The sequence below is a fragment of the Chelativorans alearensis genome (assembly GCF_010993735.1).
Taxonomy (GTDB): Bacteria; Pseudomonadota; Alphaproteobacteria; order Rhizobiales; family Rhizobiaceae; genus Chelativorans; species Chelativorans alearense.
In genome coordinates this window covers 56212-168467 of sequence record NZ_WQNI01000012.1, presented here as the reverse complement: position 1 = coordinate 168467, position 112256 = coordinate 56212, and the positions used below count along the sequence as shown (strand labels likewise).

Annotated in this window: 106 protein-coding genes, 1 tRNA gene and 6 pseudogenes (2 of these 113 only partly in view); 49 read left to right on the top strand and 64 right to left on the bottom strand. The window is 63.1% G+C overall.

Translation table 11 applies throughout. The features are described from left to right. Window positions 1–1303 carry the 5' portion of an acetoacetate--CoA ligase gene (locus tag GPJ75_RS18885; protein WP_163270140.1) on the bottom strand. The gene continues 656 nt to the left of window position 1, outside the view, so the window shows 1303 of its 1959 coding nt (coding positions 1–1303); its start codon is at window positions 1301–1303; its stop codon lies off the left edge, out of view. A 162-nt stretch (window positions 1304–1465) separates the two neighbouring features. Between GPJ75_RS18885 and GPJ75_RS18880 the strand changes: the two genes are divergently transcribed. Continuing rightward, on the top strand, window positions 1466–3307 hold the full coding sequence (locus GPJ75_RS18880; protein WP_163270138.1) for an AsmA family protein: 1842 nt from the start codon (window positions 1466–1468) through the stop codon (window positions 3305–3307). A gap of 44 nt (window positions 3308–3351) precedes the next feature. Here the strand turns inward: GPJ75_RS18880 and GPJ75_RS18875 are convergent, their stop codons facing one another. The 4 genes from GPJ75_RS18875 to GPJ75_RS18860 form a co-directional block, all read right to left on the bottom strand. Continuing rightward, window positions 3352–4158, bottom strand: a complete 807-nt coding sequence (locus GPJ75_RS18875) for an ABC transporter permease (RefSeq protein ID WP_163270136.1) — start codon at window positions 4156–4158, stop codon at window positions 3352–3354. Window position 4159: 1 nt separating this feature from the next. Further along, complete coding sequence (locus tag GPJ75_RS18870; protein ID WP_163270134.1) at window positions 4160–5071, bottom strand: ABC transporter permease subunit; 912 nt, start codon at window positions 5069–5071, stop codon at window positions 4160–4162. Window positions 5072–5080: 9 nt separating this feature from the next. Further along, window positions 5081–6217: an ABC transporter ATP-binding protein gene (locus tag GPJ75_RS18865; RefSeq protein ID WP_163270132.1), complete on the bottom strand. Its 1137-nt coding sequence runs from the start codon at window positions 6215–6217 to the stop codon at window positions 5081–5083. A gap of 74 nt (window positions 6218–6291) precedes the next feature. Next, window positions 6292–7389, bottom strand: a complete 1098-nt coding sequence (locus GPJ75_RS18860) for a polyamine ABC transporter substrate-binding protein (protein WP_163270130.1) — start codon at window positions 7387–7389, stop codon at window positions 6292–6294. 245 nt (window positions 7390–7634) lie between these two features. Between GPJ75_RS18860 and GPJ75_RS18855 the strand changes: the two genes are divergently transcribed. From GPJ75_RS18855 to GPJ75_RS18840, 4 genes are all read left to right on the top strand, one after another. Next, window positions 7635–8612 (top strand): NADPH:quinone reductase, encoded by a 978-nt coding sequence (locus tag GPJ75_RS18855; protein ID WP_163270128.1) that lies wholly within the window; start codon window positions 7635–7637, stop codon window positions 8610–8612. 230 nt (window positions 8613–8842) lie between these two features. Next, window positions 8843–9718 (top strand): LysR family transcriptional regulator, encoded by an 876-nt coding sequence (locus tag GPJ75_RS18850; protein ID WP_163270126.1) that lies wholly within the window; start codon window positions 8843–8845, stop codon window positions 9716–9718. A 59-nt stretch (window positions 9719–9777) separates the two neighbouring features. Further along, on the top strand, window positions 9778–9975 hold the full coding sequence (locus GPJ75_RS18845) for a hypothetical protein (protein ID WP_163270124.1): 198 nt from the start codon (window positions 9778–9780) through the stop codon (window positions 9973–9975). After that, complete coding sequence (locus GPJ75_RS18840) at window positions 9965–10264, top strand: type II toxin-antitoxin system RelE/ParE family toxin (RefSeq protein WP_163270122.1); 300 nt, start codon at window positions 9965–9967, stop codon at window positions 10262–10264. Before GPJ75_RS18845 ends, GPJ75_RS18840 begins: the two co-directional genes overlap by 11 nt. Window positions 10265–10270: 6 nt before the next feature. On the opposite strand, the gene GPJ75_RS18835 is transcribed toward GPJ75_RS18840, so the two are convergent. Beyond that, window positions 10271–11695: a helix-turn-helix domain-containing protein gene (locus GPJ75_RS18835; RefSeq protein WP_163270120.1), complete on the bottom strand. Its 1425-nt coding sequence runs from the start codon at window positions 11693–11695 to the stop codon at window positions 10271–10273. A 229-nt stretch (window positions 11696–11924) separates the two neighbouring features. On the opposite strand from GPJ75_RS18835, the gene aceA reads away from it, so the two are divergent. The 3 genes from aceA (at window position 11925) to GPJ75_RS18820 (ending at window position 14235) form a co-directional block, all read left to right on the top strand. Continuing rightward, complete coding sequence (aceA, locus tag GPJ75_RS18830; protein ID WP_163270118.1) at window positions 11925–13214, top strand: isocitrate lyase; 1290 nt, start codon at window positions 11925–11927, stop codon at window positions 13212–13214. Window positions 13215–13236: 22 nt separating this feature from the next. Further along, window positions 13237–13482 (top strand): SMc00767 family acetate metabolism repressor, encoded by a 246-nt coding sequence (locus GPJ75_RS18825; protein WP_159592911.1) that lies wholly within the window; start codon window positions 13237–13239, stop codon window positions 13480–13482. Window positions 13483–13779: 297 nt separating this feature from the next. Then, on the top strand, window positions 13780–14235 hold the full coding sequence (locus tag GPJ75_RS18820; protein WP_163270116.1) for a response regulator: 456 nt from the start codon (window positions 13780–13782) through the stop codon (window positions 14233–14235). Here GPJ75_RS18820 and GPJ75_RS18815 read toward each other — a convergent pair. Next, the gene (locus GPJ75_RS18815; RefSeq protein ID WP_163270114.1) at window positions 14232–14723 is read right to left on the bottom strand and encodes an Lrp/AsnC family transcriptional regulator; all 492 of its coding nucleotides are present in this window, start codon (window positions 14721–14723) and stop codon (window positions 14232–14234) included. The genes GPJ75_RS18820 and GPJ75_RS18815 overlap by 4 nt on opposite strands. A 128-nt stretch (window positions 14724–14851) precedes the next feature. On the opposite strand from GPJ75_RS18815, the gene GPJ75_RS18810 reads away from it, so the two are divergent. The 3 genes from GPJ75_RS18810 (at window position 14852) to GPJ75_RS18800 (ending at window position 18348) form a co-directional block, all read left to right on the top strand. Beyond that, entirely contained in the window at window positions 14852–15487 is a 636-nt protein-coding gene (locus GPJ75_RS18810; RefSeq protein ID WP_163270112.1) for a LysE family translocator, read from the top strand. A gap of 112 nt (window positions 15488–15599) precedes the next feature. Next, the gene (locus GPJ75_RS18805; protein WP_163270109.1) at window positions 15600–17033 is read left to right on the top strand and encodes a glutamine synthetase family protein; all 1434 of its coding nucleotides are present in this window, start codon (window positions 15600–15602) and stop codon (window positions 17031–17033) included. After that, a complete protein-coding gene (locus GPJ75_RS18800; RefSeq protein ID WP_163270107.1) occupies window positions 17026–18348 on the top strand; it encodes an NAD(P)/FAD-dependent oxidoreductase in 1323 nt (440 codons plus the stop codon). The genes GPJ75_RS18805 and GPJ75_RS18800 overlap by 8 nt, the downstream gene beginning before the upstream one ends. Here the strand turns inward: GPJ75_RS18800 and GPJ75_RS18795 are convergent. The 3 genes from GPJ75_RS18795 to GPJ75_RS18785 are packed head-to-tail and all read right to left on the bottom strand — an operon-like array spanning window position 18345 to window position 22430. Continuing rightward, a complete protein-coding gene (locus GPJ75_RS18795; RefSeq protein ID WP_163270105.1) occupies window positions 18345–20117 on the bottom strand; it encodes an SLC13 family permease in 1773 nt (590 codons plus the stop codon). The two genes, GPJ75_RS18800 and GPJ75_RS18795, sit on opposite strands and share 4 nt — an antisense overlap. Window positions 20118–20159: 42 nt before the next feature. Continuing rightward, a complete protein-coding gene (locus tag GPJ75_RS18790; protein WP_163270103.1) occupies window positions 20160–20906 on the bottom strand; it encodes an SDR family oxidoreductase in 747 nt (248 codons plus the stop codon). 48 nt (window positions 20907–20954) lie between these two features. Continuing rightward, complete coding sequence (locus GPJ75_RS18785) at window positions 20955–22430, bottom strand: aldehyde dehydrogenase family protein (RefSeq protein ID WP_163270190.1); 1476 nt, start codon at window positions 22428–22430, stop codon at window positions 20955–20957. A gap of 188 nt (window positions 22431–22618) precedes the next feature. Here GPJ75_RS18785 and zwf point away from each other — a divergent pair, with 188 nt between their 5' ends. From zwf to edd, 3 genes are read left to right on the top strand one after another with little or no spacing between them, the layout of a single operon-like run. Next, on the top strand, window positions 22619–24091 hold the full coding sequence (gene zwf, locus GPJ75_RS18780; protein ID WP_163270101.1) for a glucose-6-phosphate dehydrogenase: 1473 nt from the start codon (window positions 22619–22621) through the stop codon (window positions 24089–24091). Between the two features lie 3 nt (window positions 24092–24094). Continuing rightward, window positions 24095–24811 carry a 6-phosphogluconolactonase gene (gene pgl / locus GPJ75_RS18775; protein ID WP_163270099.1) on the top strand — a complete coding sequence of 239 codons (717 nt, stop codon included), beginning with the start codon at window positions 24095–24097 and terminating at the stop codon, window positions 24809–24811. After that, window positions 24808–26622, top strand: a complete 1815-nt coding sequence (edd, locus tag GPJ75_RS18770; RefSeq protein WP_163270097.1) for a phosphogluconate dehydratase — start codon at window positions 24808–24810, stop codon at window positions 26620–26622. Before pgl ends, edd begins: the two co-directional genes overlap by 4 nt. Window positions 26623–27355: 733 nt before the next feature. Here edd and GPJ75_RS18765 read toward each other — a convergent pair. From GPJ75_RS18765 to folD, 3 genes are all read right to left on the bottom strand, one after another. Next, on the bottom strand, window positions 27356–27781 hold the full coding sequence (locus tag GPJ75_RS18765; RefSeq protein WP_163270188.1) for a methyltransferase domain-containing protein: 426 nt from the start codon (window positions 27779–27781) through the stop codon (window positions 27356–27358). 70 nt (window positions 27782–27851) lie between these two features. Then, on the bottom strand, window positions 27852–28814 hold the full coding sequence (locus GPJ75_RS18760; RefSeq protein WP_163270095.1) for a GlxA family transcriptional regulator: 963 nt from the start codon (window positions 28812–28814) through the stop codon (window positions 27852–27854). A 55-nt stretch (window positions 28815–28869) separates the two neighbouring features. After that, a complete protein-coding gene (gene folD, locus GPJ75_RS18755) occupies window positions 28870–29766 on the bottom strand; it encodes a bifunctional methylenetetrahydrofolate dehydrogenase/methenyltetrahydrofolate cyclohydrolase FolD (RefSeq protein ID WP_163270093.1) in 897 nt (298 codons plus the stop codon). Between the two features lie 172 nt (window positions 29767–29938). On the opposite strand from folD, the gene proC reads away from it, so the two are divergent. Continuing rightward, a complete protein-coding gene (gene proC / locus GPJ75_RS18750) occupies window positions 29939–30742 on the top strand; it encodes a pyrroline-5-carboxylate reductase (protein ID WP_163270091.1) in 804 nt (267 codons plus the stop codon). Between the two features lie 32 nt (window positions 30743–30774). Here proC and GPJ75_RS18745 read toward each other — a convergent pair whose 3' ends face one another. Beyond that, window positions 30775–32103 (bottom strand): NAD(P)H-dependent oxidoreductase, encoded by a 1329-nt coding sequence (locus GPJ75_RS18745; protein WP_163270089.1) that lies wholly within the window; start codon window positions 32101–32103, stop codon window positions 30775–30777. Window positions 32104–32291: 188 nt separating this feature from the next. Here GPJ75_RS18745 and GPJ75_RS18740 point away from each other — a divergent pair, with 188 nt between their 5' ends. The 4 genes from GPJ75_RS18740 to GPJ75_RS18725 all read left to right on the top strand — a co-directional run bounded on the left by GPJ75_RS18740 (window position 32292) and on the right by GPJ75_RS18725 (window position 35238). Further along, entirely contained in the window at window positions 32292–33314 is a 1023-nt protein-coding gene (locus GPJ75_RS18740; protein WP_163270087.1) for an ABC transporter substrate-binding protein, read from the top strand. A gap of 55 nt (window positions 33315–33369) precedes the next feature. Continuing rightward, window positions 33370–34140, top strand: a complete 771-nt coding sequence (locus GPJ75_RS18735; RefSeq protein ID WP_163270085.1) for an ABC transporter ATP-binding protein — start codon at window positions 33370–33372, stop codon at window positions 34138–34140. Further along, the gene (locus GPJ75_RS18730; protein ID WP_163270083.1) at window positions 34130–34978 is read left to right on the top strand and encodes an ABC transporter permease; all 849 of its coding nucleotides are present in this window, start codon (window positions 34130–34132) and stop codon (window positions 34976–34978) included. Before GPJ75_RS18735 ends, GPJ75_RS18730 begins: the two co-directional genes overlap by 11 nt. 184 nt (window positions 34979–35162) lie before the next feature. Then, window positions 35163–35238: transfer RNA gene (locus GPJ75_RS18725), tRNA-Phe, on the top strand. Between the two features lie 508 nt (window positions 35239–35746). Here the strand turns inward: GPJ75_RS18725 and GPJ75_RS18720 are convergent. Beyond that, window positions 35747–36715 carry an MBL fold metallo-hydrolase gene (locus GPJ75_RS18720; protein WP_163270081.1) on the bottom strand — a complete coding sequence of 323 codons (969 nt, stop codon included), beginning with the start codon at window positions 36713–36715 and terminating at the stop codon, window positions 35747–35749. Between the two features lie 141 nt (window positions 36716–36856). Between GPJ75_RS18720 and GPJ75_RS18715 the strand changes: the two genes are divergently transcribed. Next, on the top strand, window positions 36857–37801 hold the full coding sequence (locus tag GPJ75_RS18715) for a LysR family transcriptional regulator (RefSeq protein ID WP_163270079.1): 945 nt from the start codon (window positions 36857–36859) through the stop codon (window positions 37799–37801). A gap of 92 nt (window positions 37802–37893) precedes the next feature. Here the strand turns inward: GPJ75_RS18715 and GPJ75_RS18710 are convergent, their stop codons facing one another. From GPJ75_RS18710 to GPJ75_RS18680, 7 genes are all read right to left on the bottom strand, one after another. Next, window positions 37894–39126, bottom strand: a complete 1233-nt coding sequence (locus GPJ75_RS18710; protein WP_163270077.1) for an NAD(P)/FAD-dependent oxidoreductase — start codon at window positions 39124–39126, stop codon at window positions 37894–37896. Between the two features lie 7 nt (window positions 39127–39133). Beyond that, complete coding sequence (locus GPJ75_RS18705; protein WP_163270075.1) at window positions 39134–39475, bottom strand: RidA family protein; 342 nt, start codon at window positions 39473–39475, stop codon at window positions 39134–39136. Then, a complete protein-coding gene (locus GPJ75_RS18700; RefSeq protein ID WP_163270186.1) occupies window positions 39475–40002 on the bottom strand; it encodes a TRAP transporter small permease in 528 nt (175 codons plus the stop codon). The genes GPJ75_RS18705 and GPJ75_RS18700 overlap by 1 nt, the downstream gene beginning before the upstream one ends. 60 nt (window positions 40003–40062) lie before the next feature. Continuing rightward, window positions 40063–41037 (bottom strand): TRAP transporter substrate-binding protein, encoded by a 975-nt coding sequence (locus tag GPJ75_RS18695; RefSeq protein ID WP_163270073.1) that lies wholly within the window; start codon window positions 41035–41037, stop codon window positions 40063–40065. Window positions 41038–41059: 22 nt separating this feature from the next. After that, on the bottom strand, window positions 41060–42343 hold the full coding sequence (locus tag GPJ75_RS18690) for a TRAP transporter large permease (RefSeq protein WP_163270071.1): 1284 nt from the start codon (window positions 42341–42343) through the stop codon (window positions 41060–41062). Between the two features lie 10 nt (window positions 42344–42353). Next, window positions 42354–43859, bottom strand: a complete 1506-nt coding sequence (locus GPJ75_RS18685) for an amidase (protein ID WP_163270069.1) — start codon at window positions 43857–43859, stop codon at window positions 42354–42356. 144 nt (window positions 43860–44003) lie between these two features. Further along, window positions 44004–44930 (bottom strand): LysR family transcriptional regulator, encoded by a 927-nt coding sequence (locus GPJ75_RS18680; protein ID WP_246249123.1) that lies wholly within the window; start codon window positions 44928–44930, stop codon window positions 44004–44006. 140 nt (window positions 44931–45070) lie between these two features. Between GPJ75_RS18680 and GPJ75_RS18675 the strand changes: the two are divergent. The 3 genes and pseudogenes from GPJ75_RS18675 to GPJ75_RS18665 all read left to right on the top strand — a co-directional run. Beyond that, a pseudogene (locus tag GPJ75_RS18675) lies at window positions 45071–45472 on the top strand (IS3 family transposase); the annotation flags it as partial. A gap of 179 nt (window positions 45473–45651) precedes the next feature. Continuing rightward, window positions 45652–45930 (top strand): hypothetical protein, encoded by a 279-nt coding sequence (locus tag GPJ75_RS18670; RefSeq protein ID WP_163270067.1) that lies wholly within the window; start codon window positions 45652–45654, stop codon window positions 45928–45930. 280 nt (window positions 45931–46210) lie between these two features. Then, window positions 46211–46468 (top strand): hypothetical protein, encoded by a 258-nt coding sequence (locus GPJ75_RS18665; protein ID WP_163270065.1) that lies wholly within the window; start codon window positions 46211–46213, stop codon window positions 46466–46468. Here GPJ75_RS18665 and GPJ75_RS18660 read toward each other — a convergent pair. Beyond that, entirely contained in the window at window positions 46455–47417 is a 963-nt protein-coding gene (locus tag GPJ75_RS18660; protein ID WP_163270063.1) for a LysR family transcriptional regulator, read from the bottom strand. The two genes, GPJ75_RS18665 and GPJ75_RS18660, sit on opposite strands and share 14 nt — an antisense overlap. A gap of 112 nt (window positions 47418–47529) precedes the next feature. Between GPJ75_RS18660 and GPJ75_RS18655 the strand changes: the two genes are divergently transcribed. From GPJ75_RS18655 to GPJ75_RS18640, 4 genes are all read left to right on the top strand, one after another. After that, window positions 47530–48252 (top strand): SDR family oxidoreductase, encoded by a 723-nt coding sequence (locus GPJ75_RS18655; RefSeq protein WP_163270061.1) that lies wholly within the window; start codon window positions 47530–47532, stop codon window positions 48250–48252. Beyond that, on the top strand, window positions 48252–48563 hold the full coding sequence (locus GPJ75_RS18650) for an Atu4866 domain-containing protein (protein ID WP_163270059.1): 312 nt from the start codon (window positions 48252–48254) through the stop codon (window positions 48561–48563). Before GPJ75_RS18655 ends, GPJ75_RS18650 begins: the two co-directional genes overlap by 1 nt. 347 nt (window positions 48564–48910) lie before the next feature. Continuing rightward, window positions 48911–49162 (top strand): helix-turn-helix domain-containing protein, encoded by a 252-nt coding sequence (locus GPJ75_RS18645; RefSeq protein ID WP_163270057.1) that lies wholly within the window; start codon window positions 48911–48913, stop codon window positions 49160–49162. Continuing rightward, entirely contained in the window at window positions 49162–50469 is a 1308-nt protein-coding gene (locus GPJ75_RS18640) for a type II toxin-antitoxin system HipA family toxin (protein ID WP_163270055.1), read from the top strand. Before GPJ75_RS18645 ends, GPJ75_RS18640 begins: the two co-directional genes overlap by 1 nt. 230 nt (window positions 50470–50699) lie before the next feature. Here GPJ75_RS18640 and GPJ75_RS18635 read toward each other — a convergent pair whose 3' ends face one another. After that, window positions 50700–52022 carry an MFS transporter gene (locus GPJ75_RS18635; protein ID WP_163270053.1) on the bottom strand — a complete coding sequence of 441 codons (1323 nt, stop codon included), beginning with the start codon at window positions 52020–52022 and terminating at the stop codon, window positions 50700–50702. 117 nt (window positions 52023–52139) lie between these two features. Between GPJ75_RS18635 and GPJ75_RS18630 the strand changes: the two genes are divergently transcribed. Continuing rightward, window positions 52140–52592 carry a winged helix-turn-helix transcriptional regulator gene (locus GPJ75_RS18630; RefSeq protein ID WP_163270051.1) on the top strand — a complete coding sequence of 151 codons (453 nt, stop codon included), beginning with the start codon at window positions 52140–52142 and terminating at the stop codon, window positions 52590–52592. A gap of 673 nt (window positions 52593–53265) precedes the next feature. Here the strand turns inward: GPJ75_RS18630 and GPJ75_RS18625 are convergent. The 3 genes from GPJ75_RS18625 to GPJ75_RS18615 form a co-directional block, all read right to left on the bottom strand. Next, window positions 53266–53829, bottom strand: coding sequence for a hypothetical protein (locus GPJ75_RS18625; protein ID WP_163270048.1), 564 nt, complete (start codon window positions 53827–53829; stop codon window positions 53266–53268). A gap of 79 nt (window positions 53830–53908) precedes the next feature. Next, a complete protein-coding gene (locus GPJ75_RS18620) occupies window positions 53909–54091 on the bottom strand; it encodes a YjiS-like domain-containing protein (protein WP_163270047.1) in 183 nt (60 codons plus the stop codon). A 111-nt stretch (window positions 54092–54202) separates the two neighbouring features. After that, window positions 54203–55597: an FAD-binding oxidoreductase gene (locus GPJ75_RS18615; protein WP_163270044.1), complete on the bottom strand. Its 1395-nt coding sequence runs from the start codon at window positions 55595–55597 to the stop codon at window positions 54203–54205. A gap of 143 nt (window positions 55598–55740) precedes the next feature. On the opposite strand from GPJ75_RS18615, the gene GPJ75_RS18610 reads away from it, so the two are divergent. After that, entirely contained in the window at window positions 55741–56778 is a 1038-nt protein-coding gene (locus GPJ75_RS18610) for a GlxA family transcriptional regulator (protein WP_163270042.1), read from the top strand. 440 nt (window positions 56779–57218) lie between these two features. Here the strand turns inward: GPJ75_RS18610 and GPJ75_RS18605 are convergent, their stop codons facing one another. Then, the gene (locus GPJ75_RS18605) at window positions 57219–58175 is read right to left on the bottom strand and encodes a LysR family transcriptional regulator (protein WP_163270040.1); all 957 of its coding nucleotides are present in this window, start codon (window positions 58173–58175) and stop codon (window positions 57219–57221) included. Window positions 58176–58263: 88 nt separating this feature from the next. Here GPJ75_RS18605 and GPJ75_RS18600 point away from each other — a divergent pair, with 88 nt between their 5' ends. Both GPJ75_RS18600 and GPJ75_RS18595 read left to right on the top strand, forming a co-directional pair. Next, window positions 58264–59235, top strand: a complete 972-nt coding sequence (locus GPJ75_RS18600; RefSeq protein ID WP_163270038.1) for an MBL fold metallo-hydrolase — start codon at window positions 58264–58266, stop codon at window positions 59233–59235. A 713-nt stretch (window positions 59236–59948) separates the two neighbouring features. Then, window positions 59949–60155, top strand: a pseudogene (locus GPJ75_RS18595) (transposase); the annotation flags it as partial. Here the strand turns inward: GPJ75_RS18595 and GPJ75_RS18590 are convergent. Beyond that, a pseudogene (locus tag GPJ75_RS18590) lies at window positions 60140–60235 on the bottom strand (MerR family DNA-binding transcriptional regulator); the annotation flags it as partial. The pseudogenes GPJ75_RS18595 and GPJ75_RS18590 sit on opposite strands and share 16 nt — an antisense overlap. 79 nt (window positions 60236–60314) lie before the next feature. Between GPJ75_RS18590 and GPJ75_RS18585 the strand changes: the two are divergent. Continuing rightward, a complete protein-coding gene (locus tag GPJ75_RS18585; protein ID WP_163270036.1) occupies window positions 60315–61127 on the top strand; it encodes an aminotransferase class IV family protein in 813 nt (270 codons plus the stop codon). Window positions 61128–62210: 1083 nt separating this feature from the next. On the opposite strand, the gene GPJ75_RS27445 is transcribed toward GPJ75_RS18585, so the two are convergent. The 7 genes and pseudogenes from GPJ75_RS27445 to GPJ75_RS18555 form a co-directional block, all read right to left on the bottom strand. Next, entirely contained in the window at window positions 62211–62438 is a 228-nt protein-coding gene (locus GPJ75_RS27445) for a RuBisCO large subunit C-terminal-like domain-containing protein (RefSeq protein WP_246249129.1), read from the bottom strand. Window positions 62439–62656: 218 nt separating this feature from the next. After that, window positions 62657–62905 carry a hypothetical protein gene (locus tag GPJ75_RS27440; RefSeq protein ID WP_246249122.1) on the bottom strand — a complete coding sequence of 83 codons (249 nt, stop codon included), beginning with the start codon at window positions 62903–62905 and terminating at the stop codon, window positions 62657–62659. A gap of 7 nt (window positions 62906–62912) precedes the next feature. Beyond that, the gene (locus tag GPJ75_RS18570) at window positions 62913–63257 is read right to left on the bottom strand and encodes a VOC family protein (protein ID WP_246249121.1); all 345 of its coding nucleotides are present in this window, start codon (window positions 63255–63257) and stop codon (window positions 62913–62915) included. Between the two features lie 53 nt (window positions 63258–63310). Beyond that, entirely contained in the window at window positions 63311–63721 is a 411-nt protein-coding gene (locus GPJ75_RS27670; RefSeq protein ID WP_343036287.1) for a hypothetical protein, read from the bottom strand. Between the two features lie 95 nt (window positions 63722–63816). Next, window positions 63817–64005 (bottom strand): annotated as a pseudogene (locus GPJ75_RS27665) (M28 family peptidase); the annotation flags it as partial. A 173-nt stretch (window positions 64006–64178) separates the two neighbouring features. After that, on the bottom strand, window positions 64179–64835 hold the full coding sequence (locus GPJ75_RS18560; RefSeq protein ID WP_205602576.1) for a TenA family protein: 657 nt from the start codon (window positions 64833–64835) through the stop codon (window positions 64179–64181). A gap of 3 nt (window positions 64836–64838) precedes the next feature. After that, complete coding sequence (locus GPJ75_RS18555) at window positions 64839–65681, bottom strand: BtpA/SgcQ family protein (RefSeq protein ID WP_163270032.1); 843 nt, start codon at window positions 65679–65681, stop codon at window positions 64839–64841. Between the two features lie 25 nt (window positions 65682–65706). On the opposite strand from GPJ75_RS18555, the gene GPJ75_RS18550 reads away from it, so the two are divergent. Continuing rightward, entirely contained in the window at window positions 65707–66606 is a 900-nt protein-coding gene (locus GPJ75_RS18550) for a ribokinase (protein ID WP_163270030.1), read from the top strand. A gap of 20 nt (window positions 66607–66626) precedes the next feature. Here the strand turns inward: GPJ75_RS18550 and GPJ75_RS18545 are convergent, their stop codons facing one another. The 9 genes from GPJ75_RS18545 to GPJ75_RS18505 form a co-directional block, all read right to left on the bottom strand. Continuing rightward, a complete protein-coding gene (locus tag GPJ75_RS18545) occupies window positions 66627–67403 on the bottom strand; it encodes a glutamine amidotransferase (RefSeq protein ID WP_163270027.1) in 777 nt (258 codons plus the stop codon). 36 nt (window positions 67404–67439) lie between these two features. Continuing rightward, window positions 67440–68504, bottom strand: coding sequence for a phosphotriesterase family protein (locus GPJ75_RS18540; RefSeq protein WP_163270025.1), 1065 nt, complete (start codon window positions 68502–68504; stop codon window positions 67440–67442). Next, on the bottom strand, window positions 68501–69511 hold the full coding sequence (locus tag GPJ75_RS18535) for an ABC transporter permease (protein ID WP_163270023.1): 1011 nt from the start codon (window positions 69509–69511) through the stop codon (window positions 68501–68503). The genes GPJ75_RS18540 and GPJ75_RS18535 overlap by 4 nt, the downstream gene beginning before the upstream one ends. Next, window positions 69508–70326 (bottom strand): ATP-binding cassette domain-containing protein, encoded by an 819-nt coding sequence (locus tag GPJ75_RS18530; protein ID WP_163270021.1) that lies wholly within the window; start codon window positions 70324–70326, stop codon window positions 69508–69510. The genes GPJ75_RS18535 and GPJ75_RS18530 overlap by 4 nt, the downstream gene beginning before the upstream one ends. Next, complete coding sequence (locus GPJ75_RS18525) at window positions 70326–71258, bottom strand: substrate-binding domain-containing protein (RefSeq protein ID WP_163270180.1); 933 nt, start codon at window positions 71256–71258, stop codon at window positions 70326–70328. The genes GPJ75_RS18530 and GPJ75_RS18525 overlap by 1 nt, the downstream gene beginning before the upstream one ends. A gap of 49 nt (window positions 71259–71307) precedes the next feature. Continuing rightward, on the bottom strand, window positions 71308–72345 hold the full coding sequence (locus tag GPJ75_RS18520; protein ID WP_163270019.1) for a LacI family DNA-binding transcriptional regulator: 1038 nt from the start codon (window positions 72343–72345) through the stop codon (window positions 71308–71310). A gap of 884 nt (window positions 72346–73229) precedes the next feature. Next, the gene (locus GPJ75_RS18515) at window positions 73230–74285 is read right to left on the bottom strand and encodes a YncE family protein (RefSeq protein WP_163270017.1); all 1056 of its coding nucleotides are present in this window, start codon (window positions 74283–74285) and stop codon (window positions 73230–73232) included. Between the two features lie 192 nt (window positions 74286–74477). Further along, a complete protein-coding gene (locus GPJ75_RS18510) occupies window positions 74478–75041 on the bottom strand; it encodes a GNAT family N-acetyltransferase (protein ID WP_163270015.1) in 564 nt (187 codons plus the stop codon). 41 nt (window positions 75042–75082) lie between these two features. Next, a complete protein-coding gene (locus GPJ75_RS18505; protein WP_163270013.1) occupies window positions 75083–76153 on the bottom strand; it encodes a class I SAM-dependent methyltransferase in 1071 nt (356 codons plus the stop codon). Between the two features lie 150 nt (window positions 76154–76303). On the opposite strand from GPJ75_RS18505, the gene GPJ75_RS18500 reads away from it, so the two are divergent. Next, entirely contained in the window at window positions 76304–77332 is a 1029-nt protein-coding gene (locus GPJ75_RS18500) for a GlxA family transcriptional regulator (protein ID WP_163270011.1), read from the top strand. A gap of 231 nt (window positions 77333–77563) precedes the next feature. Here GPJ75_RS18500 and GPJ75_RS18495 read toward each other — a convergent pair whose 3' ends face one another. Together GPJ75_RS18495 and GPJ75_RS18490 are read right to left on the bottom strand one after the other, a co-directional pair. After that, entirely contained in the window at window positions 77564–78139 is a 576-nt protein-coding gene (locus GPJ75_RS18495) for a dihydrofolate reductase family protein (RefSeq protein ID WP_163270009.1), read from the bottom strand. A 185-nt stretch (window positions 78140–78324) separates the two neighbouring features. Beyond that, a complete protein-coding gene (locus GPJ75_RS18490; protein ID WP_163270007.1) occupies window positions 78325–79008 on the bottom strand; it encodes a helix-turn-helix domain-containing protein in 684 nt (227 codons plus the stop codon). Window positions 79009–79617: 609 nt separating this feature from the next. On the opposite strand from GPJ75_RS18490, the gene GPJ75_RS18485 reads away from it, so the two are divergent. After that, complete coding sequence (locus tag GPJ75_RS18485) at window positions 79618–80529, top strand: LysR family transcriptional regulator (RefSeq protein ID WP_163270005.1); 912 nt, start codon at window positions 79618–79620, stop codon at window positions 80527–80529. A gap of 201 nt (window positions 80530–80730) precedes the next feature. Here GPJ75_RS18485 and GPJ75_RS18480 read toward each other — a convergent pair whose 3' ends face one another. From GPJ75_RS18480 to GPJ75_RS18445, 8 genes are all read right to left on the bottom strand, one after another. Beyond that, window positions 80731–80979, bottom strand: a complete 249-nt coding sequence (locus tag GPJ75_RS18480) for a c-type cytochrome (RefSeq protein WP_246249120.1) — start codon at window positions 80977–80979, stop codon at window positions 80731–80733. Between the two features lie 3 nt (window positions 80980–80982). Then, window positions 80983–83142 (bottom strand): xanthine dehydrogenase family protein molybdopterin-binding subunit, encoded by a 2160-nt coding sequence (locus tag GPJ75_RS18475; RefSeq protein ID WP_163270003.1) that lies wholly within the window; start codon window positions 83140–83142, stop codon window positions 80983–80985. A gap of 14 nt (window positions 83143–83156) precedes the next feature. After that, window positions 83157–83609, bottom strand: coding sequence for a (2Fe-2S)-binding protein (locus GPJ75_RS18470; RefSeq protein WP_163270001.1), 453 nt, complete (start codon window positions 83607–83609; stop codon window positions 83157–83159). Window positions 83610–84178: 569 nt separating this feature from the next. Next, the gene (locus GPJ75_RS18465) at window positions 84179–84688 is read right to left on the bottom strand and encodes a hypothetical protein (protein ID WP_163269999.1); all 510 of its coding nucleotides are present in this window, start codon (window positions 84686–84688) and stop codon (window positions 84179–84181) included. Further along, window positions 84681–85985 carry a hypothetical protein gene (locus tag GPJ75_RS27435; protein ID WP_246249119.1) on the bottom strand — a complete coding sequence of 435 codons (1305 nt, stop codon included), beginning with the start codon at window positions 85983–85985 and terminating at the stop codon, window positions 84681–84683. The genes GPJ75_RS18465 and GPJ75_RS27435 overlap by 8 nt, the downstream gene beginning before the upstream one ends. Next, entirely contained in the window at window positions 85982–86743 is a 762-nt protein-coding gene (locus tag GPJ75_RS18455; protein WP_163269997.1) for an ABC transporter ATP-binding protein, read from the bottom strand. Before GPJ75_RS18455 ends, GPJ75_RS27435 begins: the two co-directional genes overlap by 4 nt. Then, window positions 86740–87723, bottom strand: coding sequence for a FecCD family ABC transporter permease (locus GPJ75_RS18450; RefSeq protein WP_163270176.1), 984 nt, complete (start codon window positions 87721–87723; stop codon window positions 86740–86742). The genes GPJ75_RS18455 and GPJ75_RS18450 overlap by 4 nt, the downstream gene beginning before the upstream one ends. A 70-nt stretch (window positions 87724–87793) precedes the next feature. Then, the gene (locus GPJ75_RS18445; protein WP_163269995.1) at window positions 87794–88882 is read right to left on the bottom strand and encodes an ABC transporter substrate-binding protein; all 1089 of its coding nucleotides are present in this window, start codon (window positions 88880–88882) and stop codon (window positions 87794–87796) included. A gap of 684 nt (window positions 88883–89566) precedes the next feature. Here GPJ75_RS18445 and GPJ75_RS18440 point away from each other — a divergent pair. Beyond that, complete coding sequence (locus GPJ75_RS18440; RefSeq protein WP_163269993.1) at window positions 89567–90547, top strand: AraC family transcriptional regulator; 981 nt, start codon at window positions 89567–89569, stop codon at window positions 90545–90547. Between the two features lie 59 nt (window positions 90548–90606). Further along, window positions 90607–91815 (top strand): MFS transporter, encoded by a 1209-nt coding sequence (locus GPJ75_RS18435; RefSeq protein ID WP_163269992.1) that lies wholly within the window; start codon window positions 90607–90609, stop codon window positions 91813–91815. A gap of 893 nt (window positions 91816–92708) precedes the next feature. Here the strand turns inward: GPJ75_RS18435 and GPJ75_RS18430 are convergent. From GPJ75_RS18430 to GPJ75_RS18410, 5 genes and pseudogenes are all read right to left on the bottom strand, one after another. Further along, window positions 92709–93000, bottom strand: a pseudogene (locus GPJ75_RS18430) (VIT1/CCC1 transporter family protein); the annotation flags it as partial. Next, on the bottom strand, window positions 92997–94904 hold the full coding sequence (locus GPJ75_RS18425) for a heavy metal translocating P-type ATPase (protein ID WP_205602579.1): 1908 nt from the start codon (window positions 94902–94904) through the stop codon (window positions 92997–92999). The gene GPJ75_RS18425 and the pseudogene GPJ75_RS18430, both read right to left, overlap by 4 nt. Window positions 94905–95021: 117 nt before the next feature. Continuing rightward, window positions 95022–95751 (bottom strand): annotated as a pseudogene (locus GPJ75_RS18420) (FAD:protein FMN transferase); the annotation flags it as partial. 11 nt (window positions 95752–95762) lie between these two features. Next, window positions 95763–96359, bottom strand: a complete 597-nt coding sequence (locus tag GPJ75_RS18415) for a hypothetical protein (protein WP_163269990.1) — start codon at window positions 96357–96359, stop codon at window positions 95763–95765. A 24-nt stretch (window positions 96360–96383) separates the two neighbouring features. Then, window positions 96384–97583: an IS256 family transposase gene (locus GPJ75_RS18410; RefSeq protein ID WP_163269988.1), complete on the bottom strand. Its 1200-nt coding sequence runs from the start codon at window positions 97581–97583 to the stop codon at window positions 96384–96386. A gap of 440 nt (window positions 97584–98023) precedes the next feature. On the opposite strand from GPJ75_RS18410, the gene GPJ75_RS18405 reads away from it, so the two are divergent. Together GPJ75_RS18405 and GPJ75_RS18400 are read left to right on the top strand one after the other, a co-directional pair. Continuing rightward, window positions 98024–98485 carry an SRPBCC family protein gene (locus tag GPJ75_RS18405; RefSeq protein ID WP_163269986.1) on the top strand — a complete coding sequence of 154 codons (462 nt, stop codon included), beginning with the start codon at window positions 98024–98026 and terminating at the stop codon, window positions 98483–98485. After that, a complete protein-coding gene (locus GPJ75_RS18400) occupies window positions 98472–98801 on the top strand; it encodes an ArsR/SmtB family transcription factor (RefSeq protein ID WP_163269984.1) in 330 nt (109 codons plus the stop codon). The genes GPJ75_RS18405 and GPJ75_RS18400 overlap by 14 nt, the downstream gene beginning before the upstream one ends. A gap of 133 nt (window positions 98802–98934) precedes the next feature. Here GPJ75_RS18400 and GPJ75_RS18395 read toward each other — a convergent pair whose 3' ends face one another. Beyond that, window positions 98935–99432, bottom strand: a complete 498-nt coding sequence (locus tag GPJ75_RS18395) for a MarR family winged helix-turn-helix transcriptional regulator (protein ID WP_163269982.1) — start codon at window positions 99430–99432, stop codon at window positions 98935–98937. Between the two features lie 163 nt (window positions 99433–99595). Here GPJ75_RS18395 and GPJ75_RS18390 point away from each other — a divergent pair, with 163 nt between their 5' ends. The 8 genes from GPJ75_RS18390 to GPJ75_RS18355 all read left to right on the top strand — a co-directional run bounded on the left by GPJ75_RS18390 (window position 99596) and on the right by GPJ75_RS18355 (window position 108407). Then, a complete protein-coding gene (locus tag GPJ75_RS18390) occupies window positions 99596–100546 on the top strand; it encodes an MBL fold metallo-hydrolase (protein WP_163269980.1) in 951 nt (316 codons plus the stop codon). Between the two features lie 36 nt (window positions 100547–100582). After that, complete coding sequence (locus GPJ75_RS18385; RefSeq protein ID WP_163269978.1) at window positions 100583–102169, top strand: FAD-dependent oxidoreductase; 1587 nt, start codon at window positions 100583–100585, stop codon at window positions 102167–102169. Between the two features lie 7 nt (window positions 102170–102176). Further along, window positions 102177–102374: a DUF2783 domain-containing protein gene (locus GPJ75_RS18380; RefSeq protein WP_163269976.1), complete on the top strand. Its 198-nt coding sequence runs from the start codon at window positions 102177–102179 to the stop codon at window positions 102372–102374. Further along, a complete protein-coding gene (gene maiA / locus GPJ75_RS18375) occupies window positions 102371–103012 on the top strand; it encodes a maleylacetoacetate isomerase (protein ID WP_425483171.1) in 642 nt (213 codons plus the stop codon). Before GPJ75_RS18380 ends, maiA begins: the two co-directional genes overlap by 4 nt. Window positions 103013–103288: 276 nt before the next feature. Further along, window positions 103289–104470, top strand: a complete 1182-nt coding sequence (locus tag GPJ75_RS18370; protein WP_163269972.1) for an acyltransferase family protein — start codon at window positions 103289–103291, stop codon at window positions 104468–104470. A 19-nt stretch (window positions 104471–104489) separates the two neighbouring features. Continuing rightward, window positions 104490–105593: a glycosyltransferase family 2 protein gene (locus tag GPJ75_RS18365; RefSeq protein ID WP_163269971.1), complete on the top strand. Its 1104-nt coding sequence runs from the start codon at window positions 104490–104492 to the stop codon at window positions 105591–105593. Window positions 105594–105618: 25 nt separating this feature from the next. Next, the gene (locus tag GPJ75_RS18360) at window positions 105619–106614 is read left to right on the top strand and encodes a glycosyltransferase family 2 protein (RefSeq protein ID WP_246249128.1); all 996 of its coding nucleotides are present in this window, start codon (window positions 105619–105621) and stop codon (window positions 106612–106614) included. An 8-nt stretch (window positions 106615–106622) separates the two neighbouring features. Continuing rightward, a complete protein-coding gene (locus tag GPJ75_RS18355) occupies window positions 106623–108407 on the top strand; it encodes an ABC transporter ATP-binding protein (RefSeq protein WP_163269970.1) in 1785 nt (594 codons plus the stop codon). Window positions 108408–108446: 39 nt separating this feature from the next. Here GPJ75_RS18355 and GPJ75_RS18350 read toward each other — a convergent pair whose 3' ends face one another. Beyond that, window positions 108447–109382, bottom strand: coding sequence for an AraC family transcriptional regulator (locus GPJ75_RS18350; protein WP_163269969.1), 936 nt, complete (start codon window positions 109380–109382; stop codon window positions 108447–108449). A gap of 168 nt (window positions 109383–109550) precedes the next feature. Here GPJ75_RS18350 and GPJ75_RS18345 point away from each other — a divergent pair, with 168 nt between their 5' ends. Both GPJ75_RS18345 and GPJ75_RS18340 read left to right on the top strand, forming a co-directional pair. Next, window positions 109551–110402, top strand: coding sequence for an SDR family oxidoreductase (locus tag GPJ75_RS18345; RefSeq protein WP_163269968.1), 852 nt, complete (start codon window positions 109551–109553; stop codon window positions 110400–110402). Window positions 110403–110433: 31 nt separating this feature from the next. Then, the gene (locus GPJ75_RS18340) at window positions 110434–111177 is read left to right on the top strand and encodes an SDR family oxidoreductase (RefSeq protein ID WP_163269967.1); all 744 of its coding nucleotides are present in this window, start codon (window positions 110434–110436) and stop codon (window positions 111175–111177) included. Between the two features lie 123 nt (window positions 111178–111300). Here GPJ75_RS18340 and GPJ75_RS18335 read toward each other — a convergent pair whose 3' ends face one another. Both GPJ75_RS18335 and GPJ75_RS18330 read right to left on the bottom strand, forming a co-directional pair. Next, window positions 111301–112125 (bottom strand): ABC transporter permease, encoded by an 825-nt coding sequence (locus GPJ75_RS18335; protein WP_163269966.1) that lies wholly within the window; start codon window positions 112123–112125, stop codon window positions 111301–111303. Then, window positions 112122–112256, bottom strand: the 3' portion of a protein-coding gene (locus GPJ75_RS18330) for an ABC transporter permease (RefSeq protein ID WP_163269965.1). Its footprint extends 747 nt past the window's final position; the window shows 135 of its 882 coding nt (coding positions 748–882); its start codon lies beyond the right edge, outside the window — the gene reads right to left on this strand; its stop codon occupies window positions 112122–112124. The genes GPJ75_RS18335 and GPJ75_RS18330 overlap by 4 nt, the downstream gene beginning before the upstream one ends.

Below are 112256 nucleotides of genomic sequence, written 5' to 3'. Positions count from 1 at the left end.
GCAAGGGCACACCCAGGACAAAGCAGGAGACGATGTCGGTACCGCCGGAAATGGAAGCCAGATGCGCGTCCTTCTTGATTGCGCGGTAGACGAATTCGAAGTTCTCCGGTGCCAGGGGCGAACCGGTCGAGGAGATGACGCGGACGCTGTCGAGGTCGTGCGAGGTAGCCGGCTCCAGCCCCGCCTTGCGTACGGCATCGATGAACTTCGCCGACGTGCCGAAGTAAGTCATCTTCTCGGCTTCGGCGAAATCGAACAGCGTGTTGCCGTCGGGATAGAAGGGCGAGCCGTCATAGAGGAGGAGCGTGGCGCCGGAGGCGAGCCCCGAGACCAGCCAGTTCCACATCATCCAGCCGCAGGTGGTGAAGTAGAAGAAGCGGTCGCCGTCCTGAAGCCCGGCGTGCAGACGCTGCTCCTTCAGGTGCTGGATCAGCGTGCCGCCGGCCGAATGGACGATACATTTCGGGATGCCGGTCGTGCCGGAGGAAAACAGGATATAGAGCGGGTGCGCGAAGGAAAGCCGCTCGTAGGCGATCTCCGCCGGCGTGAAAGGCAAAAGCGCGTCTTCCAGCGCTACCGCCCTTTCGATGCCGGCCGCTGTCTCCCGTGCCTTACCCAGATAGTCGACCACCAGTGCCTTCCTGACGCCTGGCAGGGCGGCAAGGATTTCCGCCGTCTTGCCGGCCACCTCGAAAGGCTTGCCATTGTACCAATAGCCATCGGACGTGATGAAAAGAACTGGCTCGATCTGGCCGAAGCGGTCAAGCACCCCGCGTGACCCGAAATCGGGTGAGCATGACGACCATATCGCACCCAGCGAGGCGGCGGCCAGCATCGCGGCGACCGTCTCCGGCATGTTGGGCATCATGGCGGCGATACGGTCGCCGGGTTTCACGCCCTCCGCCTTGAAAAGCTGCTGCAGGCGCGAGACGAGAGCGCGCAGTTCGTCCCAGGAAAGGCGGCGAGCCACCTTGTCCTCTCCGCGAAAGACGATGGCGTCTTCCGCGCCGGATTTCCTTAAGAGGTTCTCCGCGAAATTGAGCTTTGCATCGGGGAAGAAGGATGCGCCCGGCATCTTCTCGCCGTCGACCAGCACCCGCTCGCCGCGCTCGCCGACGATGCCGCAGAAGTCCCAAACCAGCGGCCAGAAAGCCTCCCGCTCCTCCACGGACCAGCGGTGAAGCGAATCGAAATCGGCGATGGGTCGGCCCGATGCTTTCGCCGCCGCCTCCATGAAGACCGACATCGGCGCGCGCCGAAGCTGCTCGGCGGACGGTATCCACAACGGCTTTTCTTGCTGCATCGCGATCCTCCTCGTCGTGCCGGTTATGCCCTTGGCGCAGCGAAGGGGCAAGCACGTGACAGTTAAACCCAGTTACAAAGGCTTGAAATAAAAGGCCCGTCGTTTAAACCCCTCCTAGGGAACTGGGGTCGGGGCCATTTTCTGCTCACCGGGCGAGGAAGTATGCCGGTACCGTTGGCGAGAAAAGGCGTTTTGGCCGCCGGCGTTGTTGTGGTCCTGGCCATACTCTTGGTGGTCGGGCTGCCGCTTGTCGCCTCGACGCAGATCGTGCGCGACGGCATCGCCTATCAAATGAGCGCGTGGAGCGGCTATCGCGTGCGGCTGGGCGACACGCCGGACATCCGCGTATGGCCCTTCCGTGCCGTGCTTCACGACGTGACCCTTTCCGACTGGAGCGAAGCGAACCCGCAGCCCGTGCTCGAGGCGGAAAAGGTTCAAGTCGACCTGTCGGCGCTGGCGGCACTTAGAGGCGAGATCGTCTTCACGAAGATGCAGCTTATCCAACCCGTCCTGCGGCTGCGCGGGCGGGAGGGCGCGTTGCGCCTGACGCCGCCGCAGAGTTGGGGCCGGCTCTCGCGCTCGGTGACGGCGGCACGGGAAGCGGTGGCTGCCGCACCCACCGAGCCGGACACCAGCACCCTGCCGTCCGATACCTTCGGCGAGGTGGAAGTCGTCGATGGGCGGATCATCACGCGCGTCGGCGGGCGCAGCCGGGACATCGTCACCAGTCTGGCAGGTACATTCAACTGGCCGGCGTTGAATCGGCAGGCCTCGCTCTCGGCGAAGGGCATCTGGCGCGGCGAAAATGTCGCGCTGCAAGCGGCGAGCACTCAGCCGCTGGTACTGCTCGGCGGCGGCAGCGCACCTGTCAATTTTTCACTGCAGGCCACGCCGGCAACGGCCTCTTTCACGGGCACGGCCAATTTTTCCGGCAAGAACTTCGTCGACGGTCAGCTCGACTTCTCCGCACCTTCGCTCAACCGCTTGGTGGAGTGGACGCATTCCGTCTCCCTGCCGGGAACCCGCGTCGGCCCCGTCACCGTCGCCGCCCGCGTGACGGGCGATATGAGCCGGTTGAAATTCGAGGGCGCGACTCTCGGTCTCGACCAAAGCACGGGCAAGGGTCTGTTGGACGTGAGCCTTGGGCCGGGCCGGCCGAGCGTCGTCGGCACGCTCGCCTTCGACACGCTCAACCTGCGCGCACTCCTGGATACGTTCAGCCCGTTTTCCCCCGACGCGCTGCCGGCGCAGACGGCGCCGCCGTCGCTGAACCCTGGTGGCTACGATTTCGACCTCCGCTTCTCCGCGGCAAGTGCCGGTTTCGATGCCGCCACTTTTACCGATGTCGCCGCCGCGGTGAAGGTGAAGGACGGGCTGTCGACCTTCGATATTTCAGACGCGACGGCCTTCGGCGGGACAATCCAACTCGGCGTGCGGGCCGACCGGACCAGCGGGAGCGAGGTGGTCGAAATCCGCATGCGCGGCGAAGAGATCGACATGGCTCAACTTGCCGAGACGTTCGAGGTCAAGCAGTTCGTTCCGCAGGCACGTTGCACGCTCTCGGTGGTGCTGAAGGGCACCGGGAATGATCTCGACGCCGTTCTGGAGACGGCAGATGGGAGCGTTTCGGCGACCTTTGGTCCCGGCAACGTGCCGGGTCTCAGCCTGGAAACTTTCCTCCAGCGCAGTGCGGAGGGCGATTTCTTCCCGCTCAGGGCAATGGGCGAAGGTGCGCTGCCGATCAGCCGCGCCGACCTCAAGGCGACCCTTTCCAAGGGCGTTGCAAGGATCGACCTGGCGGAGGCGTTCTCGGGACAACACCGGATTGGGCTCGACGGCCTGGTGCCCTTCGCCAGCCGTGGCCTGGCGCTCTACGGCACGCTCACATCGCTCGATGGTGCCGATCCGCGGTTTGAGTCGCCGCTGACGTTCTTCGTCGGCGGCTCGTGGCGCACGCCGTTCATCGCTTCGTTCCTTTCGCCGGCCAGGGGAGAGGGGAGATGAATAGACAGTAGGGCACGAGATGGACACAGCGTCTCCCGTCTGCCCTACTCTGCTGCCTCCCTCTGCCGCAACACATCCTGCCGCTTGTTTGCCAGCGAAGCCACAACGACGCCCACCGTCACGATGGCGATGAGAACGGTGCTGACGGCGTTGATTTCCGGCGTCACGCCCAGGCGCACCTGGCTGTAGATTTTCATCGGCAGTGTCGTGGCGCCTGGCCCCGAGGTGAAGCTGGCGATCACCAGATCGTCGAGCGACAGCGTGAAAGCCAGCATCCAGCCGGCGATGACGGCCGGTAGGATGACCGGCAGCGTGACCTGGAAGAACGCCTTGACCGGCGTTGCGCCCAAATCCAGCGCTGCCTCCTCCAAGGAGCGATCGAAGGTGATGAGCCGCGACTGCACCACGACGGCGACGAAGCACATGGAGAATGTGATGTGGGCAATGGTGACGGTGGCAAAGCCGCGGTCGAAGTTGATGGCGACGAACAGGAGCAACAGCGACAGCCCGGTGATGACCTCCGGCATGACGAGGGGTGCGAAGACAATGCCGGAGAAGAGCAGCCGTCCGCGAAAGCGGGTGTAGCGGGTGAGCGCCACCGCTGCCATCGTGCCAAGGACGGTGGCCACGGTGGCCGAGAGGAACGCGACGCGCGCCGTCACCCAGGCCGCGTCCATCAGGCCGCGATTGTTGAGCATGGCGACATACCACTTGGTCGAGAACCCAGCCCAGACGGTGACCAGCCGCGACTCGTTGAACGAATAGATGACGAGCAGGACGATGGGCAGATAAAGGAAGGCGAAGCCCAGCGCGAGGGCTACAACGTTGAAGCGTCCCCAGGTGCCTGCCATGTCAGCTCTCCTCTTCCCGCGCGCGGGCCTGGGCACGCTGGAAGTACGCGATGGGCACGACGAGGATGAGGAGCAGGACGACGGCCACCGCGGAAGAGACCGGCCAGTCGCGGTTGAAAAAGAACTCATCCCAAAGGGTCTTGCCGATCATCAGCGTGCGCGAGCCGCCCAGGAGATCGGGGATGACGAACTCGCCGACGGCGGGGATGAAGACCAGCATGCAACCGGCAACGACGCCGGGAAGCGAAAGCGGAAAGGTGATCTTCCAGAAAGCTGTAAGCGGCGGACAGCCGAGATCCTGCGCCGCCTCGATCAGCGAGTAGTCCATCTTCTCCAAGGCCGCATAAAGAGGCAGAACCATGAAGGGAAGGTAGGAATAGACGATGCCTATATAGACGGCACTCGTCGTGTTGAGGATGACGAGCGGCTGGTCGATGATGCCGAGGAAGGCGAGAAACTGGTTGAGCAGCCCTTCCGGCTTCAGGATACCGATCCAGGCATAAACGCGGATCAGGAAGCTGGTCCAGAACGGCAGGATGACCAACATCAGAAGCAGCGGGCGAAGGGCGGCCGGGGCACGCGCCATGCCGTAGGCGATCGGGTAGCCGACCAATAGCGTAAGCAGCGTCGAGACGGCGGCGATGACGAGGCTCGACAGATAGGCATTCACGTAGAGCGCGTCTTCGAAAAGCCACAGGTAGTTCTCGAAGGACAGGTCGCGCAGGTTGCGGACAAAGCCGGAGACCCCCTCCTCCAGCCCGAACACCGGCAGATAAGGCGGCATGGCGATCGCCGTCTGCGACAGCGAAATCTTGAAGACGATGAAGAAGGGAACGAGGAAAAAGACCAGAAGCCACAGATAGGGCACGGCAATGACTAAGCGGCTGCCGATCATGGAGAAAAGCCGGGCCATCTTCTTCCCCTACCTCGTCAGGACGACACCGGCATCGGCAGAGAAGGAAACCCAGGCGCGATCATGCCAGGTCAGCGCGTCCTCCAGCCGGCGGATGCTGTTGATGGTGCTCGCCTTGACGACGCGGCCGTCGTCCAGCTTGACGTTGTAGACGGTCATGTCGCCGAGATAGGCGATGTCCCATATCTCCCCGTCGAGCGCGTTTTCCGCGTCCGCCGGCCGCTCGCGCGAGATGCGAAGCTTCTCAGGCCGCACGGCCAGCCACACCGTATCGCCGGCGACAGCCGCGCCGGCATCCGCCACACTGAACTCCGCGCCGCTCCTATCCCTGATGCGTGCGGCGCTTCCGGCCTTCGTCACCGAGCCCTCGAACGTGTTGATCGAGCCGACGAAATCGGCAACGAAGCGGCACGATGGCGCCTCGTAGACCTCTGCCGGCGTCGCCACCTGCAGCACCTTGCCCTTGTCCATGATGGCGATGCGGTCGGCCATGGTCATCGCCTCCTCCTGGTCGTGCGTGACGACGACGAAGGTGAGGCCAAGCTCGCACTGAAGGTCCATCAGCTCGAACTGGGTTTCCTCGCGCAGCTTCTTGTCGAGCGCACCCAACGGTTCGTCGAGGAGGAGCACCTTGGGCCGCTTGGCGAGCGAACGGGCGAGCGCCACGCGCTGGCGCTGGCCGCCGGAAAGCTGGTGCGGCTTGCGCTTGGCGAACGGCTCGAGCTTGACCAGCTTCAGCATCCGGGCGACGCGCTCAGCGATCTGCGGCTTCGGCATGCCGTCCTGCTTCAGCCCGAAGGCGACGTTGGTCTCCACGGTCATGTGGGGAAAGAGCGCGTAGGACTGGAACATCATATTGACGGGCCGGCGGTAGGGCGGGATGCCCTTCATGTCCTGCCCGTCGAGGAAGATGCGGCCGGAGGTCGGCTGTTCGAAGCCACCCAGCATGCGCAGAAGCGTGGTCTTGCCGCAGCCCGACGCGCCGAGAAGAGCAAAGAACTCGCGCTCGTAGATCGTCAGCGACAGGTCATCGACGGCGGTGAAGTCGCCGAAGCGCTTCGTCACGTTCTCGAAACGGATATAGGGCTTCGCCGTCGGATCGGCCCACGGAGCGAACGTCCTTCGCGTGCTGCCAAGCGATGCCATCCCGCTTCCGCCTTCTGCCCGTCGAAAAGCTGCGGCCGGCCCGGCAGGTGGTGCCGGACCGGCGCCGGCTGAAGCTACTGCCCAGTGACGACCCTGGTCCACAGCCGCGTGACGAGGCGCTGTGTTCGCGGATCGTAGGGCAACGTCGTGTAGAGCTTTTCGAGAACCGCTTCGTCCGGATAGACAGCCGGATCGCCGATCACCTCCTCATCGAGCAATTCCTGCGAAGCCTTGTTGCCATTGGCGTAGAAGACATAGTTCGATGCCTTGGCAATGACCTCGGGACGCATGATGTAGTTTATGAACTCGTGCGCCTCCTCGACGTGCTGCGCGTCGGCGGGTATGGCCATCTGGTCGAACCACATCTGCGCCCCCTCCTTCGGGATGGCATAGGCGATCTCAACGCCCTGGTCGGCCTCGGCCGCGCGATCGCGGGCCTGGAAGATATCGCCCGACCAGCCGACGGCGAGGCAGATATCTCCGTTGGCGAGCGCGTTGATATATTCGGAGGAATGGAATTTGCGCACATATGGCCGTATGGAGAGCAGGAGTTCCTCCGCCTTTTCCAGATCGGCCGGATCGCGGCTATCGGGATCGAGCCCGAGGTGGTTCAACGCCGCGCGCACCATCTCCGCCGGCGCGTTGAGCATGTGGATGCCGCAATCCCCCAGCTTCGAGATCGTGTCGGGATCGAAGATTACTTCCCATGAATCGATCGTGTCGGTGCCGAGCGCTTCCTCCACCTTGGCCACATTGTAGCCGATGCCGGTGGTGCCCCACATGTAGTTGACCGAATAGGCGTTTTCGGGATCGTATTTCTCCGTGCGTTCGGCAATCATGTCCCAGAGATTGTCGATGTTGGTGAGCTTGGATTTATCCAGCTTCTGAAATACGCCGGCCTCGATCTGCCTGCCCAGGAACTCTGCCGAGGGTACCACCACGTCGTAGCCCGTGCCGCCGGCGAGCAGCTTTGTCTCCAGGATCTCGTTGGAATCGAAGACGTCGTAGACGACCTCGATGCCGGTCTCGGCGGTGAAGTCCTCGAGGATCGATTCGTCGATATAGTCGGACCAGTTGTAGACGTTGACGACGCGGTCCTGTGCCCCGGCACCAGTCGCGAGCGCCGCCGCGGCGATGGACACGGCGGAAAGCAGAGCGGCTTTTCGTATCATGAACGAGACTCCCATTTTTCGGCTTCTGTCGGCCTGTCTTCCCGCCCGGGCCGACCGGCTTTTGCGCCAAGCCTATTTTCGTTTTCGCAACGCGACAAGCGCGAAAATTCCCCAGGTGCGCGGCGAAGAGAATGGGGGACCTCAGACGGTAACGATCCTTCCACCATCGCCGCCCACCCCGCGGGCTCGGGCCTGTTCTTCCCGCGCCAGTCTGCTACAAATTTCGGCGGTGGAGGAAATGCACCATGAAAGCAGCCTGGTATGAGAAGAACGGACCGGCGCGCGCGGTGCTGGAGACGGGCGAGATGGCAACACCCGAGCCCGGCGCGGGCGAGGTGCGCGTGCGGCTCTATGCCTCCGGCGTCAACCCTTCGGACGTCAAAAGCCGCCGCGGCCGCGCGCTGATCGCCCCGCGCATCATTCCGCACAGCGATGGCGCCGGCGAGATCGATGCGGTTGGCCAGGGCGTGGCGCACGCGCGGGTCGGCGAGCGTGTATGGGTGTGGAACGGGCAGTGGAAGCGCCCCTTCGGGACCGCGGCCGAGTTCATCTGCCTGCCTTCCGAGCAGGCCGTCCCCCTCCCGGAAGGCATCGACTATGCCACCGGCGCCTGCTTCGGCATTCCGGCGCTGACGGCCGTCCAGGCCGTGCGGCTGCAAGGCAGCATCGCCGGCAAGACGGTGCTCATCACCGGCGCCGGCTCCTCCGTCGCCTATTATGCAGTGCAGATGGCCAAGGCCGCCGGCGCGCGCGTATTGGGCACGGCCTCGGCCGAGCGCGCCGCCCTTGCACGCGAGGCGGGAGCGGACTTCGTCATCGACTATAAGGCGAAGGACGTCGTCAAGGTGGCGAAGGACCTGACCGGCGGCAAGGGTGTCGACGGCGTCATCGACATGGATTTTTCCTCCACGGCGGCGCTCGTCGCCGATGGTCTCGTGGCGCCGCACGGAAAGATCGTCTGCTACGGCTCGAACGTCGCCGGCGACATTCCGCTGCCCTTCCCGGCCATGCTGTGGGGCAGCCTGACGCTGCAGTTCTTCCTGGTCTACGAGCTCTTGCCGGAGGAGCGCGCCGCGGCCCTTGCACAGCTTTCAGGGATGCTGCGGCAGGGCGCACTTCGGCACATGGTGGGGGCGCGCTTCCGGCTCGAGGAGATTGCCGATGCCCACGAGGCGGTGGAAAGCGGCGATGTCGTTGGCAATGTCGTCATTGATGTCGTCTGACGAGCCTGCCTAGACGCCGAGCGCCCTGCATCACCCGGCTTGGCGTGTACTGTTCGATATAGTCGTCGTTGGGCCGCCTCTCGAGTTGCTGCATCGTCCAAACGTGGTGGCAAAGAACCCATCCGCTCACGTAATCCATGGTCTCTTTTCTCCTTCTGTTTTTCACGAGCGGAGAATAGAGGTACCTTTTCCCTTTATCAGGCTTCGATTTCGCACTACCTTTTTCAACCATGAAAAAACTGAGTTGGGACGATCTGCGTATCTTCATCGGTGTGGCGCGCGGTGGCGGGCTGTCGCCGGCGGCCGCAGAGGCGGGCCTGAGCCCGGCCACCGTGGGCCGGCGCATGCTGGCGCTGGAGGAGGCGGCGGGCCGGCCGCTCTTCGTTCGCCGGCAGACGGGCTACACGCTGACGCCCGATGGGGAGGCGCTTTTCCAGCGTGCCCAAGCGATGGAAGCGAGCGCCCGGCCTATCGGCGAATGGCTCGCCGCCGAGGGCGCCCGGCCTGTCGTGCGCATCTCCGCCGGCACGTGGACGGCCAATTTCTTCGCCGCCAATTTCTCACGCCTGTGGACGCCGGACGACAATTTCCGCATCGCCTTCAAGACGACGGAAGCGAAGCTCGACATCGGCCACCGCGAAGTCGAGATCGGCATCAGGAACCACGCGCCCGAAAGCTCGAACCTGGCCGCGCGCAGGACGGGAGAGGTGGCGCAGGCACCTTTCCGGGCGCGCAACCAACCCCGGCCGGGGCGCGAAGACTGGGTGGCGATCGCGCCGGAGGACATTTCGACGCGCTCGGCGCGGTGGGTTGCCGAGCAGAAGGGCCTTTCAGTCGCCGCCTGGGCGAATACGCCGCGCACGCTCTACGACCTGATCCGCTCCGGCGTCGGCAAGGGGGTACTCCCCTGCTTCGCAGGCGACCGCGACCCTCTCCTGGAACGGGCGGGCGAGGAGATCGCGGACCTGCGCGAGGGCCAATGGGTCGTCATGCACAACGACGACCGCCACCGCCGTGAGGTGCGTATCGTCATCGACCGCATCGTAGACCTTCTCACCAGCCATGCGCCGTTGTTTGCGGGAGAGCGGCCGCTGGGGGCGGAGTAGGAGGCATTGTTCACTCGCTCACCCCGGCATGCTATCTTCCTCCCACAGGAGACCGTGCGATGAACCAGACGCTCAAGGATGCCCTGAGGGAAGTCGAAGCCTTGCCCGAGGAAGAGCAGGAGGAGCTTGCGCGCGCGCTCCTCAAAATGGCGGTGAGGAAGAGGATCGACGCCAAGCTGGCCGCTGCCAAGGCGCGCGGCGGCGCAACGCCCCATGACGAGTTCATGGCTGAGTTGCGGGCGCGCTATGGCGGTTGAAATCGTTTGGTCGGATGAAGCGAAGGAAGATATTCAAAGACTGCTTGATTTCATCGCCGCCGAAAACCTGACGGCTGCGGCGAACTATGTTCGCGGGCTGGAAGATGCTTGCCAGAAACTTGTCGACTTCCCACAGGCCGGGCGCCTCTACCGGGACGAGGCTCGCTGCATTGTCTTTCGCAATCACATCATTCTCTACAGCTATGAAGAGCAAACCGGCCAGGCGCTGATCTTGACCGTGGTTGACGGCAGGCGGGACTTGGACACCCTTCTTGTAGACCGACCGTAGCCTGCCTCACTGAAAATCAAACGCGCTCAGCCCCGTCACCATCTCGTCCAGCCCCAGCGGCCTTGTCACCGGCGGCTCGGCGCGGGCGAGGCAGCCGGGGCGCTCGCACAGCCTGCAGGCAGGGCCGACGGGGATCGGCGCCTCGGCAGCGGAGGCGGGAAGGGCCGCGCCGTAGACCAGCCGATCCTTGTAAGCGAGGTCGCAGGCCAGAAGGAGCGCGGTGCGGCGCGGACGCTCGTCGAAGGCCGCTTGCGGGCCCTCCAGCGTGCGCGCCAGCGTCAAGAACATCTCGCCGTCGGGCATTACCACGGCTTCCACCAACACCTGCTCCGGCTGAGCGAACGCGGCATGGTGGCCGAGCTTCGGGCAGCCGCCACCGAACCGGCTCGCCGGGAAGCCGCCCGCACCGGCGCGGCGCAGGCGGTTGCCCGCGTTGTCGACCTCCAGCATGAAGAAAGGCACGCCCGCCGCACCGTCCCGCGCAAGCGTCGTGAGCCGGCTGGCCGCCTGTTCGAACGATACATGGAAACGGGCCGCCAGCACCTCGATATCATAGCGTGTCCGCTCGGCGGCGGCGAGGAAGGCCTGGTAGGGCATCATCAGCGCATGCGCGGCATAGCGGCCGAGCTCGAAGCGCGCCAGCCGCCTCGCCTCGTTCGAGCCGAGCTTGAGGGCCTCGATCTCGGCCGCGACCGCCACCTGCATGCGGATGAGGCAAGCCTCCACGGCGATCTCGCGCAACCGGTCGGCCGCCGACAGCCGCTCGGAGACGAAAAGCCGCTGCGAGTGCCGGTCATAGCGCCGACGCCAGTTGGGCATGATGTCGGCCGGCAGCACGCGCACGGCGATGCCGTGCTCGCTTCTGAGCCAGGTTTTCAACGCGCCCGCCAAATCGTCGCCGGCCTCCAACACGCGGTGAAAGGCCTCCGCCTCCTCCTCCAGCGTCGGGAAATAATTGGCGCGGCGCTCGAATATCTCGCGCACCTCGTCGACCGGCAATCGGGTGGCGGAGATCGCCGTGGCGCGCCCCTCCCGCGCCAGCATTTCCGACAGATCGGACAACCTTGCGGCCTGCTCGCGGTAGGCGCGGTAGAGCTTGGCAAGCGCGGCGGCCGCGTTGGGCGCGGCTTCCACCACCTCCACCAGCTCGTGTTCGCCCGGCAGTTCCCCGGCAAGCAGCGGATCGGAGAACACCTCCTTCAACGCCGCCAGCGACGCTCCGCTTTCCCCCTGTAATTCTTCCGGGTCGACCTTGTAGACGGAGGCGAGCTTGAGGATGAGCTGCACGGTCAATGGCCGCTGGTTGCGCTCGATGAGGTTCAGATAAGAGGGGGAGATGCCGAGCCCCTCGGCCATCGCCGTCTGGGTCAATCCCTTGGCGTTGCGAATGCGCCTGATGCGCGCGCCGGCGAATATCTTTTGCGATGCCATGGCTTCCACACCCGCCTTTACAGCCTTTTACAGAGAAAGCGTGAAGACGTCTTGAGAAGGTTTTACTTCTTTTACAAATTTACCGAAACCGCTTGTGAAAGACAATACAGCCCCACCCGATTCCGGGCGATTATGGAACGGAATCTCGTGTGTTTCTGTGCAGTGCAGCGTAAATTTTGTCACAGGAGTTGGCCCAGCCACTCGATGAATGGCACTACGGAGACACTAGATGACGGATTTTTACAACCTCGTTCCCTCTGCACCCGAAGGTCGCTTCGACGGCATCGAGCGGCCCTATGGCGCCGATGACGTGCGCCGGCTGCGCGGCTCGGTGGCCATCCGTCACACATTGGCGGAGGAGACCGCCAACCGGCTGTGGCGGCTCATCGGCGAAGAGGACTTTGTCAATGCGCTGGGCGCGGTTACCGGCAACCAAGCCATGCAGATGGTGCGCGCCGGGCTGAAGGCCATCTATCTTTCCGGCTGGCAGGTGGCGGCGGACGCCAACACGGCCTCATCCATGTATCCGGACCAGTCGCTCTACCCTGCCAATGCGGGCCCGGAGCTTGCCCGACGCATCAACCGCACACTGCAGCGTGCCGACCAGATCGAGACCGCGGAAGGCAACGGCCTTTCCGTCGAAACCTGGTTCGCCCCCATCGTCGCCGACGCGGAAGCCGGCTTCGGCGGCCCGCTCAATGCCTTCGAGCTCATGAAGGCATACATCGAAGCGGGTGTCGCGGGGGTGCATTTCGAGGACCAGTTGGCGTCGGAAAAGAAGTGTGGCCACCTGGGCGGCAAGGTGCTCATCCCTACCGCACAACATATCCGCAACCTCACCGCCGCAAGGCTTGCAGCCGACGTGATGGGAGTGCCCACGCTCGTCATCTGCCGCACCGACGCGGAAGCTGCCAAGCTCGTCACCTCCGACATCGACGAGCGCGACCGGCCCTTCGTCGACTACGATGCCGGCCGCACGGTGGAAGGCTTCTACCACGTCAAGAACGGGCTGGAGCCCTGCATCGCGCGCGCCATCGCCTACGCACCCTATTCCGATCTCATCTGGTGCGAGACGTCCAAGCCGGATCTCGAGCAGGCCAAGCGGTTTGCCGAGAGTGTGCACAGGCACCACCCGGGTAAACCGCTCGCCTACAACTGCTCGCCCTCCTTCAACTGGAGGAAGAACCTGGACGAGCCCACCATCGCCAGGTTCCAGCGCGAGCTGGGCGCCATGGGCTACAAGTTCCAGTTCATAACACTGGCCGGCTTCCATCAGCTCAACTACGGCATGTTCGAGTTGGCGCGCGGCTACAAGCAACGGCAGATGGCCGCCTACAGCGAACTGCAGCAGGCCGAGTTTGCGGCCGAGGCGAACGGCTATACCGCCACCAAACACCAGCGCGAGGTGGGCACCGGCTACTTCGATGCCGTGTCCATGGCGATTTCCGGCGGCCAGTCCTCCACCACAGCCATGAGTGAATCCACCGAGCAAGACCAATTCCGCCCGGCGGCAGAATAGCAATCGATCGAGGAGAAACGAGATGAAACCGAACACCCGCGTCAAGGAGCGCGCAGACGAACAGGCCAGCGCCATGAACGGCGACCAACAGGCGATCGTGCGCATGATTGCCAACGATCTGCACCGCCTCAACCAGTCGGTGATGACGGCGGTCGAGGCTGGCATCTCCGTGGAACTGGTGCGCTCGGCGCGCCACCACGGCGGTGAAGGCAACTGGGGCGACCTGCTTGTGCCGGTTATCGTCACCAACCGCCTGGCGCGCGGCTAGAGCAATTTCAGGAAAAGTGGAGGCCGGTTTTCCATCCGAAATTGCGATAAAACAACAGTTTAGACAAGTTCATCGATTCCCTGAACGATGAACTTGTCTAGTCCATCGGCCTGATATCCCTGCCCCTGCCCCGCATGGCCTGCCATGCGGGGCGCATGTCGTCTGGAGGAGTGATAAACCTATCGTGAAGTGTACATGTCCGAACAGTTATACGTGTTGACAAGGCGGCAAAATGGCGAGTATGCCGCCCGCGTAACTCAACCGGGCATTGAACCCGGCTCCTAATGGTCATATATCATGAACAATCGGAATGCCGGACGAAGCAGCGCCGGAGGCCCTGGCCGCAGCCCTTCGAACGACGATCACGGCCCGAGCTCGAACCGGGTTCTCATCGTTTCCGACTCGCCGATAAACCGTATCGTCATCGCCCGCACCCTCGAGCGTATCTATCTGAAGCCTCAGGCCGTGGCCTCAAGCGCCGCCGTGAAGGCGCTAAACGACAGCCGTCCCGTGATGGTCATCATCGACGGCCCGATGCAAGGGGATGCGTTCGACGCGCTGCTGTCCGAACTGGACAGGCAGCGGAGCGCCTCCGAGCGCAACCTTCCCCGCACCGTCCTGATCGACGGCTCCGTCCAACGGAGCGACACGCCGCCCGCAGGGCTCATCGATGCCGTGGCCATCAAGCCCATCACGCCGGATGTGCTGCAGCCCGTCGTCGAGCGCCTCGTCAAGGATATCCGCGGAACTTAGTGCGCCTCCGCCGCCAGATGGTCGAGCGGCAGTGGCGCGCGGTCCTTGACCGTCTGGATGGCGAAATTGGAGCGAATGTCGCTGACAGCCGGCAATTTCAGGAGCGTGCCGAGCAATAGCTGCTCATAAGCCCTCAGATCCGGCACCACGACCTGAAGCAGGAAGTCCGCCTCGCCGGAAACGAGATGGCAGGAGATCACCTCCGGCAATGCCTGCACCGCCTCACGGAAGGCCGTGGCCTCTTCTTCGTGATGGCGCTCCACCTTGACGCCGACGAAGATGGTCAGGCCGAGCCCCACCCCCGCGCGGTCGAGCGCGGCGTGATAGCCGGTGATCATGCCCGCCTCCTCCAGAAGGCGCACGCGGCGCAGGCAGGGCGACGGCGACAACCCCACCTCCTCGGCGAGCTCCACGTTGGAAAGCCGCCCATTGCGCTGCAGTGCAGCCAGAATCCTGCGATCTATCGCATCCAGACTGATTTTTAGCATATTCAATCTCTTTTTTTGTATCTATCGGCATATCATGCCATAACATACCCATATTGATAGCATGTTCGCAAGGACATGCGCCGCCGCCTGTCGCTAGAATCGGCCCTAGACGATCGACGGAGGCCGCAATGCCGGAACTCACCCTCTTCGCCGGCGCGCTGGCGATTGCCTATCTGGTGCCTGGGCCGGACATGATCCTGCTCCTGCAGACCGGGGCGCTTAGCGGACGACGCCAGGCGCTTGCCACCACCGTTGGGCTTGCGGCAGCCAGGGCAATGCATGTGGCGCTCGCCGCTCTGGGGCTTGCGGCGCTCTTGAAGACTTCACCGCTCGTCTTCGAGGCCGTGCGCCTCGTCGGGGCGGCGTACCTCGCCTGGCTGGGCTACGGCATCCTGCGCGCCCATTCGCTTGTGCCGGTGGGGGAAACTGAAGCCGCGGCCGCCCCGACGGACGGCATGCGCCGGGCCGCCATTCGCGGCTTTCTCACCAATCTCCTCAACCCCAAGGCGCTGATCTTCTGCTCCGTCCTCCTGCCGCAGTTCCTGCGCCCCGATGGCGCGCCGCTTTCGGCTCAGTTCCTCCTGCTCGGCACGGTGCTGGTGGCGACCGGCATCGCCTTCGACGTCCAATACGCACTCGCCGGCGATCGCATAGGCGCCTTTCTCGCCCAACGGCCGTTGTTGCAGCGTTTGCAACGCTGGCTTTTCGGATCCCTCCTGGTCGGTTTCGGGGTCAGGCTAGCGCTGGCGGAGCGGCCGGTGTGAGGGGTGCGGGCAGCCGGGCCTTCCCGCAACGCGAGGCGAGAAGGGCGCCGCCCCCTTCCCTTCCCTTCCCCGCCGTCTATACTCCCGCATCCGAAGCGTTCCCTGGTGATTTATGCTGGACAACAAGAAGGCAAGCCGCAGCGTTGGGCGAAGCGGACGGGTTCGCACACCCGCGTTCCTGAAAAATCTGCGTGGGGTGAAGGGCTGGAAGGAAGCGACGGCCTGGCTGGAATGGCGCGGCATCGAGGATATCGAGTGCATCACGCCGGACCAGGCGGGCGTGGCGCGCGGCAAGATGATGCCGTCGAAGAAATTCACCTCCAATACCTCGCTGGCGCTGCCGTCGGCCGTGTTCATGGCGACGATCTCCGGCGAGTATCCGGAAAGCGGCAACGGCTTCGTCTACCCGGAAGACGACGGCGACCTGAAGCTCGTGCCGGACCTTGCCACGCTGTCGGTCGTGCCGTGGGAGAGCGACCCGACGGCGCAGGTGATCTGCGACCTGGTGCACCAGGATGGGCGCGTGGTCGAGTTCAGCCCGCGCAACGTGCTGAAGCGGGTGATGGCGAAATACGCCGAACACGGGCTGAAGCCGATCGTGGCGCCCGAGATCGAATTCTACCTGGTGCACAAGAACCCGGACCCGGACTACCCGCTCACCCCGCCCGTTGGCCGCTCCGGCCGGCCCATCGGCGGCGGCCAGGGTTATTCAATCGCCGGCGTCAACGAGTTCGACGAGCTGATCGACGACATCTACCATTTCTCCGAAACGCAGGGCCTTGAGATCGATACACTGATCCACGAGGAAGGCGCGGGGCAGCTCGAGATCAATCTGCGCCACGGCGACCCGGTGGAACTCGCGGACCAGGTGTTCCTTTTCAAGCGCACCATCCGCGAGGCCGCGCTCAAGCACGATACCTACGCCACCTTCATGGCCAAGCCGATCCAGGACCAGCCGGGTTCCGCCATGCACATCCACCAGTCGGTGGTGACGGCGAAGGGCGGCCGCAACGTCTTTTCCGATGAGAAGGGAGAAGAAACCGACACCTTCCACCACTTCATCGGCGGCCTGCAGCACCACGTTCCAAACGCGCTCATCATGCTGGCGCCTTACGTGAACTCCTATCGGCGGCTGACGCAGGGAAGTTCCGTCCCGGTCAACACGCGCTGGGGCTACGACAACCGCACCACCGCCTTCCGCGTGCCGCGCTCGGACCCGGCGGCACGGCGCGTGGAAAACCGCATTCCCTCCTCCGATGCCAACCCCTATCTGGCGCTCGCCGCGTCGCTTGCCTGCGGGCTCGTCGGCATCCTGGAAAAGACCGCGCCCGACGCGCCGGCGGGCACGGCGGTGAACCAGGACGAGATCGAACTGCCGCGCGGGCTCCTGGAAGCGGTGGCGCTGTTCGAAGGCGACACCGCGCTGCGCGACATCCTGGGGGAACCCTTCACCACCACCTACGCTGCGATCAAGCGGGCCGAGTTCGAGACCTTCATGAAGGTCATCAGCCCGTGGGAGCGGGAATATCTGCTTTTGAATGTCTGAGCTCTCGCCGCCTTCCGACCTTCAGCCTGGCGCCTACCAGTCTCCCGTCTCTCCCGGTTATTCCTGGTACGAGGCCACGGTGGGGGAACGGCCGGACTATGCGCCGCTCGACGGCGACATCGATGCCGATGTCGTTATCGTCGGCGGCGGCTTCACGGGACTGTCCGCCGCGGTGCACCTTGCCAAAGCGGGCGTGAACGTCGCGCTCATCGAGGCGCACCGGTTCGGCGATGGCGCCTCGGGCCGCAACGGCGGCCAGCTCGGCACCGGTCAGCGCGCCTGGGCGGAGGATCTGGAGGCCGATCTCGGCTTCACCCGCGCCAAGGCGCTTTTCGATGTGGCGGAGGAGGCCAAGGCGCACCTTCTCGACTTCACAGCGGCGAACGGCATCGAGATCGATTACGTGCCCGGCCAGATGTCGGTCGCGCACAAGGAGCGCTATCTTAACGGGTATCGGGCGCATGCGGAGATCATGGGCGAGCGCTTCGGCTATCCGCACATCACCTTCATGGACCGTGAGGAGACGGCAGCGCGGCTGGGTTCAACGCGCTATTTCGGCGGCACGCGCGATACCGGCACCGGCCACATCCACCCCCTCAAGCTATTGGTCGGGACGGCGCGGGCGGCGGCCTCCGCGGGCGCGAAGCTTTTCGAGCGAACGAAAGCGGGGAGCATAATAGCCGAGGCCGGAAAGGTGCGTGTCGCCACGCCGCGCGGAACGATCACCACTGAAAAATGCCTGGTGGCGACCAACGCCTATGGCGGCGACCTCGAGCCGGCGACGGCTGCGCACCTCATGCCCATCGGCTCCTTCATTGGCGCCACCGTGCCGCTCGGGCCCGACAGCCCGGTGCTGCCCGGCGGCGAGAGCGTCGACGATTCGCGCTTCGTGGTGCGCTACTTCCGCAAGTCGAAGGACGGGCGGCTTTTGTTCGGTGGCCGCGAGATCTACTCCAGGGGCGACCCGAAGGATATTCCCGCGCAAATCCGCCGCCAGATCGCCGAGGTCTATCCGTCCCTTGCCGATATCGAGATCACCCACGCCTGGGGCGGTTATGTGGGCATCACCATGCCGCGCCGGCCCTTCGTGCGCGAGGTGATGCGAGGCGTAATCTCGGTCGGCGGCTATTCCGGCCACGGCGTGATGCTGGCCAATTTCATGGGCAAGCTCTACACCGAGACGGTTGCGGGAAACCGCGACCGGCTGAAGCTCTTCGAGGAGCTGAACGTCCCACCCTTTCCCGGCGGCCGGCGCCTGCGCCCGGCGCTCCTCTTCCTGGCGCTCAACTGGTACGCGCTGCGGGATCGAATTTAGAGCGGCCAGAAGAACAGGATCGCCGGCACCCCCACGGCGATGATGATGATCTCCAGCGGCAGGCCCATGCGCCAATAGTCGCCGAAGCGGTAGCCGCCGGGCCCCATGATGATGGTGTTGTTCTTGTGGCCGATGGGAGTGAGGAAGGCGCAGGAAGCGGCAACCGCCACCCCCATCAGGAAAGGGTCTGGCGAGACATGCAGCGCCTGCGCGACGGACAGACCGATCGGGGCGGCAATCAACGCGGTCGCCACGTTGTTGAGGAAATCGGACAGCGTCATGGTGACAATCATGAGGACAGCCAGGATTGCCCAGGCGGGCAACCCGCCTGTCTGCGCGACGATCGCCTCGGCGATGAGGCGGGTGCCACCGGACTCTTCCAATGCCAGGCCGAGGGGGATGAGCGAGCCGAGGAGGACAATCACCGGCCACTCGACCGCTTCGTAGACCTCGCGTGCGCCGACGACGCTGAACAGCGCGTAGACGGCCACCGCACCGGCCAGCGCCACAGCGAGCGGGACAAACCCCATGACCGCCGCGGCCACGGCTACGGCGAAGACGGCGACGGTGAACAACGCCTTGCTCCGCTGGATAACGGTGTGGCGCTTCTCCGCCAGAGGCAGCACGCCCAGCCATTCCGCAGCGTCGGCGACGCGGCTTTCCGGCCCCAGGAGAAGCACCACGTCGCCGGGTTTGATGGCGAGGTTGCGCACGCGCTCGCGGAAGCGCTTTCCCTGGCGGGAAACGCCGAGCAGCGTCACCCCCCGACGGTAAAGCAGTCTCAAGTCGAGCGCCGTGCGGCCCGCCATGCGCGCGTTGTCGGGCACGATGGCCTCCACCAGCGTCAGCGACTTGCCGGTAAGGCCGCCATGCTTGTCGACGCCCGCCGGTGTGAGCCCCGCCGCGCCGATGAAGGACTCGATGGATTTCGGATCGCCTTCGAGGACCAGATGATCGTTCTTGCGAATCTCCTCGCCTGCCGCGAAGCCCGGCAGCCGCTTGCCCCGGCGCACCAGCCCGAGAATGGACACGTCACATTCATCGGCAAGGGGATAAAGGGCGGATGGCGATCGTCCTATGGCTTTTGAATCCTCCTTCACACTGGCCTCGGCGACGAACAGTCCGGTGTCGCCGCCCTCACCCAGGGCAGCGCGCTGACCCGTATCCGGGATCAGGCGCCAGCCAACGGTGGTGACGAAGGCTATACCGACAAGGGCGCAGGCGAGGCCCACGGGGGAGAAGTCGAACATGGAGTACGGCGCCCCCAGCGCGCGCTCGCGGAACTGGGCGACGACAATGTTGGGCGGCGTGCCGATCAAGGTGATCATGCCGCCGAGGATGGTGGCGAAGGACAGCGGCATGAGGGATTGCGAGACCGGCCGCTTCGCCTTCTCCGCCGCTTCCATGTCGAGCGTCATCAGCATGACGAGGGCGGCGACATTGTTGATGACGGCCGAAAGGGCGGCACCGACGACGGACATGATGCCGATATGGGTGGACAGCGAGCGCCCGGCGGACAGCACGAAGCGGGCGACGAGCTCCACCGCGCCGGCATTCACCATGGCGCGCGAGACGATGAGCACCAGCGCGATGATGATGACCGCCTCGTGGCCAAATCCCGCGAATGCCTGCTCCGTCGGCACCACGCCGCCGGCAACGGCGATGACGAGCGCGGCGAAGGCCACAAGGTCGTAGCGCACGCGCCCCCAGACCAGGAAAATGAAGACGAGGCCGAGCAGGCTGAAGAGAAAAATCTGTTCGTAGGTCATGGAAAGTGGCGACTCAGGATGGTGTAGCCCCACACCTGCCTATCAAATACAGCGCCCGCCATCCACCTCTAGCGCCACACCGGTGATGAAGGCGGCCTCATCGGAGGCGAGCCACAGCGCGGCATTGGCTATATCGAGCGGTGTCGAAAGGCGCCCGAGCGGGATGCTGGCTCGGAACAGGGCGCGCTTTTCCGGCGTGTCCTCGCCCATGAACTGGGAAAGCATGCCCGTCTCGCCGGCCACGGGACACAGGCAGTTGACGCGGACGTTCTTCGGCGCCAGCTCCACCGCCATGGACTTGGTGGCGGCAATCGCCCAGCCCTTGGAGGCGTTATACCAGGTGAGCCCCGGCCTGGGGCGCAGGCCGGCCGTGGATGCCGTGGTGATGATCGAGCCGCCGCCCTGGCCTTCCATGATGGGCACCACGGCGAGCGCGGCATAGTAGATCGCCTTCATATTGACGGCGGTGATGAGGTCGAAGGACTGCTCATCCACCTTCAGCATGTCGCCGTTCTTGTGCGTGAAGCCGGCATTGTTGACCATGATGTCGATGCGGCCGTGGGCATCCATCGCCGCGCCGACCATCGCCTCGATATCGGTCTTGATCGAAACGTCGGCGGCGACGGGCATGGCGGCCTCGCCAATCTCGCCGGCGACGCGCTCTGCGCCCTTGCCATTCAGATCGGCGACGATGACCTTCGCGCCTTCCTCGGCGAAGCGCTTGGCCATGCCTTCGCCGAAGCCGGAGGCCGCACCGGTTATGACAGCTACCTTATTCTTCAGTCGCACTTGGAGTTTCCTTCTGTTCGGGTGGCGCGAAGTGGCTTCCACATCCGGTTATCCGTGATTGAACACAATCGTCTTGGTCGCCGACATATCGTACAGCGCTTCAAAGCCCTTCTCGCGGCCGTGGCCGGATTTCTTGAAGCCGCCGAAGGGCAATTCGATGCCACCGCCGGCGCCGTAGCCGTTGACATAGACCTGTCCCGCCCGCACCCGCTTTGCCACCCGGTGCTGGCGGGCGCCGTCGCGCGTCCATAAGCCGGCCACCAGACCGTATTCGGTGCCGTTGGCAAGCCGCACCGCGTCTGCCTCGTCTTCGAAGGGGAAGAGCGAGAGGACGGGTCCGAACACCTCCTCCTGCGCCAAGGCCGAGGCGGGGTCCACCCTTCCGAAGAGGACGGGCGGAAAGTAGAAGCCCTCTTGCGGCGCCCCCTCGTGAACGCGCCCGCGCGCCAAAACCTGTGTGCCCCCCTCCTCCGCCGCGCGTACGAAGCCCTCCACCCGCGCCTTCTGCGCCGGGTTGATGAGCGCGCCGAGGTCGAGGTCGGCGTCGTGCGGACCGGCAAGGAGAGCGGAGAAGCGCGCGGAAAGGGCGGCGGCGACCTCTTCATAGACGGGTTTTTCTATCAGGATGCGGCTGCCGGCGGAGCAGGTCTGGCCGCCGTTCTGGATGACGGCGTTGACGAGCACGGGCAGTGCCGCCTCGATGTCCGCGTCGGCGAAGACGATCTGCGGCGACTTGCCGCCGAGTTCCATGGTCACGCCGCGGTTGTTCAAGGCCGCGGCCTTCTGGATGGCTGTGCCGGTGGCCGGCGAACCGGTGAAGGTGACGTAGTCGACCTCGCCATGGGCGGAGAGCGCTGCGCCCGCCTCGTGCCCATAGCCCGTGACGACGTTGAGGACGCCTTGGGGCACCCCCGCCTCCAGCGCCAGCTCGGCGATGCGGATGGCGGTGAGCGAGGCATCCTCGGCGGGCTTGGCCACCAGGGTGTTGCCCATGGCAAGCGCCGCACCGACGACGCGGGCGAGGATCTGCAGCGGATAGTTCCACGGGACGATGCCGGCAACCACGCCGTGCGGCTCGCGCAGGGTGAGTGCGGTGTAGCCTTCGAGGAAGGGGATGGTGTCACCGTGGATCTTGTCGGCGGCGGCGCCGTAGAACTCGTAATAGCGCGCAGCGGCCGCAACGTCGGCCTTGCCCTGGCGGAGCGGCTTTCCCGTGTCGCGCGATTCGAGCGCGGCCAATTCGTCGGCATTCGCGGCCACCAATTGCCCGAGCCGCGCCAGGCAGCGCCCGCGCTCCACAGCGGGCATGCGGCCCCACGGCCCTTCGTCGAAGGCGCGGCGGGCAGCCTTGACGGCCTTATCCACGTCCGCTTCGCCCGAGGCGGGGATGGAAGCGAAGGTTTTTCCATCGGAGGGGCAGACGACGTCGATTCGCCGGCCCGACAGCGCATCGGCGGACCCGCCGTCGATCACCTGCATGAAGGCGTGTCCTTCCGCGGCGGTTTTCGTCGTGTGGCTGCCCATCCATGTTTCTCCAGCTTGTATTGTGGCCATGCCGGCCTATCCTGCCCAACGCAAGTCCGCCTGGAAAGCCTGCGCCTCAATGTCCCTAAGTTAAGGCGCAGGGCAAGGATGCAAGTGCGGGCTGGCATTCTTAAATCGATTAGACTATGAGCCTTTCTCGACAGCGACCAAGTGCAGGCGGAACGACAATGACAAGCCAGACGATACCGGTCGAGCCTTTCGATCTCGTGGTCTTCGGCGCCACCGGCGACCTGTCGGAGCGCAAACTCCTGCCGGCGCTCTACCAGCGCGAGCGTGCCGGCCAGTTCTCCGAGCCGACAAGGATCATCGGCTCCTCGCGCTCCGAGCTCAGCGACGACCAGTTCCGCGCTTTCGCAAGGGAAGCGATCGGCACGCATGTGGCGAAGGAGGATATCGAAGAGGACGATCTCGCCCGCTTCCTGGAGCGGCTGTTCTATGTTCCCGCCGATGGCAGCTCGGGCAAGGGCTTCGACACCCTGAAGAAGAAGATCGGCGACAGTTCGCATGTGCGCGCCTTCTATCTTGCCGTAGCGCCCGGCATCTTCGGTAGCATCGTCGACAAGATCGACCGGCATGGCCTGGCCACGCCGGCCTCGCGCATCATCGTGGAAAAGCCGATCGGCCGCAGCCTTGAGACGGCCAGGGAGGTGAACGAGACGATCGGCCGCGTCTTCGACGAGACGCGGGTGTTCCGCATTGACCATTATCTCGGCAAGGAGACGGTGCAGAACCTGATGGCGCTGCGCTTCGCCAACGCGCTTTACGAGCCGTTGTGGAACTCCGCCCATGTCGACCATGTGCAGATCACCGTGGCTGAATCGGTAGGGCTGGAGGGCCGTGCGGACTACTACGACAAGGCCGGCGCCCTGCGCGACATGGTGCAGAACCACATCCTGCAGCTCCTGTGCCTGATGGCGATGGAAGCGCCTGCCTCCCTGGATGCGGACGCCGTGCGCGACGAGAAGCTGAAGGTCTTGAGGGCGCTCAAGCCCATCGATCCGCTCAACGCGGAAAAGCTGACCGTGCGCGGGCAGTACCGCTCCGGCGCCTCCGAAGGGGGAGCGGTGAAGGGGTATACGGACGAATTGGCGAGCGGGGCGAGCGATACGGAGACATTCGTCGCAGTAAAAGCCGAGATCGAGAACTGGCGCTGGGCCGGGGTGCCCTTCTATCTGCGCACGGGCAAGCGGCTGGCGGCTCGGGTCTCCGAGATCGTCATCGAGTTCAAGCCGATCCCGCACTCGATCTTCGGCGAGCAGGCGGGCCGTGTCTTCGCCAATCAGCTCGTCATCCGCCTGCAGCCGGACGAGGGCGTGAAACAGTGGCTCATGATCAAGGATCCGGGCCCCGGCGGCATGCGACTTCGGCATGTGCCGCTCGACATGAGCTTTGCGCAAGCCTTCGACGTGCGCAATCCGGATGCCTATGAGCGGCTGATCATGGACGTGATCCGCGGCAACCAGACGCTGTTCATGCGGCGCGACGAAGTGGAGGCGGCGTGGCGCTGGATCGACCCCATCGTGGCGGCCTGGGAGGAGCGCAGCCAGAATGTCCAGGGCTACACCGCCGGCACCTGGGGGCCGTCGGCAGCGATTGCGCTGATCGAGCGGGATGGCCGGACCTGGCACGAGAGCGTGTGAGCCATGAATGCTGAATGGCAGGAGTTCGCCTCCGGGCAGAAGCTGGCCGATGCGCTGGCCGATGCCGTGGCGAAACGCCTCGAGGAGGCGATTGCCGCGCGCGGCACGGCGGTGATCGCCGTTTCCGGCGGCAGCACGCCGCCGCCTTTCTTCAAGGCCCTGTCGCGCAGGAAGGTGAACTGGGCCAGGGTGACCGTGACGCTGGCGGACGAGCGCTTCGTGCCGGCGGCCTCCGGGCGCTCCAACGCGCGGCTGGTCACCCAGAACCTGTTGCAGAACGATGCGGCGCGGGCGGGCTTCATCGGCCTTTACCACGACCGCGACAGCGTGGAGGCGGCGGCCGAGGCGGCCGACCGGGTGGTGGGGGGCCTGCCGCTGCCGCTCGACGTTGCCGTGCTCGGCATGGGAACGGACGGGCATACCGCCTCCTTCTTTCCGGATGCGGAAAACCTCGGCGAACTGCTCGACGCCGCGGGCGGCCGCCATGTGCTGCCCGTGCGCGCGCCGAGCGCGGTGGAGCCGCGGCTGACGCTTTCCATGCCGCTGATCTGCAATGCGCGGCTGGTGGCGCTACATATCGAGGGTGTGGACAAGAGGCAGGTGCTGGAGGCGGCGCTTGCCCGGAGCGACGGCGCGACGCCGCCGATCCGCGCCGTGCTGGAGAACACCGTTTCGCCCGCGCACATCTATTGGGCCCCCAAAAAGGACGCCAAGCCATGACCGCAAGACGAGAGATCGAAGCCGTCACAGCGCGCATCCGCGAGCGCTCGCGAAAGACCCGCGAGGCGTATCTGGCGCGGGTGGACGAGGCGGCGGCGAATGGGCCGCACCGCACGGTGCTTTCCTGCGGCAACCTTGCGCACGGCTTCGCCGCCTGCGGACCGCACGACAAGGCCGCCCTTTCCGGCGACGTGGTGCCCAATCTCGGCATCATCACCGCCTATAACGACATGCTGTCGGCGCATCAGCCCTACGAGCCCTATCCGCGGCTCATCAAGGAAGCGGCGCACGAAGCGGGCGGCATTGCACAGGTGGCGGGCGGGGTGCCGGCCATGTGCGACGGGGTCACGCAGGGCCAGCCGGGGATGGAGCTTTCGCTGTTTTCGCGCGACGTGATCGCGCTCGCCGCGGCGGTCGGCCTGTCGCACAACATGTTCGACGCCGCCGTTTTCCTCGGCATCTGCGACAAGATCGTGCCGGGGCTGGTGGTGGCGGCACTCAGCTTCGGGCACCTGCCGGCGGTCTTCATCCCCGCCGGGCCGATGACCTCGGGCCTGCCCAACGACGAGAAGTCCAAGGTGCGGCAGCTCTTCGCCGAGGGCAAGGTGGGGCGCGAGGCGCTTTTGGAGGCGGAAGCCAAGTCCTATCACGGGCCGGGCACCTGCACTTTCTACGGCACGGCCAATTCCAACCAGATGCTGATGGAGATCATGGGCCTGCACACGCCGGGCTCCTCCTTCGTCAATCCGAACACGCCCTTGCGCGATGCGCTGACGAGGGAAGCGGCGAAGCGGGCGCTGGCGATCACCGCGCTCGGCAACGAGTTCACGCCGGCCGGGCGCATGATCGACGAGCGCTCCATCGTCAACGGCGTCGTCGGCCTCAACGCGACGGGCGGCTCGACCAACCACACGATCCACCTCATCGCCATCGCGGCGGCGGCCGGCATCAAGCTCACCTGGGCCGATATCGCCGAGGTCTCGGCCAATGTGCCGCTGCTGGCCCGCGTCTATCCGAACGGGCTTGCCGACGTGAACCATTTCCACGCTGCCGGCGGCATGGGCTTCCTGGTGCGCGAGCTGCTGGACGCGGGGCTCCTGCACGAGGACGTCCAGACGATCTGGGGGCCGGGGCTGAGGCCCTATGCTATCGAGGCGAAGCTTGGCAAGGACGGCACGGTGGCGCGCGAGCCGGCACCGGCCGTGAGCGGCAACGAAAAGGTGCTGGCGCCGGTCGCCAAGGCCTTCCAGCCGACGGGCGGCATCCGCGTCCTGAAAGGCAATCTCGGCCAGGCCATCATCAAGACGTCCGCCGTCAGGCCCGAGCACCGGGTGGTGGAGGCACCGGCGATCGTCTTCACCGCCCAGGAGGACCTGCAGGCGGCGTTCAAGGCGGGCGAGCTCGACCGCGATTTCATCGCCGTCATCCGCTACCAGGGGCCGAAGGCCAACGGGATGCCGGAGCTGCACAAGCTCACGCCGCTGCTCGGCGTGCTGCAGGACCGGGGTTACCGGGTGGCGCTGGTGACCGACGGGCGCATGTCTGGCGCCTCCGGCAAGGTGCCGGCGGCCATCCACGTGACGCCCGAGGCGCTGGACGGAGGGGCGATCGGCAAGGTGCGCGACGGCGACGTGGTGCGGCTCGACGCGGAGGCGGGCACGCTGGAGATCCTGGTGGAGGCGAAGGAACTTGGCCAGCGCGAGCCCGAGCCGGTGGACCTTGCCCACCGCCATTACGGCATGGGTCGCGAGCTCTTCGCCGGCTTTCGTGCGCTTGCCTCGCGGGCCGACCAGGGGGCGGCGGTTTTTTGAGGACTTTCTTGCCGCCGGCCGCATGGTGAAGTGAGCCCACAGCTATCCGTTGCCGCGCGGGGTTTGCCCGCCGGGCTATGTCAAAGAACGTGGGAAGCGGGGCGCGTTGTCCGTGCCACTCTATGGCGCGAAAAACGCGCCCCGCCGGCCGCTGTCCCGACATTCGACCGGTCTAAGGGTTCGTATTTGGCTCAGGACGGACACACGTAGTGAAGCGCCTTTTGCCCGAACCCCGCGGCTTTTCCGCGCCCTGCGCCTGTGGCGCCGGGCTCCGGCCTGTTCGCGGGCCCTCACATGCCTCCAGGTACCGTTCCTGGAGGGGGAGGCTGCCGCCGCCCTCCCCGTGTCCCCGGTCCGGACCAAGGTTCCCGTGAGGGCGATGGGGAGGATTGTAAGGGTGAGCTGAAGAGGGGGGATAAAATCCCGCGAAAAAGTTGGAGAAATTATTCGGAAGTGAGTGAAAACAATGGGTTGGCGGGAAAGAAAGCATCTTTGTCGCCACATTTTATCCCCGCGCGGGATGGCGCGGGTGGTTGGTGGACTTCTCGAAATGTCGGCGCCTCTTCGCGCGCCCCTCTGTCGTGAGCTTGTCGAAGGGCCGGACATCTCCCCCGCAAATGGGGAGATTGTGCTGGCTGCTTACTCCGGCGCTTCTTCTGCAACCCCGGCGGTTGCACATGCGGCTTCCCGTTTGGCCCGCGATCCCAGGCAGCCCTTTTCAGCCCGGCATCTCTCAGAGATCGATCTCCCTCAAAGGATTGCCGCCGTCGATGAAGAGCCGGCCGGCCGGCTTCAGGACGGACTTTATGCGCATCAGCGCCAGCCGGCCCGCTTCCGGATGCCGCCCATCGAGCGCCCCGACCCGCATGGCAAATGCCATATCAAAGAGATCATCGCCTGCGCTCAACTCGAAGTCTTCGATTGCGGTGTGTCTAAAGTCGAGACGACCCGACGCCATCTCGGTCACCGAGCCTGCCCGCGCCAGCCTGATCGCCTTTTCCGAACGATCGATTGCCAGAATGAACCCGTCCCCGATGCATCGGGCCACCTCACGGGCAACCACACCGGGACCGCATCCGATCTCCAGCACGCGAAGCCCCTGCTTTAGTGGAAGGGCTTCAATGAAGCTGGCAATCCGCAATGAAACTCCAGGAGCCATGACATGAACGAGTTTACGGAAATCACGGCCCATTTCCACCGTGACTTCCGCAATCACCCTTCCCGTCTCCTCAATACGTCGTCCTTCTCTCGTCGCTCGGGGGCCTGCCGAATTGCAGGCGGTAGCTTTGGGCGAAATAGGAGTGGGAGGTGAAGCCGGTGGCGATGGCGACGTCGAGGATGGACATGTTGGTCTGGCGCAGGAGCTCGCGGGCGCGCTCGAGGCGCAGGCGCATGTAGTAGCGGCCGGGGGTCATGCCGAGGTGACGCAGGAAGAGGCGCTCGACCTGGCGGACGGAGAGGCCGGCGGACTTGGCGAGCTCAACCGCCGAAAAGGGCTCGTCGAGGTTCTCGGCCATCAGGGCGACGATCCTCTGCAGCTTCTCGGACTTGCCGGCAAGGTCGCGCTCCGGGCCGATGCGCTGGCGGTCGATGGGGGAACGGACGCGCTCGTGCTGGAACTGGTTGGCGACCTCGTTGACGAGGCCGTTGCCGAAGTCGGCGCGGACGATCTCCAGCATCAGGTCGATGGAGGTGGTGACGCCGGCGCAGGTGTAGCGCTTGCGGTCGATCTCGTAGACGTTGCCGGTGCACTCGATCTCGGGGAAGCGCTCCTTGAAGCCGGCGCGGTTTTCCCAGTGGATGGTGCAGCGGTGGCCGTCGAGCTGGCCGGCCTCGGCCAGAAGCAGCGAGCCGGCGGCGATGGCGCCGAGGGCGCGGCCCTGGCGGCCCCAGGAACGGAGCGCGGCAAGCACCTTGCTCTTGCCGGGAAACTCGGTGGCGAGGCCGACGCAGACGAAGAGGATGTCGGCTGCCGGCAGGTCGGCGACCGCATAGTCGACCTTGATGGGTAGGCCGTTGGAGGCCATGACGGCCTCGCCGTCGGCCGACACCGTGATCCACCGGTAGAAATCACGGTCGAGCAGACGGTTGGCCGAGCGGAAGGTATCGATCGCCGCGGCGAGCGAAAACATGGAGAACCTGTCGACCAGCAGGAACGCGAACTGCCGGCCCTCCGCCGTGCCCTCGGTCATGGAGGGGCTTTCTACAGGATATGGCGGAGCGCGGAAAGCCATGTGGGGTGGGCGGTCAGAAGACGGGTGGCTCGCGCCCGGCGGCGCGGCAGGCGGAGGTGAGCGTGTTGGCCATCAGCATGGCGATGGTCATGGGGCCGACGCCGCCGGGAACCGGCGTGATGGCGCCGGCCACCGCCCTTGCCTCCTCGAAGGCGACGTCGCCGACGAGCCGCGTCTTGCCCTCGCCCTTTTCCGGGGCGGGGATGCGGTTGATGCCGACGTCGATGACGGTGGCGCCGGGCTTGACCCAGTCGCCCTTGATGAATTCGGGCCTGCCGATGGCGGCGACGAGAATGTCGGCGTGCCGGCACAGCCCGGGAAGGTCACGGGTCCGCGAGTGAGCGACCGTCACGGTCGCGTTGGCATGCTGCAGAAGCGCGGCCACGGGGCGGCCGACGAGATTGGAGCGCCCCACGACCAGCGCATTAAGACCGGCAATGCCCTCCGGATGGACACGGCCGATCAAAACCATGCAGCCCTTGGGCGTGCACGGCACGAAAGTACGCCCGAGCTGACCCGAGGTCAGTCGGCCGATGCTGACGTCATGCAGCCCGTCGACATCCTTGGCCGGGTCGATAGCCGCGATGGTGGTACGCTCGTCGAGATGGCCCGGCAGCGGCAGCTGCACAAGGATGCCGTGGATAGCCGGATCGGCGTTGAGCGAGGCGATCAGCGCCAGAAGCTCGTCCTGCGAGGTCTCGGCGGGGAGCGTGTGCTGGACGGAATGGAAGCCGCACTCCTTGGCCTTCTTCGACTTGGAGGCCACGTAGACCTGGCTTGCGGGATCCTCGCCGACGAGGACGACGGCAAGGCCGGGCGTCGTGCCGGCTGCGACCAGCCCAGCCGCCTGCGCGGTCACCTTCTCCACCACCTCGGCAGCCACCGCCCTGCCGTCGATCAACTCTGCCATGAGGCACCCTCCCGTGTCCGGTTTTGCCGATACCTCGCATATGCGGCAATGGCGGCGCGTGCAATCCCGCACATGCGCCGCCTTTTGACGCAATCGCGAATCATCGACCGCCGAGCCGGTTGCATCGGCAGGCCGAAAGCGCCATTGCTTCCTTTAACCGAAGGAGGCGTTGATGGGCAGGAAGGTTGTTCTCGTTGGCTGCGGCAACATGGGCTACGCCATGCTGAAGGGCTGGCTGGCGGCGGGCAAGCTGGCGGCGGGCGATGTCACGGTGGTGGAGCCGAACGAGGGGCTACGCGCACGGGCGGCCACGCACGGCGTGACGGTGGCGGCGGATGCGCGGGAGCTGGATGTTGCGGCCGATCTCGTCGTCTTCGCGGTGAAGCCGCAGGTGATCCGCGACGTGGTGCCGGCGTATCGGGACCTTGAGGGCGCGACGTATCTGAGCGTTGCCGCGGGGACGGGGGTGGCGACATTCGAGAACCTTCTCGGCCGGGAGGCGGCCGTCATGCGCTGCATGCCCAACACGCCGGCGGCCATCGGCAAGGGCATGATGGTAGTGTTTGCCAACCGCAACGTGCGGCCGGAGGCGAAGGCGTTCGTGGAGGAGCTGCTGGCGGCCAGCGGCGCCGTCGCGACGGTCGCGGACGAGGCGCTGATGGACGCGGTGACGGCGGTCTCGGGCTCGGGGCCGGCCTATGTGTTCCACTTCATCGAGTGCCTAGCGGCGGCAGGCGAAAAGGCGGGGCTGCCGGCCGATACCGCCAGACTGCTTGCCATGCAGACCGTCTACGGCGCGGCGTGCCTTGCCAAGGAAAGCGGCGAGGAGCCGGGAACGCTGCGCGAGCAGGTGACGAGCCCGGGCGGCACCACGGCGGCCGCGCTCGGCGTGCTGATGGGCGAGGAGCGGCTGGTGGAGCTGGTGAGCGCGGCGGTGGAGGCGGCGAAGCGGCGGTCTGTCGAGTTGGGGAAGTGAAGCCGGATAAGATTAGACCGGGTCACCCCGATTTAGAGCTGGGCCGCGCCCGCTAGCACCATCTCGTCCTGCAGCCGGCGCAGTTCCATCAGCTTCGTGCCGGGGATCGGGGCGGCGTTGTCGTGGGTGATGAGCGCGCCCCTCTTCACCGGCGCGGTTACCGTGCCGCCTTCGAGAAGGCCGCAGGGGACGGCGCCCGCGGCGCGGGCGTCCTCGGCTGTCATGATCCATGAGCGGTAGGTGTATTCGCCGATGGCATCGAGCTTTTCGCCGGGGGCGAGGTCGCGTTTGGCGACCGCGCAGACCTCGGCCACGGGCCTGTCGAGCGGCACCATGTCGGGTTTGCCGTAGAGGACGGCACGGGCACAGGTGAGCGGCACTTCCAGGCTCGTCAGGTGATGGGGGCGGTAGAAGGTGAAGTAAGGCCCCTCGCCCAGCTTCAGGTCGGCCATGCGCTCGTGCAGGCGCGGGTGGGCCATGTCGGCGATCACGAAAACGCCGGGCGCCACGCCCTTGCCGATGGTGAAATCCACGCACCCCTTCTTCGACAGCACGCCGCCATCCTCTATGGGGCACAGCACGCGCGGCAGCTCTTCCAGCGAGGCCGCCGGGCCGTGCATGCCGGGCTTGTCCGGCACGAGGCCGGTGGCGTTGGCGATGGCCGCCATCTCCACCATGGTCTTGGAGCCGTCGACGAACTCGACCAGCATGCGCGGGTTCATGTTGCGGCGCTCGGCCTCCTGGCGATAATCGTCCGGCGTGGCGTCGTGGTTGAGCGGGTTGTTCTTGCCCTTGCCGGCGGCCACCACGTCGTGCCCCATGGCGGTGACGAACTCGATCAGCTCCATGCAGGAGGACGGCTCGTCGCCGGCGCCCAGCGAATAGACGACGCCTCGCCTGTCGGCCAGGCACCGCAGATAGGCGCCGATGGTGACGTCGGCCTCGACATTCATCATGACGAGATGCTTGCCCGCCTCAATGGCGGCAAGGCCATATTCGGCGCCGGCGGTGGGCCTGCCCGTGGCATCGACGATAACGTCGACGTGTTCACTCTCCATGAGATGCATGGCGTCACCGACGATGGCCGTGCGGCCCGCGCGGATGGCATCGGCCATGGCGCCGACGGAGGCGGCGCGCATGGCACTTTCCGGCGCCCGGCCGGCGGTGCGAATAGCAGCCTCTGCATTCACGTAGCGCCGGTCGGCGATGGCGGCGACCTCGATGCCGCGCATGAGGGCGACCTGGGTGACGATGTCGGTGCCCATCTCGCCGCAGCCGATGACGCCGATGCGCACCGGCCGCCCCTCCTCGGCGCGGCGGGCGAGATCGCGGGCAAGGCCAGTGAGGGCGACATTGGTCATCGGTGGTTTCCCGGCATGAGAGATGGCCGGAGATAGAGGGCCGGCACGGCGCTTTGTCAACCTAGCGGCGCGATGCTGACGGATGGTACCTGTCCGGCGGGCCGAAAATCCGGCTTTTTCCCTTGCCCGCCCGGGAGCGCTGTGCGAGGAGCCGAGCATAGATCAGGACATGACCAAGGGAGGAGCTTATGTTCACGGTTACACGCAGGTCGTTCGTGGTGGCGGCGCTTGCCGGAGCGGCAGGCCTTGTGGCCACCGGCGCGCTGGCCGCCGACAAGATCAATGTCGGCATCATCCCCTCGCTCACCTCGCATTCGCCGAGCATCATCGCCGAGGCCAAGGGCTATTTCGCCGATCAGGATCTCGAGGTGGAGTTCGTCAGCTTCCAGTCGGCCCAGCCGATGGCGGTGGCGATCGCCTCGGGGGACGTCGATTTCGGCATGACGGCGATTTCCGGCGGGCTCATCAGCCTGGCCGACAAGGGTGTGATCAAGGTGATCGGCGGGGCGCTGCAGGAGACGCCGAAGATCGAGGGGCAGAAGATCCTCGTCTCCAAGGCCGCGCACGATGCCGGCGTGACAAGCCCGGCGGACCTGAAGGGACGCAGCTTCGGCATCACCACCACCGGCTCCTCCTTCCACTACATGGCACACAAGATCGCTGACGGAGAAGGCTTCGCGCGCTCCGAGATCCACCTCAGGCCACTGCAGAAGGTGCCGGCGGTGATCGCCGCGCTGAAGAGCGGGCAGATCGACGCCTGGTCCATCGTGCCCAACATCGCCGGCAGCCTGACGGCGGGCGGCGAGGTGGTCGAGATCGGCAAGGTCTCCGACTATATCGACGATTATCAGGTGACCACCATCTTCACCTCGACGGCAAACACGCAGGAAAAGCCAGACCTCGTGAAGCGCTTCCTGGCCGGCCTTTCCAAGGGCATGGACGACTACAACGCGGCCCTGGTCGACAAGACGATGGGCGAGGACGAGACGGCGGAGATCGTCGCGGCGATCCACGAATACATCTATGCCGACCAGCCCCTCGACAAGGCGGCCCCGCGTATCCAAGCCGGTGCCATGCGCATGAGCCCCAATGCGGCGATGAACCTTGCCAGCGTCGAAGACCAGCTCGAGTGGTTCAAGTCGGAAGGCCTGGTGCCGGAGGGCGTGAGCATGGAGAAGCTGGTCGACGCGAGCTTCGTGGAGACCTATTGAGGCACCAGCCGCCCCAGAGCGGGGCGGCTGGCCTGAACGGAAGCGCGAACGGTCCATGCAGCTCATCCTTCGAGGCATCAGCCACCGCTATGGCGGCACGAACGTGCTGGAGGACATCTCGTTTGCCGTCGGTGACGGCGAGATCGTCTGCATCGTGGGGCCTTCGGGCTGCGGCAAGTCCACGCTGCTTCGCATCGCCGGTGGGCTGGAGCGACCGGACGAAGGCGAGGTGCTGGTGGCGGGAAAGGCGCCGGACGGCTCCCTGAACCCGCTCACCTACATCTTCCAGGACTTCGCGCTTCTGCCGTGGCGCACGGTGGCGGGCAATGTCAGCCTGGTGCTGGAGGACCATGGCATCGAAGCCAAGAAGCGGCGCGCCATCATCGAAGACGTGCTTTCGCGCACCAACCTTTCCGACTTTTCGCGTGCCCTGCCGCGCCAGCTCTCCGGCGGCATGAAACAGCGCGTGGCGATCGCCCGGGCACTCGCCGTCAAGCCGGCGATCATGCTGATGGACGAGCCGCTGTCGGCGCTCGACAGCCAGACGCGGGAACTGCTCATGGACGACCTTGTGGCCCTGTGGCAGCGCGAGCGCTTCTCCGCCTGCTATGTCACGCACAACCTGGCCGAGGCGGTGCGGCTTGGCCGGCGCATCGTCGTCTTGTCGCGGCGGCCGGGGCGCATCCGCGAGGTGGTGGAGATAGACATGCCGCTGACTGAGCGGCCGGAGCGGCTGGTCGAACTGGAAAAGCTGCAGCGGCAGGTGTGGAAGATCATGCGCGAGGAAGCGCGCGAGGCCGACAGGGAGATTTCAGATGTCGCATGAGGCGGCGGCCGAGGGCCGAGAGCGCGCCGAAGAGGACGCGGCGGCGCGCGAGGACGCGCGCCCTGTGCCCTTCCGCGGCGGCGGCTTCACGCACCGGCGGCTGGGGCCGGTGGCGCCTATCGTCTTTCTTGCCATCATCGCCCTTTGGGAGGTCGGTTCGCGCACGGGCGTTATCAGCCCCGTTGCCCTGCCCGCCCCATCGGAAGCGCTTGGCGCGCTGGCCGATCTCGTCGCTACGGGCATGCTGTGGAAGCATGTGGGCGCCAGCCTCTACCGGCTCAGCCTCGGCTGGGTGCTGGGCAGCCTGCTGGGCATCTCGGCGGGGCTGATGATCGGCCTGTTCTCGCTGGCGCGCGCCGGGCTCCTGCCGCTGGTCTCGGCCCTCTTCCCCATCCCGAAGATCGCACTCCTGCCGCTCTTCATCATCTGGTTCGGCATCGGCGAGGGCTCGAAGGTGGCGACGATCCTGTTCGGCACCTTCTTCCCCACGGTGATCGCCACCTATGGCGGCGTCGACAATGTCGACCGGAACCTGATCCGCATGGGCCAGTCCTTCGGGCTTTCGTGGCTGTCCATCGTCAGGAAGATCATCATCCCCGGCGCCATGCCGGCGATCCTCTCCGGCTTCCGCATCTCCGCCTCCATCGCCATCGTGCTTCTGGTGGCGGCGGAGATGATCGGCGCGGAAACGGGCATCGGCGCCTATATCCTGATGGCCGGCGCGCTTTTCGCGCTCGACCAGCTGATCGCCGGCGTGGCACTTTTATCAACGCTTGGCCTTGCCATCGCCTGGCTGATCGGCCGCACTGAGCGGGCGCTTCTCGCCTGGCGCGCATGATGCCACGCCACACCTTACCCGACGGCCGCCCGCCGCTTCGGGCGGCGTGAAAAAACTCTCGCCAATTCTCCCCGCAGGACGCTGGACAGGTCAGAATCTCATGCTATAACCCACGCGCCTTCGGCGGAGCACCAACCCCGCCAGCCGGACAAGAACGGGCTCGCGCCCGACGGCAAAACGGCACGCCCAGGTAGCTCAGTTGGTAGAGCAGCGGACTGAAAATCCGCGTGTCGGTGGTTCGATTCCGCCCCTGGGCACCATTCACCATAACATATTGAAATTATACACTTTTTTGCTCTTTCTCACCCGGAATCGCACCCTTGGGAATAAGCAGCGTGCTCGCTTCGGCAACCGGCACTTGTGACCCGTTGGAGACCGACATTGTCAGCGTGCAAATGACCGTAGTGCGCCCGATGTCGGCCGTAGAGTACAGCATTGCCACTTCCCGTAGGCGGACATTGCCTGCATCGAACACCGGAGGTCACGATTGCGCCATTTCGAGACATTCGGATTGGCGACCGGTACGGAAGCATTCGACCCAAAGGCGCCCCTTAACCAGGTGCTCGCGAACGGAAGCCGTAGGGCTTCATGTCCTTTCTACAGTCACCAGGACATGTGCAGGATGTCGTCCTACGGCGCAGGACTTCGCCGCGCACGGCCTCCCCGTGACACAGCGTTCACCACTAGGAACTGTTCGCAATGCGGTGAGGCGCGGCTTCCGCAGGCAAGCGTGTGCCAAATAAAGCCGCGCCTGTTCCCCTCCCGCACCTACAACTCATAGGGCCATTCAGCCGGGACGAAGCTGTAAGCATCACCGTCGCGCGCGACATGGCCGAAGCCGGGGAACGGCAGGTGCATGCCGGCGATCAGCATGCGGTCGGCGGCGACCCGGTCGAGCGCCCGCTTGCGCGTTTCGGCGGCGAGGTCCGGATCGACGTCGAAGGCAATGCTCCAGTCGGGGCGGGCGAACTGGTAGGTCGCCATGTGCACGACATCCCCCCAGATGAACAGCGCCTCACCGTCCGATTCGATGATGAAGCCAGCATGGCCCGGCGTATGGCCGGGCAGCGGTACGGTTTGGATCGAGGCCACGGCTTCTGCTTCGCCCTCTATCTGCCGTAGGCGGTCCGCATAGGCAGCTGCTGCCCTCCGGGCGCCGACGAAGAACGGCTTCGCCTCGTCCGTCGCCTGGTTCATGTTCGCGTCGTCATGCCAGAAGGCGTAATCCGTGGCGGTGACGACAAGCTCGGCGTTGGGAAACAGCGCCTCGCCCTCGGAGGTCAGCACGCCGTTGATATGGTCGGGATGCATGTGGGTGATCAGCACCGTGTCGACCTGGGCCAGGGTGACGCCGGCGGCCTCGATCGCAGCCGGAAGCCGGCCGAGCGTCGGCCCCATGCTGTTCGACGTGCCGGCGTCGACGAGCACCAGACGGTCGCCGAGATTGACGAGATAGGCGTTGACCGGCGTTCGGCGCGGGTCCGGCACCTGAAAGCCGGCCTCTGCGAGCTGCGCGGCCTCAGCGGCGTCGAGCCCAATAAACATTTCGGGCTCGATGTCGATATAACCGTCCAGTAACGCCGTCACCTCGGCCGAACCCACCTTGCGGCGCAGCGCGCCGGTCGTGGGGGTATCGGCCAGCGGCGCACGGGCCAGGGCCGGAACGGGGGTACCGGCAAGCAAGGCGCCGCCGGCAAGGCCGGCACCGGCGAGAAAATGACGGCGGGAAAGCGGCATGGCATCATCTCCGGATTGAGGAATCATAGGGCTCAGGACAGAGCAAGGCGGGTCTACTTCATAGGTTCAGCTTTTTTAAGCTGCTATCTCTTGATATGAGTTATTATTTTTACTTATCAATTATGACAGGGGGCCGCCATCATGGATCGCCTTGCCGCGCTCACCAGCTTCATTCGCGCCTGCGAGACGGGCAACTTTTCGGCGGCAGCCCGTGAACTGGGCCTGAGCCAACCGGCCGTCAGCCAGCATATCCGGGCGCTGGAGTCGCATCTCGGCGCTCGGCTGTTCGACCGCACGACACGGCATGTCTCGCCGACGGAAGCCGGCAGGCGTTACCTGGAACGCGCCCGCGACATCCTGGAAAGGCTCGACGAGGCCGACCGCTACGTCGGCTGCCTGGAATCGAAGATGTGCGGGCGGCTCGCCATCAGTGCGCCGGTTGGCTTCGGCGCCAATGTGCTCGGCGAGTATCTGATCGAGTTCAAGCGCACCTATCCGGAGCTGCTGCTCGACGTCGCGCTGAGCGACAGCTTCGTCGACGTGATCGCGGAAGGGCTCGACGTCGCGATCCGCATGGGAACCATCGACGACGACCGGCTGATCGTGCGCAAGCTCGGCGTGATCGGGCGCAGCCTCGCCGCGACGCCGGACTATCTCGATCGCAAGGGGCGGCCGCAGCGGCCGGAGGATCTGGCCGATCACGACTATCTGCTTTACGCCCACATCACCACGCGAGATATCGTGCCGCTCACCGGCCCCGGCGGAGAGAAGGCCGAAGTGCGCATCCGACCGACCATGCGCGGCGACAATTCCCCGCTGATGATGCAGGCGCTGCTCGCCGGGCTCGGCATCGGCGTCGGGCACGAGGTGACCCTCGACCCGCTCGTCGCCGAGGGCCGGCTCGAATATGTGCTGCCGGCCTGGGGCTACGCGCCGCATCACGTGCATGCCGTCTACCCATCCAACCGCTTCATCCCGCTGAAGGTGAGGCGGTTCGTGGACGGATTCGCAGCCCATCTGGCCGGAATGGGGGCGTTCGTCGGATGCGAAAAAGCCGGCTTGTCCAGGGAAGCGGTGGGGGCTTAGCCCGGATTTCTCAAGCGGTCGCTGTTGAGCCACTGCCGTGTTGGTATTCCAAGACTTTGCGAGGGAATCGGTGGGCGGCGAACAAGGATCTTTCACAGGCGTGCCGCAGGCAGGAGGGCCTGTGCCACCGGAGGAGTATCGCCATCCAGTTGCTCGGCCAGCAACTCGCCGGTCGTGGGGCCTAGGGTGAAACCCTGGTAGCCATGGCCGAAATCGAACCAGAGCCCTTCATGCCGCGGTGCCGGCCCCACAAGCGGCAGCATATCCGGGAGGAAGGGCCGATGCCCGTGCCACAGCTTACCTTCGGCGCGCATATCCGCGGCCAGAAGCTCAGCTGCCGAGTGTAGGGCCCAGTCGAGCTGGCGGCGCGATTGCGGCCGGTCCGGGCGGACAAACTCGACGCCGGTGGTGAGGCGCAGGCCGTCGCGCATTGACGACATGACATATCCATTTTCAGCGTCAAGATACGGTCGGCTGAGTTCGGGAGTGTTCGAGACATGGCTGTGATAGCCGCGCATCAACAGCATCTGGATGCGGTAGCCGAACCGTAACAGTAAGGACCCTGACCACGGGCCGAGTGCGATGACTGCATGCTGGGCGTCGACGAGGCCCGTGCCGGTGTCAATCCGCCACCCCGTACCCGCGCGCTCCAGCGTTTGCGCGTCGCCCTGCAACAGCCGCCCGCCGCGGCGCCGGAACAGCTGCGCATAGGACATGACCAGACCGCCCGGATCGCTGCTACTCCAGCTGTCCTCCCAGATCAGCGCGCCGGCCGTCTCGCCCGCGATAGCCGGCTCCTCGGACGCAAGTCCCGTGCCGGCGAGCGCGCGCAGGCGCAGGCCATAGCAGGTGGCCTTTTTCTCTCCGCGTGCGCAGGCGGCATCGAAGGCCCGCGTCGTGCGGTAAATCTCGCCCAGCCCGGTGCGGCGGATCAGGTTGTTGGCACCCGCCGCCTCGATCAAAGGGCTGTGATCGGACACAACGCGCGCGATGAGCTGCGCGTAGGTCCTGGAAATCCGCGCGTGCCGTTCGGGCGCGGAGGCGCGGAAGTAGGCCAGAAGGGCCGGCGCGATACTTGGAAGATCACGCAATGACCAGGCCACATCGTTGCTGCGTCCCAGGGCGTAGCGGAGCAATGTCGGCAGGTCGCGGGGCATCGCATAGGGCTCCATCGCCTCAGCCTGCAACACGCCCGCATTGCCGAAGCTCGTCTCCTCGCCCGGGCCGCGCCGGTCCACCACGGTAACCGCATGGCCGCGCGCCTGGAGTGCCAGCGCCGCTCCAATGCCGACCATGCCGGCGCCAAGAACAAGAATTTCGGCCATTGCCGCCCTACTGGTTGCGGTCGCGTGCGATTACGGTGATCTCGACCTTCGCATCAAGCATCAGAAAGACCCCCACCGTCGTTCGCACCGGGTAGGGTTGCGGGAACGCGGCGGCATACACCTCATTGAAGACTGGGAAATCGGCAGCATCGGTGAGATAGCAGGTGCAGGAGAGAACGTCGGAAAGGTCCAGCCCCTCCTTGGCGAGCGTGGCCTTGATATTCGCGATGCAGTTTTCGGTTTGGGCGCGGATGCTGTCGGGGATCTTGCCGTCGGCATCGAAGCCGAGATCGCCCGAGAGATAGAGCGTTGCACCGTCGCGGCGGACTTTCGAAAGCGGGATACTCACTATATTTCCGTTTCTGTCCCGGTTGGCGCCGCGGCCGGTTCGGCCCAGCGTGCGGCGAGATGGATGAGAATCAGGATCATCGCCAGTGGTACGGCCGCAACGATCCAGACCATCTGGATGCCCAATGTGTCGGCGGTCAGCCCGGCCTGCCGGACGAGATATCCTTTTGAAAAGCCGCCGCGCAGGCCCACGAAGCTAAAATAGACCACCGGAAGGGTGAAGGTCAGGATTGCCAGCGACTGGATCGCCTCTGCCATTACGCCCAAGAGCGCCGGCGGTGCTGGAAAGACGCTTTGCAAAAGCACAGCGTCGCTGCGCGTCTTGAAGGAAAGTGTGGCGCCCAGAAGCCCGGTCCAGACCATCATGTAGCGCGCCACATCCTCGGTCCAGACGGGCGGCGATGCAAAGACATAACGCGCGACGACCTGGATCATCACCGTGACGAACATCACGCACAGGGCCAAGATCGCAGCACCGCGTGCGGCTGTATGCAAGCCGTTCGAGAGGCGGGTGATCAACCGACGCATCGGAAGTCTCCTGTTGGCCGGGCGGGTCGCACCCCACGGGCGGCCCGCCATTTCAGCGCTTCAGCGCGTGCGTTCCGACAGCGCGGTCCAAGCCGCCACGTCCTCTTCCGGCAGCAGGCCGGAATTGTAGACCGCGACTGAGCGCTCGCGGAAGGCGGCGCGCTCTTCGTCGGTGATACGCTGCACCGTGACGCCAGCGTCTTCCAGCGCCGTAAGGGAGCTTTCCGACACCTCGGCCAGCCAGTCGCGTACGGCCTCATCGGCGTCGTCGACCGCGGCGTCGACGGCCGCGCGGTCGGTTTCGGACAGCCCGTCATACCAGTGTTTCGAGGCGAGCACGGCGCGTAACGGGATGATGACCCCAGCATCGGAGAAATGCTTCACGAAGTCCGTCTGGCCGAACATGATCGGCACGAAGGGCGAGTTGAGATAGCCGTCGATCACCCCCGTTTGCAGACCCGCGGGCACCTCGCTCCAGGGCACGATGGTGCCGCTGGTACCCCAAGCCTCGTACATGGCGATCTGCGCGTCGTCGAGGGCCCGCATCCGCAAGGCGCTCATGTCTTCGGGTTTGCGCACGGCGGTATCCGTCGTGATGACACCCGAGGATGGACCGAGCGGGACCAGCGCCAAGAGAACCGCATCCTGTTTCGCCAGGGCTGCGTTAACCGATGCGAAGACATCCCCTTCGGTCAGCACCCGGTCCATATGGGTGACATCGTTGAAGATATAGGGCAGACGGACGCCGTAGATGAAGGGCTCGATAGAGGCCACCGTACGCACGTCCGACAGCGACACTTCCAGGAGGCCGGTCGAGATCTGATCGAGCTTCTCGCCTTCGTCGCCAACCGAGCCGCGCGGCATTTCGCGCACTTCGATCCCCGCCTCCTTCAGTGCGTTGGCAAAGGTATGGACCCAGTTGTAGGAACCGGACGTTTCAAGATCCGGCTTGGTGTCGAGCGCGATCTTGACCTCAGCTGCGGCCGGTCCGGTGAGAGCCATCAGGGTTGCCAGGGCAATGGCCTTGAGTTGCATGTTGATCTCCTCCATTCAGAATTCAGTTGATGGCGAAGCCGCTAAGGCGCGGCAGGGCGAGGCTGATCTCGGGCCAATAGGCCAGAGCCAGCAGAACCAGTATCTGCACGGCGATGAAAGGCAGCGCGGCGTAGGCCAGCCGCCAATAATTAGTGCCTGTCATGGCTGAAACGACAACCAGGCACTTGCCCAGGGGCGGGGTGATCAGGCCGATGCACAGGTTGAAGCAGAGCACAATGCCCAGGTGAACCGGGTCGATCCCTTGCTGTAGCGCCTGCGGGACAAAGAGCGGGATCAGCAATGTCAGGGCCACCGGAGTGTCCATGAACATGCCGGCGGCCAGAAAGATCAGGAGCAGGAAGAACAGGTAGCGAGTCCCGGTCAGCCCGATGCTCTCCACCCAGGCCGACAATATCTGCGGCCAACCCAGTTGACCGGCAAGAAAACCGAGGATCGAGATCGCGGCCAGGATGATGAAGATCGTACCGGCCATGCGCGCTGTGGCCTCCAGCGCGTCGAAAAAGGCGCGTGCGGAGAGGCCGTCGTAAAACTGTCCAGCAATCAGCGCCACCAGTACGGCGATCGCCGAACCTTCGGTCGGCGTAGCCAGGCCGAAAACCAGCGATCCCAGGATGACGACCGGCAGGCAAAGCGCAGGCACGGCCCTTCGCAAGCTGGGCCAGAACGGTGGCAGATCGGCGTCGGTGCCGCCCGGATGATTGCCGGCATATGCGATCACGCCGTTCATCACCATGAGCGCTGCGGCCAGAAGCAATCCCGGCAGGATGCCGGCTATGAACAAGGCTGCTACCGACGCGCCGGTCAGTCCGCCATAGACGATCATGATAATCGACGGCGGGATGATCGGCCCGATCATCGAGGAGGCCGCTGTCACCGCGCCGGCATAGAAGCGGGAATAGCCGCGCGCCACCATCTCCGGCACGAAGATGCGCGACAGCGCGGCGCTGTCGGCCACCGCCGATCCCGATATGCCGGCGAAAAAGATGCTGGTGAGGATATTTACATGCCCTAACCCGCCGCGAAACCGTCCGACCAGCGCCAGAGAAAAGTTGATCAGACTGCGCGTAACACCGGCGCGCGACATGATCTCGGCCGTCAGGATGAAGAGCGGCATCGCCATGAAGGCAAAGACGTCGAGCTGCCCAAAGATGCGCTGGGGCATGATAGAGAGAAACTGCGTCTTGTCAGCGACGACGAACGACAGGACCGACACCGCACCCATCAGATAAGCAAACGCCGTGCCGGTGATCAGCATCACGATGAAAGCGACAAGAACGATCAGCATCTGCCCATCCTCAGACCGCCGTGCCAACTGGAATGGTCCGGACTGTTCCGGCACGCGAACTCTCAGGCGGATGCGTAGCAATTCCGCGCAGGTCGACCGGGGGCGGGACGATCTTTGTCAGGTCCGGTTTCGCGGGAGCTGTTGCAGGATCGCGCGCGAGCAGCATTTCGATGGCTCGCGCCGCGCCCAGCAAACCCCGATCGCCACGCAGGGGTCCCAGCACCTGCAGACCGAAGGGAAGACCATCGCCGAGGGTCCCTGCAGGCAGCGTGATCGAAGGCCCCCCCATCAGCGAGCCGCGATAGGTCAGTGCCAGCCAACGGTAATAGATATCCATCTTCTGCCCGTCGATCTCTTCCGGATAGGGCTGCTCCCACGGGAAGGCCGGTACCGGCGCGGTCGGTAGCAGAAGAATATCGAAATCGGCCATTCGTCTGTTGAAGGCACGCAGGATGCGGGTCTGTTCCAGGTGAGCCCAGGCGCGATCGTGAAAGCTCAGGCGGCGGCCTAGCTCGACATTCGCGGCTACATGGGGTCCGAATTGCTCGACCGGCCGGTCTCCTGCGGGGTCGAAGGCGGCGACAAAACTTTCGGCGCGCAAGATGTCGAAACAGCGATCCATCTCGCCGAGATTCAAATCTACCGGGCGGCAGGTAGCGGCATGCGGAGCGATGGCCGCCACCCGTTCACGGAATGCCGCGCGTACCCGGCGGTCGACTGGCGCACCGCCGAAATCTTCGCTGAAACCAATGCGTAGCCGGTCCAGAGAAACCGGCGGCATATTGTCGAAGCGCGCGGGATCGGCATGAGAGGAAAGCGGATCGCCCGCGTCGAATCCGTGGATCGTCTGCAACATCAGCAGCAGATCGTCCATGTTCCGCGCCATCGGCCCGAGCACCGAAATGACCGACCAGCCCACGGGCCGGGTCGGATGCGCCACCACATCCGCCGAGGGCCGGTAGCCCAATATTCCACACAGCGCTGCGGGCAGGCGAAGCGACCCGCCGGTATCCGAACCGGTGCAGAGCGGCACGAGCGAGGCCGACAGCGCCGCGGCCGAGCCGCCGGACGACCCGCCGGCCGTCAGGCGCGGGTCGTACGGGTTGCCCGTGGCACCCCAGACCGGGTTGCGTGTGTTGCCGCCGGCGCCGAATTCAGGCACGTTCGTTTTGGCCAGAACGATTGCCCCTGCCCGGCGCAGCCGTGCGACGATCTGCATATCGCGCTCGGCCACATTGCCGCGAAAGAGCGGGCTTCCATGGGTAGTCGGCAAACCCTCTGCATCTTGCAGGTCCTTCACCCCGACGGGCAATCCGTCCAGCGGCCCGATCGGCGCGCCTGCCTTCCAGCGCTGCGTAGCCCGGCTGGCTTCCACAATGGCTCGCTCAGTGGAAAAAGCAGTCAACGCGTTGATGGACGGATTGAAGCGCGCTATGCGCTCAAGACAGGCTTCGAGAAGCTCGCTTGGGGTAAACTCTGCTTTTGCAAACCCTTCGATCAGCCGGGTCGCAGACATTTCTGGCAAAGAGATTGTGGCGATCGCTGTTATCCGGCAAAGCGCCGGCTCCCAGTATTTTTTGGTTTTCCGGCTACGATAGCTGGGAAGACCGGCCGTGAATATTTACTTATTCCTCTAGAACTATAACCAAAATGAATGGTCTTAAGCGCTGCGCGCCTGATCAAGGCACTGCATGAACAGATCGAACGAGCTGTTGGCTTCGTATTGGCCGGTGCGCCAGAAACAGCGCACTTCAGACAGGAGGCCGCGGGTGTCGAGCGGCAGGATAACAAGCTCACCGCGGCTTGCATGAACCTGTGCAAGGCTTTGCGGAAACAGCCCCAAGGCAGGCATTTCCCGCATCACGCCGATGTTGAGCGGCAGCGAGGCCGAGGCGATCAGATTGACCGGTGGGGCAAAGCCGAATTCGGCAAACAGCGCCTCTATGGCGCGGCGCGCCACCGAATTCGCCAGGGGCAGCAGCCAAGGCCATTCTCTCGCTTCCGGCCAATCCAGTGTTGCCGCCGCTGCCAGGGGATGCTCGCATCCGGCAACGACAACGATCTGTTCCTGAAACAGAGCCTTCTGCTCAACCCCCGGCAGTTCCTGCGGGTGCCAGACGCGGGCGATGAGAATATCGATCGCACCGCTCTCAAGCCGCGGGAACAGGGACACGAAATGCCCCTCGGTCACCGAAATGCTGGCTTCCGGCGCGCTGCGTTTCATCAGCGCGATCGTGCCGGGCAAAAGGATCGGCGCCACCGAACTGACCGCGCCCACTGAAACCGCCCCCGTCACGCCCTGGGCCATGGCGTTGAGATCAAAGGCCGCACGGTCGATCTGTGCCAGCACCTGCCGTGCATGATCGGCAAGCCGTCGGCCCACCGGTGTGAGATAGAGCCGGTTGCGGTCGCGTGTCACGATCGGCGTCTCGACGAGCCGCTCCAATTCGCTGATCTGCTTGGAGACCGACGGCTGCGTCACGTTCAGCGAGTCGGCAACTTTCGCCACCAGACCGAACTCGGCCAGCGCTGCAATGATGCGCAGATGCCGAAGGGTCAGTGATTTTGTCAGTTGCTCTGAATTCATGGTCCTCGGGCGCTCCGGGAATACCGGCTGCTTTTGGCGCGGGATCTATGCTGCCCGTGCGGCCTCACGCAATCATTCCTTGCGGGAATAGCACGTCTGTCGTGCATGTAATAACTTCGAATGCTGCCTGAACTGCGTAGAAACCAGTGGAGGAGGAGAATGCGCGCCTGAAAAAGGCTTCTGGCGGAGTCGATGATGGAGGTGTCGACGCTGCGCGAGATGCTGGTAAAAAACTTCTGACGCCGGGTTCGAGGAGACAGGCCGTGGACTGGGCCATTGAAGAGAGAGGATATTCCCAACGCCGTGCCTGCGGTCGGGTGGGCATTGCACCGCGCGTCTATCGCTGCCGCTCACCGCGGCCGGACGATGCCGGCCTGCGCCAGCGGCTGCGCGAGTTGGCGGCGCAGCGGCGGCGCTTCGGCTATCGCCGCCTGCACCTGCTGTTGAGGCAGGAGGGCGTGGCGGTGAACTGGAAGAAGCTCTATCGGCTCTACAAGGAGGAGCGGCTGACCGTGAAGAAGCGCGGCGGCCGCAAGCGAGCCTCAGAAATTTATCTCGAACGGGCACTGCATCGCACATACTGGCCCCGTCACCTGGAACAAGCTTCGCATTCGGCGGTGATCGATCGAAAACATACGACGCGACGCCGGGCATGATTACGGTCGTCCCCCACTGGAATAGACTGCGAGGTGACATAGCGCGCCACAATGGAAGCGTTGTGGTGGCGATCACGCCCGAAGGCATGCTGGAACTGGCGGCAAATGAGCTTGATTGTGCAAACCTTGATCTCAGGCCAACGAATCGAATCATCGACCACACTGCTCCAAAGTATGCAAAGCTCATAAAGGCGGAACTGGCCCAGCCGAATCTTGCAAACGAGCTCTACCTCGATTCGCTGATAACGATCCTTGGGATTCATGCCCTCCGCCACTATTCGAACGCCGCGGATGCCAAAAGCGGCGGACTTTCCACAGCCACCGCAGCGCGGGTGCGCGATTAACCAATGTGAGCTTCGGCCGGATCATTCAGACCGGCGCTTGCCTGAAGCAGAAAGCCAAAAGTGGGAAAGACGCAGGCAAAAAGCTACGAAATACAACGAGGCGTTCCGGGTTTCCCACCAAGGCGTAAGCCTTTGATTTTACCCACTTGTTCGATTCCGCCCCTGGCACCATCCGACATAAGTTATTGAAATGATTTACCTTTTTACCTCTTTCTCACCGGAATCACACCCGTGGGAAAAAGGCGGCGCGCTCGCTCAAGCAACCGGCACTTGTGACCCGTTGGAGACCGAGGTTGTCAGCGTTGCAAGCCGCGAGGAGGCGAGAGTAGCTGCGGCAGCCCAGGCCTTCGTCGACCGGGTGGTCGACAGCAACGCCCTGCGCATACTGCTCGGGCAGCCGGAGCCCGACGACACGGAAAAGGAGCGCCGGGGCATGCAGGCGCCGGATGATGCTCTCGGTGCATTCGGGCTCCCCCGGTTAGCAGGAGACCAGACTTCCAAGAACGCCACGATTTCCGTCGAAGCTACCGCGGCGTGATCTCACGTTGCCGAGCCGCATGGCTCCCCGAAGAAGCTCCGTCAGGCCGCTTGGCCGTCACGTGGAAGCCTCGTAGATGGTCGATCAGCGCGCGCAGCTTCGGGGCAATATTCCGGCGGCTCGGATAGTAGAGATAGAAGCCGGCGAAGCGCGGGCAGAAGTCCTGCAGGAGAGGAACGAGCTCGCCCCGGTCGATCGGTGCGCAAAAGCTCTCCTCCATCCCGAAGGTGATACCGGCGCCGGCGACGGCCAGCTTGATCATCAGCGCCATGTCGTTGGTAGTGATCTCCGGTTCGACCGCGACGCTGAACTCCTTGCCGTTCTCGGCGAATTCCCAGCGGTACGGCGCGGCTTTGGGCGCCGGCCGCCAGCCGATGCAGCGGTGGGCGGCGAGCTCCCGCGGATGCGAAGGCACGCCGAAGCTGTCCCGGTAGGCAGGCGAGCAGACCGCGAGCTGGCGTTCATCTCCGCCGGCTGGCACCGCGATCATGTCCTGCTCGATAACCTCGCCGAGGCGGACGCCGGCGTCGTAGCCCTCGGCGACGATGTCGAACTCCTCGTCGGTCACCACGATGTCAAGCTGGACCCCGGGGTTGGCCTCGGCGAAACTTGCCAGGAAGGGCCCTGACAGGAAGCGCTCGGCGATCGACGAGACCGCCAGCCGCAATTGCCCGTGCGGGCGCCCGCCCAGGCTCCCGGTTGTCTCGGTCGCTGCCCGCATCTCGGCAATGGCTGGTGCTATCTGCGCATGGAGGTGTTCGCCGGCCTCGGTAAGGCTGACGCTGCGCGTCGTTCGCCGGACCAGCGCAGTGCCCAATGTCTCTTCGAGCCGACTTATCGTCTGGCTGACCGCCGAGCGGGTCACGCCGAGCCGGTCGGCTGTGGCGCGGAAGCTCCGTTCCTCGGCCACTAGGGCGAATACGGCAAGGGCGTTGAAATCCGGCTGCATTGGTTAGCAAAACTTTCCAACGTGTGAAGGAATGAGCGGCTTATCGCTACAATGGCGCGGGTCTATCTCCTTCGCAACCGCCGTGAAGCGGTTCAGCAAGAGGAGACGAACTATGGACAAGGTGATCCTCATCACCGGCGCATCGAGCGGCATCGGCGCCGGAATCGCGCGCGAACTCGCCAAGGCCGGCGCAAAGCTCATGCTCGGTGCGCGCCGCACCGATCGGCTGGACGCGCTGGCGCAAGAAATTCGCAAGGACGGCGGCGAGGTGCTGACACGGAGCCTCGATGTCACCGACCGGAACGACGTTACAGCCTTCGCGGAGGCTGCGCGCGAAACCTTCGGGCGCGTCGACGTGATCGTCAACAATGCCGGCATCATGCCGCTCTCCCCGATGGCCGCCATGAAGGCGGATGACTGGGACCGAATGGTGGACGTCAACATCAAGGGGGTCCTGCACGGCATCGCCGCCGTGCTACCGGGCATGCTGGCGCAGGGATCCGGCCACGTCATAAACATCGCCTCGGTCGGCGCGCTCACGGTTTCGCCGACCGCGGCAGTCTATTGTGCGACCAAATATGCTGTGCGGGCGATCTCGGACGGGCTGCGCCAAGAAAACGAGCGCCTGCGCGTGACCTGCATTCACCCCGGGGTGGTGGAAAGCGAGCTTGCCGACAGCATCACTGATGCGGCGACAACCGAGATGATGAAGTCCTATCGCGCCATCGCGCTCCAACCCGACGCCATTGGCCGCGCCGTCCGCTATGCCATCGAGCAGCCGGAAGATGTCGACGTGAACGAGATCGTCGTTCGCCCGACCCGGGCAGCGCACTGATGAAGACACTGCTTGGACCCGCAATAGCCGGGATCGTACTGGCGCTTTCGAATGCGGAGGAAACCATGAGTGGTCAGAGCCACCCCTATGTCGGCATGTGGATGACGGCGGACGGCTATGTCCGTCATGAACTCTTGCCCAGTGGCCGATATGATGAAGCCCGGGGCGACCGCGAAAGCGCCTACCAGGGGCGCTACGAAGTCACGGGTGATCACATCGAATACTGGGATGACACAGGATTTACTGCCGATGGTGACTTCATCGACGGCGTGCTCCATCACGGGGGCATGATTCTCTATCGCCGTGAATAAGGGGCCGGAGGCAGGGCTCTCGCCGTCGCTTGGTCGGCCAGGCTTGCGGCCGCGTCCAGAAGGCGTCGCTTCGCCCACCTTCGTGTATCCGGCGCGTAGTGATCAGGTCGTGGCAGGCCGTCGGGATGTCGAAATCGCCACCTCCGTTGCGCCGATCCCCGGCATTAGCAGTGCGACAAATCATCAGCGTGTCGGGGACGGGCTCGTTATAGGGGCAAGTCTATACGCTATGGCGTGTTGGTGAGACTTACACGCTTTGGCGTATAAAATATAGATATACGCTACAGCGCATATTGACAAATATCCGCGTTCGCGCATATGACGGCGAAACTGTTTGAGGCTTCGTTATGGACCAAATTGCCCGAACTCCGAAACAGATCGGTGACGCAATACGCCGTCAACGCCGCAAGCTCGACCTCAACCAAGCTACCTTGGGCGAGCGCACAAAGCTGCGACAGGCGACGATCTCGGCAGTCGAGTCGGGCGCGCCAGGAACCCAGCTCAGCACCCTCTGCGACGTGCTTGCAGCGCTCGACCTAGAGTTCGTCATCCGTCCGCGCTCGAAGGCCACGCCCGATGAGATCGAGGATATCTTTTGATGGCCCGACCGCGCCAGCATGTGCCGCTCAATGTCTTCCTCAACAGCCGCCTGGTCGGCCGCTTGAACCGGCAATCGACCGGTGCCATCGATTTTCGGTATGCCCCCTCATGGCTGGCATGGGAGCACGCGCTGCCCGTCTCGCTGTCTCTGCCGCTTCGCGAGGAACGCTACATCGGCGCGCCCGTCATCGCCGTATTCGACAACCTGTTGCCGGACAGCGAGGCCATACGCCGACGCGTGGCGGAGCGCGTGCATGCCGAAGGGGTGGATGCTTATAGCCTGCTCAGCACCATTGGTCACGACTGCGTCGGTGCGCTCCAGTTCCTGCCCGACGGCGAGGAGCCGGGCACGGCCGGTGCTGTGAACGGCAAGCCGGTGGATGAGGACGAGATTGTCCATATCCTCGGCAACCTCGCATCAGCCCCGCTCGGTCTTGGTGAGGACGAGGACTTCCGCATTTCAATTGCCGGGGCACAGGAGAAGACGGCGTTGCTGCTCTGGAACGGACGCTGGCACAAGCCGGCCGGCACGACGGCAACAACGCATATCCTGAAGCCCCAGATTGGGCGGCTGCCGAACGGGATCGACCTCTCATACAGCGTCGAGAACGAATATCTGTGTCTGAAGCTCATGGCGGCCTTGGGCATTCCGAGCGCCGGAGTCGACATCGCGGAGTTCGGCGGCAAGCGAGTGCTGGTCGTCGAGCGCTTCGACCGGCGGTGGACGCGCAACGGGCGCCTTCTGCGCCTGCCGCAAGAGGACTGCTGCCAAGCGCTCTCCGTGCCGCCCACGCTCAAATATGAAGCCGAGGGCGGACCGGGCATTCCCGCCATACTGAATCTGCTGATGGGCAGCGACGCACCCGATGACGACCGGGCAATGTTCCTCGGGGCGCTCGTGACATTTTGGCTTCTCGGCGCGACGGACGGCCACGCCAAGAACTTCAGCGTCTTTCTATATCCCGGTCAGCATTTCCACCTCGCGCCCCTCTATGACGTGGTTTCCGCACAGCCCAGCGCGGACGCAGGACAGCTCAAGCGCAAACAGATGAAGCTCGCAATGGCCGTTGGCGATAGTCGGCATTATGTGGTCGAGACAATCATGCCGCGCCATTTTCTCCAGACGGCGGCCAGGGTCGGCATCGGCGCCTCGATCGTCGAGCGCGTATTCGAGGGCATCCGGACACGCGCGCCGGCCGCAATGGAGGAGGTCAAGCAAACGCTTCCAGCCGATTTTCCCGAAGAGATCGCCACGTCGATCCTCGGAGGCTTCGAGCAGCGTCTACGGCGGTTGTCAACGCGATGAGAACCGTCAGCAGTCAACTCACTGGACCTCGGATGAGGAGGCCATTTTTTGGGCGACTGACGTGCTCCCCGAAATGTGCCCATTCATAGGCTAGCGCTGTTCACGTTGTGGTCCATTCGTGATCGGGTGAAAACATGTCGATGTGATGCTCGAGAACACGTGGATAGCACTCAAAATGGCCCGAAGGTTCGTCGCTGTTAAATGATCTCCTCACCCGGGGCAGTCTTCAACTATTCCGCCGCGACTATTCGCCGCGTGGCGGCAACAGGTGTTGCCCGCATCGTCAGGGCCCAGAAAACGAGCGTCAGGATGCTGATGCCCGCTCCCATCAGGCTGACGCCGTTCCAGCCAGCATGCGCATAGACGATTGTCGAAATCGAGGAGCCAATCGCACTGCCAATCAAGTAGAAGATCATGTAGGCAGCGGTTAGACGGTTCTGTGCTTCCGGCCGCACCCGGTAAATCATGCCCTGGTTTGTCACATGCGTTGCCTGCAAGCCGAAATCGATGATGAACACGCCGACGATGAGCCACAGGATCGAATGTGACAGCATCGAGATCGGCAACCATGCAATTAGCATGAGAGTGAGCGCGATCCCCGTTGTCCGCTGCCCATGTCCTCGGTCGGCCCCCCGCCCAGCGCGTGCAGCTCCGAGCGCGCCGGCCGCGCCGGCGAGGCCGAAGAGCCCGACCTGAGTATGAGATAGTGAAAAGGGCGGCGCGCTCAGCGGCAACACCAGGGGCGCAAGCAGTGTTGTGATGTTGGCGAAGATCAACATGGCGATGACAGCGCGGATGCGCAGCACGGGTTCCTCGATGAAGAGCGTCAACAAAGAACGGATCAGGCGCGGATAGGAGATTGCAGCCTTCGGCTTCTCCTGGCGCGGGAGAGCTTTGTAGAGGAGCCCGGCGATCACAAGTGTCAGAACAGCGGAAAGGAGATAGATCGTTCGCCACCCGGAAAGGTCGGTCAGAATTCCGGCGGCGGTCCGCGCCAGCAGGATGCCGAGTACGATGCCACTCGTTACCACCCCAACCACCTGTCCGCGCTCGGCAGGTCGGGCCAGGCTCGCGGCATACGCAACAAGGCCCTGCGTGACCACGGCCAGGAGCCCGACCGCCGCCATCGAGGCCAGCAGCACTGCTGCCGTGGTAGAAAGTCCCGCGCATCCTAGTGCCAGAACGGACAGCAGCGATTGAGCAAGGATCAACTTGCGACGATCGATGAGATCACCGAGCGGCACCAGCAGGATTAAACCAAGTGCATAGCCCAACTGGGTGGCCCCCACAATCAGGCCCGCCATCGTGCGCGTAAGCCCGAGATCGTCGGCCATCACGTCAAGCAGCGGGTGAGCAAAATAGGCGTTGGCTACCGCGAGACCGCTCGCAACGGCGAACAGCAGCGTGACCGGTCGGGTGAGCACCGGCACCTGAGTATCTGGCCCGGAGACTGATCCTGATGATCTGTTCGTATCATCCTGCCTTCCCGCTTCATTCGGGCGCAGGACGCCGTTCGCAGCACCACCCGGCGCTGCATCCCTCACCGAATCCATTGCAAACTCCCGTCATATTTGGTTGTATTACGAAACCAATTCGCCAAATATCTTATTTGGTTTTATAACGCAACCAAAACTCGATGATGGTGCGTTCCTTATGTTGGAGCCGAGTCAATGGTCGGTCGAAAGAGCCTCAAGGGAGACTACTGCCCCAGCGCCCGCTCGCTGGACGTGATTGGCGACTGGTGGTCGCTGTTGATCGTGCGTGACGCCTTTGATGGCCTCACACGCTTCAGCGAGTTTCAGAAGAGTCTCGGCATCGCCAAGAACATTCTTACGGATCGCCTGCGCACGCTTGTTTCACGCGGCATACTGGAGGCCGTCCCGACCGGTGACAGTGGGTCGCGCGTGGAATATCGCCTGACTGCGGTGGGCCGGGATTTGTTTCCAGTGATGGTTGCACTGCGGCAATTCGGCGAACGCCACCTTTTTGGACCGGGTGAGAAGCATTCAGTTCTGGTCGATCGCGAGAAGGGGTTACCGGTCCACCTCGATATCCACACGCAGGATGGCCGAACCATCGGCCCTGACGACACGATGCTGTTGAAGATCCCGGAAGGGGAATGAGCGGAATGAGTTCGGCAGGAAATGGAGCGGGGCAGCAACACCCCCAGTCGCAAATCGCAAAGATCACCGAAGGCGCTGCGGCGATTATTCTCGGAAAACGGTGCGAATGACTTGAAAGGATCTGTACCAACCGCGAATTAGCCTATTGAGAGGCTTCCGGAGACGCCTTGGTTGAGTCCGGTCCGGTCGTTCCCGCCAGGCCTTGCGAACGACAGCTTAGCGCCGCCAATTCAGCTGTTCGAACTGTCTATGCCACCGCCTGATAGCTGCCACTGCCGAGGGTGAAGCGTCGGTCGCGGTTGCGGACCAAGCGGTCGTCGCCAAGCCGATTGCCGAATGACGTGTTCGGGGCCGTCACCTGACGGGCGGGTCTCGGAAATGAGTAGAGCATACCTGCCGTACACGCCTCAGCGTCGCCCGACCGAAACCGGCTACGGGAAGTGGTGACGGGGCGCGCATATCAAGTCTCCGGTGCGATGTTCTTGTTGAAGCGTATAGACGCGCTTTCTCCGATACTTTCGGGGAAACCCTCGCCTTCCGGCGCCATCGGCCGTTCCAACGGCAGCACGGATCGCGCAGATCCATGGCAAAAGCGGCGCGAGGATCGAAATCACCGGGTGCTGCCGGACCGCTTGTGAGGCGGCCCGGCGGGTATCGTGCGAGCAGGAAGCCATCAATTCTCGTCTTCGAGTTTCGCATAATCGCCGGCGTTCTCGATCTCGAACTGGGCGCGCACGCCGAAGCCTTCGGACATGCCGAGATTCGTCTGGTACATCACGCCCTCGACACCGGCATAGTCTCCGAGCCCGCCGGTGATGAGGCGCGGCATGGCGACATTGTAATCGGCCAGTTCGGAGCCCTCGGTGACGATCATGTCTCCGCCGTCGAACTGGAAGACCTGGCTGCTGATAATGATCGTTCCGTTGGTGGTGTGGCCACCGTCTGCGACATACGTGCCGTCGCATGTCCAAGTTCCGATGACTTTGTCGGGAAAGACCGGCGAGCCGTCCGGGTTCACGCCCTCGACGCCGCCGTCGAGGGTGCCCGCCTCGTAGATATAGCCTTGGGTTACGAAGGGGTTACCATAGGCAGGCAAGCCATCATCATGCACCGGCGCGGGCGCAAAGACGAAGCGGGTGTGGTCTTCGGCCACGTCGAAGCTCACCAGCGGAGCGGCCGAAGCGGCGTGCCCGAGCAGGATTGCGGCCGCGGCCGCAGTAGAGAGTAGTTTCATCATTGTAGTGCTCCGAGTATAAGCAGCCCTAATGTTGAGGGGATCGCGCGGCCCGGGCTGCTGATCGTGGCGCGCGCATTTCTCAGTTTTGATGCCACCAATCGGGGAACGCAGAAGCCCGCGCGACGGCAGTCGCGATCCCGTCGCGCCTGAGGCCGATGTCGGCCAGTAGATGGTCATTGAGGTCCTTGAGGCAGGCGGTCTCGGCGGCACGTCGCCGCCGAGCCTGCATCCGCGCGACCAGCCGCAGAAGGGAGCGTTTCATCAGGAACGCCTCCCTCTTGCCGAGCGATACATGATTTCAGTTTCGGACCCGCCTTCGGTGAAGAAGATGGTGCCCGATCCGGCATTGGGAAGCGGTGACGGCGCATGCATATCAAGCCCCCGGCGCGATATTCTGGTTGAAGCGGAACCGGTTTTCAGGGTCATACTTCGTCTTGATGTCCACCAGACGCTGGTAATTCGATCCAAAACTGGTGCGGGTCAGAGCGGCACCGTCTTCGCCGTGGCCGGGGAAGTTGAGATAGACGCGGCCGTGATGGCCGAAGCGCTCCGACGCCTTCCAACCATCGCGGGCCCAGGCAATGTTCGCGGCATCTTCGCCAGGATCGGACCAGACACTGTCCAGAGAATACATCCACCCCATGGACCGGTCGCCGAAAGCCGTAGCCTCAGCCGGGACCTGCGCCGTCGCCCCACCGAAATTCCACAGAGATGACAGCGTATTGTCCGAGGGCGCAGACTTGGCGTACTGCATTGCAAGGTCGATCATCTCGTCGGTCAGGCCGGTCAAATATCGCGCTTTCCAGTAGCAACGGAAATCGCCTGACGGCATCAGCGCATCGAAGAGCTGCTGCACATCGCAGTAGTCCATCCGGCCGGAAAAATCGGCGACCATGGGCCCGAGTTCGCGCAAGGGCTGAAGCAACGCCTCGCCTTCCGCGGCATCGCCGTTATAGACGCAAGCCAGCGTATAGATGCGCTTTCCCCGATACTTTTCGGGGAAATCCTCGCCGCCGGCAGTGGAGAACTCGCAGAGCGATCCGACACGATCACCATGCTTGGCCAGAAAGTCGCGCCACGCGCGGATCGGGCCAGGGCCGTCGTCGAGGGCATATATGGGGGCCGCGAACATCACTTCAGGGCCGATGGGGTGAAGCGCGAATTCGAACTGGACGACGACACCAAAATTACCGCCCCCGCCCTTGAGCGCCCAGAGCAGGTCAGGGTTTTCATCGTCACTGGCACGGACAAGCATGCCGTCTGCCGTGACCACATCTGCCGCGATCAGATTGTCGACCGAAAGTCCGTGCTTGGCGCGCAGCCATCCGATCCCGCCGGACAGTGTCAACCCGGCCACGCCGGTCTCCGAAATGAGACCGCCGGGCGTCGCAAGGCCGTGCGCCTGGCTGGCCTTATCGACATCGCGCCACAGAGCGCCGCCTTCAACGACGGCGACACGCGCCTCGGCATCCACCGTGACGCCGCGCATAAGCGACAAGTCGATCATGACGCCTTCGTCGCAGACTGCGTGACCCGCCACATTGTGGCCGCCGCCACGGATTGCGATGGGCAGATCCCGCGCCACAGCCAGCGATACCGCCGCTATCACGTCATCCACGTCCTTGCAGCGCGCGATAAGCGCCGGGCGCCGGTCGATCATGGCGTTCCAGACCATTCTTGCCTCGTCGAACCCGGGGGCGCCGGGTAGCAACATCTCTCCGCGAAAATCTTCAGCGATCGGGTCGAGAGCCGTTCTCAGATCGTTCATTTCAAAACTCCATTGCAGCGTTGCGATGGAGCTACGACAGCCTCAGTGGTCTGGGCAGTGGCGATTTGGTCATGAACAGGTCATACTGGACAGGCGGCTGGGGCATACGCGCCAAAACCGTGCCAAAATGGTCAGAGACTGCTGTGAAGAGTTCGAAAAAGCCATTGATCGTGTTGCTGGCGGAGCCGGAAACCTCGGCCTCCGTCCTCTATGGCCTTTATGACGTATTGCTGTCAGCCGGGGCGGTGTACACCGATATGGTCGCCGGCACACCGGGGCGAGAATTGCTGGAAGTCAAGATCGTCTCGATGGACGGCAAGGCGTTTCACTGTTTGGGCAATATCCCGGTCGAGCCGCACGCGGCGATCGACGATCTGGACAAGGCGGACGCGGTGATCGTCTGCGACATGTATACGTCGATCCATGATGTGCCCACGGGCCGATACCCGCGAGAGGTGGCCTGGCTGAAGAGACACCATCGAGATGGGGCGCTTATCTGCTCGGTCTGTTCCGGGGCTCTCCTGATCGCGGAAACCGGCCTGTTGAACGGGCATGGGGCGACGGCCCATTGGGCCTATCGAAACATGTTCCAGCGCAACTACCCCAAAATCGCATTTCGCAACGAGTCCGTCCTTTGTCTGGAGGCGGAAGGCGACCGCATCGTAACCGCCGGCGGGGTCAGCGCATGGCACGATCTGGCGGTCTATCTGATCGCCAGGTACTGCGGATATCGGCAGGCGATCGAGACTGCGAAAGTGTACCTGATCAGCGGGCATTCCGAGGGCCAATCCCCCTACGCGGTGATGACCCGTCCAATGACGTCGGAAGACGGGCCGATATCGGATTGCCAAGCCTGGATCGCCGACAACTACGCAATGGCCAAACCGGTGGAGCGAATGGTCGCGCGATCCGGTCTGAATGCGCGCACCTTTTCGCGTCGTTTCAAGGCGGCCACGGGCTTTGCGCCGATAGAATACGTGCAGGCAATGCGGATCGAAGAAGCGAAGCAAATGCTGGAGACCGACACCCTGTCGGTCGACGAGGTCGGCGCTTCGGTCGGATATGACGACCCGGCCTCGTTTCGCAGGGTCTTCAGGCGTGGCGTGGGGTTGTCGCCGTCTGCCTACAGGAGGAAGTTCCAGCGTATCGCGCAGATCGCCAGACCGCTTGAGGTCCATTGATTTCGCATTGTGCCACGCAATGAACGCGCTTCGCCCTCCATTCGCGTGCCACGTGTGGCGATGCGCCGAAGCGGACGTTCCCGCCTGGCGATGCGAACGTCTTAATGGTCCGCAACCGCGACCTCAAGCGTCGTCATAGGGAATGTCTGCTTACAGAAAGTGATAGGCTGGGCTCTACGACCGACATGCGGCGCGAAGCCGCCGTTCGTAAGGTGTGGCGGGAACGACCGGACCGGGCTCAATCACGACGATGCCCATGCCGCCAGGAATGTCCGCAATTCAACGAGCCCGCCTGGAAGTTTCTAGTCCGCTGACGGCCCCTTTGTGGTCATCTTTTTTTTGCTTCCGCAGTCGCGAAGCTGCTTGGCGCGCCGGCTCTGCGTCCCCGTGATAACTCAACGTTCCAGCTGCTTTACCCGCATATTCAATCGGATTGGGCGTCAACTTGCTCCCAGTTTGAGCAGCGGTATTGGCTCTTGGCGTTCTATGATCCGCTCGATCCTCTCCCGAAGCCATACGACGCCCAGGTCGCGATCGCTCTGCGCGGACCAGACCATCGATACGGGCGGTATATCGAGGTCGAGCGGCACGGGGCTCAGCGTAAGTCCAAACATTCGCCCATAGCGCGAAGCAAGACGGGTGGGCACCGTCATGATCAACGGTGCTGACGAGACGGCGGCAAACACGGTGAGGAACTCCGAGCCGGCAATGACCACGTTAAGCCGCGCTTCCGCCCTGGCAAGTGCATCCTCGAGACAGCCCTGCAATGTGTTGTTTAGGCTGATGAGGGCATGTTCGGTCTGAAGATAGGCATCGGTGCCGATTGGCACCTCCAAATCCAGAAGATCACGGTTGAAGCAGCATGCAAGCGACTGATCGAACAACTTCCGCCCGCGATGCCGGGTCGCCGAATAGTCGAAGCACCCCACGGCAACATCTATGGCGCCGTTGTCGAGCAAATCATGAACTTCCCCGTCAGCGATCGGCCGGCCCTGCAGCCTGATGCCCGGCGCAATCCGCCGGAGTATGGCAGTAAGCTCCGGCAGCACAAGCAGCTCAAGCTCGCTGGAGAAGCCCAGCCGGAAGGTGCGCTGATGAACCGCCGGATCAAAACTCTCCTCCCAATGCAGCACGTCCTGCATCTGCTGCAACGCCAAACGCACCCTGGGCGCGAGCATGCGCGCACGTGCCGTCGGCTGCATGGCTTGCCCGACGCGCACAAACAGTTCGTCCTGCAGGAGCACGCGCAAGGTAGCGAGGCTGTGACTCATCGCCGGCTGGCGAATCTTGAGGCGGGCTGCGGCGCGCGTGACGTTCCCCTCCTGCATAAGCGCGTCGAACGCAACGAGCAGATTGAGATCGAAAGACCTTAAATCGAAATGATCGATGGAGCTCATGATTGGCATCGATTTGAACACTAACGCACAGATACGTAGCTGAAGCGGGCAGCGCAAGCCGCGCTGAAACCAACAGTAGAGACAACCGATGGACAGACGCAATTTCCTGAGAACGATTCCGGCCGCAGCCCTCGCTTTCAGTGGGCCGGCCCTGTTGAACAACAGTGCCGCAAAGGCGGCGGCCCCTTTCGCCAAGTACCAGGCACCGGGGTTCTACCGCATGCCGCTCGGCGACTACGAAATCACCGCTCTGTCGGACGGCACAATTCCCCTCCCGCTCGATGAGCTCTACCGCGAAACCACGGCTGCGCATGTGAAAGAGGCGCTGGAGGCGACATTCCTCAAGCTGCCGGCCATGGTCTCAGTTAACGCCTATCTGGTGAACATGGGCGACAGGCTCGTGCTGATCGATGCAGGGACGGGACCTTTGCTCGGCCCCTCCCTTGGAAAGCTTCCGCAAGCATTGGCCGCAGCCGGGTATGAGCCCGAACAGGTCGATGCGGTCATCCTGACGCACATTCACACAGATCATTCAGGGGGCTTGATGTTCGACGGCAAGCGGCTCTTTCCCAACGCAACCCTACACGTCAACAAGCGTGAAGTGGACTATTGGCTCGATCCAGCCCACCGCGCTGCCGCCCCGGAAGCCAAGCAAAACCTGTTTGACGAAGCCGTCGCATCCGTAAATCCCTACGCGGAGGCTGGGCGTCTCGATACATTTGGCGACAATGAAGGCCCGATTCCCGGTTTTCGGAGCATCTGGCGCCCTGGACACACACCCGGCCACAGCTCGATCGTCGCGGAAAGCGGCGGCGAAACATTCGTTGCCTGGGGCGACATTACGCATGGAGACGTGCTGCAGTTCGATGAACCGAAAATCACCATCGATTTCGATGAGGATCCGGCCCAGGCGGCAAACAGCCGGAAAGTCGCATTCGCAGAAGCCGTCGAACAGCGCTATTGGGTAGCTGGAGCTCACATCGCGTTCCCGGGGATCGGGCACGTGCGGACCGACAGCACCGAGTATGACTGGGTGCCCGCAAACTACAGGGCGGGCTAAATTTATCAGCTCGACCGGCAGTCATCACCGGTCGAGCTGATGTTTACGTGCCGTCGCAGTTGTCCAAATCGGTGTTTCGCTCCGAAGGATTTGCAGGAACGCCGATGCCGACCAGGAACGATCAGACAAGTACCTCTTTGCCCGCATGCCGAGCCCTTCGATCTTGCGCAGCCGGGTCGCACTGTGAAAGTCCCATCGTATTTCTCCTTCGGCCACCATTGGACAAAGGGAAAACGAATGATCGAGAGGCTTTGGGGGCGGCAGCGGAACAGCTGCTTTCTGACGAGCGAGGATCAGAAGCCGACAGTCGCCTTGCGGCCCCAAGACTGCCGCAGCAGACGATCTGCAAATATCCGCGTATCGGGCAGACGCCAACGCCCCGGTTGGGGTGGGAACGCGACGGTCTGCTTTTCGTTCGAAGCAGTGGATCGCTGAGGTTCCAGCGGAGAAAGGTTGCCGCTACAAGCGCGCTGAAGTGGGCATCGAAGCTTCGAATGCTTCGAGAAGTTCAGTCAGCAGCTTCCTACTCTCCGAAAGTTTTCGGATCTGCTCATGGTCGTGTCCCAGCCCGTGGTGTAGGTGCGGCGGTGACGAAGCCGCTCGCGCGCGCGCCCTCAACCGCGCTGTAGCGAGCGAGCGGCGTTAGGGCGGTCATCGATGTTCTCCGGTAAAGGTCGGGTTGCGAAGACCAACCTGATTCGAAGGAAGCATCGATGACCAACGACATAATGGACCTGCGCGCGCTCGTGGAGAAGACCCCCGACGCCGATATTCTGCGCGACATGATCGGCTTTGCCGCCGAACGGCTGATGGAGTTGGAGGTGGGCGCGGCGACCGGCGCAGCCCATGGCGAGAAGAACCCGCTGCGGCTCGTCCAGCGCAACGGCTATCGCGATCGCGACTGGGAGACGCGGACCGGCGCGAGGAGCCCCTCAGCTTCATAATAGCGGAGCATTCGAACGCTGACGCCGGTTTTTTGGGAAAGTTCGCCGATCTTCATTCGAAGCCCTTGACTCTGACAGTGCTGTCAGACCGTAGGAAGAACGCTCCAATATGTAAATGCGCAAGGGAGCGTAGCAATGACCGGCAAATCGGACTTTCGGACCCAGATCAATGGGCAATCGGCGACAGCTGAAGACCTCTCCTCGCTTGCCTTCGCAGGCTTTGCGCACTTTACGGCTATGCAGGTGCGAGACGGTGCCGTACGCGGGCTTGACCTTCACCTATCGAGGCTGAGGTCGGCGTCGGCTGAGTTCTTCGGTCAGGCTCTGCCCGACGCAGTGGTGCGCGAACGTTTACGAAGCGCTATCCATGCTGGGCGTTCGGCTCTATCTCTGACGGCCACGATGTTCTCAAGCAATGGCGAGTTCACCTCGACTGGGGCAGAGGACGACCCTGCCATCCTAGTACGCACGGCACCTCCATTCGATGGTCCTGAAGGGCCTTTGCGTTTGGCCATAGTCCACCATGAGAGACCCTTCCCGACGATCAAACATGTCGGCGAAGCATCGAAGACCCACTACCTCCGGCAAGCCGTGAAAGAGGGGTATAACGACGCGGCATTCATCGACACCCATGGACGTATAAGCGAAGCCACCATCTGGAACCTCGCCTTCTGGGATGGCGAAGCAGTGGTTTGGCCAAAGGCAGCGCTTCTACCCGGTGTTACGATGCAAATCATTCGCCGTCGACTCGAAGCGCTTGGCATCGCTCAGCGGGAGGAACCGATCACTCCCGCTCGTGTGATCGATATGAAGGGCGCGGCGGTTATGAACTCCTGGACGCCGGGCGTTCCCGTCAGCGCCCTCGACTCCACGTCTGTCCCCCTATCACCGACCTTCATCGAAATCCTTCGGGCTGCCTATGAGCGCGAACTGCTGGTCGATATCTAAGCGAAAGGGTCCGCTTTCGGCGACACCTTGCATGATGCGAATGGCTTGAACGGGGTCGTTTCGGAACGTCAGCTTACCGGAAAGGGTCGACCGAGACCCGACATTCCGCAAACGGCCCAAAAAGCAGGTTGAAGCCTTGCGCCAATGCGGTACGATCAAGCCGATTGAAGTATATGCGGGAACCGAACCAATCCACAGAAATATTTTGTTGGTATTTCTGTTGGTTCAGATTCCAACGATCAGCCTCCAACTACTTGGAAAAGAAGCAAAATTTTCTATTCTTATATTCCGCCCCTGGGCACCATGCATTATAACATGTTGAAATCATTGAATTTTTTGCTCTTTCTCACTCGGAATCGCATCCTTGGGGAAAAAGCAGCGTGCTCGCTCCGGCAACCGGCACTGTTGACCCGTCGGAGACCGACATTGTCAGCGTTGCAATGACCGTAGTGCGCCTCCAATCCAGCCATAGAGCCGGCTTCGACGTTCCCCAAAAGCGGACGGTGCAGAATCTGTCACGGAGGTCGCACTCGCGAACTTTGCTGACCCTCGGGGCATCCAATGACCTACTTACACGCTCGGCATGGTGCTGATTTGCGCCTACCTTCCAAAACGCTAATAGCACTCGACGGTGTTGTTCGGCGTCACGAGCACTTCGGCGCGGTCTGGCAACTGGCGAGCACCATGAATGCCGCAACGACTGCCGCGATTGCGCAGGACGAGCGCATCATCACAGATGTTTGTCCTTCCTGTTGTACCTGACAGCAAACCGGTGCCCGACGGAATATCCGATGCAGCTCTCTCACAATTTCGGCGCCCTTTCGTCATTTGGTACGTGCGTCGGCTGGTGGACTTTCCTCACTGCTTCGATCTCGAAGCAGTTCTCGTTCTTGTCGAGCCAGGTCACCTGGACGATCGTCTCCCCTGTCTCGAGCCTTTTGACGCTGGTGACGGCCCCAAACGCGACATTTCGAGATGTCTCGGCAAAGACGGATTCTGGCGTGACTCGCCCACATAGGTCTTTCATTCCATCGCGACGCGCACAGCAGGCGGCGAGTTTAATCAATTTGAGCTTCGGCCGAATCATTCAGACCGGCGCTCGCCTGAAGCAGAAAGCCGAAAGTGGGAAAGACGCAGGCAAAAAGCTACAAAATACAACGAGGCGTTCCGGATCATGCACCGCTCGGCAAGCGGTGCATGATCCGGATCGGCGCAAACCTCGTCGTCCTTGATGAAGTCGACCCCCACCTCGCAAAGCAGGCCCACGAGATCCGCAATCTCCGATGCGGCCATGCCGACATTGGGCTTGATGATCGTGCCGAAGAACGACGGGTCGCCGATGCCGAGCCAATGGCGCGTTCCCGAAACGCCGAGAGGCGGGCGGTCGAAGCGGTCGCGATAGGTCCGCGGGAGAGCGATGCCACCAGACGCAGGCCGGTAACCTCGCCGAGATCATAGAGATTTACCGGCCACCGTCGCGGCCAGGGTGGTCAGGTTGGCGCCCATATTGGCGAGCGGAAAGGCGACCTTCACGCTCGCCCGCAGGGCCGGCGGCCCTTGCGCTGCAGATAGGCGCTTGCGAGGCTGCGCGCGGTCACGGGCTCCAGTTCCTCCACGGACAGGATCTCGGCTGCGGCGCGCTCACGCAGCGCATCCGTCTCGCCCGCCACGCGAACGAACGTTCCGCTGCTCTGCTCGCCGGCCATGATCGCCGCCACCTTCTCAGGCTCGAACGGAGTCTCGATCAGGTATTGCGCTTCCAGCGTCCCGGCCTTCATCGGCGCCTCACAAGGTGGACAGGTCGCGGAAAGGGCGGACCGGCTCCGCGCCATCCCAGCCTTCGGAAGATTCGCGGATCAGATCGAACAGCCGCCCCTTCGGCCCTACGACCTCGGAGAGTTCGATGACAGTGCCGGGATGGGCTTCCCGGTCGAAATAGACGAAGCGGCCATTGGCGCCGACCTTGCCGCTCATCTTCTGCCTGAAGCCTTCCGCTTCCATGCGGGCAAGGTCGGCATCGTAGTCCTGCGTCCAATAGGCAATATGCTGCAGCCCCTTGTGCCCGGCACGCACGAAGTCGCAGTACATGGAGGGAGCGTCGTTGCGTATCTGGATCAACTCGACTTGCATGGGGGCCGCTGTTGGCCAGCGCGACGGAGTTGTGGACCTCGTAGGGCTCGCCATCATAGCGGTAATCCTCGATCGGCACCCGTCACCGTTTCCGGAATGGCGTTGATCGATCCCGGCTCGAGGCCGAAGCGCCCGACCGTAAAGCGAGCATGCTCGTCCTCCGGTATTGTGCTCTCGTACAACCTGTCGAGCGCGACCGTGGCGGCGACCATCGGGTCGCGGCGAAAGGCGAGCGCCGTGGTGTCGGCATGCGCGGCCTGCCCCCTCAGGACAACCTCAAGCCATCGTGTGCCCTGAATCCCATGGACGATGCCGATCGGGATTCCCTCGCGTTCGAGCGCCGGTCCCTGCTTGATGTGGAGTTCCAGATAGCCTGAGATCGGAAAGCCGAGCTGCGCATTTCGACGCCCTTCAGTGCATCTAGCGTCGCGTTCACTTCGTCGGCAAAGGATGCGCCGTCCCACACAAACCATTCCCCTCCGGCGGTATATGCTCCAGGGAAAACGCCATGGACCCCATGGTTCCGGGCGAAGCGGCTGCCTTCTTCGTTTGTCCAGGCAACGACTTCCACGGGCAGATCGGTTTCCACCCGCGCATCCTCAAGGCTCTCCATCACCTCGAACGCGGCAAGGACTCCCAGAGCCCCATCGAACCGGCCTCCGGTCGGCTGGCTGTCCAGGTGGCTTCCAATCAGGAAAGGGGCGCGTTCGGGAGAACGCCCTTCATGGCGCACGAAGAGGTTGGCCATCGGATCCTGGAACACACGAAATCCGCACGCCTTGGCATAGCTGGCCAACAGGCAACGCGCCTGACGATCCTCTCCCGAAAGCGCTTGGCGGTTCACGCCAGCCGGCGTTGCTCCGATGCGCGCGAATTCGTCGATGCGCTCGAGCAAGCGCATTGATCTCCACCTGCATGGGATTATTTGCTCCTGTCGTATGGCGCATCGTGAAAGGCGATTTCGAGCCGTTGCACACCGCCGAAGATCCCGCTCAACCGGGATCGTTCCGCAGGAAGCAGCGTCTCGCCCGCCTCATCCAGTTGCGCTTTGAGCCAAAGGGCCTGAGCGGCAAAGGTCTCGTTTGCGTGCATCTCCACCCATTCCCGCACAAGCGGGTCCGATATCGCGGTCACGGCGGCGCGTTTCGACCATGTCCAGTACATCCATTCGGCCGCGAACATCGCCGCCACGATGTCCAGAAACGTGCCCTTTCGGGCTATATCGAGCATGCCCGCGCGAAATGCTTCCGTCTCGGACCAGTTCGGGATATGGCAGGACGGATCGATGCCGCGCGCGGTAAAGGTTCGCTCGAAATATGCGATTTGCTGGTTTGCCAGCACGTCCAGAACAGCAATCAGCCAACGTTTCTGCGCGATCGTTTCCGCCTTCGCCGCCGCGTAGGCGAAGATTGAAATGGCCGTCTCCACGAATGCGCCCTCGTAGACGAGGTAGCGATCGAAGACCCGTGCATCCAAACGATCCTGCTCGATTTCCCGCACGAAGCGGTGGTTGACCATCGCCTCGAATACCGCAGCATTCTCGCGCAGCATCTGCCCGCTGAGCGTTTCGGCAGCCACGCGTCAGGCCTCCAGCGCGGGCTCGGCTGCCGCTCGGAAAATGCGCACCCGCTCGACATCCACCGGGTTCCACCAGACTCCACCTTCCTTGAGAGAAGATGCGACGATGACACCGCTTGTGCGCTTGAGGATCTCGGCAATGTTGTCCCTGGTCACGCCCGAACCGACCAGCACCGGCAAATCCGTGGCCGAACCAATCTCATCGATTTCCTCGATGGTGGCCGTATTCCCGGTCCGCTGACCGGTGGCGATGACGACATCCGCATCGAAGAAGGCGAGATCGCGTGTCAGTTCCGTGATCGAACGGTCGGCAACGATGGCGTGGCTGCCATGCTTCACGTGGCTGTCGGCAAAGACCTTGACGTGCTCGGCCCGCAGGAGCGAGCGATAGCGCATCGCCTCGGCCGCGCGGCCTTCCATGAATCCTTCATTGGCGACATAGGCGTTGGCCCACTGGTTTACCCGGATGAACTTGGCGCTGCCCGCCATGGCGATTGCAAAGGCCGGGATCGGGGCATTGGCCAGGACATTCACACCGAGCGGCACGCTGAAAGCGCGATTGATTCGATCTGTCACGACGGACATGAAGGCCGCTGTTTCATGCCCGATATCCTCCGGTTTCGAGAACGGGATATCACCATGGTTCTCGATCACCAGGCCATGCATGCCGCCCTCGACCAGCGCCTCTGCGTCGCGCATGCAGGCATCATAGATCGCGTCCGTGCCGCCGCCGGCATAGCGGGGCGCACCGGGAAAGGCAGGGCAATGGATCATCCCGATCAGAACCTTGCCAGTCCCGAATATGTCTCTTATGGCGTTTGAGGACGTATTCGCTATCTGTGTCATTGTGTCACCCTTTTGAAAGCACGTTATGCAGGCGTTTGTGATCGGCAATGTCACCGTCGACGAAACCATCGCCATCGACGACTGGCCGCAGCCTGGCGCTTCGATCCTCGGCGCGCAGACGGGGCGGGGCCTGGGCGGCAAAGGCTGCAACCAGGCGATCGTCATGGCGCGCTGCGGCGTGCCGACAACGCTCGTGGCGGCCATCGGAGATGATTTCCGCGCCGCCACGATCCGCGAGCAGCTCAGCTACGAGCCCGTTGCCTGCCATTTGATCCAGCTCGACGGCCGTGCCAGCGATTTCTCGACGATCCTCACCACACCGGACGGGGAGAACGCTATCGTCACCACCACCGACTGCGCCAGCCATTTGAGTGCCGCCAAGGTGCATGCCGGGCTGAACGAGGCCGCCGCCGGGGATATTGCGATCCTGCAGGGCAATCTTAGCGAGGAGACCGCAACCGCAACGCTCGGGGCGGCGCGCGAAAAGGGCATGACGACGGCAATCAATCCGTCGCCGCTCAGGCCTTATTTCGGCGGGCTGTGGCCGCTCATCGACATTGCCTTCCTCAACCAGGGCGAAGCACGGGCACTGACCGCCGACGACGACGCCAAGGCCGCCAGGCGGCTGATCGCCCAAGGCGTGCGCAGCGTCGTGGTAACGCTTGGCGCGAATGGCGCGCTTCTGGTGGATGCGGAAAGCGCTCTGCATGTGCCGGGCATGGAATGCGACGTGGTGGATACGACCGGGGCCGGTGACACATTCATGGCCGTGGCGCTTGCTTCGGCCGTCCTGCGCGCAACGACGCTCGACCGGCGCGCGATCAGCGACGCCGGCAAGGCCGCGGCAATCACCGTCAGCCGCCGCGGCACGCATTCGGCGTTTCCCTCCGCCGGCGAGTTGCGAGCCATCCTCGCCGCCGGCTGAGACCGGTCGACCGGCGCTCATTAGCGCCCGGCCGTTTCCGTGAGCCAGCCCAGGATATTCTTCCAGAGAATGCCGTAGCCTTTCCATTCGCAGAAGGCGGGCGATAGCCAGTGCGGGCCGATGTCGGAGGTCCAGACCGCAGAGCGCCCCTTGCCGTAGCGGCCGGTGACGAGCAGCGGATGCCCGCCCTGGTCCTCCGGCAGCCGAGCGACAAGCTCGACATCGTCGCGGTCACGCAGTTCCACTTCGTTGACGCCGAGCAGCACCGGCCACTCGCCCTCCAGGCCCGCAATGGTAGCGTGATTGGAAAGCACGATGTCGGGAACCGTTCCTTCGGGGATTTCCAAGCGGTCGTCATAGGGAAGACAGGTCACCGGCAGCACATCCTCGACCGGCGTGCGCCGCCAGCGTGCCTTGCCGTCGATGCCCTGGAACGAGAAGTAGCCGCCCACCATCAACAGGCTGCCGCCCTTTTCGACCCAGCTGCGGATGAGTTTCAGACGGTTCGGGACTGTGCGTGAGTGAAGCCAGACGGCCGGCGGCAGGAGGAGCGAATTGGCGCCGATGTCCGACAGGATGATGGCGTCGTAAGCGTCGAGGCCACTCATCTCGAATGGGAATTTCTCCACCGCCTCGTGCGCCGGCATGTAGGTAAGCTCATATTCGCTGCCTTCCAGCGCCTTCACCAGTGGTTCGGCGCCCAGGTGAAAGGTTACGCTTCCAAACTGGTCGAAGCCCTTGAAATGGGTCGCCGAACTGAACCAGCTTTCGCCCACGAGAAGCACTTTTTTCGTCATTGCATTTTCTCTTTTTTTCCCAGGAATGGGCCAGCCTCAGCCGGCGTGAAAGACACGCATCGGATTGCCGCGCATCAGCGTTTCCAGCGCCGCCTTGTCGACGCCATGGCGCATGAGCCGGGGCAGGAAATGGCGCAGCACGAAGGCGTAGCCATTGCCGCCGTAGCGGGTCAGCATCATTTTCAGGAACACGTCATGCGACAGCAGGATGCGGTCGAGATGTCCCGCCTCGATCAGCCGGACGATGGCGCGCGCCACTTCTTCATCGCTCGGGCACTGCACCTGCTGATCCGCATAGAAGAAATCCATGCCGATCATGTCGTACTCGATGAAGGCGCCGCGCGCCGCCAATTCGCTCTGATAGGCGAGGTCGTCGTGCGAGGGGTTCATGTGGCAAAGCACCGTGTGGCGCAGATCCGCGCCCTCCTCCGCGGCGATATCGAGCACCTTGTGGCCAAGCCGGAACCAGCCTGGCAGATGCACCATCAGCGGCAGGCCGGTGCGCACTTGAGCCCGCGCGGCACCGCGCAGGGATGTCTCCTCGTCGCCGGTGAAATCGGACGAAACGCCGATCTCGCCGATGAGACCGATGCGCACTCCGGTTCCGTCGACGCCCTCCAGCGCCTCACCGACGATCTGGTCTGCGATATCGTCCGCCGACATGCCGGCAACCTCCGGCGGATGCGAGGATTGCAGGTAATAGCCCGCCCCCATCACGATCTGAAGGCCGGTCGCCGCCGATATCCGCTGCAAGGCAAGCGGATCGCGCCCAATGCCGCGGCAGGTTGGGTCCACGACCGTATGCCCGCCCGCCTCTGCGAACCGAAGCAGTTCCTCGATCGCCAGCGTCTCGTCGTCCAGCGCGATATTGTGCTTGTTGACGAATGGATCCTGGCGCAGTTCCGAGAGTATCTCGATGCTGACCGGTTGGTCGGCCAGATAGCGACGCTCCGGTTCCTTGGGCTCGTTCCACCAGCACCGGCAGTCGTTCAGGATGTGCTCGTGCATCAGCGTGATGCCGAGCCTTTCGACCGGGATGTCGCCGGCCACCGTCATTACCTTTCCGGACCCCACATGGGCTTCAGAACGCTCGTCGGTCATGGCCTGTTTCCCCTTGCGAATCCGAAGCGGAAATTGGCCGTGAAGATGCGCGTGTTCAGCCAGATGGCGATCAGGATGATCGCACCGGTGACGATCTGCGTGAAGAACGGCGAGATGTGCATCAGGATCAGCCCGTTGCCGATCACCGCAATGGTGAGCGTGCCGAGAATGGTCCCGACGATGGTGCCCCGCCCGCCCATCAGCGAGGTTCCGCCAAGCACGACGGCAGCGATCACCTGAAGCTCGAAGCCGACGGCCGCATTGGACGAACCGGACCCCAGGCGCGCGGCGATCAGGAGACCGGCCAAGGCAGATGCGACGCCGGCCACCACATAGACCGAAGCAATTGCCCAGCGGGCCGGCATGCCGACGCGGCGCGCCGCCTCCATGTTGGAGCCCACCGCGACCACCTGGCGCCCATAGCGGGTGGAGGTGATCACCACATAGCCCAGTATGGCAACGGCGATCGCGATAAGAGCCGGCACGGGGATGCCGAAGAGTTCGCCACGCCCGAGGGCGAAGAAGCCCGGCACGCCCTTGATGGGAATCGAATAGCCCTGCGTCAGGTAGAGCGCGATGCCCCGCAGCATGGACAGTCCGGCAAGCGTGACGATGAAGGCCGGTATGCCCTGATAGGCGACGAACCAGCCCTGGCCGAGACCGATCAGCGCGCCGAAACACAGCATCGCCACGACGACCACGGGCCAGGGCAGCCCCGCAGCGAGCGTAATGGCGGCAACGGCATTCACCAGCGCCACCTGCGAGCCGACCGAAAGGTCGATGCCGCCGGTGATGATGACGAATGTCATGGCCACGGCGACAATGAGGATGGGTGCTGCCTGCCGGATCACGTTCAACTGGTTGCCGAGCGTCATGAAGGTGTCGGTCGTCACCGCGAAAAACACGACGCAGACCAGGAAGAAGAAAGCGATCGAGAGTACCTGGGCCTGTTCCGACAGGAAGTCTGCCCATGGGGAGCCCTGGCCTCGTTCGGTATAGGCGGTCATCTTTCGTCCTTTTCGCCGACGATGAGTTTGACGAGATCCTCGAGATCGGTTTCGGCGATCGAGCGTTCCGCCACCTTGGTGCCCTCATACATGACGGCAATCCGGTCGCAGACGCGAAACAGATCCTGCAGGCGGTGCGTGATGAGAATGACGGAAACCCCCGTCGCCTTGACGCGGTTGATCAGCGACAGGACCGCCTCGACCTCCGCCACGGCGAGCGCCGAGGTCGGCTCGTCCATGATCAGCACCTTGGGATCGAAGGAAGCGGCGCGGGCAATGGCGATGGCCTGCCGCTGGCCGCCGGAGAGCTGCGCAACCTTGCCGGTCAGGCGGGGGATGCGGATCTCCAGCGCATCGAGCATCTTACGCGCTTCCGACAGCATCGTCTTGCGGTCGAGAAACGGCCCCTTGGTGACCTCCCGACCGAGAAACAGGTTGCCGGCCACGTCGATGTGATCGCACAGGCTCAAATCCTGGAACACCATTTCGATGTTGCGTCGCCGGGCATCCGCCGGACCGCTGAAGCGCACCGGCTCGCCATCGAGATGCATCGTTCCGTCGTCGGGAATATAGGTTCCCGAGATGATTTTCGTGAGCGTCGATTTGCCGGCCGCGTTGTCGCCGACCAGCCCCAGGCATTCTCCCGGATAGATGTCCAGATCGACGCCGCGCAATGCCTGGAGCGATCCGAAGTTCTTGCGTATGTCCCTGAGAGCGATACGCGGGACCCGCCCGCCGTTGGCCGTGCCGTTCCGGGCGGGGTTGACCCGTCCGGAACCGACAGCGACAGCGTTTTCCTGCTGTCTGTCCGACATCACTGGAAGATCGCCCTGTAGGGGTCGACATTCTCCTTGGTCACGATGGTCACTGGCACGGAGATGGTCTTGTCCACCTCGCCGCCGCCGGCCAGCGTGTTGAGCGCTTCGACTGCCGCGGCACCCATCGCGGCCGGATCCTGTTGGATCACCGCGGTGACATAGCCCGCGTCGATGCCGGCAATCGCCTGCGCGGTCAGATCCCAGCCGAAGATCTTCACGTCTTCCTGCTTGCCCTGGCTTTCGACGGCGGCGATTGCGCCCATCAGCGCCGGCTCGCCTGTTGCATAGATCGCGTTCATGTCGGGATTGCCGGTGATCAGGTTCTCGGCGGCCGAGAGCGCATTGTCCTGGATGTTCTGGCCATCGACGACGCCAGCCTTCTCGATACCGTCGGCAGCATCGACGACGTCCTCGAAGCCTTTCTGGCGAACGTTCTGGATGTAGGAGTTGAGCGCACCGACAACGCCGTATTTGGCCTTGCCGCCCATATTGGCCTTTGCGTAGTCGAGGAAATAGGTAGCCATGTCGGCACCCGCCGCGCCGTTGTCGACGCCAATCTGTGCCTTCTGCGGACCGTCATCCGGGAGGATCGCGTCGATCGCCACGACGGGAATGCCGGCTTCGGCCGCCTGGTTCACCGCCGGCATGATGCCGTTCACGTCGATTGCCACCACGGCCAGACCGTCAACGCCCTGCTGGATGTAGGTCTCGATGGCGCTGTTCTGTGCCGCCGGGTCGTTGTTGGCGTTGAAGATGACCAGGTTCACGCCGGCCTCGTCGGCCGCCTTCTGCGCGCCCTCGTTCATCTGGTTGAAGAACAGCGCCTGCTGATTGATCTGGACAAGGGCGAAGGTCTTTTCATCCTGCGCTTTCGCGATGGCCATGCCGAGCGGCAGGGTCAGGGCCGCGCCCAGCCCGAGAGAAAGCATGCGTCTTCTGAGGGTGAATTTCGTGTTCATGGAGTTCTCCTCTTTCGGTTTACCGCTGCGGTTGGGGTTTCGCGCACGGGGCAACGGATTCCCGTACGACGATTTCGACCGGAAGCAGTTCTTCTGAGGGCACATTGCCCCGTGTCTTCCAGTCGGTCTCGGTGAGTAGCGACAGGGCGCGCCGTCCGATGGAGCGGACGGGCTGCCGTATTGCGGTCAAGGGCGGCGCAAACAGGTGGAGCGGCCCGACATCGTCGAAGCCGATGATCGACACGTCTCCGGGAATGGATATGCCCTGGGCGCGCAGAACCTCAATCAGACCGATCGCTATTTCGTCCGAACTCGCGAATATGGCGGTGGGAACTGCGCCTTCCGCAATGTAGCGCTGCGCCGCCTCACGGCCGAACGCCTCGGTGTAGTCCCCCTCGTAGCGCTGCGGCCGGATCTCGGTCCTGAAATGATTGCTGAGCGAATCCGCGAGTCCCTTGTAGCGCCTGCGCGCGCTGATCATTTGGTCTGGTCCGCCAACAAACAACACATTCCTGTGACCGTTTTCGGCAAGCAGTTCCCCTGCAAGGCGGCCACCCTGCTCGTTATCGCAGAAGAGCTTCGGCGCATGCGCATTTGGCACGTCTTCATCCACGACAACCACATTGCCCGTGCGATTGATCAGGTCTCCCAGACTCCCGTCGTCAGGGTGGTTGGTGATGAAGATCAGACCGTCCACATGGTTGCGCTCGATCAATTCGAGATATGCCACTTCCCGGCCCTGGCGGTTGAGCGTGGCGTAGAGCGACAAGGCCAGCTTCTGCTCGTCCGCGGCCTCCTCTACTGCGGCGACCAGCATCGCGAAGAAGGGGTTGGCAATGTCGGGGACAACAAGGCCGATCGTGTCGGAACGCCCGCGGCTGAGCCGCCTTGCGTGGGGATTTGGCTGATAGTTCAGCGCGCGAATGGCGTCTTCGATCCGCTGCCGGGTTTGATCCGGCAACTCGAGCGAACCATTCAGCATCCGGGATACCGTTGCGACGGAAACCTCCGCTCGCTGCGCCACATTCTTCAGACTGGGCTTGCTCGGTTGCACCATTGCCATTTCACTTAGTAAAGCGGTTTAGTAAACCGCTTTACTACATGACTGAAACAAACCTGCAAGTCAATGGGCGCATGAGATTGCACCTTATGTGCTGGCGCAGCATCGTGTCCCTGTGCAGATACCATGGTGCCTGCGACGGCCGTTGGCTCGCCGACATTGTGCTCGTGTGCCAAACTCCCGGCGCGGCCAAAAGCGCCATGTCCATTGCGCTTGAGGACGAGACCGGTATCTCGTGGCCTGAAGCAGAAAGCCAGAAGTGGGAAAGACGCAGGCAAAAAGCTACGAAATACAACGAGGCGTTCCGGGTTTCCCACCAGGGCGTAAGCCTTTGCCGTCCCTGGCACCATCCCCTCTTCTCCCGACATTCCCTTCCACCGAAGCTTCTACGCAGAAATCCAAGCAAGTGTCTGAATTCACTTGATTTTCAGGTACTTTCGGCGCGATTGGGCGCGTTTCAGCAGGCTCGAGCGAACTTGATCCAACGAGGCGGAGGGGTGGTATTTCCGTTGGTAGTTGGCACCTGATGGTATCGCAGCCAGCCAACAGGACCATTGAAGCCTGAAGCATTGCTGCAGATATGGCATAGGCGACACCGGCCGCCCGCAGTGCAAGTGTGTGGGCCGCGACATCGGCTACGCTCAAGGATGCTGCGTAGATCGTTGCGGCGAGAAAGACACCAACCTCCGCGACAGTAGCGATGCCGATGACGGTCAGTCGCCGCCGAATTCGGTCTTGAAGGTTTCGAAGTCGATCTGCCTGCCGTTGATCACGGTGCTCCAGTGGTGTGGATATGAGGCGGCCTGGGCGACCGCGTCGGCGACCGCGTCACTGGGTGTCTCGCACCGGCGGAGCCCATGGCCCCGCCGGCAGCGGTGGCGTCAGTGGGCGTGAAAGTCCTCTGCCTCGGGCGTCAGCATGATCGTGTTGATCGTCAGACCCGCGTCCTTGAATGTGTCGATGGTGCCGAGCTTCTTGCCTGCCACCAGATCGATCACGGAAATCGAGCCGTCGTTCATGCCCGGGATGTTGATCAGGCTGTTCTGCACATAGGCGCGGTTGCCGTCGGGCGAGAACACCAGGTGGTGGGCGCCGCCCGCCGCCTCGACCGCGTAGAGGTGCCTGGGCGCACGTGGATCGGAGATGTCGAAGGCGTTGAGATGCCCCGGCAGCGCCGTGGTCACGTAGGCCCGGTCGCCCGCTGCATTGAAATAGACCTCGAGCGCCATGCCCTGACCGGTCGCGGCGAAGTCGAAATCGCCGCGGAACGAGAACGTCTTCGATTCCGGCTGCCACTCGGCGATCCAGATGCGGCCCTCGGCCATGTTGGTGATGTAGGCGACCGGCGGCTCGACTCCCGGGACGAAAAACGCCTCGACGGGCGCCGTGCCCGACGGCGACGGCTTGTCGGAGACCTTGTGCGTTGACAGCACCTTGCCGGTGCTCGGCTGGATAACCACGATCGACTCGCCGAGATCCGTGGGGTCCTTCGGGTTGATGGTGCTGGTCACAAGCATCCGGTCGATGCCGTCATGAACGGTGATGCCGTGCGGATAAGGCACGGGCATTGCGATCGTATCGAGCACCTCATCGCAGCCGGGAACCGGTACGACCTTGGTCCGGAACGGGAAGCTTGTCACGTCGAGAACCCGCAGTTCGGAACGGCCAAGCGAGGTGAGGTAGGCTCGGTCGCGCGCGGGATTGTAGAAGATGTGATGCGAGATCAGGTTAGGCGGCAGCGGCATCTGGGCGAGAATCTGCCCATAGTCCGGCGCGTCCGGGTCGAGTTCGACGAACGCGATGCCCTCCTGGCGGATCGTCTGCTGGCCCTTGGTTTCGTACAGGACGAGGGCCGGTTGCTCCGCCTGCGCAGGGGCGAAGGGCCCGGCAAGCGTGGTGGCCGCGGTGATCGCGGCGATTGCCAATGTCTTCTTCATGGTCGTTTTCCTTGTCTTTCCGTCTTTGGCGAAGGGAAGGAACTGCCACCTCCGCACGCCCTTCACGCGCGAAGTGGGGAACCACCCGGGTCTTGGGTCCGAACGGGCGGTCAGTGATCGGGTATCCGTTTGGCGCGGCTCCCGGGCGCGGGGCATCCCGTCTCCGTGGCGACCGATGACCGGACCATTAGCTCATGCCGCGGCCCTGCCGGCAGCCCCGAGACGCTTCGTCATGCTGACGCAGGCGAAACTGCAGCCATCGTCCAGCGCCAGTAGTTCGCTTGCCGACGCCCGGTATCCGAGCCGCTCGTAGAGCGCGACGCCGGGAAGCGTCGCCGTCAGCGCGAGTTCCCGCACGCCATGATCGAGGGCGTCCCGCTCGACGCGCGCCATGATCGACGATGCGACGCCGCGCCGGGCCGCTGCGGGGGCGACGAACACGCTGCGAACGGTGGGCAAGGCCTCCGCTTGGGGACTGTCGCCGAGCCCGCTTGCGTAGCCCGGCTGCCCGCGCGTCCAGCCTCCGCTGCCGAGAATCGTCCCGGCGCGGTTCTCGGCAACGAAGAAATGGCCCTCCTCGACGACCGCGTCGTCCATCGTCCCGTACCGTATGAGGAAGCCGGCGACCTCGTCGTCCGAATAGAACCGGCCGCCCAGGACCCACATCGACCATCGCTGCATGACCCGGATTGCCGGGATGTCGACCGGTCGGGCATGGCGAATGAAGGTGTCGGGTCTGTCCGTGATCGGTTTCATCGCGTTTGCCTTCCCGAGTTGCGCCGAAGGGATGCGGCGCCTCAGCGCCGCACCTCGAAGATGAGGTTGAATGGCGTTTCCACGGCGCGGCGGAAATGCGTGAAGCCCGCCTTGCGGAAAACCTCGGCCAGGCGAGCCTCGCCTGCCTGTGCTCCCAGCACCATGTGCCCGCCCTCGGAGATGGCGTGCGCCGTGCAGATCACGGTCGATGCCGAGTAATAGAGCTGCGCCACTGGCGAGAGGTTGTCCTTGACGTGGTCGTGCGCGAACGGCTCGACCAGCAGCACCGTGCCGCCCGGTGCGAGGGTCTTCGCCGCATGGCGGGCGGCCGCGACCGGGTCTCCGAGATCGTGAAGAATGTCGAAGAAGCAGATCAGGCCGTATTGCCCGTCCGGATAGTCGTCGGCGCGTGCAAGTCCGTATTCGATCCGGTCCGACAGGCCGGCGGCCTCGGAATTACGCTGCGCCTCGTCGAGTGAGCCGAGATGCGTGTCAAAGCCGAAAAAACGTGAATTCGGAAACGCTTGCGCCATAAGCAGCGTCGAGTGGCCGTAGCCGCAGCCGACATCGGCGACCGCGATGCCAGCCTCAAGCTGCTCGACCACACCATCCAGCGCCGGCAGCCATTGCGGCACGAGGGCGGCGCGGTAGCCGTTGCGGAAGAACGCCGCCGAGCCGCACGAGAGTCGCCTGTCATGTTCGCCCCAGGCGACGCCCTTGCCGGTTCGGAAGGCCTCAAGCGATTTGGCTTCATCAAACCACATCGATGCCGGCACGTTCCAGGCATGTGGGATGTAGACGGGGCTGTCCTCGTCAGCCAGCACCATCGCCTGTTCGGGCAGCAGTTCGTAGGTGTCGCTCAGCCCGTGATAGGCGATGTAGCCGCCGGCGGCCTGGGCATTCAGCCATTCGCTGACATAACGCTCGGCGCAGCCAGCGCGCTTGGCGACTTCTTTGGCGCTCAGCGGACCGGCGCCGGCCATTGCGCTGTAGAGCCCGAGCTTGCTGCCGAGGCTCACCATCACGCCGGTATACCCGGCTGTGAGGTCGCCTATGGCACGCGTGGCGAAGGTTTCGAGCCTTGCCTGATCGATCTTCGGTGTATCTAGCATCGCGATATTCCTTCGTGGAGTTGAGTTGCACTTGGATGCGGCTCTGGTGTAGGGCGTTGGGTAGCCAGCGCGACAGAGCCGCTATCGCCCGCAATCGGTCCAAACGTGCCATGCTGGGCGCTTTCTCGTGGCGCGGCGCGAAGGGCCACGATGTCTAGACAGGCGAACCAGAACGGATCTGTCCCGCTGCGGGTCTGCCTCTTGGCGCTGCCGGATGCCGTCATCTCGACGCTGGCCGGAATCTACGATGTCATGAACGGGGTCTCGATGATGGGGATCGCCTGCCCCGGAACCGAGTATCCATTCAAGGTCGAGATCGTTGGCGAGGAAGCGGGCCTGTTGCGGCTGGCCAGCGGCGTTCCCATCGAGGTCCAGTGCTCGATCGACGAAATCCCGGCGTGTGACATCCTCATCGTCCCGTCGGTCCTGCTCAGACCGGGCGGATGGCAAACGGGTCGCTACCCGCGTCTGGTGGACTGGATTGTGCGCATGCACGACGGCGGTGCGAGGCTGTGCTCGGCTTGCTCGGGGGTCTTTCTGCTGGCCGAGACGGGGCTGTTCGACGGCAGGGACGCGACCGTCCATTTCGGCTACGCGGACCAGTTCGCCGCCTGCTACCCCGCCATACAGATCCATCCCGAGCGCGTGCTGGTAATCTCGGGAACGCGCGAAGACCTCATCAGTTCGGGCGCGTCGAACACCTGGCACGACCTGGTGCTCTACCTCATCGCCCATCATATCGGAGCGACCGTCGCACAGGAGGTGGCGCGCATGTTCGCGCTGCAATGGCATCGGGACGGGCTGACCCCCTACATGATCTTCGAGGGTAGGAACGACCACGGTGATGCCGAAATCCTGAATGCGCAGGAGTGGCTGTCGACCAACTTCTCGATCGCCAATCCCGTCGATGAGATGATCAGGCGCTCGAAACTTGCCGAACGCACGTTCAAGCGGCGCTTCGCCGATGCAACCGGGATCGCGCCTCTCGCATATGTGCAGCGCCTCCGGATCGAGGATGCGAAGCGGCGGCTGGAGCGTACCGATTCACCCGTGGATGAAATCAGTTGGCGGGTGGGCTACGAAGACGCTGCGTTCTTCCGCCGTCTGTTCAAGCGCACTACCGGAATGACGCCGGGCGCTTATCGGCGACGGTTCCAGATTCCGGAGTTTGCACGCTGATAGCAGATATTCGGATAGTCCGTCGCACTCCGGACCAGATATCCTCCGTCAACCTAAACCGACATACGCGGCGCCTGAATTCGCGACACAGACCCGATGATGATCGGCCGGTGGCTAAGCAACAAAGGCCCCAATCGAGCCATTTTTCGTGCACGATAACACCAACGGGCGTGTTTTGAAGGATCCGTGCAGCGGCCTTCCGGTGAACGAACGCTTGCCTGCGGCCACATCTCACGCAGATTTGGGAAGATACTCGGCATGGACAATGCCGGAGCCCAGGCGCCTGAGGTCTCCCAGTTTGAAATCCGAGGCATAGCCGGCCGGAAAGAGACGGGTGCCGCGTCCAAGCACGGTCGGGTAGATCAACATGTGCACCTTGTCGACGAGGCCGTGCGGCAGCAGAGAATGGACGAGACCGGCGCTGCCATAGACGACGATGTCTCCGCCGCCCTCGGCCTTGATGTCGCGGACGGCGCCGATCACGTCGCCGGAAAGGACGGTTGTGTTTGTCCAGGTTGCCTCCTCGAGCGTGTTCGAGGCGACGTATTTGCGCATGGCATTCAGCTTGCGCGCGAATCCGGCCGGGTCGTCGATGGTGGGCCACACCGGGGCGAACCCCTCATAGGTGGTGCGGCCCAATAGCACGATGTCGGCCGCCCAAAGCTCCTCATGCACGATGTCATCGCCCTCGGGGCCACGGCTGAAGGGGCCGACCCAGTTGCCAAGGCCGGAGTTTTCCATTCCGACGGGGTCCTGCACGACACCGTCGAGAGAGCTATAGACGCTCACAACCAGATTGCGCGGCATTCAGGTTTCCTTTGATATCCAGTTCTCAATGCCAACTTTTCCATTCTGACAGGGTCGATGACCCCGTCGAGCGAAACGTATTCGGTCGCAGGCTGTCTTCTTGGCACGGAATCGACCCTTTAGCAGAGGGCGATCGCAAAATAGTCGACGGCGTATTTCCTGTATTGAACGAAAACGACAGTGGCTCAGCGAGCCTCCTGCGAAATCCGACCCGGCGTCTGCCCCATGAAGCGTTTCAGCGATCGCGTGAGGTGTGCCTGGTCGGCGTAACCGGCCTCGACGACGACATCTGAAATGGTGGCGCCTGCATCCAGCAACGCCGTCGCTTTGTACGCCCGGTAGATCTGTTTGATCGCGCCAAGGGTCAAACCCGTCGCTCGTCGAACGCGGCGTTCTATCGAGCGTTGGGACAGGTCTATCGGCCCACCCTCCATGACCTCTACGACCATGGGATCAAAGGTAATAAGCCCTTTTCGCGCGAGCCGCCCCAAGAAAACCTCCACGTTTTCGTAGTTGGGAATCTCGCAAACCGAACCACCGAGGCGGAATGTGTTTCCACGCAAAGGAAGCGTCAAGTCGCGGTCAACGAGCATCGGGACGGGCAGATCGGGCATGAACGCACCAAGCTTGAACTGGACCCCAAAGAACTCCGCATCCACGGGGATTGGCATTGCAGTCGCCCTGGTTTCCGGTCCTCGTATCGTGACGTGCGTGTTCCCGGCTTGCTGCCAGATCACGATCTCCCAGTGACTTGCGGCGACCGAGATGAACGCCTTGGAAGGGACACTCCGCGCACGCCAGACCTTGTCGACAAAGGGGGAATCGGCTGACCGCTCTTCAATATCAAACAGCTTTTGTGCTCGTTGCATCTCACCAGACCTGCAAATCTTTGGCCGTTGGTCATATCCCTGCTGGTACCCAGAGGACGATCAGCCAAGCGCTGACACGACAGTCGCAGCCATGAAAACGCGAATGCAGCACAATGTGACGGCTGGAATGTGAGCAACAAGCCGTGTAGCGGCCCGGCACCTTTCGGCCCAAGCGGGTTGAAGTCTCGCGCCAGTGCGGTAGGATGAAGCCGATTGAAGTATATGCGGGAACCGAACCAATACACAGAAATATTTTGTTGGTATTTCTGTTGGTTTCGACTTTACCGAAAAGACCATCAAATAATTGAAAAACAATCGCAATTTTTTGATCTTCGATTCCGCGCCCGCGTGTCGGCCGTAGAGGGCGTCATGATGACCCGCCCGGAAGCAGACATCGTACGGCGAGTTGACGGTCCGCACCGATTTGAAGGTGTCGATTTGAGCCTTCACTCCTTCGATTGTGCCAACCTGAATAATTCCGGCATTCGCAAACTGTGCCCGGAGCCCGCCTGTTTGTTTAAATTTGCATCCTTATCCAGCAGTATTAAATAGAACAGTTCGCTCTAAGTGCGGTAATGCCGCAAGGGGATTTTCGAAAAAGGGAATGAAATGGGCCGCCAAGACACATTCGATGGTTTGTCCGAGTTTTTGGCTATTGCAAGGCGGCAGAGCGTTCGAAAAGCTGCGCTTGACCTTGAAGTGACGCCGGGTGCGGTCAGCCAGGCGCTGCAGAAGCTTGAGCGGCGTCTAGGAGCCCCGCTCTTCCACCGCACGACACGACGCATATCCTTGACGGAGGCAGGGGAGACCCTGCTTGCAAAAATTGCACCTGCAGCGCAACTCATCGAGACGAGCCTCGAGGAGACGCTCCAATCGTCGAATGAACCGTCCGGCACGTTGAAACTCGTTGTCGAGCGTCTCGCGTTGCCCCATGTCATAGAGCCGATACTACCGGTTTTTCGCGAAGCCTGGCCGAACGTGAAGATCGACATAACCGTAAGCAATAAACATGATGACTTCATCGCCGGAGGCTATGACGCAGGCATCCTCATCGGATCATACATCGCCAAGGAGATGATCGCGGTAAAGCTCTCGCCGCCCTTCAAATGGGCGGTCTTCGGATCACCTGACTATTTCAGGAAAAATGGGCGTCCTCAGGTGCCGAGTGACCTGGCTAGACATCAATGTATCCGCTATCGCCGGCCGGGGAAGGGCGATATCTATCGGTGGGAATTCCTCGAAGATGGGCAAACTGTCAGCATCGAGCCCAGTGGGGCGCTGACAGTGAACGACGGCAAACTCATGCAGAACCTTGCCTCGCAGGGCTTGGGCCTGATCTATTCATCGACATTCCACGCATCGGGAAAGATTGCCGAATGCCAGCTTGAACCCGTCCTGCTCGACTATTCACCGGGCAGCGATGGGCTCTTTCTATACTTTACAAAGACAGCGCAAAATTTGCCAAAGCTCCGCGCGTTCATTGACGCCTGTTCCCAACTCAGGCGCCCGTTAGCCGCTTAACGGCAAGGGTAACTGCCCAAAAGGCCAAGTGTGTAAGCGCTGCACCGCGAGGCGTTGCACCGTGCGGGCCCTCACGGGGCAGCAAGCGTTTTAAGATACGCGATGATGTCCGCGCGATCGTCGGGCCTGACAACGCCTGTGGTCATGCGCGTGCCCCGCAACATCCTGGCAGGAGCCGTCAAGTAGGTATCGAGTGTTTCATCAGTCCACACTACGTCCGAATTCACGACGGCCGCGGAATATCGATACCCCTCTACCGCCCCGGGCTTTCCGACCGAACACTCCATTCAGAGCAGGTCCCGACTTGTTCTGGCCCTCGACCGAGTGGCACGCTGTACATCGATTGAAGAGCTGTTCGCCGCGAACGGCGTCTCCGTCCGCAAATGCGGAGCCGGAACAGACGACGAAGACGATGGACGCCGTGGCAAGGATTCGCAGGATCTGCGCCATGCTCTAGGTTTCCCGCAGGTCTTCGGGATTGACCGGCAGTGTTCGCACACGCTTCCCTGTTGCCGAGAAGATCGCATTGGTAACGGCTGGAAACACCGCTGAGGTCGCCGCTTCACCTATGCCTCCCGGCGGTTCGGCGGTCGGAACGATATGAGTTTCAACGTGCGGTGCCTCGTCGATGCGAAGCGGCAGGTAGTTGTCGAAATTGCTTTGCTCGACCCGGCCGTCCTTGAGGGTAATCGCGCCATACAGAACCGCCGTCAGGCCGTATAACGCGCCGCCTTCCATCTGGGCCGCAATCGTATCGGGATTCACTGTCAGTCCGCAGTCCACGGCCGTCACGATGCGCGTGACCCTGACCGCGCCGTCAGCCTCGACAGTGGCGTCGGCAACTATTGCGAGGTAGGAGCCGAACGCGAACTGCACGGCAACGCCGCGACCCTGCCGGGCCGGCAGCGGCTTGCCCCACTCGGCCTTCTCTGCGGCCAGTTCCAGAACCCTCAACGCACGAGGATTTTCCGACAGCAGTCGCTTGCGGTAGTCGACCGGATCGGCTTTCGCCGCAGCGGCGAGTTCATCAATGAAACTTTCAACCACAAACACGTTGTGGGAGGGTCCGACACCGCGCCACCAACTCGTGAGAACACCTTGTGGCTCGACCTGGTTGAACTCGACCTGGATTGCCGGAAGCTTGTATGGCGGATGGGCCGCCCCCTCTACTCCGTCGGGATCCACGCCGTTCTGCATTACGGGTGGCGCGATCCGGGCGAAAATCGACGATCCGGAGACACGATGCATCCAGGCGACAGGGTTTCCTTCCTCGTCAATCCCGCCTGACATCCGATCATAATAGTACGGACGGTAGTACCCGTGCTGAATATCTTCCTCGCGGCTCCAGATCACCTTGACCGGGCCGTCGACCTGCATCGCAACTTTAACAGCGTGGCTGATGCCGTCGACTTCGAGGCGGCGGCCGAAACCGCCGCCGACGATGTGATTGTTGATAATGATCTTCTCCGGCTCTAGGCCGGTGACTGTCGCGGCAGCCAGCTTGGCTGCAGAGAGGTTCTGGGTACCGACCCAGAGCTCGCACGCATCCTCGCGCACATGCACGGTGCAATTCATCGGTTCCATTGCCGCGTGGGAAAGAAAAGGCAATTGATAGACGGCGTCGATCCGCTGCGCTGCGCCCGCCAGCGCCGTTGTCACATCACCTTCACTACGGGCTATGGCGCCGGGGTTTTGTGATTCCTGCTCCAGATGTCGGACGATGTCGGTGCTGGACACCTGCGCGTTGGGACCGTCGTCCCATTCGATCGAAGCTGCCTCAAGCCCCTTCTTGGCCGCTCCGGTGTGATCCGCCACGACCGCCACGGCGTCATCCGTCAGCACCACCTGGCGCACCCCGTTGACTGCAAGCGCAGACTGCTCGTTCACCGACTTTGGCTTGCCGCCGAGAACCGGAGATATGGCTATTGCGGCAATCTTGGTCCCGTCGGGAAAGGCATCGATGCCATATTTTAGCGCCCCATTGACCTTACCCGGGGTATCCAGCCGCTTTGCGGGGGTTCCCAGGAGTCTGAAATTCTCCGGAGACTTGAGGATCAAGGTTTCCGGGGCAGGAGCAGGAAGGGAGGCAGCAACGTCCACCAATTCGCCATAGGCCAGAGCCCTGGTGCCGCTTTCGTCGAGAACGAAGCCATCTTCGGCGCGACAGCTGGCAGGATCAACATTCCACTCCTGCGCTGCTGCCTGGATGAGCAGGGCGCGGGCCGTCGCACCGGCCATGCGCAAGGGTGACCAGAACGCTCGTATCGACGTGGAACCGCCCGTCATCTGACGCCCAAGCATCGGATGACCGTACAGAGACTCGTCCACGGGCGCATGTTCGAGCTTGACGTCGTCAAGTGCGACTTCCAGCTCTTCGGCGAGCAGCATTGCCTGGGCCGTGTAGATGCCTTGGCCCATTTCCACTTGCGGCATAACGAGCGTGACAAGGCCTTTCCGGTCGATACGAATGAACGCATTGGGGGCGAAGTCCGCGGCTGCGGCCGAGAAGCCTGATCCAAGGGCGAGATTGACGACGAGACCACCCCCCACCGCAACGCTGGCCTTGAGGAAATGGCGGCGGCTCAACTGCGGAGCGAGAGCACTTTTTGACATGATCTTGTCTCCCGTTATGCGCTGGCACGCTTGATGGCGGCACGTATCCGCTGGTACGTCCCGCAGCGACAGACATTCCCCCACATTGCATTGTCTATGTCGTCATCGGTCGGTCTCGGGGTTTCCTTTAGCAATGCTGCGGCAGACATCAGCTGTCCCGACTGACAGTAGCCGCATTGAGGCACTTCAAGCTCGACCCACGCATCCTGCAGCGCCTTCCCATGGGCAACGGTATGGAGGGCTTCGATCGTCGTGACCTGGCTTTCCGCGGCGCTTTCGATTGGAGTGACGCAGGAACGAGTGGCAACGCCATCAACGTGGACGGTGCAGGCTCCACAAAGTCCCTGTCCGCATCCGAACTTTGTGCCGGTCATGCCAAGCACGTCGCGCAGGACCCAGAGGAGTGGAGTGTCGCCGTCTACGTCCACCGTGTAGGCGCGGCCATTGATCTGCAGCGAGAATGCCATCCGTGTACTCCGATTTTCGACCTCTAACGGTCGGCCGAAGATGGATTATTTTAGTGACCGAGATAAACATGCCAATGTTGAACTGCATGTATAGCTGCGCTTTACAATTCCTTGGAAATACGTTGGACATGCTCTTTCGGACTTCGACGGCGAGCAAGATAACTATCGCTGGTGGCTGGAGATGCCCGCCCGCCTTCTGTCGCCACCTGTTGGCGAAAATGCCACTCATCTCCTGCAGGCCAAGATGACCGAGCCCGAGAAAGCCCACAACATCCTGGTAGCGGGCGGATACCATTGGCCCAATCCGCGACAGCCGATGCGAGCGCGATGGTGCTTGACGCACAAGCCGATCAATGAACAAAGGGCAGCTTGCTGCTGGTTCCATCCCAAAGCAGCCAGTCTGCCTTCGGCCCCCTGCTGCTAGGCAGTAATGCGCCACAAGTTGGCATTCACGGAAACTTCTGCGTTGCGGACACTCGCTCCAGGACTTCCGAGTGCTCCACCAATCCGACGGAGGGGATTGGAGAACCTGCGGGTGCAGTCTTTGCCGGAATACTCCGCCCGCGGTTTCAGATGAGCCCCGCCGTGTAGATCTCGCTCGCCGGTAGCGGCAGAAGCCGGCCCGCCATTTCCGACTTCAGCTCCTCAAGGCGTGCGAGCTCCTCTGGCGATTTGTCCTTCTTCGCGCCCAGCGCAACGAATTCCTCGCGCACATGGCCGGGCCTGATTGCGGCCTCGGCCGTCCTGCCGCGATAGCTGAAGCGGAAGACGTAGGGGCCGGGCGGTTGGGAGATGACGTCCTTGCCGCCGATCGTCTTGTCTATGGTGAACCGGCCGTCGGTCACCGCGCGCGTCACCATTTCCAGCGCGTCGCGACCGCCGGGGCCCGAAAAGGCCGTCAGTACCAAAATTTCGCGCCGCTCGGGCGGCGTGTCGAAAAGGAGCGGAAAACCCGCCTGCATGGCCTTGAGGCCATGTACGACGCCTCCTGGGAAGCCGCCGCCGTGATAAGCAAGTATCTGGTCGAAGGTGAAAGTGAGCATCCTGCCCGCTTCACTGACGGCAATCGAATCATGCATCGAGATAGGCCTTAAGATTAGGGATGAACCGGTAAAGGAAACGCGTTGTGGCCGGCATGAAATGCGATCCGTGATGGTACATCGGATCGAGCGAGGAGATGATCATCCGCCCCGGCGTCGAGACGGTATCTTCATAGAGGATCGCCCGGCCCTCCCTGTCCGTGACCAATGCAGTCGCGCCCTCCGGCGGCTGAAACCAGCCATGCAGGTGCCAGGTGACGTCCTTCTTTTCCATGCCGGCCATTAGAGGGTGGTCCGGCGCAGCGATGGAGACGCCGAGATCGGCTGCCGGATCCAGCCACCACCACCAGTTTGTCGGCGTGCCGGTGAACCGGATGGCCGGGAGCCAGAGATCGGAGCGGCTCTCGCCGAGCGCGACGACCGTTCCGCCGGCTTCAAGGTGGCGGGCGACCGCTTCCTTCAGCGCGATCATCCTTTGGGCAGGCGTGCGGCAGGGAACCCACAGGACGTCGTTCGGCCGCAGGGTCTCGCCAAGCGCCTCGGGCGCGCAAATGACGTCGAAGGCCTTGCCGCAGCCCGGACCCTCGAGGCTGCGGATGTGATAATAGGTGCCGGAGGAAGGTGCGACGATGCGCTTGCCCGCTCCGGCGAAGGACTTCCCGCCGCCGTAGCGCTCCGCTCCGGCAAGTGGCAGATCGTCGCCCGCTCGGCCGGCGGTGTGGGGCCAAGGATCGAGGCACGCGCCACCATCTGCCCAGTCGATGATCCGCCGTGAAAGCTCCGGCGCCAGGTCCCATTCGAGGCCTATGGAGCCGAGGTCGTTGCCGGAATGGGAGAATATGCGGCCGCCGCCCGGTCGGGCCCATACCCAGTCGACCGGCACCAGGGTCTCGCCGAGCCCGTTCACGGCCACGGCGCCTTCGGGCAGCGGATTGCATCCACGGCCGTAGAAGCCGGCCACCCCCCTGTTGGTCTCCAGCTTCTTCAAGTCGATGCCCTGAAAGATCGGATGGGCATTCACCGAGCTCAGAACGAAATCGGCGCGTGTGGGCGCAGCTATCGGCCGGTACTGCGCCATGCCATCGACGAGAGGCCGCAGCATATGGCCATTGAAGAACCATTGGCCGCCGGCGTCGAGAAAAGCGGCGAGCGCGCCCTTCATGGCCAGCATGGCGTTCTGGTCGAGCTGGTTGCCGGTGATCAGCCCGCTGTGGGCGAGAAGGATATCCGGTGTCAGCTCCGACTGGCTGACGATCTTCAGCTTGCCCTGTGCCGCTGCGCGGCGGACGGTTTCGGACGGGCCGTCATAGGCGGATTGCAGATAGATGACGCTCATGCCACGGCTTCTATTCCCGAGAAGGCCGGCACGATGGCGCGCCGCGTTTCTCCCGTGGGACCGCTGACCCCGACCCAGCTCATGGCGACGCCGTAGAGCTCGGAAAGCTTGTCCGGATCAATCATCTCCGCAACGGGGCCATGGATCTCCCGCCCCCCGGGCATCATCATGAGCACGTCGTCGGCGGCCGCCAGCGCGTGGTTCGGGTCGTGGGTGGTGAAGAGAATGGCCTTATCGCGGCGCAGCCTGAGCGCATTGAGTAGTTGGAGCGTGCGGGCCTGATTGCCAAGGTCGAGGGCGGATGTGGGCTCGTCGAAGACAAGCGTCGGAGAGCCGGTCGCAAGCGCGCGCGCAATGAGGATCATCTGCCGCTGCCCCCCGGACATGCGGTCGTAGCGCAGCTCGGCGAGGTGGCAGGCGCCAACCTCCACAAGGGCCTGTTCCGCGGCCGCCCGATCCTCGGCGCTCGGCTGACCGAACAGGCCAAGCCTTGCGGCGCGCCCCATGATCACGACCTCGAGCCCGGTAAGCTTGGCCTGCGAGGCGCCGTGCTGCGGCACGTAGCCCGCGACCCGGGGTGCCTGCCGGCTGCCCTTGGCCAGAGGTTGGAAGCCAAGCAGTGCCCGCAGCAACGTCGTCTTGCCACGACCGTTGGGCCCGAGAATGGCCATGGAGCGGCCGACCGACACGGTGAAACTGACACCGGAAAAGAGCGTGCGGCTGCCGAAGGAAACGGAGGCGTTTTCCAGACCGATCATGCGCGGTTCGCCTCCGTGAAGTGGCGGCGCAGCAGATAGGCGAAGACCGGCGCTCCGATCAGCGCGGTCAGCACGCCGAGCGGTATCTCCGCCGCCGTCATCGTGCGCGCCAACGTGTCGATGAAGGTGAGATAGGCAGCCCCCAGCAGGGCGCATGCGGGAATCAGCGCGCGATGATCCTCGCCGACCAGGATGCGCGCGGCATGCGGTACGACGAGGCCGATCCAGCCGATGATCCCGGCGACCGCGACCGAGGTGCCGGTCATCAGCGAAATCGCGATGAAGACGTACCAGCGCTCGCGGTCCGGATTGACGCCCAGCGACCGCGCCTCCTGTTCTTCGAGCGCGAGCAAGTTCAGCCGGTAGCGCAAAAGCCAAACAGTGAGGAGCCCCAGACCCATGCCGGGCACAGCCAGCCACAGGCGCGGCCAGGTGGCGGTCGAGAACGAACCCATCAGCCAGTAGACGATGGCTGGCAGTGAGGTATTCGGGTCGGCGATGAACTGGACGATGGAGACGAGCGCGGCGAAGAGGGCCCCGACGATCATTCCAGCGAGGATGACGGTGATCACTTCCGTGCGCCCGTCGATCCGGGACAGCAGCCCCACCAGCACCAGCGCCGCAAGGCCAAGCACGAACGCCATGCCGAGCAGCACCAGGCCGGCATAGCCAAACAGGATGGCGAGCGCGCCGCCGAAGGCCGCTCCCTGGCTGATGCCGAGCACCTGGGGAGACACCAGCGGATTACGGAAGACGCCCTGAAGCGCTGCACCGCCCACCGCGAGCGCGGCTCCGGACAGGGCAGCCAGAAGCACGCGCGGCAGGCGGACGAGCAGCACGATGCGCTCGTCCATCTGTTCGAGAGGCGCATCGGGGTTCATCACGGCCGCAAACAGGATCTCGCCGATCCGAGGCACGTCGATGGAGAAGCGACCGGCGCCGACGGCAAACAGAATCGAGGCACCCAGCAGGATCGCCATCGCACCGAAGGCACCGATACGCAGCCCGACGCGGTTCCAGACCGGGCGTTCTGCTGCCGCCGTGCTCACCTTAGCGGGCCTTGAACTGCGCGTAGTTGGCGGTATCCCCCTGTTTGTCCTGCCAAAGGATGCCGTCGATGTCCTCGTCGGTCAGGTCGTAATTGTAGAGCAGCCTGTAGGCCTGCCGCATCTCGGCGCGCAGGTCGTACTGGAAGACGTCGGGATGAAGCAGGTTGGCGAGCCACATCCAGGTCAGCGGGCTTTCCTGGTTCGGCGGGTCCCAGCGATAGCCGCCCAGCGGCATCTTGTAGACCCTGTTGTTCTGCGCCGCCTTGGTGAGCGATAGGATTGGGTCGTCATGGATGCGGCCGGCGTCGAGCTGGGGCTCGAAGCTGTTCAGCAGGATGACGTCCGGGTCCCAGGCAGCGATCTGCTCGCGGCTGATGGTAACGCCGTTGCCCTCGAGATCGGCGGAGGCGGAGACGCCACCGGCAAGCTCGATGTAGTAGGTATTGTAGTTGCCCTTCGCGCCGGAGGCGGTCATCGCCTCGAGCGCACGCAGGAGATAAAGCACCTTTGGTTTGCTTTCGGCGGGAATGGACTTGGCCTTTTCGGCCATCTCGGCGGCCACTTCCTCGCGCCAGCCATTGATCATCTCGGCGCGCTCGGGCTTGCCCATCGCGGTCGCGATCATTGTTTGATACTCTCGCGTCTTTTCCTCGGTGCCGTAGGAGATCAGCAGCGCGTTCAGACCCGCGTTGACGATCGGGTCGAGGTAATCCGATCCGCGATCTGCCCACTGCACGACAAGCTCGGGATTGGTGGTGGCAAGCTCCTCGACATTCGGTATGAAGTTCGGAGCAGTGATGTCAGAGGGGATCTCCCGGGCTTCCGGGAAGATCTTGCCGAGAATGCCTTCCATGATGGCGCTCTTGGCCGTCGGGTTCATGCCAACCAGCCTAGACGTGCCGCCGTCCATGGTGATGATTGTCGATGCCACGGGGATGGGGATCGAGGCGATCCGCTCGGCAGGCCTTTCGAGCATGATAGTGCGGTTTTCGTGATCAGTGATGGTGATCGGATCGGCAAGTGCCGTGCCCGCTGCGAATGCAGTGGCAAGCGAGAAGGAAGCCCTCAGCGGGACATGCCAAACGGACATCTAAGCACCTAAAACTGGAGTGAAATCAGAATATTCTAGGTGGAATCACAAACTTGATCATAAATGTCAACAATAATTGTGCTGCCATGGGCAAGCGGCCCTACCGATCTCGGCAATCGCATCCGGATCGCGAGCCGGCTCGGGGTCATCAGTGCTGGTTGCACTGAAAGCAGATTTGAAAGGTAACCTCCCGCCCGTAAATGTGTGGGTTTGTCCCGAGCGCTGGTTGCGCTCAATGGCCGGTCTTGGAAACGGATATGAGTCCCGGAAGGTCTCGAATGGTCGCGAGCGGAACAGCAGTTTTTGATGAGTTCGCCCCGAAAGCCGCCCGTCAACGTCCGGCCCTAGACTACTTGTCGGCAAGGCGCCCCAACCTCGGTCATAGCGGCAGTCGTTGCTGCTGCCCGAAAGCGGCCATAGCTCATGACGACATCCGTGCGGCAATACGGGTCATCACTTCAAATTCGGACAAAGCCGATGCGGAACTGCGCCCGCGCGTCTTGGATGAAGCCCTGGTCGGCTCTTATCCCATTAATGAGCCGGGTCACAGTGTCAGCTAGGCTGTGATATAAACTTCTACAATGAGAGGGGTCAGTTGTTTCCATTCTCATTGATGGCGCCGGCGGCGACCATGGCACAGATGCATTACTTGCATGCCGGACGCCTGGCATATAAATTAGCCTAATGCTTGATCGTTCATCCCAGTCTCCGACACGTATTCCAACCGACGCACTAAGCGAAGTTCTACAGGACTTTCGCCTGAGTGGAGTCAACTACGGCCGCTGCGAGCTACGTCATCCATGGAGCATCACCTTTCCGCAGCAGCAGCTGCTTCGCTTTCATTTCGTCAGTGAAGGGCCATGCTGGATCCATACCGAGGCCCAGGGATGGCAGGAATTGCAAGACGGCGATCTGGTGTTGTTGCCACAAGGTGTCGAACACCGACTAGCCAGTACGCCGGATGTTGTGGGGGACTCGCTCAAGAGCTGCCATATCACCAAGTTGGGGGGCAATGTCTGTGAAGTGGTGAAGGAAGGAACAGGAGCAACGAGCACCCTGTTCTGCGGTTCCATGGCTTTGGGTGCGAATGCCCTCAACCCGCTGATCGCTCTGATGCCACCGATCATCAAGGGCTGTGATGTTGATGGCAATGATCCGATCGTCGGCCCCCTCCTCGCCGCCATGACGGCAGAGGCGTCGCAGCCCCAGATGGGCAGCGCCACAGTCTTGTCACGTATGGCGGACGTACTCGTCGCGCGGCTTATTCGCTGCTGGGTCAACTGCAGCGGAGCCTCCACCAGCGGCTGGCTCGCCGCGATCCGTGATCATCATATCGGTCGCGCGCTCGCAGCCATGCATAGAGATCCCGGCCGTGACTGGACGCTCGAAACCCTTGCTGGCGTGGCAGGTCAATCGCGCTCGATCTTCGCGGAACGCTTTAGCGCCATCTTAGGGGAAGGCGCGGCACGCTATCTCGCCCGTCTGCGCATGCAGCTTGCAAGAGAGTTGCTCGTTCAAAACATGTCGATTGCCGAGATCGCTTCTTATTTGGGTTACAAGTCTGAAGCTTCTTTCGCTCGCGCCTTCAAGCGGATCACCGGCGCTTCCCCTGGCGTTGTGCGCCGCACCATTTCCGGACGAACAGACATAGAATTCGGACTTTAGGATACATATAATCCTGAAAGACCCCGCTATAAAGACCTCCAATCCTTGGAGGTACTTCAATGACGGACACAACATCACAGCCTGACGGCCCCGCGATTGGCCTTGATTCTACCGTTCCCAGTACATGGAGCCCCAACACGTGGTTTGCCGTTATTTCAATGGCAGCCACAAGCTTTGCGCTGGTGTCAGCTGAATTTCTGCCGGCAGGCTTGTTAACGCCAATGGCGCGGGACCTCGGCATCAGCGAGGGAACCGCCGGTCAGGTTGTCACCGCCACGGCATCTGTCGGCGCGGTGGCGGCCTTGTTGAGCAATGTCCTCATCGGCAAACTGAACCGGAAAACTGTCTTGGTTGGCCTAAGTGCCTTGGCTATTGGCTCCAATCTCCTGGCGGCGCTCGCGACCGATTTTTGGCTATTGTTGTTGGGCCGCGCCGGGCTCGGCGTCGCGCTGAGTGGTTTCTGGGCGCTTTCAGTTGCGGTCGTGGCGAGATTGGTTGGCACCAATGCGACAGGTCGAGGGATGGCTATAGTCACCCTCGGCGTCTCTCTTGCCACCATAGCTGCACCATCAATGGGTGCTTTGATCAGCGATTGGCTCGGCTGGCGTGCCGCCACGGCGATCACTGCAGGGCTCGCAGCGCTTGCGATGCTGCTGCAGGTACTTAGTTTGCCGAGGCTACCCGCAAGCACAAGCAACAGTCTTGTTGACGTCTTCCAGCTGATGAAACGGCGCGCAGTTCAACTCGGAATGCTTGCCATCCTGTTGCTGATGACGGGACATTTTGCCGGCTCGGTCTACGTGCGACCTTTCCTCGAACAAGTGACGCTCCTTGACACGGGGCCGATTGCATTGGCGCTCCTCGGGTTTGGTGTTGCCGCTGTGATCGGCAACGTCGCCGGCGGCCGACTGGCAGATGCCAATATTCGCATGGCACTCGCTGTCACCAGCGCATTGATGGCGTTCGCTGCGCTTGCTCTCATATTCTGGGGCGCATATAGCGCCATCGCGTTTTCCCTGGTTACACTTTGGGGTTTCGCTTTTGGGATGGCTCCGGTGGTGTTGCCGACCAACTTGTCCCGGGGCGCTGCGGACGCCTTGGAGGCTGCTGGCAGCTTGATGGTCGTATCGTTCCAGGTCGCCATCAGCATAGGCGCGGTGTTCGGCGGTTATATCGTCGATCACTATGGCGCTTCCGGGCCGTTGACCCTTACCGCCGTCCTGGCGGCCTCGACGATCGTCCTGGCGCTGCTGCAGGCGCGCAGCTGAATTTCAAGCCCCGCGAAGCAGAGCAGAAGAGGCAGATCTCAGGTGGACAGGAGCCGATTGAGACTCAATCGGTGACGTGGCGGCGCTTTCTCTCTGTGGCGAGGAAGCGTCGTCCGATCGCCAATGACCGCGGTAATGATTTGAGCTGAGCGGCGCTACGGATCCGCGCTCACGAATGGCGCGCCGGTTTCTTTATAGCGGACGAACAACTCCCGGCCCCAAACTGGAATATCCATCAGTGCACTTTACGGGTGGAGAACAGTCGTCCACGACCAGCGTTGTCAATGGCTGGTGCGCGGACAAACCGGAAATTCTGTGCGATGAGCTGGTATCCACTGACTCGGGCTTCGAAAAACGCGGGAGCGGCACATGCGATATGTGATTGCGCTGGACACAGCACTTCGACTATTTCGCGAACGGATCGACGTCCCCGTCCAAAATAGCTTGGTCGCGCCCACCTTGCTGAGATCCCAAGCGCTTTCTCATCTCTATGCTTCAGTACTTCGCGGGGAAATCGTCCGGAAAGAGGCCGCCTCCCAGCTCGATCACATGAGATCGCTCAAGATCAGGCTGCTCGGCGATCGGGTTCTTCAGTAGGTTGCGTGGGACATCGCAGAGCAACTCCGATGGAAGGATACCTTTGCAGCCGAGTACGTGGCGCTTGCGAAGTTGCAGGCTGATGCTTTCGTGACACTCGACGATGATCTTGCTCGTTCCGTCAAAGGTGTTGTCCCGCTGGCTTCCTTCGACCAGCTGTTGACCGAACGGCGTCGTGACTAGGCGTTCCAGCTATATGCCGGAATGGCAGGTCAGGCTCCAAACCCATGTCCAACCACTGGCCTAGTAGATTGCGCTACGCATCCGTTCTTCCACCTCGTCACGGATGTGCGGGGCTCTTCCAGCTCCGCCTCGGGCGTTTCCGCGAGTTCGCGCGTCTCTCGTGCAAGGTCCGCCTTTTTGACGTCTGTTTGGGAGCTGACCGAGACATATTCGCCCGCTGCCATGGACATGGCGCCTGCCACGAGGCCGGCTATCAGGACTTTCGGTCTGTCTCGAACCAGCTGCGGCAACGCCGACGACAAGGCTTGACGTCGAGACGATCCCGTCGTTCGCGCCCAACACCGCCGCGCGGAGCCAGCCGATCCGATGAACCATGTGGATCTCGGAGTGCGAGAGGCGGCTCATGATGCGTATTCCTTTAACTCTGAAATTCGCGCCCTCGGTTCGATCGCAACCGCCGAAGCAGAAGGTTCATGCGGCTTGATGCGCAGGGCACGCAGCGCGTTCAGGATCACGGCCACATCGATAAGTTCCTGAAGGAGAGCGCCCTGCACAGGTGTAAGATAGCCGAAAGCCGCGGCCACCATTCCGAGCACCGAGAGGCCGATCCCGGCCACGACACTTTCGACCGCGATACGCTTGGAACGTCGGGCGATCTCGATCCCCGGTCCAAGGCGGTCGACCCGGTCGACGAGCAGCACGACATCGGCGGCCTCGGCAGAGGCGGCGGCGCCCCGCGCGCCCATGGCCACGCCCACATCGGCGGCGGCGAGCGCCGGAGCATCGTTCACGCCATCGCCGACCATCATCACTGGGCCGTTCTTGCGTTCGGTCAGGACCAGCAGGACTTTCTGGTCCGGTGTCAGTCCCGCCCGAAGGCCGTCGAACCCAAGACCTTCTGTCACGCGTTCGGCTACCTTGGCACGATCGCCCGTCGCCAGAAGAATGCGCGAGACACCTTCCCGCCGCAGCCCCGTGAGCATGGCTTCCGTTCCGTCGCGCAGGGGATCGGCCATGACGAGATGGCCCGCCATATGGCCGTCCACCGCAACGGCGACGAGGACAGATCCGGCTGCGAGAGCCGGATGGTCGCCCCTTTTTCGCCCGACGCGCCGGGCCACAAATCCATCGCCACCTACAACGACCTTGCGGCCATCGACACTTCCCACGACCCCCTCACCCGGTACTTCGGCCGCCTCCGAAGGCACCGGCAGGGCGAGGCCGCGTTCCTTCGCGGCCGCAACGATGGCTTGGGCGACGGGATGCTTTGATGCCTGGTCAAGCGCTGCGGCAAGGCGCAGGATGTCGTCTTCGGCCATGCCGTCGTGGCTGTCGATCGAGACGATCTGCGGGCGCCCTTCGGTCAATGTGCCCGTCTTGTCGAGGATCAGCGTTCGGATGCGTGCCATCGCCTCGAGTGGCTTCGCCCCTTTGATGAGAACCCCGAAATGCGCCGCCCGCGACAACCCCGCCACCAATGCCACCGGCACGGCCAGGATCAGGGGACAGGGGGTGGCCACGACCAGAACCGCGACGGCCCGGATCGGATCGTCCGTGAACCACCAGGCAGCGAAGGCCAGCGCGACGGTTGGTACGAGAAAGCCGAGGGACCAGCGGTCAGCCAGCCGGGACATTGGCGCTTTCGACCTCTGCGCTTCTTCGACCAGCCGAACGATCCCGGCATAGGTGCTCTCCTTAGCCCGGCGGATTGCCTTCAGGTCAAAAGCATCGCCCGCATTGGTCGAGCCGCTCATGGCCTCCGCGTCGCGAGCAAGGCGAACCGGCAGGGATTCTCCGGTCAGCGCCGAGGTATCGAGGAAAGCCGCCTCGGACGCGATCGTGCCATCCACGGGCACGACATCACCCTGGCGGATCAATAAGCAGTCGCCCGGTCGGATCTCGTCGAGCGGCACATCCTCGAGTTCGCCGTTGCGGTGCCGGGTGGCGGTACGTGGTACACGCGAGAGCAGGTCCTGCATCTCCCGCCGTGCATGGCCTTCGGCGAAGCTCTCGAGAAAGGTGCCGCCCGAATACATCACCGCGACGACCGCCGCGGCCAGCGTTTCGCCAAACGTGAGTGCGGCTGACATGGACAGGGCTGCGACGATGTCGAGTCCGACTTCGCCGCGCCACAGGCTGCGGAGGATTTCCAGCAGGAGCGCGGCAAGGACGGGGATGACGCCGACGGTCCAGGCGATAGCGGGGGCCTCGGTCCGGCCGGATAAGTGTAGCACGAGCCCAAGCATGAGGCCCGTCAGTGCCACCAGCAGAAGGGCCGTCTTGAAGCGATCGCTGCTTAGATGATCCATTCGGGTCTGTTCCATTTGACAAGGCTTTCCGCCTGAAAACCTGCCCATGGATCGGCGTTCTCGGCCTTGATGCCGGTCAATCGGGGTGCCGTGTGTGGCGACCGCCGCATGCTCTTTGGAGAAAAGCTGTCCTACCGGGTGCGCGCTGATACCACCCTCGTCGTCGCGCACCAGAAACAGTGTGTCGAGCCCATGCTTCAGAGCGTGGGCGGCACCGGAGTCGGGTCCAAGTACCATCAGCGGTCGCCCAAGCATCCGCCTCGGCGCAGGTTCTCGCGACGACGGTGACCGAGGCGGGTGCTTCCGTAAGGGGCATGCCGCGGTGAGGGTTCATCGTGTGCGACAGACGCCGGCCCTGGACCTCGACCCAATGACGATAGTCTCCGGACGTCGCGACGGCCGCATTCTGAAGCGCGAGGATCGAGTGCGGGGCGCGGCGGGCGAAGACCTGCCGCCCGCATCTCTCCGTCTATGCCGACGAGTGCCGACCCGATACCGAAAGCGCCGAGTATCTCGGCCAGTCGATCCGCGCCGTAACCCTTGGCGATCCCGTGAGGTCGATTGAGAACGGCGCAAACTTGCGCGCGTCTGCCCGGCGCATCCACCCGCAAGCAGATCGTGCGCCGGCCGCCGGTTCGCTGCCATCGCCGCGCAAATGCGCATCGGATCCGCCACTCCGGGACCGAAGCCCCAAGCGGTGACGGCATCACCCTTGCCGATGTCGAACGCTCCGCCGGAAGCTCGCCCCGATCTTGAGCCCGAGGCGCAAGACTTCGAGAAGCCGTGCCGGCAGCGGCACCCAGTCCCCCATAGGAGCCGCGTTCAGGCGCATCAGGTCCGGTGTCGGGCTGGCGCATACTACCGCACCGCTTTGACGCAGCGCAAAGAGGATAACGTTCCCTGCAATGTAAATGGCTCAATAGTTCCATTTTCGACATCGCGGAGGGAAGCAATTTGTCGGAACCAGACCACTGGCCGGACAGTCATCGGCCTTCGACTTTGACCCGCACCGCTTCCGCCGATCTTTACATTCGACAGCTTCACCATCGCCGATGGGAAGTGCGTGCGGTGTCCAGTCGCGGGAAGAATCTCCTGGCCGAAGTCAGGAGGCGTGGAATGGCGAACAAGTGTGTCATTGCGACAGACCTGCGCGACATCAACGAATATGCGCGCCTTGCGAAGCGTCAGGGGCTCACGATCGAGTATCATGGCCCCAGAGCGATTGTCATTTTGTGAGCTGCCGTGTCCAAGTATTGCTTTCATCTGCGGTCGGAAATCAGTGGAATCTTCGCCGTCAGGAAGGTCGTGTGCGACGACCTGGAGAACGCAATAATCCATGCATACCTGTTCATCCTGGAAGCGCTTCGGGATCCAAGGTTGCACGCAGACCTTCCTAATAGCTTCGCCGATGATCGTGCCCCCAGGCGTGGTGTAGGTGACGGCATTGGTCGCCATGCTCTCCGGCATGGGCCGGGCTGATCAGCGTGCCACTGCCGGCAGGCTGATGAGTGGATCATCGCTCATCTGGCTGATGGTTTCCAGTGTCATGTAGCGGGCGCGTTGCACGGCCCATTCATCGTTCTGTTCGAGCAGCAAGGCGCCGACGAGGCGGACGATGGCGTCATCGTTGGGGAAGATGCCCACGACCTCGGTGCGCCGCTTGATCTCACCGTTGAGCCGTTCGATCGGGTTGGTCGAGTGCAGCTTGGTCCGATGCTCCTTGGGAAAGCTCATGTAGGCGAGCACGTCGTGTTCGGCCTCGTCCATGATGGCGGCAAGCTTCGGCACCTTGGGCCGGATCTGGTCGGCAACGGCGCGCCACTGCACGCTGGCCGCTTCCGCCGTCTCCTGGGCGAAGGCGGTGGCGATGAAGGCCGAGACGACGCGGCGCCCGCTCTTGCCGGCATGCGCCAACACATTGCGGGCGAAATGAACTCGACAGCGTTGCCAGGTGGCGCACAATACCTTGGACACCGCCGCCTTGATGCCTTCGTGGGCGTCGGAGACGACCAGCTTGACGCCGCGCAGGCCGCGCCGGGTCAGCTTGCGCAGGAACTCGGTCCAGATCGGCTCGGCTTCCGACGTGCCGATCTCCATGCCGAGCACTTCGCGCCGACCGTCCGCATTGACGCCGATGGCGATGATGACGGCGACCGAGACGATGCGCCCGCCGCGGCGCACCTTCAGGTAGGTGGCATCGACCCATAGGTATGGCCAGTCGCCCTCGATCGGCCGATCGAGGAAGGCCTTCACCTTGCCGTCGATCTCCTCGCACAGCCGCGACACCTGGCTCTTGGACACGCCGCTCATGCCCATGGCCTTGACCAGGTCGTCGACCGAGCGCGTCGAGATGCCCTGGATGTACGCCTCCTGGATCACCGCTGTCAGCGCCTTCTCGGCCATGCGCCGCGGCTCCAGGAAGCTCGGAAAGTAGGAGCCCTTCCGCAGCTTCGGAATGCGCAGCTCGACGGTGCCGGCCCGCGTCTCCCAGTCGCGATCGCGATAGCCGTTGCGCTGGACGAGCCGCAGCGGGTTCTTCTCGCCATGGGCTGCGCCGGTCGCCGCGCCCACCTCCAACTCCATCAGCCGTTCGGCGGCAAAGCCGATCATGTCGCGCAGAATATCGGCGTCGGGGGTCTTCTCCACGAGCGCGCGCAGGTCCATTATGTCGTTGGTCATCGATGCTTCCTTCGAATCAGGTTGGTCTTCGCAACCCGACCTTTACTGGAGAACATCGATGACCGCCCTAACGCCGCTCGCTCGCTACAGCGCGGTTGAGGGCGCGCGCGCGAGCGGCTTCGTCACCGCCGCACCTACACCACGGGCTGGGACACGACCGTGGCTTAAGCCGTGCGAACTGCTTCTCGGTCAACCAAAACAGATGATCAAACATGACGGGCTCCTTTCGGCACCCATGAATCATCGTTTGCGAAAGGGACCAACGATCGGGATTCGCCTTTTCAAACGGGAATTGAGGCCCAATTGACTGCCTTGTAACGAGCTTGAGTTACGTACTGGCCATTTCCAGAAGCTTGAAAGTTCGGACGCTAAAAAAGCAACCAAGGGGTTGCGTTTAATGCGCCCGCCCGATACCATACTAGCAACCAAGAGGTTGCCAAATGCCAATCCATAAAGATCAAGACCGAATTGAAAAAACTGTCGATCTCGCTGCGCCCGTCGCGCGGGTGTGGCGAGCCCTCACTGATCCAAGTGAATTTGGAGTGTGGTTTCGAGTCCGACTCGATAACGGATTCGCCGTTGGAGAGACGACAACGGGGACGATGACTTATCCCGGGCATGAGCATGTGAAATGGGTGTCGGTAACAGAAGCTATGGACCATGAGCGTTTGTTTTCTTTTTCTTGGTCTCCTTCAGCTGTGGATCCGGATACGGAGTATGGTGAGAAGGCGAAAGTGCTGGTCGAATTTCGTCTGAACCCAATCGAGTCCGGCACACGGCTCGTCATCACAGAATCCGGCTTTCAACAATTTCCAGAATCAAAGCGGTTGGAAATCCTGCGTTCAAGCTCTGAGGGTTGGGATACGCAGGTCGATAACGTGAAATCTCATGTTGAAAGCTAGCGACGGTATTGAATCAGCACCAGTATTTTCGGCTTTGGGAGATGTCACCCGCCTGGAGCTCGTTTCCCGGCTGAGCGATGGACAGCAACATTCGATTACGGAACTTGCGGACGGCCTGAAGCTGACGCGTCAGGGGGTGACAAAGCACCTGCGAGTTCTGAAGCAGGCCGGCATTGTCCACTCTAAGCGCACCGGAAGAGAAACACGGTTCACTATCAAGCCTGATCCAATCTCAAAAGCCAGAGACTTCTTGACCCGCGCCTCGCTTCAATGGGACAAAAACATTGGAAGATTGAAGGCGTTCGTTGAAGAATAATACCAGGAAATACCCTCCCGCAAAGGCGATCGTCGCGGATCAACTACGCTACGCTAATGGGTCCGGAACCTAAACTGATATCCTGACGTGCCGTGGCACCGCCTGTGCCATGATAGGCATCGGCGGCTCGCCTTCATCTCTCGCCGTGCTTGGCGACGGGCTTGCTCTGAGAATTTGGCTGCCGGTCTCCCGTCCCGCTCAACATTGCGTCTTCGAGCGCGGTCAGGCCGCGTTCAAGCTGCTTCAGGCCGCCTGCGCCGAGAAGGGACGCGAGTTCCCCTTCGTAGTCCTGGGCCATTTTCGCCAGGTCGCGATAGCTGCGTAGGCCGAGAGCGGTTAGCTCCAGATGCTCGGTCCGCCGGTCGTTCCTGTCCTCGATCCTGCGCAGCCAGCGCCGCGTTTCCAGAGCCTTGACCGCTCGGCTGACCTTGGTCTTGTGCATGGTCGAATGCGCGCCGATCTCGGTTGCCGTCATGCGGCCGTGGAAGCCGAGGGCCGCAAGGGCGCGCCACTCCGGCCGCGTCATCTGGTACCTTGCCCTGTACTGGGCGGCGAAGCGGAGACTGACCAGCTCCGCCGCCCTGTTGAGCCGATAGGGGAGAAAGGCTCCAAGGTCGAAATCCTCGCTCATGCCAGCCCCATTTCCTAGTCTTGATAGTTGCAAAATCAACCGTTACGACCGTAACGAAACCTGCATTATCGAGATTGCATGAGAGGTGCAAGCCACGCTGGACGAAGCGGACAGGGTTGCGGCGAGCACAGAAGCCAAGGCCGGCGACAATCGGGAAGGAATGATGGCGAAACAATTTGCATCCCAGGGAGACCTGACGGAAAAGGCGATCTCCTTCACCGAGATCGGCCGTGACTTGTGGGCCTTCACCGCGGAGGGCGATCCAAATTCCGGCGTGATCATCGGCGATGACGCCGTGATGGTCATCGAGGCGCAGGCCACGCCGAGGCTCGCCGGCAAGGTGATCGAGAAAATCCGCTCGGTGACCGACAAGCCGATCACCCATCTCGTCCTCAGCCACTATCACGCCGTGCGCGTGCTCGGCGCCTCGGCTTTCGATGCGCCGAACGTCGTCATGAGCGAGAAGGCGCGCGCCATGGTTGCGGAACGCGGGCAGGAGGACTGGGATTCGGAGTTCGGGCGTTTCCCGCGCCTCTTCCAGGGGCATGAGAGCATACCCGGGCTAACCTGGCCGACCACCACGTTTAGCGACCGCATGAGCGTCTATCTTGGCAAGCGCCGGGTCGACCTCATGTTCCTCGGACGCGCGCACACGGCGGGCGACATCGTCGCCCATGTGCCGGACGCGAATGTGATGTTCACCGGCGACATCGTCGAGTACCATTCCGCCTGCTATTGCGGCGACGGGCATTTTGGCGACTGGCCGGCGACGCTGGAGGCCATCCGCGCCTTCGATCTTGACGCCATCGCGCCTGGCAGGGGGGATGCACTGGTCGGCCGCGAAAAGGTCGACAGCGCTCTCGATCTCACCGCGGACTTCGTTCGCTCCACATATCGCCCGGTGGCCCAGGTGGCGGTGCGTGGTGGCCCGCTCAAGGAAGCGTGGGAGGCCTGCCGCGCCGCCTGCGACCCGAAATTCTCGCGCTACGCAATCTACGAGCATTGCCTGCCCTTCAATGTCGCGCGCGCCTATGACGAGGCGCAGGGCATCGATACGCCCCGCATCTGGACCGCGGCGCGGGACAAAGAAATGTGGGAGGCGTTGCAGGGCTGACATGCGCCGGCGCAGGCCGGTTTTCGGGGAGGATGCATGCCGCGCTACCGGTACAGGCACTTCGGATACACGGTTCCGCCGGAGCTTTCCGGCGGGCCCCGGCGCGACTGCAAGGTTGCCATCGTGGGCGCGGGGCCCATAGGCCTTTCTCTTTCCATAGACCTGGCGCTCAGGGGCGTGGCCTCGGTCGTGCTCGATGACAACGATGTCGTTTCGATCGGCTCGCGGGCCATCTGCTGGGCCAAGCGGACACTCGAGATCTTCGACCGGCTGGGCGTCGGCGAGCGCATGGTGGAAAAGGGTGTCACCTGGAAGGTTGGCCGGGTCTACCACCGCGAGCGTGAACTCTACACCTTCGACCTCCTGCCGGAGGCGGGGCACAAGATGCCGGCCTTCATCAACCTGCAGCAATACTATGTCGAGGACTATCTGGTCGAGCGCGCGCGCCAATTCCCCGAACTGATCGACCTGCGCTTCAAGAACAAGGTCGTCGGCATCGAGGACGGCAGCCGCGGCGCCACGCTCAAGGTGGAGACGCCCGATGGCGCCTATGACCTGCATGCCGACTACGTGGCCGCTTGCGACGGTGCGAAATCGCCCATCCGCTCCATGCTGGGGCTGGAGTTCCGCGGCCAGCTCTTCGAAGAGCGCTTCCTCATCGCCGATATCGAGATGCAGGCGGATTTCCCGCCCGACCGGCGCTTCTGGTTCGAGCCGATCTTCCATAATGGGGAATCCGCCCTCCTGCACAAGCAGCCTGACAACATCTATCGCATTGACCTTCAACTCGGCTGGAACGCGGACCCGGAGGAAGAGAAGAAGCCGGAGAATGTCATCCCGCGCATCAAGGCCGTCGTCGGCGAGCGGCCCTTCGAGATCGACTGGGTCTCGGTCTACACCTTCCAGTGTCGCCGACTGGAGCGCTTTGTCCACGGGCGCGTGATCTTCGCCGGCGACAGCGCGCATGTCGTCTCGCCGTTCGGTGCGCGCGGCGGCAATGGCGGCATCCAGGATGTAGACGCCCTCGGATGGCGGCTTGCGGCGGTGGTGAAGGGGGAGGCGCCGGAAGGCATTCTGGAGCGCTACAACGCCGAGCGCGTGCATGGCGCCGACGAGAACATCAGGAATTCGGCGCGCACCACCACCTTCATGACGCCGAAATCGGACATGGAAAAGATGATGCGCCGGGCGGTGCTGGACCTTGCCGCCGAGATGCCATTCGCGCGCCGGCTCATCAATTCCGGGCGCCTTTCGGTGCCATGCTCGCTGGAACGGTTCTACGACAGCGGAGGCATCGCGAACCCACCGCTTCCGCCCGGCCGGGTCGCGGTCGACGCGCCGCTGGAGAAGCGCGGCGAGAGCACATGGCTCTTGAACGAACTCGACGACGGGTTCACGCTGGTTGCCTTCGGCGAGGAGGCCAAGCGCGAAATCGCCGGTGTCAGGCACCTCCGTGTCGGCGCAAATGGTGGTGATCTTCTTGACCGCGAAGGGTTCGCCCTCGAACGCTACGGCACCGGCTTTTCCTATCTCTTCCGGCCGGACCAGCACATTTGCGCGGTCTTCCGCGAGCCGACGGCGGAAGGTGTCCGGGCCTCGGTCGACAAGGAACTTGGCAGGTGAGGCGGCTATGAAAGAACTCGCGGACGACCGGCTCGGGACAGTGGGCGACGATTTCTACGAAGCGCTGCTCGAGGCGCATAAGGGCTTGAGCTTCGAGGAGAGTGCGGCCCTCAACGCGCGTCTGGTGCTGATCCTCGCCAACCGCATAGGCGATCTCGAAACCCTCAAGGCGGCGCTCGCCGCCGCGCGTAGGAGCGGGGAATAGTGGCGACGGTCCTCTACGATTACTGGCGGTCTTCCGCGAGCTACCGCGTACGCATCGCGCTCAACATGCTGGGCGAGGATTATGAGATCGTGCCCGTCGATCTCCTGGCGCGGGCGCACAGGAGCGAGGAGCACTTGGCGCGCAACCCGCAGGGGCTGGTGCCAGCGCTCGACATTGACGGGCGCATGCTCACCCAGTCGCTCGCCATCATCGAATATCTCGACGAGACCCGTTCGGCCGGCTTCCTGCCCAAGGATGCCGCGGGGCGCGCCCGTGTCCGCGCGCTGGCGGGTGCCATCGTCATGGAAATCCACCCCGTATGCAATCTGCGCATCGTCGCTCATGTGGCGGAACTGACCGGTGGAGGGGAGGGGGGGCGCAAGGCCTGGATGCAGAAGTTCATCGCCGAGGGCCTGCGCGCCTTCGAGGCCATGCTGGGCACTGGCGACTTCTGCCACGGCGACAGGCCGGGCATGGCGGATTTCTGCCTCGTGCCGCAGCTCTACAACGCCCACCGCTGGGCGGTGGACCTGTCCGGGTTGGCGCGGATCCAGAGGATCGCCCGGAACTGCTCCGAGATCGCCGCCTTCGCAGCGGCCCATCCTGACCGGATCGGGCCACCCCCGTCACAGGGCTGAGAAGCGGTTGAATGTCCGACGTGTGACGCGCCGCGCGTCACGCCCCTCGGAGTGCGCTTCAAAATCTATTTCGCCGCGTCGGAAAACATGATGAACTTTGCCGCATCATGGGCTCATTTGACAATGCATGCTCGATTTTCGGCTCTCGACACCTTTGAATATTGCAGGCCCACGAACAAGGCAGATGATGGATTGTGCGGCAGAACACGTCTGATCAGGGAGCTGACGCCATCAAGGAGTTTTCGGTCAGGTTCTGAACGCTGAGGGAACAAATCTATGTCGAATGGGCGCGACCGGCAGCTTGATGGGCTGAGGGCCTTGGCTGTCACAATGGTACTGTACGCGCATTTTTTCTCGGCAGACGATTCTTATTGGGGCCACGTCGGTGTGCGCCTGTTCTTCGTCCTCAGCGGTTTCCTGATTACCCGCCTTCTCCTGGACGCGCGCTCGGCGGCGGAGTTTGAGGCCTTGCCCGCCCTAGAGTCGTTCTACATTCGACGGGCTCTGCGGATCTTTCCGCCATATTTCGCCATGCTGGGGCTCGTCTGGCTGATCAACCTGGAGGAGTCCCGATGGATACTCCTCTGGCACGCGCTTTACATTTCGAACTTCTGGTACGCTCTCCAGAACGAGTGGACACCGTGGGTCCTGATCCACACCTGGACGCTGTCCATCGAAGAGCAGTTCTATGTCGTTTGGCCCTTGCTTGTCCTGCTGGCGCCGCGCCACTGGATCGAGCGGATCTGCGTAGCCGTCATCGTCCTGTCGTTGGCGTACCGGTTCTACTGGCCCTTCACGGGGACGCCTTCGGTAGCGCGCGATGTGCTTCCTCCGGCGTCGATGGATGCGCTGGGGGCCGGAGCGCTACTGGCTGCCTATCGATCCCGGGCCGCGGGGTGGCCCCAATGGATGCGGTTGGGCTGGGCACCCCTTGCGGCCGCATTCCTCCTGTTGCTGTGGTTCAGATCGGTCCAGCTGACGCCGACGCAGGATTGGGTGCGCTGGATCGGAATGGAGGTATTCCCCCTCGTTCCGCTGGTCATGATCGTCGGGCTCTGTTCGGCGCGGATTGAGGGCTATGCCGGCCGCCTGCTGGAGGCGCGGCCGTTGGTGGCCCTTGGGCGGGTCAGCTATGGCGTATACCTTTATCACGCTCTCGTGCTGGCGCTGGTCGTCAAGGCGCAGCCCTGGCTCCCGGTCAATGTCTCGGAACAGGGATTGGGCCGGTTCGCGATCGCGGGGGCGGGGACGCTGGTGCTTGCCGCCGTTTCCTGGCAGTTTTTCGAAAAGCCGATCAACGCGCTCAAGCGCAACTTCCCTTACGTTGCCCGGAGAGATCGCCATCCCGCGAGGGCATTCACGGGGTGGCTAGGCAGGGCACAGAACCAGCGGGGCGCGGCAGCGCGGCGTGGTCCGATCGATCGCACCAAGGCCATCCCGGACCCCGATCTTCAATGAACTGATTGAAGGCTGAACCATGCCCGCCCCATTGGTCTCCGTTCTGCTACCCATCTACAACGCCGAGCCTTATCTGGCCGCTGCGCTGGAGAGCATCCTGCGCCAGGATTACGGGCGTTTGGAAATCATTGCCATCGATGATGGCTCGACCGACCGTTCGCTTGAGATCCTGCGGCGGTACCAGAAAGCCGATCGTCGAATTTCGATCGTCTCGCGCGAAAACCGCGGCCTGATTGCGACCTTGAACGAGGGCCTTGCCTTGGCCCAGGGCGATCTCATCGCCAGGATGGACGCCGATGACATTGCCTATCCTTCGCGCCTGTCGCGACAGGTGGCGGTATTTGCCCAACAACCCCAGTGCGCAATCTGCGGGTCGGGCGTCGACACACTCATCGGCGATCGTATCGTCAGGGGCACGGCCGATCCGATGCACCAGCGCTGCAGCCTGCGTATACTGTCGATGTTCTTCACGATCTTCATCCACTCGACGGTCGTCTACAACAGGAAAGTCATACCGGAGACCGTATTGAGGTATGATCCGCGCTATGTACACGCGGAAGATTTCGATCTTTTCAGGCGGATTGCCGATCGCTTTCCGGCAACGATGATCGAAGACAGCCTGATTGCCTACCGTATCCACAACGGCAGCGTCTCAAACAGGCACAAGCGGCAGATGCGCAGAACGCATTTGGCGATCGTCACCGAAAATCTTGAACAGGAAGCTCTTGCCGTCGCCCCCGGCACCTTGTGCGACCTCGGCGAGGCGGCGACCGAGGATACGGTCCGTCGGGCGGCCGAGTACATTCTCGCGCTTGAAGACTGGGTCGCGACCCAGCCTGTGGAGACGAGGCGAAGCTATGAGGGAGGAACGTTGAATCTCTTTTATTTCATCTACCAGCTCATCGGCGACGAGCAGCGGCCAGAGCTGACGCATGAGTTCCTGACCCGAACGCGAAAATGGGCGCTCATCCGGCGCCGCGAGAAATACGGGTTGCTCGCTGGCGCCTATGCGCCGCGGCTGAGCCTTATCTCGATCGCCGCCACCAGGCGGTTGGACGCGCTCTCGCGATACTTGCAGTCAGTGCCTGCTGCCGCTGTCCTTCCGCGTTATCACATGAGCTAGAATGACCGCCGGACCTGCCCAACCCATGCCAAGGAACCCAGCGACCGCCGATCCCTCGGTGGCAGACGAGCCGATGCCGCTGGCAAGCTTTATTATCTGCACCCGCAACCGTGCTTCGTCGCTTGGTATATGCGTCAGGTCAATTCAGGCTGCATGCCAATCCCATGCCGCCGTCACGGCCGAGCTCGTCGTGGTCGACAACGGATCCACGGACGGCACTTCGGAATATCTGGCGCGCATCGCCGCAACGTCGAACATCGCTGTCACGCTCGTTTCGGAGCCGCGTCCGGGGTTGGCCGCCGCTCGCAATGCCGGGCTCAAGAGCGCCCGTGGCCGCATACTCGTCTTTGTCGACGATGATTGCGAGATCCACCGGGATTATCTCCGCGACCTGGAGCGGCACTACGCGAGCGGCGAGAAGTGCGTTATCCGAGGCGGCCGCGTCGAACTCGGAGACGCAAAGGACCTGCCTTTCACGATCAAACGCTCGCCGGTGCGCGAACGGCTTACACGCGACGTCCATCCTGGCGGTTTCGTACTGGGGTGCAACATGACGATGCATCGCGAGGTTGCAGTTCTTGTGGGCCGTTTCGACGAGCGCTTCGGCACCGGCGGCCCGCTGCGGTCTGCGGAGGACACCGACTATCTGGTGCGGGCATACCTGCTGGGTATCCCGGTCGAATATGTGCCCGACATGACGGTTCTCCATCACCACGGCCGAAACGTCCGCCAAGCCATCGAGACGCTCCACCGAAACTACAGCCTTGGCAATGGAGGGCTTTGTCTGAAGCACATCCGCCACGCCCCTTGGTTGCTCCTCCATTTCTACTGGACCATGCGATCGGCTTTTAAAGAGCTCGTGGGTGGTCCACAGTTCGATCCCGAGTTGCGCCTGTCTCATTGGCCGATCGTGTTCATGAACATCCTCGGCGCCGCAAAATTCATCGGCCTCCTGATAGCAAGGCGGCCAGAGCGTTCGGAGTTGCAGCATGTCCAACAGGCAACAGTCGAGTTGAGGTGATGCCCGTTATGTTGCGATTGGTACTGCCAGGATTGCCAGTGCTGCGCGAAGCGCTGGGGCAACAATTGCGCCTCCTTCCGGCCGTTGTGGTTCTAGGCCTGGTGGCCGCCGCGCTCGAAGGTGTCGGTATCGGTCTGGTCATCCCCATGCTGGGCATCATCGTCGGGCATGAGGATGGCTCCCAAATGAGCGGCCTCTCCGCCTTCTTTCAGGAGGTTGGGTCGGGGCTGGATAACGGGGAACGGCTGGTCGTGATCTCCGCCGTCATCCTCGCCTTGATCGTGCTGAAGAACATCCTGGCATTTTCAAATACGGTGCTCACGACATTCATCTACGGCAAGGCAAGCCATTCCATCCGAAGTGCCCTTTCGGAACAGCTCTTGAGGGTAGGCTACCCCTTCTTCCTGCAACAGGACCCCGGCCGTCTGCTCAATGTCATCTCCAACGAGTCCTGGCGGGCTTCGGATGCGGTCCAGACTGTCCTTGGGGCGATCGTGAACGCCTCGGCTGCAATCATTCTGTTGGCCTTCCTGCTGCTCCTTTCCTGGAAGATGACGCTGCTGGTCGCGTTCGGCTTGGCCGTTGTCCAACTCGCGCATGCCGTTCTGTCGGCCAGCCTGAAGGCCCCCAGCCGCAGTGTCACCTCCCACAACAGCGCACTCGCATCGAGGATGCTCCACCTCGTGCATGCCGGGCGGCTGATCCGTATTTTCGGGCAGGAGCAACGGGAAAAGGCGGTGTTTGACGGAGCTTCGGACGCGGTTCGCCGTGCAGGCTTCGTCCTGCAGACCCGCCAGGGTGCGTTGCCGCTGCTGACGGAAGTTCTCCACGCGATGCTCTTCCTGGGTGTGGTCGTGGGAGCGTGGTTCGTGGGCGTGAGTTTCCCGGTAATCGTGGCCTTCGTCGTCCTTCTCTACAGGCTACAGCCGCACATGCGGTCTTTGCAGATGGCCTGGAGCCAGCTGCAGGGTTGGAGCGGGTCGATGGAGGAAGTCAGGTGGTTGCTGGATACGTCGGACAAACCCAAGCCGCCCGAGGGCATCATCCCCTTCCGCCGCCTCAAGCAACGCGTGAAATTCGAGGACGTGACTTTCCGGTATCCAGCTTCGGACTCCCGCGCCGTGGTGCTGCATTCCGCGAGTTTTGAAATCCGCAAAGGCCGTTCGACAGCGATCATCGGCCGGTCGGGCGCCGGCAAGACGACGGTCGTGAACCTTCTATGCCGGTTCGTGGAGCCGGATGAGGGGGTGATCCTCGTCGACGGGCTGCCCCTCGGCCAGATCGACCCAACCCATTGGCGAAGCCAGATCGCGCTGGCCAGCCAGGAGCTCGAGCTGGTCGATGGCACTATTCTGGAGAACATCACCTACGGGCAGAAGCAGGCCACCGCCGCTGAAGCCGAGCAGGCTGCAAAACTGGCCGAAGCGCATGGGTTCATAGAAGAACTGCCCCAGGGATACCAAACCGTCGTCGGCTATCGGGGCGTCAATCTGTCGGCGGGGCAGCGGCAGCGGATTGCATTGGCAAGAGCGCTGGTCCGCGATCCCGATATCCTGATTCTGGACGAGGCCACCAATGCCGTGGATGGTCTCTCGGAGGCAGCGATTGTCGAAACGCTAAGGTCGAGGGCCGGCCGCCGCACGACGGTCGTCATCAGCCATCATCGCAGTACCATTTCGTTCTGCGACGACGTCGTCATACTGAGCGGTGGCCGCGTAAAGGGCCAGACTCCGCTCGCCAATTTGGCATCGCTGAGCATGGACGAGCTCTATGAACACCATGGGCTCGATTGACGTGCAACTGCAGCCCCCGCGGTCATCTATCGGGGCATGCTAGGCGGCGTTCGCCCGTTTGTATTCCTGTGCTCGTTCTTTAACGCCGTTTGATCCCACTCGGGCGCGGAGGGCGTCCCGCTTCGGCGGCGCCTGGAACATGCGGCCGTATTCGCGGGTGAACTGCGAGACGCTCTCGTAGCCGACTTCAAACGCGGCGCTGGTTGCCGAAAGGCCTTCATTCAGCATGAGGCGGCGCGCCTCGATGAGCCGAAGCCGCTTCTGGTACTGTCCCGGCGTCAGCGAGGTCATGTGCTTGAAATGCTTGTGGAACGCGGTGAGGCTCATCGCTGCTGCCGCCGCAAGGCGCTCGACGGGCACACGCGATCGATACTCGTCTCTCAGGATAGCAATGGCCGCGGCGAGGCGGCTCGCGTGGCTGTCAGGCGCTGCAAGTGCCCGCAAGGCGGCGCCGTGCTGTCCCGACAGAAGCCAATAATGCAACTCCAGCATGATCCCTGGGCGCAGCAGCGGGGCCGCTTCGGGGCGGTCCAGCAAGCGGGTCAGCCGCAATGCGCAGTCCAGGATCACGGCATCGGTGTCTTCGGCGAATAAGGTGCGCGTTTCGGAAAGGCGCTGCGCACGCACGCTGCCCAACTGCGTCGAGACCTCGCGCAGGATCGTCATCTCCAGTTCGACGGCAACCGCCAGATAAGGCTCGCTCCGGCTCGCCTGCACAATACGACCGACGACAGGCATGTCCGCGCTCACGATCACGGACTGGCCTGCGGAAAAGAGCCGCTCTTCTCTTCCCACCGTCATGTGCTTGGCACCCTGCAAGACCAGGCAAACCAGGGGCCGGTAGACCGAATGCAGGTCGCCGCGCGGTGACTCGACGCACATCATCCGCAGCCCGGGCACTGGCGTCAGTGCCAAGCCATCGCGATTTGAATGACGGCCGGCATACGCCCGGACGGCCTTCTTGAGCGACTCCATGCGATCTCTCCTAAAACTCAGCCCGAACCTAGCACGGAGGCGGACGGATATCACGGGGGCTGCAGGATCAGGCAAGCTTTGCGCAGCCATTGGCAAGCTCTCGCCCAGGCCAGTGGGTATGAAACCTACCGACGGAAGATGGTCGCTCGATGAGGAAAGGATCACATCATGTCTGGACAAACCAATATCCCGAGACGGGCCGTTTTGACTGCTATGGCGACGGCATCCGCGGCACTTGCGGCTGGCGCCGCCCGCGCTCAAACGACGGATCAGGCGAGGCCAACGCCGGGCCAGGGCAAGGTCGCATTAGTGACCGGCTCTTCCCGCGGCATTGGAGCTGCGACGGCTAAGCGCCTTGCCCGCGACGGCTATGCCGTCACCGTGAATTGTGAGAAGAACCGCGATCTCGCGGCCGGCGTCGTCCGAGACATCGAGGCGGCCGGCGGGAGCGCCGTGTGGGTGCAGGCCGACGTCAGCGATCCGAGCGCGGTGCTACGCCTGTTCGAGGAGAACGAGCGCGCATTCGGCGGTGTCGACGTCGTCGTGAGCAATGCCGGCATCATGCGGCTCGCGCCGTTCAGCAACATGGCCGACGCAGATTTCAGTCGGATGGTCGATGTCAATCAGAAGGGCAGTTTTTACGTCCTGCGCGAGGCCGCGCGGCGGGTGCGCGACGGCGGCCGGATCATCGCGCTCTCATCGAGCATTACACAGCTGCGCAGCCCGACCTATGGGCCCTATGCCGCCACCAAGGCCGCGCAGGATCTCTTTGCAAATGTCCTCGCGAAGGAGCTTGAAGGCCGCATGATCTCGGTGAATGCGATGGCTCCGGGTGTCGTGAACACCACGCTCTTCACGGACGGTAAGACGCCGGAGCAGATCGCCGGCTTCGCCGCGCGCACACCGCACAAGCGCATAGGCGAACCCTCCGACATCGCCGATGTGATCGCGGCGCTCTGCAGTGGGGACGGTGCATGGATCAACGGGCAAACGGTGTTCGCGAACGGCGGAATCGTCTGACCCGATTAGCTGGATTTAGGAGCACAAAGCGATGGAAATGACAGGAAACACAATTCTCATCACCGGCGGTGGATCCGGCATCGGCAGGGAACTTGCCCTGCGCTTCAACGGACTCGGAAACACGGTGATCGTCGCTGGACGCCGCAGGGACGCGCTCGAAGAGACAATCGCCGGTCGGGACCGCATGCATGCGGTTGTTCTTGATATTGAGGATCCGACAGCGATCACCGCATTTGCCAAGCAGGTCGTCACGGAGCACCCGGCGCTCAACGTCCTGATCAATAACGCAGGCATTATGCGCCGCGAGGACCTGACCGGAACTCGCAACCTGCGCGACGCGGAGGAGACGATCACCACCAATCTGCTCGGGCCGATCCGGCTTACCGACGCGCTGACCGACCATCTCGCAGGCCGGCCAAACGCCGCGATCGTCAATGTGTCGTCGGGCCTGGCCTTCGTGCCGCTCACCGGCACGCCGACCTACAACGCCACCAAGGCGGCGATCCATTCCTACACGGTCTCGCTGCGCAAGCAGCTTGACGGCAGGATCGAGGTCATCGAACTTGCGCCGCCCGCAGTTCAAACCGAGCTTACACCCGGCCAGTCGACGCGCGAGGGCTATATGCCCCTCGACGAATTCATCGACGAGGTGATGGCGCTGTTCCGCCGGGAGCCGACGCCCCAGGAGATTCTGGTGGAACGGGTGGGTTTCCTGCGCTGGGCAGAGCGAGACGGCCGCTTTGATCAAGCGTTCGATATACTCAACACTCACTGAAGGGGGCGAGGCGTTCAACGCCTGAATTGGTGATGTTCGCCTCGTTATGCCGTCGTGCCGAGTTTGCCGAGGGAAGGTCCTCGCCCGTGGGTAGCAATGGAACCACACTGGAACTGCCAAGTGCTAGCCCCGTTGCTCCTCCTCAATGTTGGCCCGCCGCGCCACGCTGCGGCGGCGCGCCACCTCATAGGTGACGGCGCCCACGATAGTCACCGCCACCATGATCAGCGCGAGCGCGTTGACGGCCGGCGTGAGCCCAGTGCGCACCTTGGTGGCGATGTAGACGGTGAGCGGCGTGTCGAAGCCGCGCACGAAAAGCGTCGTGTTGTAGTTCTCGATCGACTGCAGCACGGCCAGGAAACCCGCCGCGAAGAGCGCCGGTTTGAGGAAAGGCAGGATGACGCGGCGGAAGACCATGAATTTCGAGGCGCCGAGGCCGAGCGCGGCCTCTTCCTGCGTGCGGTCGAAACGCTGCAGGCGGGCGGCAACCATCAGCATTATATAGCAGATGATGAAGCTCGATTGCGCGAGCACGATGAGGAAGACGCCGCCGCCCACGCCGAGCTGGCGCCACAGCACCAGCGTCGAAATGCCGATCACGACGCCGGGCGTCAGAAGCGGCGAGACCATGACGGCATAGAGGAAGCTGCGGGCCCGCGCGTGCAGGCTGGTGAGCACCAGGGCCGCCGCCGTGCCGATCGGCAGGACCACCAGAACGACGAAGAAGGCGACCACGATCGAGGTCCATAGCGCGTCCCACATGCCGCGGTCGGCGGCAAGCGCATTGAACCACTCGAGCGTCGTGCCTTGCCACGGCGTGACGGTGGGGAAGCGGCTCGTGTTGAAGGTCGCCGCGGCCATGATGGCGAGCGGGGCGAAGAGATAGACGAAGAAGGCCACGAAATAGACGCCGAAGAGCCCCTTCATGATGCGGTCGGCGGCGCTCATTTGGCCACGTCCGTAAGGTTTACGCGGGCGATCTTCAGCGTGACGAGCACGACCGTGAGACAGAGCACGAGGAGCACCAGCGCATAGGCCGCGCCGCGGTTCCAGTCGCCGCCTTCGAAGAACCAGTTGTA

Bases quoted from the DNA above. Each gene is read 5' to 3' on its own strand.
- GPJ75_RS18475 (WP_163270003.1), bottom strand. From the start codon at position 83,142: ATGTCAAAAAGTGCTCTCGCTCCGCAGTTGAGCCGCCGCCATTTCCTC.
- GPJ75_RS18825 (WP_159592911.1), top strand. From the start codon at position 13,237: ATGAAACCGAACACCCGCGTCAAGGAGCGCGCAGACGAACAGGCCAGC.
- GPJ75_RS18800 (WP_163270107.1), top strand. From the start codon at position 17,026: ATGTCTGAGCTCTCGCCGCCTTCCGACCTTCAGCCTGGCGCCTACCAG.
- GPJ75_RS18400 (WP_163269984.1), top strand. From the start codon at position 98,472: ATGTTGAAAGCTAGCGACGGTATTGAATCAGCACCAGTATTTTCGGCT.
- GPJ75_RS18535 (WP_163270023.1), bottom strand. From the start codon at position 69,511: ATGACCGCCTATACCGAACGAGGCCAGGGCTCCCCATGGGCAGACTTC.
- GPJ75_RS18645 (WP_163270057.1), top strand. From the start codon at position 48,911: ATGGACCAAATTGCCCGAACTCCGAAACAGATCGGTGACGCAATACGC.
- GPJ75_RS18805 (WP_163270109.1), top strand. From the start codon at position 15,600: ATGCTGGACAACAAGAAGGCAAGCCGCAGCGTTGGGCGAAGCGGACGG.
- GPJ75_RS18815 (WP_163270114.1), bottom strand. From the start codon at position 14,723: ATGCTAAAAATCAGTCTGGATGCGATAGATCGCAGGATTCTGGCTGCA.
- folD (WP_163270093.1), bottom strand. From the start codon at position 29,766: ATGGCAGAGTTGATCGACGGCAGGGCGGTGGCTGCCGAGGTGGTGGAG.
- GPJ75_RS18395 (WP_163269982.1), bottom strand. From the start codon at position 99,432: ATGAGCGAGGATTTCGACCTTGGAGCCTTTCTCCCCTATCGGCTCAAC.
- GPJ75_RS18355 (WP_163269970.1), top strand. From the start codon at position 106,623: ATGTTGCGATTGGTACTGCCAGGATTGCCAGTGCTGCGCGAAGCGCTG.
- GPJ75_RS18530 (WP_163270021.1), bottom strand. From the start codon at position 70,326: ATGTCGGACAGACAGCAGGAAAACGCTGTCGCTGTCGGTTCCGGACGG.
- GPJ75_RS18425 (WP_205602579.1), bottom strand. From the start codon at position 94,904: ATGGATCATCTAAGCAGCGATCGCTTCAAGACGGCCCTTCTGCTGGTG.
- GPJ75_RS18415 (WP_163269990.1), bottom strand. From the start codon at position 96,359: ATGGCGACCAATGCCGTCACCTACACCACGCCTGGGGGCACGATCATC.
- GPJ75_RS18655 (WP_163270061.1), top strand. From the start codon at position 47,530: ATGGACAAGGTGATCCTCATCACCGGCGCATCGAGCGGCATCGGCGCC.
- GPJ75_RS18680 (WP_246249123.1), bottom strand. From the start codon at position 44,930: ATGAATTCAGAGCAACTGACAAAATCACTGACCCTTCGGCATCTGCGC.
- GPJ75_RS18795 (WP_163270105.1), bottom strand. From the start codon at position 20,117: ATGACCTACGAACAGATTTTTCTCTTCAGCCTGCTCGGCCTCGTCTTC.
- GPJ75_RS18545 (WP_163270027.1), bottom strand. From the start codon at position 67,403: ATGACGAAAAAAGTGCTTCTCGTGGGCGAAAGCTGGTTCAGTTCGGCG.
- GPJ75_RS18715 (WP_163270079.1), top strand. From the start codon at position 36,857: ATGGATCGCCTTGCCGCGCTCACCAGCTTCATTCGCGCCTGCGAGACG.
- GPJ75_RS18450 (WP_163270176.1), bottom strand. From the start codon at position 87,723: ATGGCGATCCTGCTGGGTGCCTCGATTCTGTTTGCCGTCGGCGCCGGT.
- GPJ75_RS18515 (WP_163270017.1), bottom strand. From the start codon at position 74,285: ATGAAGAAGACATTGGCAATCGCCGCGATCACCGCGGCCACCACGCTT.
- GPJ75_RS18505 (WP_163270013.1), bottom strand. From the start codon at position 76,153: ATGCTAGATACACCGAAGATCGATCAGGCAAGGCTCGAAACCTTCGCC.
- GPJ75_RS27440 (WP_246249122.1), bottom strand. From the start codon at position 62,905: ATGAAGGCCGGGACGCTGGAAGCGCAATACCTGATCGAGACTCCGTTC.
- GPJ75_RS18685 (WP_163270069.1), bottom strand. From the start codon at position 43,859: ATGTCTGCGACCCGGCTGATCGAAGGGTTTGCAAAAGCAGAGTTTACC.
- GPJ75_RS18345 (WP_163269968.1), top strand. From the start codon at position 109,551: ATGTCTGGACAAACCAATATCCCGAGACGGGCCGTTTTGACTGCTATG.
- GPJ75_RS18620 (WP_163270047.1), bottom strand. From the start codon at position 54,091: ATGAAACGCTCCCTTCTGCGGCTGGTCGCGCGGATGCAGGCTCGGCGG.
- GPJ75_RS18470 (WP_163270001.1), bottom strand. From the start codon at position 83,609: ATGGCATTCTCGCTGCAGATCAATGGCCGCGCCTACACGGTGGACGTA.
- GPJ75_RS18500 (WP_163270011.1), top strand. From the start codon at position 76,304: ATGTCTAGACAGGCGAACCAGAACGGATCTGTCCCGCTGCGGGTCTGC.
- GPJ75_RS18410 (WP_163269988.1), bottom strand. From the start codon at position 97,583: ATGACCAACGACATAATGGACCTGCGCGCGCTCGTGGAGAAGACCCCC.
- GPJ75_RS18710 (WP_163270077.1), bottom strand. From the start codon at position 39,126: ATGGCCGAAATTCTTGTTCTTGGCGCCGGCATGGTCGGCATTGGAGCG.
- GPJ75_RS18600 (WP_163270038.1), top strand. From the start codon at position 58,264: ATGGACAGACGCAATTTCCTGAGAACGATTCCGGCCGCAGCCCTCGCT.
- GPJ75_RS18845 (WP_163270124.1), top strand. From the start codon at position 9,778: ATGAACCAGACGCTCAAGGATGCCCTGAGGGAAGTCGAAGCCTTGCCC.
- GPJ75_RS18335 (WP_163269966.1), bottom strand. From the start codon at position 112,125: ATGAGCGCCGCCGACCGCATCATGAAGGGGCTCTTCGGCGTCTATTTC.
- GPJ75_RS18865 (WP_163270132.1), bottom strand. From the start codon at position 6,217: ATGGCATCGCTTGGCAGCACGCGAAGGACGTTCGCTCCGTGGGCCGAT.
- aceA (WP_163270118.1), top strand. From the start codon at position 11,925: ATGACGGATTTTTACAACCTCGTTCCCTCTGCACCCGAAGGTCGCTTC.
- GPJ75_RS18625 (WP_163270048.1), bottom strand. From the start codon at position 53,829: ATGATGAAACTACTCTCTACTGCGGCCGCGGCCGCAATCCTGCTCGGG.
- GPJ75_RS18635 (WP_163270053.1), bottom strand. From the start codon at position 52,022: ATGGATTCGGTGAGGGATGCAGCGCCGGGTGGTGCTGCGAACGGCGTC.
- GPJ75_RS18555 (WP_163270032.1), bottom strand. From the start codon at position 65,681: ATGACACAGATAGCGAATACGTCCTCAAACGCCATAAGAGACATATTC.
- GPJ75_RS18455 (WP_163269997.1), bottom strand. From the start codon at position 86,743: ATGATCGGTCTGGAAAACGCCTCCGTTTCCTTCGGCAGCCGCACGCTC.
- GPJ75_RS18585 (WP_163270036.1), top strand. From the start codon at position 60,315: ATGACCGGCAAATCGGACTTTCGGACCCAGATCAATGGGCAATCGGCG.
- GPJ75_RS18735 (WP_163270085.1), top strand. From the start codon at position 33,370: ATGCAGCTCATCCTTCGAGGCATCAGCCACCGCTATGGCGGCACGAAC.
- GPJ75_RS27435 (WP_246249119.1), bottom strand. From the start codon at position 85,985: ATGAGCGTCATCTATCTGCAATCCGCCTATGACGGCCCGTCCGAAACC.
- pgl (WP_163270099.1), top strand. From the start codon at position 24,095: ATGAATGCTGAATGGCAGGAGTTCGCCTCCGGGCAGAAGCTGGCCGAT.
- edd (WP_163270097.1), top strand. From the start codon at position 24,808: ATGACCGCAAGACGAGAGATCGAAGCCGTCACAGCGCGCATCCGCGAG.
- GPJ75_RS18490 (WP_163270007.1), bottom strand. From the start codon at position 79,008: ATGCAACGAGCACAAAAGCTGTTTGATATTGAAGAGCGGTCAGCCGAT.
- GPJ75_RS18745 (WP_163270089.1), bottom strand. From the start codon at position 32,103: ATGACCAATGTCGCCCTCACTGGCCTTGCCCGCGATCTCGCCCGCCGC.
- GPJ75_RS18840 (WP_163270122.1), top strand. From the start codon at position 9,965: ATGGCGGTTGAAATCGTTTGGTCGGATGAAGCGAAGGAAGATATTCAA.
- GPJ75_RS18720 (WP_163270081.1), bottom strand. From the start codon at position 36,715: ATGCCGCTTTCCCGCCGTCATTTTCTCGCCGGTGCCGGCCTTGCCGGC.
- GPJ75_RS18465 (WP_163269999.1), bottom strand. From the start codon at position 84,688: ATGCATGATTCGATTGCCGTCAGTGAAGCGGGCAGGATGCTCACTTTC.
- GPJ75_RS18365 (WP_163269971.1), top strand. From the start codon at position 104,490: ATGCCCGCCCCATTGGTCTCCGTTCTGCTACCCATCTACAACGCCGAG.
- GPJ75_RS18660 (WP_163270063.1), bottom strand. From the start codon at position 47,417: ATGCAGCCGGATTTCAACGCCCTTGCCGTATTCGCCCTAGTGGCCGAG.
- GPJ75_RS18695 (WP_163270073.1), bottom strand. From the start codon at position 41,037: ATGCAACTCAAGGCCATTGCCCTGGCAACCCTGATGGCTCTCACCGGA.
- GPJ75_RS18435 (WP_163269992.1), top strand. From the start codon at position 90,607: ATGACGGACACAACATCACAGCCTGACGGCCCCGCGATTGGCCTTGAT.
- GPJ75_RS18550 (WP_163270030.1), top strand. From the start codon at position 65,707: ATGCAGGCGTTTGTGATCGGCAATGTCACCGTCGACGAAACCATCGCC.
- GPJ75_RS18640 (WP_163270055.1), top strand. From the start codon at position 49,162: ATGGCCCGACCGCGCCAGCATGTGCCGCTCAATGTCTTCCTCAACAGC.
- GPJ75_RS18360 (WP_246249128.1), top strand. From the start codon at position 105,619: ATGCCAAGGAACCCAGCGACCGCCGATCCCTCGGTGGCAGACGAGCCG.
- GPJ75_RS18570 (WP_246249121.1), bottom strand. From the start codon at position 63,257: ATGCAAGTCGAGTTGATCCAGATACGCAACGACGCTCCCTCCATGTAC.
- GPJ75_RS18520 (WP_163270019.1), bottom strand. From the start codon at position 72,345: ATGGTGCAACCGAGCAAGCCCAGTCTGAAGAATGTGGCGCAGCGAGCG.
- GPJ75_RS18740 (WP_163270087.1), top strand. From the start codon at position 32,292: ATGTTCACGGTTACACGCAGGTCGTTCGTGGTGGCGGCGCTTGCCGGA.
- GPJ75_RS18700 (WP_163270186.1), bottom strand. From the start codon at position 40,002: ATGCGTCGGTTGATCACCCGCCTCTCGAACGGCTTGCATACAGCCGCA.
- GPJ75_RS18405 (WP_163269986.1), top strand. From the start codon at position 98,024: ATGCCAATCCATAAAGATCAAGACCGAATTGAAAAAACTGTCGATCTC.
- GPJ75_RS18495 (WP_163270009.1), bottom strand. From the start codon at position 78,139: ATGCCGCGCAATCTGGTTGTGAGCGTCTATAGCTCTCTCGACGGTGTC.
- GPJ75_RS18855 (WP_163270128.1), top strand. From the start codon at position 7,635: ATGAAAGCAGCCTGGTATGAGAAGAACGGACCGGCGCGCGCGGTGCTG.
- GPJ75_RS18380 (WP_163269976.1), top strand. From the start codon at position 102,177: ATGAAAGAACTCGCGGACGACCGGCTCGGGACAGTGGGCGACGATTTC.
- GPJ75_RS18690 (WP_163270071.1), bottom strand. From the start codon at position 42,343: ATGCTGATCGTTCTTGTCGCTTTCATCGTGATGCTGATCACCGGCACG.
- GPJ75_RS18730 (WP_163270083.1), top strand. From the start codon at position 34,130: ATGTCGCATGAGGCGGCGGCCGAGGGCCGAGAGCGCGCCGAAGAGGAC.
- GPJ75_RS18350 (WP_163269969.1), bottom strand. From the start codon at position 109,382: ATGGAGTCGCTCAAGAAGGCCGTCCGGGCGTATGCCGGCCGTCATTCA.
- GPJ75_RS18540 (WP_163270025.1), bottom strand. From the start codon at position 68,504: ATGACCGACGAGCGTTCTGAAGCCCATGTGGGGTCCGGAAAGGTAATG.
- GPJ75_RS18860 (WP_163270130.1), bottom strand. From the start codon at position 7,389: ATGATACGAAAAGCCGCTCTGCTTTCCGCCGTGTCCATCGCCGCGGCG.
- GPJ75_RS18785 (WP_163270190.1), bottom strand. From the start codon at position 22,430: ATGGGCAGCCACACGACGAAAACCGCCGCGGAAGGACACGCCTTCATG.
- GPJ75_RS18340 (WP_163269967.1), top strand. From the start codon at position 110,434: ATGGAAATGACAGGAAACACAATTCTCATCACCGGCGGTGGATCCGGC.
- GPJ75_RS18510 (WP_163270015.1), bottom strand. From the start codon at position 75,041: ATGAAACCGATCACGGACAGACCCGACACCTTCATTCGCCATGCCCGA.
- GPJ75_RS18440 (WP_163269993.1), top strand. From the start codon at position 89,567: ATGCTTGATCGTTCATCCCAGTCTCCGACACGTATTCCAACCGACGCA.
- GPJ75_RS18870 (WP_163270134.1), bottom strand. From the start codon at position 5,071: ATGGCCCGGCTTTTCTCCATGATCGGCAGCCGCTTAGTCATTGCCGTG.
- GPJ75_RS18485 (WP_163270005.1), top strand. From the start codon at position 79,618: ATGGGCCGCCAAGACACATTCGATGGTTTGTCCGAGTTTTTGGCTATT.
- GPJ75_RS18445 (WP_163269995.1), bottom strand. From the start codon at position 88,882: ATGTCCGTTTGGCATGTCCCGCTGAGGGCTTCCTTCTCGCTTGCCACT.
- GPJ75_RS18835 (WP_163270120.1), bottom strand. From the start codon at position 11,695: ATGGCATCGCAAAAGATATTCGCCGGCGCGCGCATCAGGCGCATTCGC.
- proC (WP_163270091.1), top strand. From the start codon at position 29,939: ATGGGCAGGAAGGTTGTTCTCGTTGGCTGCGGCAACATGGGCTACGCC.
- GPJ75_RS18605 (WP_163270040.1), bottom strand. From the start codon at position 58,175: ATGAGCTCCATCGATCATTTCGATTTAAGGTCTTTCGATCTCAATCTG.
- GPJ75_RS18810 (WP_163270112.1), top strand. From the start codon at position 14,852: ATGCCGGAACTCACCCTCTTCGCCGGCGCGCTGGCGATTGCCTATCTG.
- GPJ75_RS18820 (WP_163270116.1), top strand. From the start codon at position 13,780: ATGAACAATCGGAATGCCGGACGAAGCAGCGCCGGAGGCCCTGGCCGC.
- GPJ75_RS18850 (WP_163270126.1), top strand. From the start codon at position 8,843: ATGAAAAAACTGAGTTGGGACGATCTGCGTATCTTCATCGGTGTGGCG.
- GPJ75_RS18525 (WP_163270180.1), bottom strand. From the start codon at position 71,258: ATGCTTTCTCTCGGGCTGGGCGCGGCCCTGACCCTGCCGCTCGGCATG.
- zwf (WP_163270101.1), top strand. From the start codon at position 22,619: ATGACAAGCCAGACGATACCGGTCGAGCCTTTCGATCTCGTGGTCTTC.
- GPJ75_RS18875 (WP_163270136.1), bottom strand. From the start codon at position 4,158: ATGGCAGGCACCTGGGGACGCTTCAACGTTGTAGCCCTCGCGCTGGGC.
- GPJ75_RS18385 (WP_163269978.1), top strand. From the start codon at position 100,583: ATGCCGCGCTACCGGTACAGGCACTTCGGATACACGGTTCCGCCGGAG.
- GPJ75_RS18760 (WP_163270095.1), bottom strand. From the start codon at position 28,814: ATGACCGAGGGCACGGCGGAGGGCCGGCAGTTCGCGTTCCTGCTGGTC.
- GPJ75_RS18615 (WP_163270044.1), bottom strand. From the start codon at position 55,597: ATGAACGATCTGAGAACGGCTCTCGACCCGATCGCTGAAGATTTTCGC.
- GPJ75_RS18390 (WP_163269980.1), top strand. From the start codon at position 99,596: ATGGCGAAACAATTTGCATCCCAGGGAGACCTGACGGAAAAGGCGATC.
- GPJ75_RS18630 (WP_163270051.1), top strand. From the start codon at position 52,140: ATGGTCGGTCGAAAGAGCCTCAAGGGAGACTACTGCCCCAGCGCCCGC.
- GPJ75_RS18480 (WP_246249120.1), bottom strand. From the start codon at position 80,979: ATGGCGCAGATCCTGCGAATCCTTGCCACGGCGTCCATCGTCTTCGTC.
- GPJ75_RS18880 (WP_163270138.1), top strand. From the start codon at position 1,466: ATGCCGGTACCGTTGGCGAGAAAAGGCGTTTTGGCCGCCGGCGTTGTT.
- GPJ75_RS18370 (WP_163269972.1), top strand. From the start codon at position 103,289: ATGTCGAATGGGCGCGACCGGCAGCTTGATGGGCTGAGGGCCTTGGCT.
- GPJ75_RS18650 (WP_163270059.1), top strand. From the start codon at position 48,252: ATGAAGACACTGCTTGGACCCGCAATAGCCGGGATCGTACTGGCGCTT.
- GPJ75_RS18765 (WP_163270188.1), bottom strand. From the start codon at position 27,781: ATGGCTCCTGGAGTTTCATTGCGGATTGCCAGCTTCATTGAAGCCCTT.